Source organism: Finegoldia magna ATCC 29328, from assembly GCF_000010185.1.
Taxonomy (GTDB): Bacteria; Bacillota; Clostridia; order Tissierellales; family Peptoniphilaceae; genus Finegoldia; species Finegoldia magna_H.
Genome location: NC_010376.1, coordinates 173,014 through 288,356, shown reverse-complemented (window position 1 = coordinate 288,356; position 115,343 = coordinate 173,014). Strand labels below are relative to the sequence as shown.

At 36.1% G+C, this 115,343-nt stretch carries 101 protein-coding genes, 12 tRNA genes, 3 rRNA genes and 1 other annotated feature (1 of these 117 running past the window's edge); of the genes, 18 read left to right on the top strand and 98 right to left on the bottom strand.

The genetic code is table 11. The features are described from left to right. Positions 1 to 67: 67 nt before the first annotated feature. Positions 68 to 1,150 carry a CdaR family transcriptional regulator gene (locus FMG_RS01330; protein ID WP_002839811.1) on the bottom strand — a complete coding sequence of 361 codons (1,083 nt, stop codon included), beginning with the start codon at positions 1,148 to 1,150 and terminating at the stop codon, positions 68 to 70. Positions 1,151 to 1,253: 103 nt separating this feature from the next. Between FMG_RS01330 and FMG_RS01325 the strand changes: the two genes are divergently transcribed. Further along, entirely contained in the window at positions 1,254 to 2,384 is a 1,131-nt protein-coding gene (locus tag FMG_RS01325) for a glycerate kinase family protein (RefSeq protein ID WP_012290264.1), read from the top strand. Position 2,385: 1 nt separating this feature from the next. Further along, positions 2,386 to 3,651 carry a GntP family permease gene (locus tag FMG_RS01320; RefSeq protein ID WP_012290263.1) on the top strand — a complete coding sequence of 422 codons (1,266 nt, stop codon included), beginning with the start codon at positions 2,386 to 2,388 and terminating at the stop codon, positions 3,649 to 3,651. Between the two features lie 47 nt (positions 3,652 to 3,698). Here FMG_RS01320 and FMG_RS01315 read toward each other — a convergent pair whose 3' ends face one another. The 19 genes from FMG_RS01315 to FMG_RS09905 all read right to left on the bottom strand — a co-directional run bounded on the left by FMG_RS01315 (position 3,699) and on the right by FMG_RS09905 (position 26,006). Beyond that, positions 3,699 to 4,811: an ABC transporter permease gene (locus FMG_RS01315; RefSeq protein WP_012290262.1), complete on the bottom strand. Its 1,113-nt coding sequence runs from the start codon at positions 4,809 to 4,811 to the stop codon at positions 3,699 to 3,701. Beyond that, a complete protein-coding gene (locus FMG_RS01310) occupies positions 4,798 to 5,895 on the bottom strand; it encodes an ABC transporter permease (protein WP_012290261.1) in 1,098 nt (365 codons plus the stop codon). The genes FMG_RS01315 and FMG_RS01310 overlap by 14 nt, the downstream gene beginning before the upstream one ends. Position 5,896: 1 nt before the next feature. After that, positions 5,897 to 6,835 (bottom strand): ABC transporter ATP-binding protein, encoded by a 939-nt coding sequence (locus tag FMG_RS01305; RefSeq protein WP_041250572.1) that lies wholly within the window; start codon positions 6,833 to 6,835, stop codon positions 5,897 to 5,899. Between the two features lie 138 nt (positions 6,836 to 6,973). Next, positions 6,974 to 8,269: a branched-chain amino acid transport system II carrier protein gene (brnQ, locus tag FMG_RS01300; RefSeq protein WP_012290259.1), complete on the bottom strand. Its 1,296-nt coding sequence runs from the start codon at positions 8,267 to 8,269 to the stop codon at positions 6,974 to 6,976. A 183-nt stretch (positions 8,270 to 8,452) separates the two neighbouring features. Next, entirely contained in the window at positions 8,453 to 9,637 is a 1,185-nt protein-coding gene (locus FMG_RS09950; RefSeq protein ID WP_012290258.1) for a TVP38/TMEM64 family protein, read from the bottom strand. A gap of 12 nt (positions 9,638 to 9,649) precedes the next feature. Beyond that, positions 9,650 to 10,381, bottom strand: coding sequence for a YdjY domain-containing protein (locus FMG_RS01290; RefSeq protein ID WP_012290257.1), 732 nt, complete (start codon positions 10,379 to 10,381; stop codon positions 9,650 to 9,652). A gap of 72 nt (positions 10,382 to 10,453) precedes the next feature. Further along, positions 10,454 to 10,963 carry a hypothetical protein gene (locus FMG_RS01285; protein WP_012290256.1) on the bottom strand — a complete coding sequence of 170 codons (510 nt, stop codon included), beginning with the start codon at positions 10,961 to 10,963 and terminating at the stop codon, positions 10,454 to 10,456. Continuing rightward, complete coding sequence (locus FMG_RS01280) at positions 10,963 to 11,409, bottom strand: DUF4430 domain-containing protein (protein WP_227930529.1); 447 nt, start codon at positions 11,407 to 11,409, stop codon at positions 10,963 to 10,965. Before FMG_RS01280 ends, FMG_RS01285 begins: the two co-directional genes overlap by 1 nt. Positions 11,410 to 11,411: 2 nt before the next feature. Then, positions 11,412 to 12,989, bottom strand: coding sequence for an ASKHA domain-containing protein (locus FMG_RS01275; RefSeq protein ID WP_012290254.1), 1,578 nt, complete (start codon positions 12,987 to 12,989; stop codon positions 11,412 to 11,414). Positions 12,990 to 13,126: 137 nt separating this feature from the next. Continuing rightward, the gene (locus tag FMG_RS01270) at positions 13,127 to 13,780 is read right to left on the bottom strand and encodes a corrinoid protein (RefSeq protein WP_012290253.1); all 654 of its coding nucleotides are present in this window, start codon (positions 13,778 to 13,780) and stop codon (positions 13,127 to 13,129) included. Position 13,781: 1 nt separating this feature from the next. Beyond that, complete coding sequence (locus FMG_RS01265; protein ID WP_012290252.1) at positions 13,782 to 14,564, bottom strand: methylcobamide--CoM methyltransferase; 783 nt, start codon at positions 14,562 to 14,564, stop codon at positions 13,782 to 13,784. Next, positions 14,557 to 15,423, bottom strand: a complete 867-nt coding sequence (locus FMG_RS01260; protein ID WP_227930530.1) for a GTP-binding protein — start codon at positions 15,421 to 15,423, stop codon at positions 14,557 to 14,559. The genes FMG_RS01265 and FMG_RS01260 overlap by 8 nt, the downstream gene beginning before the upstream one ends. Before the next feature lie 414 nt (positions 15,424 to 15,837). After that, the gene (locus FMG_RS01255; RefSeq protein ID WP_012290250.1) at positions 15,838 to 21,519 is read right to left on the bottom strand and encodes a Rib/alpha-like domain-containing protein; all 5,682 of its coding nucleotides are present in this window, start codon (positions 21,517 to 21,519) and stop codon (positions 15,838 to 15,840) included. 200 nt (positions 21,520 to 21,719) lie between these two features. Continuing rightward, the gene (locus FMG_RS01250) at positions 21,720 to 21,929 is read right to left on the bottom strand and encodes an AbrB/MazE/SpoVT family DNA-binding domain-containing protein (RefSeq protein ID WP_002841311.1); all 210 of its coding nucleotides are present in this window, start codon (positions 21,927 to 21,929) and stop codon (positions 21,720 to 21,722) included. Between the two features lie 28 nt (positions 21,930 to 21,957). Beyond that, on the bottom strand, positions 21,958 to 22,797 hold the full coding sequence (locus FMG_RS01245) for a metal ABC transporter permease (RefSeq protein WP_002839819.1): 840 nt from the start codon (positions 22,795 to 22,797) through the stop codon (positions 21,958 to 21,960). Further along, positions 22,791 to 23,462 carry a metal ABC transporter ATP-binding protein gene (locus tag FMG_RS01240; protein ID WP_002839747.1) on the bottom strand — a complete coding sequence of 224 codons (672 nt, stop codon included), beginning with the start codon at positions 23,460 to 23,462 and terminating at the stop codon, positions 22,791 to 22,793. The genes FMG_RS01245 and FMG_RS01240 overlap by 7 nt, the downstream gene beginning before the upstream one ends. After that, complete coding sequence (locus tag FMG_RS01235) at positions 23,463 to 24,779, bottom strand: metal ABC transporter substrate-binding protein (protein ID WP_012290249.1); 1,317 nt, start codon at positions 24,777 to 24,779, stop codon at positions 23,463 to 23,465. 67 nt (positions 24,780 to 24,846) lie between these two features. After that, on the bottom strand, positions 24,847 to 25,518 hold the full coding sequence (locus tag FMG_RS01230; RefSeq protein ID WP_002834944.1) for a ZinT/AdcA family metal-binding protein: 672 nt from the start codon (positions 25,516 to 25,518) through the stop codon (positions 24,847 to 24,849). Between the two features lie 362 nt (positions 25,519 to 25,880). Further along, complete coding sequence (locus FMG_RS09905; protein ID WP_262348791.1) at positions 25,881 to 26,006, bottom strand: LDCC motif putative metal-binding protein; 126 nt, start codon at positions 26,004 to 26,006, stop codon at positions 25,881 to 25,883. Between the two features lie 180 nt (positions 26,007 to 26,186). On the opposite strand from FMG_RS09905, the gene FMG_RS01225 reads away from it, so the two are divergent. The 11 genes from FMG_RS01225 (at position 26,187) to FMG_RS01175 (ending at position 34,920) form a co-directional block, all read left to right on the top strand. Then, positions 26,187 to 26,591 carry a helix-turn-helix domain-containing protein gene (locus FMG_RS01225; protein ID WP_002839810.1) on the top strand — a complete coding sequence of 135 codons (405 nt, stop codon included), beginning with the start codon at positions 26,187 to 26,189 and terminating at the stop codon, positions 26,589 to 26,591. Between the two features lie 4 nt (positions 26,592 to 26,595). Next, on the top strand, positions 26,596 to 27,138 hold the full coding sequence (locus FMG_RS01220) for an ImmA/IrrE family metallo-endopeptidase (RefSeq protein ID WP_012290248.1): 543 nt from the start codon (positions 26,596 to 26,598) through the stop codon (positions 27,136 to 27,138). A 10-nt stretch (positions 27,139 to 27,148) separates the two neighbouring features. Then, positions 27,149 to 28,567 carry a Y-family DNA polymerase gene (locus FMG_RS09945; protein ID WP_002841464.1) on the top strand — a complete coding sequence of 473 codons (1,419 nt, stop codon included), beginning with the start codon at positions 27,149 to 27,151 and terminating at the stop codon, positions 28,565 to 28,567. Next, complete coding sequence (locus tag FMG_RS01210) at positions 28,557 to 28,892, top strand: hypothetical protein (RefSeq protein ID WP_041250570.1); 336 nt, start codon at positions 28,557 to 28,559, stop codon at positions 28,890 to 28,892. The genes FMG_RS09945 and FMG_RS01210 overlap by 11 nt, the downstream gene beginning before the upstream one ends. 2 nt (positions 28,893 to 28,894) lie before the next feature. Then, complete coding sequence (locus FMG_RS01205) at positions 28,895 to 29,206, top strand: DUF5960 family protein (RefSeq protein ID WP_012290246.1); 312 nt, start codon at positions 28,895 to 28,897, stop codon at positions 29,204 to 29,206. Positions 29,207 to 29,291: 85 nt separating this feature from the next. Next, positions 29,292 to 29,517, top strand: a binding site (T-box leader). Between the two features lie 51 nt (positions 29,518 to 29,568). After that, positions 29,569 to 30,105, top strand: coding sequence for a 2-oxoacid:acceptor oxidoreductase family protein (locus FMG_RS01200; protein ID WP_012290245.1), 537 nt, complete (start codon positions 29,569 to 29,571; stop codon positions 30,103 to 30,105). Further along, positions 30,086 to 30,379, top strand: coding sequence for a 4Fe-4S binding protein (locus tag FMG_RS01195; RefSeq protein WP_035111237.1), 294 nt, complete (start codon positions 30,086 to 30,088; stop codon positions 30,377 to 30,379). Before FMG_RS01200 ends, FMG_RS01195 begins: the two co-directional genes overlap by 20 nt. After that, positions 30,376 to 31,521, top strand: coding sequence for a 2-ketoisovalerate ferredoxin oxidoreductase subunit alpha (gene porA / locus FMG_RS01190; protein ID WP_012290244.1), 1,146 nt, complete (start codon positions 30,376 to 30,378; stop codon positions 31,519 to 31,521). Before FMG_RS01195 ends, porA begins: the two co-directional genes overlap by 4 nt. Continuing rightward, positions 31,514 to 32,407 (top strand): thiamine pyrophosphate-dependent enzyme, encoded by an 894-nt coding sequence (locus tag FMG_RS01185; protein ID WP_012290243.1) that lies wholly within the window; start codon positions 31,514 to 31,516, stop codon positions 32,405 to 32,407. Before porA ends, FMG_RS01185 begins: the two co-directional genes overlap by 8 nt. Next, on the top strand, positions 32,400 to 33,755 hold the full coding sequence (locus FMG_RS01180; protein WP_012290242.1) for a phenylacetate--CoA ligase family protein: 1,356 nt from the start codon (positions 32,400 to 32,402) through the stop codon (positions 33,753 to 33,755). Before FMG_RS01185 ends, FMG_RS01180 begins: the two co-directional genes overlap by 8 nt. Position 33,756: 1 nt before the next feature. Beyond that, positions 33,757 to 34,920 carry a pyridoxal phosphate-dependent aminotransferase gene (locus FMG_RS01175; RefSeq protein ID WP_012290241.1) on the top strand — a complete coding sequence of 388 codons (1,164 nt, stop codon included), beginning with the start codon at positions 33,757 to 33,759 and terminating at the stop codon, positions 34,918 to 34,920. A gap of 714 nt (positions 34,921 to 35,634) precedes the next feature. Here the strand turns inward: FMG_RS01175 and pepD are convergent. The 18 genes from pepD to FMG_RS01090 form a co-directional block, all read right to left on the bottom strand. Next, entirely contained in the window at positions 35,635 to 37,050 is a 1,416-nt protein-coding gene (gene pepD / locus FMG_RS01170) for a beta-Ala-His dipeptidase (protein ID WP_012290240.1), read from the bottom strand. An 84-nt stretch (positions 37,051 to 37,134) separates the two neighbouring features. Next, positions 37,135 to 38,346: a DUF819 domain-containing protein gene (locus FMG_RS01165; protein ID WP_012290239.1), complete on the bottom strand. Its 1,212-nt coding sequence runs from the start codon at positions 38,344 to 38,346 to the stop codon at positions 37,135 to 37,137. A gap of 232 nt (positions 38,347 to 38,578) precedes the next feature. Beyond that, a complete protein-coding gene (locus FMG_RS09825) occupies positions 38,579 to 38,704 on the bottom strand; it encodes an L-serine ammonia-lyase, iron-sulfur-dependent, subunit alpha (protein ID WP_231840048.1) in 126 nt (41 codons plus the stop codon). A gap of 84 nt (positions 38,705 to 38,788) precedes the next feature. Beyond that, a complete protein-coding gene (locus tag FMG_RS01160) occupies positions 38,789 to 40,159 on the bottom strand; it encodes an APC family permease (RefSeq protein ID WP_012290238.1) in 1,371 nt (456 codons plus the stop codon). Positions 40,160 to 40,170: 11 nt separating this feature from the next. Then, entirely contained in the window at positions 40,171 to 40,896 is a 726-nt protein-coding gene (locus FMG_RS01155; protein WP_012290237.1) for a gamma-glutamyl-gamma-aminobutyrate hydrolase family protein, read from the bottom strand. Between the two features lie 9 nt (positions 40,897 to 40,905). After that, positions 40,906 to 42,159 carry a serine dehydratase subunit alpha family protein gene (locus tag FMG_RS01150; RefSeq protein ID WP_012290236.1) on the bottom strand — a complete coding sequence of 418 codons (1,254 nt, stop codon included), beginning with the start codon at positions 42,157 to 42,159 and terminating at the stop codon, positions 40,906 to 40,908. Between the two features lie 220 nt (positions 42,160 to 42,379). Next, positions 42,380 to 42,880, bottom strand: a complete 501-nt coding sequence (locus tag FMG_RS01145; protein ID WP_012290235.1) for a DNA-deoxyinosine glycosylase — start codon at positions 42,878 to 42,880, stop codon at positions 42,380 to 42,382. A 21-nt stretch (positions 42,881 to 42,901) separates the two neighbouring features. Continuing rightward, positions 42,902 to 44,212, bottom strand: coding sequence for an MATE family efflux transporter (locus tag FMG_RS01140; RefSeq protein WP_012290234.1), 1,311 nt, complete (start codon positions 44,210 to 44,212; stop codon positions 42,902 to 42,904). Positions 44,213 to 45,339: 1,127 nt separating this feature from the next. Next, a complete protein-coding gene (locus FMG_RS01135) occupies positions 45,340 to 45,912 on the bottom strand; it encodes a nitroreductase family protein (RefSeq protein ID WP_012290233.1) in 573 nt (190 codons plus the stop codon). A 13-nt stretch (positions 45,913 to 45,925) separates the two neighbouring features. After that, entirely contained in the window at positions 45,926 to 46,771 is an 846-nt protein-coding gene (locus FMG_RS01130; RefSeq protein ID WP_012290232.1) for a pirin family protein, read from the bottom strand. After that, on the bottom strand, positions 46,749 to 47,189 hold the full coding sequence (locus tag FMG_RS01125; protein ID WP_012290231.1) for a MarR family winged helix-turn-helix transcriptional regulator: 441 nt from the start codon (positions 47,187 to 47,189) through the stop codon (positions 46,749 to 46,751). Before FMG_RS01125 ends, FMG_RS01130 begins: the two co-directional genes overlap by 23 nt. A gap of 738 nt (positions 47,190 to 47,927) precedes the next feature. After that, a complete protein-coding gene (gene thiE / locus FMG_RS01120; protein WP_012290230.1) occupies positions 47,928 to 48,566 on the bottom strand; it encodes a thiamine phosphate synthase in 639 nt (212 codons plus the stop codon). Further along, entirely contained in the window at positions 48,559 to 49,362 is an 804-nt protein-coding gene (gene thiD / locus FMG_RS01115; protein WP_012290229.1) for a bifunctional hydroxymethylpyrimidine kinase/phosphomethylpyrimidine kinase, read from the bottom strand. Before thiD ends, thiE begins: the two co-directional genes overlap by 8 nt. A gap of 59 nt (positions 49,363 to 49,421) precedes the next feature. Beyond that, complete coding sequence (malQ, locus tag FMG_RS01110; protein ID WP_012290228.1) at positions 49,422 to 50,885, bottom strand: 4-alpha-glucanotransferase; 1,464 nt, start codon at positions 50,883 to 50,885, stop codon at positions 49,422 to 49,424. Between the two features lies 1 nt (position 50,886). Beyond that, positions 50,887 to 52,623 carry an ABC transporter ATP-binding protein gene (locus FMG_RS01105; protein ID WP_012290227.1) on the bottom strand — a complete coding sequence of 579 codons (1,737 nt, stop codon included), beginning with the start codon at positions 52,621 to 52,623 and terminating at the stop codon, positions 50,887 to 50,889. Next, positions 52,601 to 54,349, bottom strand: a complete 1,749-nt coding sequence (locus tag FMG_RS01100) for an ABC transporter ATP-binding protein (RefSeq protein WP_012290226.1) — start codon at positions 54,347 to 54,349, stop codon at positions 52,601 to 52,603. The genes FMG_RS01105 and FMG_RS01100 overlap by 23 nt, the downstream gene beginning before the upstream one ends. Before the next feature lie 60 nt (positions 54,350 to 54,409). Continuing rightward, a complete protein-coding gene (locus FMG_RS01095) occupies positions 54,410 to 54,904 on the bottom strand; it encodes a TDE2712 family protein (protein WP_002837489.1) in 495 nt (164 codons plus the stop codon). Positions 54,905 to 55,010: 106 nt separating this feature from the next. Beyond that, on the bottom strand, positions 55,011 to 55,796 hold the full coding sequence (locus FMG_RS01090; protein ID WP_012290225.1) for a patatin-like phospholipase family protein: 786 nt from the start codon (positions 55,794 to 55,796) through the stop codon (positions 55,011 to 55,013). A gap of 76 nt (positions 55,797 to 55,872) precedes the next feature. Between FMG_RS01090 and FMG_RS01085 the strand changes: the two genes are divergently transcribed. Continuing rightward, positions 55,873 to 56,799 carry a YdcF family protein gene (locus FMG_RS01085; protein WP_012290224.1) on the top strand — a complete coding sequence of 309 codons (927 nt, stop codon included), beginning with the start codon at positions 55,873 to 55,875 and terminating at the stop codon, positions 56,797 to 56,799. Between the two features lie 82 nt (positions 56,800 to 56,881). After that, complete coding sequence (locus FMG_RS01080; protein ID WP_012290223.1) at positions 56,882 to 57,460, top strand: hypothetical protein; 579 nt, start codon at positions 56,882 to 56,884, stop codon at positions 57,458 to 57,460. Between the two features lie 1,027 nt (positions 57,461 to 58,487). On the opposite strand, the gene fic is transcribed toward FMG_RS01080, so the two are convergent. The 57 genes from fic to rpsJ form a co-directional block, all read right to left on the bottom strand. Further along, on the bottom strand, positions 58,488 to 59,063 hold the full coding sequence (gene fic, locus FMG_RS01075) for a protein adenylyltransferase Fic (protein WP_012290222.1): 576 nt from the start codon (positions 59,061 to 59,063) through the stop codon (positions 58,488 to 58,490). Positions 59,064 to 60,288: 1,225 nt separating this feature from the next. After that, the gene (locus tag FMG_RS01070; RefSeq protein WP_012290221.1) at positions 60,289 to 61,023 is read right to left on the bottom strand and encodes a carbon-nitrogen hydrolase family protein; all 735 of its coding nucleotides are present in this window, start codon (positions 61,021 to 61,023) and stop codon (positions 60,289 to 60,291) included. Beyond that, positions 61,023 to 61,526, bottom strand: coding sequence for a GNAT family N-acetyltransferase (locus tag FMG_RS01065; protein ID WP_012290220.1), 504 nt, complete (start codon positions 61,524 to 61,526; stop codon positions 61,023 to 61,025). The genes FMG_RS01070 and FMG_RS01065 overlap by 1 nt, the downstream gene beginning before the upstream one ends. Before the next feature lie 102 nt (positions 61,527 to 61,628). Then, positions 61,629 to 62,483 (bottom strand): class C sortase, encoded by an 855-nt coding sequence (locus FMG_RS01060; RefSeq protein WP_012290219.1) that lies wholly within the window; start codon positions 62,481 to 62,483, stop codon positions 61,629 to 61,631. Then, the gene (locus FMG_RS01055; RefSeq protein ID WP_012290218.1) at positions 62,470 to 63,309 is read right to left on the bottom strand and encodes a class C sortase; all 840 of its coding nucleotides are present in this window, start codon (positions 63,307 to 63,309) and stop codon (positions 62,470 to 62,472) included. The genes FMG_RS01060 and FMG_RS01055 overlap by 14 nt, the downstream gene beginning before the upstream one ends. Continuing rightward, positions 63,296 to 64,162, bottom strand: a complete 867-nt coding sequence (locus tag FMG_RS01050) for a class C sortase (protein ID WP_012290217.1) — start codon at positions 64,160 to 64,162, stop codon at positions 63,296 to 63,298. Before FMG_RS01050 ends, FMG_RS01055 begins: the two co-directional genes overlap by 14 nt. Before the next feature lie 174 nt (positions 64,163 to 64,336). Next, on the bottom strand, positions 64,337 to 65,728 hold the full coding sequence (locus FMG_RS01045) for an MSCRAMM family protein (protein WP_012290216.1): 1,392 nt from the start codon (positions 65,726 to 65,728) through the stop codon (positions 64,337 to 64,339). A 123-nt stretch (positions 65,729 to 65,851) separates the two neighbouring features. Next, the gene (locus tag FMG_RS01040; RefSeq protein WP_012290215.1) at positions 65,852 to 68,242 is read right to left on the bottom strand and encodes a pilin N-terminal domain-containing protein; all 2,391 of its coding nucleotides are present in this window, start codon (positions 68,240 to 68,242) and stop codon (positions 65,852 to 65,854) included. A 313-nt stretch (positions 68,243 to 68,555) separates the two neighbouring features. After that, entirely contained in the window at positions 68,556 to 83,315 is a 14,760-nt protein-coding gene (locus FMG_RS01035) for a SpaA isopeptide-forming pilin-related protein (RefSeq protein WP_012290214.1), read from the bottom strand. 827 nt (positions 83,316 to 84,142) lie between these two features. Beyond that, positions 84,143 to 84,219: transfer RNA gene (locus FMG_RS01030), tRNA-Arg, on the bottom strand. Between the two features lie 39 nt (positions 84,220 to 84,258). Then, positions 84,259 to 84,333, bottom strand: a tRNA-Gly gene (locus tag FMG_RS01025). 11 nt (positions 84,334 to 84,344) lie between these two features. Then, positions 84,345 to 84,429 (bottom strand) — tRNA-Tyr (locus FMG_RS01020). A gap of 23 nt (positions 84,430 to 84,452) precedes the next feature. Further along, positions 84,453 to 84,528 (bottom strand) — tRNA-Thr (locus tag FMG_RS01015). Between the two features lie 5 nt (positions 84,529 to 84,533). Continuing rightward, positions 84,534 to 84,610, bottom strand: a tRNA-Asp gene (locus tag FMG_RS01010). Between the two features lie 41 nt (positions 84,611 to 84,651). Then, positions 84,652 to 84,727, bottom strand: a tRNA-Val gene (locus FMG_RS01005). 7 nt (positions 84,728 to 84,734) lie between these two features. Continuing rightward, positions 84,735 to 84,809, bottom strand: a tRNA-Glu gene (locus tag FMG_RS01000). A 101-nt stretch (positions 84,810 to 84,910) separates the two neighbouring features. Next, positions 84,911 to 84,987: transfer RNA gene (locus FMG_RS00995), tRNA-Met, on the bottom strand. Between the two features lie 26 nt (positions 84,988 to 85,013). Then, positions 85,014 to 85,090: transfer RNA gene (locus tag FMG_RS00990), tRNA-Met, on the bottom strand. Between the two features lie 4 nt (positions 85,091 to 85,094). Continuing rightward, positions 85,095 to 85,183 (bottom strand) — tRNA-Leu (locus tag FMG_RS00985). A 3-nt stretch (positions 85,184 to 85,186) separates the two neighbouring features. Continuing rightward, positions 85,187 to 85,261: transfer RNA gene (locus tag FMG_RS00980), tRNA-Asn, on the bottom strand. 318 nt (positions 85,262 to 85,579) lie between these two features. Then, positions 85,580 to 85,696 (bottom strand): 5S ribosomal RNA (gene rrf / locus FMG_RS00975). A 41-nt stretch (positions 85,697 to 85,737) separates the two neighbouring features. Then, positions 85,738 to 88,739, bottom strand: a 23S ribosomal RNA gene (locus tag FMG_RS00970). Positions 88,740 to 88,876: 137 nt separating this feature from the next. Next, positions 88,877 to 88,952, bottom strand: a tRNA-Ala gene (locus FMG_RS00965). Between the two features lie 45 nt (positions 88,953 to 88,997). Next, positions 88,998 to 90,519, bottom strand: a 16S ribosomal RNA gene (locus tag FMG_RS00960). Together the 16S, 23S and 5S rRNA genes with 12 tRNA genes alongside form the textbook arrangement of a ribosomal RNA operon. Positions 90,520 to 90,858: 339 nt before the next feature. After that, on the bottom strand, positions 90,859 to 92,094 hold the full coding sequence (locus FMG_RS00955) for a peptidoglycan binding domain-containing protein (RefSeq protein ID WP_012290213.1): 1,236 nt from the start codon (positions 92,092 to 92,094) through the stop codon (positions 90,859 to 90,861). Positions 92,095 to 92,197: 103 nt separating this feature from the next. Next, complete coding sequence (rpsD, locus tag FMG_RS00950; protein ID WP_002837359.1) at positions 92,198 to 92,794, bottom strand: 30S ribosomal protein S4; 597 nt, start codon at positions 92,792 to 92,794, stop codon at positions 92,198 to 92,200. Between the two features lie 94 nt (positions 92,795 to 92,888). Further along, positions 92,889 to 94,862 carry a cell wall-binding repeat-containing protein gene (locus tag FMG_RS00945; RefSeq protein ID WP_012290212.1) on the bottom strand — a complete coding sequence of 658 codons (1,974 nt, stop codon included), beginning with the start codon at positions 94,860 to 94,862 and terminating at the stop codon, positions 92,889 to 92,891. 132 nt (positions 94,863 to 94,994) lie between these two features. Beyond that, positions 94,995 to 95,390: a 50S ribosomal protein L17 gene (gene rplQ, locus FMG_RS00940; RefSeq protein WP_002837396.1), complete on the bottom strand. Its 396-nt coding sequence runs from the start codon at positions 95,388 to 95,390 to the stop codon at positions 94,995 to 94,997. Positions 95,391 to 95,403: 13 nt separating this feature from the next. Then, complete coding sequence (locus FMG_RS00935) at positions 95,404 to 96,357, bottom strand: DNA-directed RNA polymerase subunit alpha (RefSeq protein ID WP_002840213.1); 954 nt, start codon at positions 96,355 to 96,357, stop codon at positions 95,404 to 95,406. Between the two features lie 55 nt (positions 96,358 to 96,412). After that, positions 96,413 to 96,820 (bottom strand): 30S ribosomal protein S11, encoded by a 408-nt coding sequence (gene rpsK, locus FMG_RS00930; protein WP_002836140.1) that lies wholly within the window; start codon positions 96,818 to 96,820, stop codon positions 96,413 to 96,415. Positions 96,821 to 96,835: 15 nt separating this feature from the next. Next, positions 96,836 to 97,186, bottom strand: coding sequence for a 30S ribosomal protein S13 (rpsM, locus tag FMG_RS00925; RefSeq protein WP_002841105.1), 351 nt, complete (start codon positions 97,184 to 97,186; stop codon positions 96,836 to 96,838). 12 nt (positions 97,187 to 97,198) lie between these two features. Next, on the bottom strand, positions 97,199 to 97,312 hold the full coding sequence (gene rpmJ / locus FMG_RS00920) for a 50S ribosomal protein L36 (protein ID WP_002836138.1): 114 nt from the start codon (positions 97,310 to 97,312) through the stop codon (positions 97,199 to 97,201). Positions 97,313 to 97,326: 14 nt separating this feature from the next. After that, positions 97,327 to 97,542 (bottom strand): translation initiation factor IF-1, encoded by a 216-nt coding sequence (gene infA, locus FMG_RS00915; RefSeq protein WP_002836137.1) that lies wholly within the window; start codon positions 97,540 to 97,542, stop codon positions 97,327 to 97,329. Then, positions 97,523 to 97,807: a KOW domain-containing RNA-binding protein gene (locus FMG_RS00910; RefSeq protein ID WP_002836136.1), complete on the bottom strand. Its 285-nt coding sequence runs from the start codon at positions 97,805 to 97,807 to the stop codon at positions 97,523 to 97,525. Before FMG_RS00910 ends, infA begins: the two co-directional genes overlap by 20 nt. Before the next feature lie 5 nt (positions 97,808 to 97,812). Then, positions 97,813 to 98,460 (bottom strand): adenylate kinase, encoded by a 648-nt coding sequence (locus tag FMG_RS00905; RefSeq protein WP_002840184.1) that lies wholly within the window; start codon positions 98,458 to 98,460, stop codon positions 97,813 to 97,815. 10 nt (positions 98,461 to 98,470) lie between these two features. Beyond that, a complete protein-coding gene (gene secY / locus FMG_RS00900; protein WP_002840198.1) occupies positions 98,471 to 99,745 on the bottom strand; it encodes a preprotein translocase subunit SecY in 1,275 nt (424 codons plus the stop codon). 1 nt (position 99,746) lies between these two features. Beyond that, entirely contained in the window at positions 99,747 to 100,196 is a 450-nt protein-coding gene (rplO, locus tag FMG_RS00895) for a 50S ribosomal protein L15 (RefSeq protein WP_002840173.1), read from the bottom strand. Between the two features lie 11 nt (positions 100,197 to 100,207). Further along, on the bottom strand, positions 100,208 to 100,390 hold the full coding sequence (gene rpmD, locus FMG_RS00890) for a 50S ribosomal protein L30 (RefSeq protein ID WP_002836132.1): 183 nt from the start codon (positions 100,388 to 100,390) through the stop codon (positions 100,208 to 100,210). Between the two features lie 13 nt (positions 100,391 to 100,403). Beyond that, positions 100,404 to 100,910: a 30S ribosomal protein S5 gene (gene rpsE, locus FMG_RS00885; RefSeq protein WP_002837356.1), complete on the bottom strand. Its 507-nt coding sequence runs from the start codon at positions 100,908 to 100,910 to the stop codon at positions 100,404 to 100,406. Between the two features lie 20 nt (positions 100,911 to 100,930). Next, positions 100,931 to 101,293 carry a 50S ribosomal protein L18 gene (rplR, locus tag FMG_RS00880; protein WP_002837380.1) on the bottom strand — a complete coding sequence of 121 codons (363 nt, stop codon included), beginning with the start codon at positions 101,291 to 101,293 and terminating at the stop codon, positions 100,931 to 100,933. 14 nt (positions 101,294 to 101,307) lie between these two features. After that, positions 101,308 to 101,847: a 50S ribosomal protein L6 gene (rplF, locus tag FMG_RS00875; protein ID WP_002837386.1), complete on the bottom strand. Its 540-nt coding sequence runs from the start codon at positions 101,845 to 101,847 to the stop codon at positions 101,308 to 101,310. A 26-nt stretch (positions 101,848 to 101,873) separates the two neighbouring features. Then, the gene (gene rpsH, locus FMG_RS00870) at positions 101,874 to 102,269 is read right to left on the bottom strand and encodes a 30S ribosomal protein S8 (RefSeq protein ID WP_002837393.1); all 396 of its coding nucleotides are present in this window, start codon (positions 102,267 to 102,269) and stop codon (positions 101,874 to 101,876) included. A gap of 21 nt (positions 102,270 to 102,290) precedes the next feature. Next, positions 102,291 to 102,476 carry a type Z 30S ribosomal protein S14 gene (locus FMG_RS00865; protein WP_002836123.1) on the bottom strand — a complete coding sequence of 62 codons (186 nt, stop codon included), beginning with the start codon at positions 102,474 to 102,476 and terminating at the stop codon, positions 102,291 to 102,293. A 12-nt stretch (positions 102,477 to 102,488) separates the two neighbouring features. Continuing rightward, on the bottom strand, positions 102,489 to 103,031 hold the full coding sequence (gene rplE / locus FMG_RS00860) for a 50S ribosomal protein L5 (protein ID WP_002837392.1): 543 nt from the start codon (positions 103,029 to 103,031) through the stop codon (positions 102,489 to 102,491). Positions 103,032 to 103,049: 18 nt separating this feature from the next. Then, positions 103,050 to 103,358 (bottom strand): 50S ribosomal protein L24, encoded by a 309-nt coding sequence (gene rplX / locus FMG_RS00855; RefSeq protein WP_002837398.1) that lies wholly within the window; start codon positions 103,356 to 103,358, stop codon positions 103,050 to 103,052. 18 nt (positions 103,359 to 103,376) lie between these two features. Further along, on the bottom strand, positions 103,377 to 103,745 hold the full coding sequence (gene rplN / locus FMG_RS00850) for a 50S ribosomal protein L14 (RefSeq protein ID WP_002836120.1): 369 nt from the start codon (positions 103,743 to 103,745) through the stop codon (positions 103,377 to 103,379). A gap of 24 nt (positions 103,746 to 103,769) precedes the next feature. After that, positions 103,770 to 104,024 carry a 30S ribosomal protein S17 gene (gene rpsQ / locus FMG_RS00845; RefSeq protein WP_002837391.1) on the bottom strand — a complete coding sequence of 85 codons (255 nt, stop codon included), beginning with the start codon at positions 104,022 to 104,024 and terminating at the stop codon, positions 103,770 to 103,772. A gap of 5 nt (positions 104,025 to 104,029) precedes the next feature. Continuing rightward, positions 104,030 to 104,236, bottom strand: coding sequence for a 50S ribosomal protein L29 (gene rpmC, locus FMG_RS00840; RefSeq protein ID WP_002836118.1), 207 nt, complete (start codon positions 104,234 to 104,236; stop codon positions 104,030 to 104,032). After that, on the bottom strand, positions 104,226 to 104,669 hold the full coding sequence (gene rplP / locus FMG_RS00835; protein ID WP_002836117.1) for a 50S ribosomal protein L16: 444 nt from the start codon (positions 104,667 to 104,669) through the stop codon (positions 104,226 to 104,228). Before rplP ends, rpmC begins: the two co-directional genes overlap by 11 nt. A 21-nt stretch (positions 104,670 to 104,690) precedes the next feature. Further along, entirely contained in the window at positions 104,691 to 105,425 is a 735-nt protein-coding gene (gene rpsC, locus FMG_RS00830; protein WP_002837360.1) for a 30S ribosomal protein S3, read from the bottom strand. An 11-nt stretch (positions 105,426 to 105,436) separates the two neighbouring features. Next, complete coding sequence (rplV, locus tag FMG_RS00825; RefSeq protein ID WP_002836114.1) at positions 105,437 to 105,775, bottom strand: 50S ribosomal protein L22; 339 nt, start codon at positions 105,773 to 105,775, stop codon at positions 105,437 to 105,439. Between the two features lie 17 nt (positions 105,776 to 105,792). Then, positions 105,793 to 106,077: a 30S ribosomal protein S19 gene (rpsS, locus tag FMG_RS00820; protein WP_002836113.1), complete on the bottom strand. Its 285-nt coding sequence runs from the start codon at positions 106,075 to 106,077 to the stop codon at positions 105,793 to 105,795. A gap of 12 nt (positions 106,078 to 106,089) precedes the next feature. Continuing rightward, on the bottom strand, positions 106,090 to 106,920 hold the full coding sequence (gene rplB, locus FMG_RS00815; protein WP_002837367.1) for a 50S ribosomal protein L2: 831 nt from the start codon (positions 106,918 to 106,920) through the stop codon (positions 106,090 to 106,092). 16 nt (positions 106,921 to 106,936) lie between these two features. After that, entirely contained in the window at positions 106,937 to 107,227 is a 291-nt protein-coding gene (gene rplW / locus FMG_RS00810) for a 50S ribosomal protein L23 (protein ID WP_002836110.1), read from the bottom strand. Further along, positions 107,227 to 107,850: a 50S ribosomal protein L4 gene (gene rplD, locus FMG_RS00805; protein WP_002837375.1), complete on the bottom strand. Its 624-nt coding sequence runs from the start codon at positions 107,848 to 107,850 to the stop codon at positions 107,227 to 107,229. Before rplD ends, rplW begins: the two co-directional genes overlap by 1 nt. Positions 107,851 to 107,865: 15 nt before the next feature. After that, a complete protein-coding gene (gene rplC, locus FMG_RS00800) occupies positions 107,866 to 108,495 on the bottom strand; it encodes a 50S ribosomal protein L3 (RefSeq protein WP_002840170.1) in 630 nt (209 codons plus the stop codon). A 74-nt stretch (positions 108,496 to 108,569) separates the two neighbouring features. After that, positions 108,570 to 108,878, bottom strand: a complete 309-nt coding sequence (rpsJ, locus tag FMG_RS00795) for a 30S ribosomal protein S10 (RefSeq protein ID WP_002836107.1) — start codon at positions 108,876 to 108,878, stop codon at positions 108,570 to 108,572. A 750-nt stretch (positions 108,879 to 109,628) separates the two neighbouring features. Between rpsJ and FMG_RS00790 the strand changes: the two genes are divergently transcribed. Continuing rightward, positions 109,629 to 110,162, top strand: coding sequence for an HdeD family acid-resistance protein (locus tag FMG_RS00790; RefSeq protein ID WP_002841117.1), 534 nt, complete (start codon positions 109,629 to 109,631; stop codon positions 110,160 to 110,162). A gap of 80 nt (positions 110,163 to 110,242) precedes the next feature. On the opposite strand, the gene FMG_RS00785 is transcribed toward FMG_RS00790, so the two are convergent. After that, a complete protein-coding gene (locus FMG_RS00785; protein WP_002837389.1) occupies positions 110,243 to 111,583 on the bottom strand; it encodes an MATE family efflux transporter in 1,341 nt (446 codons plus the stop codon). A 91-nt stretch (positions 111,584 to 111,674) separates the two neighbouring features. Then, on the bottom strand, positions 111,675 to 112,637 hold the full coding sequence (locus tag FMG_RS00780) for a GNAT family N-acetyltransferase (protein ID WP_002837388.1): 963 nt from the start codon (positions 112,635 to 112,637) through the stop codon (positions 111,675 to 111,677). A 163-nt stretch (positions 112,638 to 112,800) separates the two neighbouring features. Between FMG_RS00780 and FMG_RS00775 the strand changes: the two genes are divergently transcribed. After that, positions 112,801 to 113,634, top strand: coding sequence for an MIP/aquaporin family protein (locus FMG_RS00775; RefSeq protein ID WP_012290210.1), 834 nt, complete (start codon positions 112,801 to 112,803; stop codon positions 113,632 to 113,634). 26 nt (positions 113,635 to 113,660) lie between these two features. Further along, a complete protein-coding gene (locus FMG_RS00770) occupies positions 113,661 to 114,725 on the top strand; it encodes a methyltransferase domain-containing protein (RefSeq protein ID WP_012290209.1) in 1,065 nt (354 codons plus the stop codon). Between the two features lie 49 nt (positions 114,726 to 114,774). Here the strand turns inward: FMG_RS00770 and FMG_RS00765 are convergent, their stop codons facing one another. Next, positions 114,775 to 115,343 carry the 3' portion of a Fic family protein gene (locus tag FMG_RS00765; RefSeq protein WP_012290208.1) on the bottom strand. Its footprint extends 475 nt past the window's final position, so 569 of the gene's 1,044 nt are visible here — the last part of the coding sequence; its start codon lies beyond the right edge, outside the window; the stop codon is at positions 114,775 to 114,777.

Sequence of the window (115,343 nt, the reverse complement as noted above, 5' to 3'; positions counted from 1 at the left end):
TTTCCTGTATCTTGAAACTACCTCTTGCAATTCCATATTCTGTGAAATTTGCCAATAATAATTTTTTTTAGTTTAAAATAAACGCCAAATACAGCCTAATAAAATCTTCTACATTTCTAGGGTCGAGGCCTGTTATGTCTCTGAGTTTATTCAATCTGTACTGAACAGTGTTTTTGTGCACAAACAAATCCTCTGCGCATTTTGTTATGCTTTGATTATTTGTCGCATAAATTTTTATCAAATCTTTGTAAATATTGTAATCTTCGTCGGAAATATCTTTCAACACGACTTCTTTGAATTTTTTTATTCTGTCCTTTTTGATACTTCCAAGTAAAATCCCCATATCCAACGTAGAATAATCCACAACACAGTCTTTTCTTTGCAAATTATCCAACCAATCCAATGCAACCAGACAGTTATCGTAATTTTTCTTAAATTCGTTGATTATTTTGAATGAACCACTAATACCAAAATACACTCTACTGTCTATAACGTCGTGAATTTGGTTTCTAATTTTTTCCAGTTTTTTCTTGATGATAATCTTGTCTACGTTGTTTGCTAGGATTACAATTTCTCCGTAAAATACGCTATATACGAAATTATTGGACAAGTTATTCTCCAAAATTTTGTAAATTTGATCGGAATCTTTCAATAAAAATCTGTTGTCAGAATTTCTTCCGACGATTACGAATTTTTCATCTTCTGTTTCCAAATATCTGTACAATCCGTAATCGTCCAACTCATTTATCAAGCTCTCAAATAAATACTTGTTCATATCTTTTTTCTTGAGTCTGTTTTTCTCAACAAGTTGTTCTTTGACGAGTATTTCGGTCATTTTCTTAATGATGTTGCCGTATTTCATAACCTCGTCTTTATTTCCAGTAATTCCAATTACGGCGATAATTTCTCCGTCAATTGTAACAGGAATGTTAATCCCCTTCTTTGCTCCGACGTATTCTCTCTCATTATCCACAAAAATAGTTTTGTTTTGTACAACGCACTCCTTGGCAGCTTCATGATAAGTGCCGATTCTTTTTGAATTTGTGGAATAAATAATATATCCTTCCTGGTCGAAAAAGTTCAAATCGTAATCAATTACATCTTTTAATTTTTCGACTATCATTTTTGCTGTGTGATCAGAAATCCTCATTTGTTCTCCATAATAATTAATTTATTTGCTCATTAGATATTATTATTACATAAAACATACATTTGTGCAATCGTTTGTTATAAAATTTAGTTAGGAGGTTATTATGAATATATTAGTATTGATAGACTCTTTTAAAGGCAGTTTGAGTTCTTTGGAAGCAGGAGAAATCATCAAAAAAGCTTGTGAACAAGATCCTTCAAACAAAGTTACTGTCAGACCTGTTGCTGATGGCGGCGAAGGAACTATTGATTCATTAAAGGATATTAAAAACGCAAAAATAATCGAAGTTGATGTACATAATCCTTTGATGGAACATCACACAGCGAGATATTTAATCGTCGATGATAAGCTTGCAATCATGGAAATGAGTGAATCCAGTGGACTTACGCTTATAAAAGACAATTTGGATCCAATGAATGCTACGACATTTGGAGTTGGCGACATGATAAAGGATGCTTTGGATAAAAATATCAGAGAATTTATCATTGGAATCGGTGGTTCTGCAACAACAGATGGCGGCATGGGAATGCTTCGAAGTTTGGGAGTGAGATTTTTTGACGAGGATGGAATCGAAATTTCTAATGGCCCAATCGGAATTATCGATTTGGAAAAAATTGATATGGAAAATTTCGATAAGAGATTAAAAGAATGTACATTCCAAATAGCTTGCGATGTCGACAATCCATTGTGTGGAGAACGTGGATCTGCGAGAGTATTTGCACCACAAAAAGGAGCAACTCCAGAACAAGTCGAAGAGTTGGATAAACTTTTGGGCAAATATCACCAAGTAACTAAGAAAGTTATCTCTGATGCAAATGATACCATCGAGGGAGCAGGTGCTGCTGGTGGTTTGGGTTACGCTTTCAAAAACTATTTGAACGCAGAATTAAAACCGGGAATCGAAATTATAATGGAAATGCTCGGCGCTGATGAGTTAATCAAAAATTCTGATTTGATTATCACTGGCGAAGGCAAAATGGATTTTCAAACTTCTATGGGCAAAACTCCCGTTGGAATTGCAAATGCAGCAAAGAAATACAACAAAAAAGTCATAGCTTTTTGTGGAGTTTGTGACAATGACGCAGTTTCTGTTAACGATAGAGGAATAGATGCATTCTTCCCTATTCTGAATGGATGCATGAGCACTGACGAAGCTATGGATAAAAAAGTTTCAGAAGAAAATTTGTACAGAAGTGTTGACCAAGTAATGAAATTAATAAATTTATGGAGGTAGTATGAACAACGTAACATTTTCAACGATTGGAGCATTGATTGGCTTAGCGCTTTCAATTTTTCTAATCATCAAAAACTTCCACGCAACTTACGCACTTATCATAGGCGCTTTGGTTGGTGGACTTATCGGTGGCGGCGGACTTGTGGGAACAGTGTCTGCCATGGTAAAAGGTTCTGAATCAATGATGAGTTCAGTTCTTAGAATTATGACAAGCGGTATTTTGGCAGGTTGTTTGGTTAAAACGGGTGCCGCAGAAAAAATCGCAGACACGATTATCAAAAAATTAGGCGAACAAAAAGCTTTAATTGCTATCGCGATTTCTACGATGATTATCTGTGCTGTCGGAGTTTTCATCGACATTTCAGTTATCACTTGTGCACCAATCGCCCTTGCTGTTGGTAAGAAATCAAATCTTTCCAAATCAAGCATTTTATTGGCTATGATTGGCGGTGGAAAAGCGGGCAATGTAATCAGCCCTAACCCAAACACTATTGCAACTGCAGAAGGATTCAAATTAAATCTTACATCATTGATGTATGTGAATATCATTCCTGCAATCTGCGCATTAATCGTAACAATTATTATTGCAATGGCTTTGGCAAAAAGAAAAACTGATGTAATTGATTCAAGTGATTTGGAATCTTCTGAAAGAACAAACTTGCCAAGTTTCTTCGCATCAATTATAGGACCGATTACTGTAATTGTTTTATTGGCACTTAGACCAATCGCGAAAATCACAATCGATCCATTGATTGCACTTCCATTGGGAGGATTTGTGTGCTTATTAGCTACAAAAGAAACTAAGAATACAAAAGAATATGTAAACTACGGTTTTTCAAAAATAATCGGCGTTTGTGCACTATTAATTGGTACGGGAACAATTGCAGGAATTATCAAAAATTCAACACTACAAACAGATATGATTAATTTGATTACTGCGTTTAATTTGCCTGCATTTATACTTGCTCCAGTAGCAGGTATTTTAATGGGAGGTGCCACAGCAAGTACAACTGCAGGAAGTACAATAGCTTCCCAAACATTTGCCAAATCATTGATCGATGCAAATGTAACTGCACTTAATGCAGGTGCTATGGTTCATGCAGGTGCTACAGTTATCGACTCACTTCCTCACGGATCATTCTTCCACGCAACTGGTGGATCAGTTAAAATGTCTATCGCTGACAGATTAAAAATCATTCCTTACGAAGCAGCCGTAGGTTTGACGACTACAATCGCATCAGTATTAGTATATTTAATTACAAAATAATTTTTCTCAAAAGCAAAGGCTATGAGTACCCTACTCATAGCCTTATTTTATTTGTTGATATTATCATTACCTTTTGGTTTTGCCAAAACAGAAATTGCAATAAATACTACGCTAAATCCTAATATTATGAAAATATTCGGCAATATTTTTGAAATTTCAGGATTTTCAACCAAAATTTCGTTGTTTCTAATGTAGTAAAATCCTGGGAAAATTCTACCTATTGTAAGAGCAGTTTTCCCTAGTAATTCTTGTGGAACGAAAGCCCCACACAAAAACGACGATCCAAGTGAAACGATGTTCATTACTCCTTGAACTGTGTTAGAATTTTTGATTACATTTGATATCATCACAGCCATCGACACCACAGATATCGTAAATACAAACGAATTAAGCATCATCAAATTGACGTGTGTTTTCGTAAAATCGTATTTGTACATTACGCAGAATAATATCATGTAAATTAACCAGAACACAAGTCCTGTGACGATATGACCCAGCATCAACTCCATATTAATTCTAGTTCTTGGACATGGTGATACGTTGTTTCTCATGAGAATTGGTTGTTTTTTATAGACCAATGCAATATTTGAAACGACCAATATTACTTGTGCAAGTAGTAGGTAATTTAAAAAGTTGAAGTAATATTTGGATTTGTCTTTTTTAGGATTTACACTTCCCTCTTTGATGCTTACATCGATTTTTTTATCCAAATCCTCATTCGCATTTTTAATCGCTTCATCTTCTGTAAATCCACTTTTTTCGTAGGAACTTACTTGGCTCAGATATATGTTTATCTTCTCTTTGATATCCATCGCATAAGCATTGTTTGGTGCAACTTTGTACAAAACTTCCCTTGTTTTATCGAAATCTTCGGGAATTATTACTGCTGCGTTGATTATTTCGTAGAAAAGTTTGTCGTCTACAATATTTTCGTCCATCTTCCTTATCTTAGCGTTCTTGTTCAAATAATCGTACAGAGACTTGGAAAGTTTGGTGTTAGATTTATCTTGCACATAAATATTTACATCGACTGATTTGTAAGCTGTTTGATTTGTATTTTTCGTTGCAAAGCTCATCAATACGAAAAATATTATCGTATACAAAAGTATGGGAGTTTTGTGTGCCCATGTGATTTTAAAATAATTTTTAAAGACTCTCATACTCTTTACCTCTCATGAAAAATAGTGATGCTACGATAAATACAGCTGTGATAATCACAAGATTTACAATATCTTTGTTGAATCTTGCCATCGAATCGTAGTAATACAACGAATACACCGCATCTGTCACGACAGCTACGGGATTTATTTTATTGATGATTGGAAGTTTTTCTGCGATAAGCACCTTCATCTCTGGAACCATCATTCCCGCTAAAAAAGACATCAGCATCGTCAACGCAATCCCTATTCCGATTTTTGTATCTAGACTTTTTTTGTTGGATACTCCAATTAAGATGCCAAAAGCAACTCCACAAAAAGATGAAATACTTGCAAGTCCTATTATCGCCCCAATTCTATCTCCGAATTCAACTCCAAGTGCGTATTTCAAATATGCGATAAATAAAACTGTGATTGCAAAATTGATAATCCAGCTGACTAGAACTGATGCTGAAAGCATAGTGCTTTTTTTAGTTGGAGAAACCGCGTTACGCTTTGCGTTTGTAGACAAGTTTGCTTCGTATTGGAAGCTAACGAAAAGTCCCCACATGTATCCGTAAATCGTCGTCATCCCTAAAAGCGTGTAGAAGAACACATTCACTGGATTCATGTTTTTTCTTGAAATGTCTTTGATGTGATCGTCTACATTTAAGATTTTCCCGATATCTGCTGTCGGATTTTTCTGCATTATCTTAGTTATCATGGAAACTTTTTGAGAATATGAATTCATGATAGTTTCGACGATTGTCTCAGAAATTCCGGAGTTTTTCGTGTAAATTTTATCCCACGACTCAATGTAGGCTTTCACATTATCGTTCGTATTCAATATATCTTGGTTCTTTGATTCTACAACCTTGAAATATTTCTCATTCTCCATCTCATTCATGAAGTTTTTGAAATTGTCGTCTTGCATCAAAGTTTCATTAACCGCTACATCAATGGTTTTGAATTTGCTATTTTCATTGATATTTCCAAATGCTAATTTGAAGAAAATCCCCAAAATAATCGGAAACAACAACGCCCAAAAAAGCATCGCCCTTTGTCTCAAAAGCAACTTAAAAGTATTTTTAAATGAATGTAGAAACATATCAATCCCTCAAATCTTTGCCGGTTAATTCCAAGAACACATCATTAAGACTTGGTTTTTCGACATTCAAAGAACTGTAGTTAATGTTGTTTTCATCGAGAAGTTTGATCAACTTCATTAAATATCCATCTCCATGAGAAAAATTCAACTTAACATTGCCGTCCTTGTTTTCAAAATTCATCAAATGTGGGAGTGATTTGATTTGAGATATCACATCTTCATTTAATTCTTTCGCTGTGAAGCTTATCTTCTCGTTCATTTCTATCATATCTTTGAGTTGTTCGGATGTACCTTTTGCAATGACTTTGCCCTTGTCAATTATCACGATATTATCACACAAGAAATCAACTTCATCCATATAATGTGATGTATAAATTATCGTTGATCCATCTTCATTTAATTTTTTTATTCCTTCCAAAATATTATTTCTAGATTGTGGGTCGACCGCAACAGTAGGCTCGTCAAGAATAATTATCTCAGGTTTGTGTGCAATTCCACATGCTATGTTGAGTCTTCTTAGTAAACCTCCTGATAATTTTTTCGGTTTAAACTTCACAAAATCATTCAGACTTACCAAATCCAATGCCCTTTTCACAAGCTCTTTTCTTTCAGATTTGTCTTGTATGTACAATCCGCAGAAATAATCGATATTTTCGTAGACAGTCAACTCATCATACACTGCGACATCTTGAAACACCACGCCAATTCTTTTTTTGATATCATAAGCATCAGAAGACATTTCTTTTCCAAAAATCTTAACACTTCCAGAATCTTTTTTCAAAAGCGACAATATACAATTGATAGTTGTAGATTTGCCGCTACCATTTGGACCTAGTAGACCCAGAATTTCTCCCTTTTTAACATCCAAATCCAAATTATCAACTGCTGTGAGTTCCTTGTATTTTTTCACAAGACCTCTGACCTCTATCAGATTTTCCATAAAATCCTCCCATATTATATTTCTATTTATATTATATAATTTTTCAATCATTAAAGCGTAAAAAATTTGTAAATAAATTGCAAAATTGTTCGTAAAATTTGAGTCCAAAAAATCAGCACAAAATTCGTGCTGATTAATCTAAGCAATTTTTCTTTTATCTTGAATATAAGCGATTAATCCGAAAATCGCTCCCGTTACAATCGCAGGAAGTAACCATTCAAATCCTACAGAACTTAATGGCAAAGTTTTGATTACATCTGTAAATCCTTCTAAAATCTTGAATTTGCTATTCAAAACTTCTACCAAACTCACTACAAAAGTCGCAAGTACCGCACCTTTGAAAGTCATATCGTATTTAATATATTTATCGAAAATTCCTAAAAATATTAGGACCATTATTATCGGATAAACAGTCGATAAAATCGGAACTGCTGCTTTAATAAGTCCTTCAACTCCTGCAAGAGAAATTAATCCCGAAACAAAAACTGTCGCCAAAACAATTGGCTTGTATCCCAATTTGTTTTTTGTAATTCCGGATAAGAAATCTCCAGCAACTGCGCTAAGTCCAACGGATGTCGTCAAGCATGCTAGTGACACAGCAATTCCTATCGCAAACTTACCAGCTGAGCCCAAAATATGTTGCACTGTTCCAAGTAAAATATCTACTCTCGTATATTGAACTGTGTAAATCTTGGAAGCTGTAGCTCCAACATATATTAATCCGCCGTAAATTATCGCCAACAACAAAAATGCCACAAGTCCAACCCACTTGACAAGCTTCACTCTTTCTTGTTCATTTAAGTATCCTTTTCTTTTCAAATCAGAAACCACAATTCCTGTCATGAGAGCTGCTCCAAGAGCATCCATAGTTTGGTATCCTTCCGCAAATCCTTTCAAGAATATTTGATTTTCAGTTGCTACATTCATCACCCCAATAGGATCTACGATGCATTTTACAATAATAACTAATAAAATAATTACCAATCCCGGAGTCAAATATTTACCGATTTTGTCGATAACTCCTGTTTCATTAAACACAAAAATCGCAGTTAAGATGAAAAATATTAGAGATGTTACCCACAAAGGAGTACCCGGAAAAACTTTAGATACAAAAACTTCGTGAGTTGTAGCTGCAGTCCTAGGGACAGCAAAAAGCGGTCCAATCGTTAAAATGGTAACGGTTCCAAGAATCTTAGAAAAATTATTCCCAACTCTTTTTCCGAGATCTTCTGCTGCTCCTCCGAGCTTTGCAGTTATGATAACACCAAGTATCGGAAGTACGGGATCTGTAAGCAAAAACCCGAGCATCGCTTTTTTGTATTCAGTTCCTGCAAGCACACCCAAATAAGGCGGGAAAATCAGATTTCCTGCACCGAAGAATATTGCAAATAGCGCAAATCCTACGATAATGATGTCCTTAAATTTTTTATTCAAAATATCCTCCTATGTATTTCTATATATCTATAGAAAATGATTTCATAATTAAATTTTAATTCCAAAAAGTTTTATTGTCAAATTTATTCATTTCATTATCAAAATAAAGCGTAAAACTTTTAATAAGAACCATCAAAAATTTTCAAAAAAAATCATAGGCCACATCAATGACCTATGATAAATTTATTCTACAACTTTTCCGCCTTTTTTCTTTTGTTTATCGTTGTAAACTTTCTTAGCAATACCAATCATGATAGATAATGCGAATAATGTCAAAAGTCCCAAGAAAAGTTTTTGTGCTCCACCTGTCAATGTTCCTCCAACGTATGAATAAACAATTGTTGCAGGTAATTGACCAATTCCAGTCGCGATGAAGAATGGCCAGAATCCCATGTTAGTAAGACCTGCTCCATAACTTACAAAGTCGAATGAAACGAATGGTAAAAGTCTACAAATTAATATTGCATACTTTCCGTATCTTTCAAAAAATACGTCAACACTTTCCATTGCACCTTTGCTTGTAAGTTTTTCTACAGCATCTCTTCCCAAAGCTCTCGCCAAGAAGAAACAAAGTGCTGCACCTGCCATCGCTGATGACCAAGAAAGCATAGCTCCCTTAACCCATCCAAATATTGCAGCATTTGATAAAGTAATCAAGAATGCTGGAATAGGTGCTGCGATTGATTGTAGTATCATCAAAACAAATGATACAACTGCTGCTTGCTTTCCGTAAGATCTCAAGTATGCAACAACTACATCAGTGTCTAATTTTGAAATCGTAGAGAAAGCTTCGTTAGTTTTAGCTTTAATTGAAGGAACGAAGAAATACAATCCCAATAAAACTCCAAGAATTATTAAAGCGATTATTCTTTGGATTTTTCTCGTGTGTTTAATTTCTGCTATTTCTTCAGCTGTTTTTTCTTCTCTCAAATCGCTAAGTTTGACTTCTTCTTCCTTCATTGCTTTACGTTCTTCTCTCGTGTAGAATTTTTGGTATTTCTTTTGAGTAAGAACTATATAGATATTGATTAAATTAATAACCACAACAACTACAATTGTGGGAATAAAAATATTCTTAACCGGTCCATGATACATCACAAATTCTTTTACGATGTAGATAAGACTTTGAGTTTTGCCACCTATAAGAGCTATTAAAGCTATTGCTGCTTCCAATGCAAAAAATACATATCTATTGATGTTAGTATATGCAATTCCTAGTATCAATCCAAAAGCTGTAAAGATAAACATTACTAGCTGCTGACTAACCATCATTTCATAGTTTACATTAAATAATAATAGTAAACAAGTCAAAAACCCGATGGCTACGCCCGTAGTTAAATAATAAAATATCGCCCTTAACTTTTTCACTTGATACCTCGATTAATCTTCCAAGGTATAAGTTACAGCTACATAAGTTCCATCTTCTGGAAGAACATCTGCGTTACCAGTGAATTTAACTTCGTTTCTCTTTTCTACTGCACCATAAGTGTAAGTTGTATTAGAAATAATTCCTACTGGGCAAGAATCTAAGCAAGTTAAGCAACCAGTTTTTTTAGTTTTTGCTCTTTCTAAGTTTCCGCCGAATCTAAATTCGATTTTCTTTCCATTGCTATCTTTGATTACTTCGTTGATATCATAATCTTTTCCAGCGCCTTCCCAAGTTACAGTAGCGCCGATTTTTGATCCTTCAACGTGAGTTTTTGTTGCGTTATCAGGGTTCATGTTTTCGCCAGGTTTTGCACCGATTTCAATTAATGCATTGTAGAAATCTTCCGGTGTACCATAAGCAGTAAGAACGGATTTTGCACCGTTACTTCCGTCAGTGTTTACAGATGCGTGTCTTGTATTTTCTGTAAAATATTTACCATTTACAGAAGATAATACAGTTACCTTCTTAGCTTCCTTGTCAACTTTGATTGGGTTTTTCAAAGAAACTCCGTTTACTTCGTCATCTGCTTTCTTTTCTTCTTTTTTGTTTTCTTCTGTTTTAGATTGTTCAGTTGTTGCAGTGTTGTTAGCTTCCTTTTTGTCATCTGCCTTTTGTGAACATCCTGCTAGTCCTACGATTGCTAGACATAAAAATCCAGCTAATAATTTTCTTCTTAATTTCATAAGAATTATCCCTCCGTTATTTTTATTATTATAAAATACTTTTCATCATACATTAAAATGTAGTATCACCAATTAATTCATGATTTTTTTCTTACCAGTGATATAATCTTCTAATTTGTATATCAGAAAAATATATATAACCGCGTTTCCAATCATATGGTTTATGTCGAATGGTATAGATGTCATGTATCTTGCAATGAAAACATTCATTCCCATAACCGTCATGCATTCCATCAACGTAATTATAAGTCCATATAAAAACCCCGACACAGACACTGCGATTGTTTTAGTTATCAATGTTTTTTTCAATTTAAAAACATTAAAAATTGCATAGTTAAACACAGCCAAAATGAAAAAATCTACCACTTGGAATAAAACCCATATTCCAAACCCAAGCACAAAACTTGTGGTTACCATCGTGACTGCATTTACAAATAGTGACTCTTTTAGGTTTTTTTCAATTGCAAGTATCAGTATGACATCCGACAAGATTTTTACATTCGGAATTATATTCAAATAAAGTCTTGTCAGGATGCATACTGCTGATAATATTGCAATTCTAGTCAAATCACTAGTTTTCATTATTTCATTTCTTGAAATTTGAATTCTATCTTGTCGTTTTCGTTAACTTTGTAATCGCCGATTCCAACTTCTGCCATTTTACCGTTAACATAGTACATCCAGTATTGTTTTTTAGCTGGATCTTGTTTTACGCCTTCCAATTCAGTCATCATACCTTTTTCAAAAACAGCTTTATGATTTTTTTCAAGGTAAGATTGTAGGTTTTCGTCTTTTTTGATTTCTGCATCTTCTTTTAAGATTTCTTTGTTGTTAACTTCATCCATAAGAACGATTGAAACCTTAGTAGCTTGACTGTCAGAAGCTTTTTCTTCTGATTTGTTTTCGTCTGTTTTTGCTTGTTCTTGTGTTTGTTCTATTTTTTGTGGCTCTTGGGCCTTATCTTTGTCAGCGTTACAAGCTGTCAATGCAAATACAAGCATCATCAATACCAATAATTTTTTCTTCATACTCATCTCTCCTTTGGAAATTCCATCGCTTTCGCGAATATTTTATCGTAATCCTTTGTCATTGATAATTCTATATAATTCATATCTTCAGCAAGAGCGGACATTTCTTCTTTTATTTTATCGTTCATTAAACACATGTACGCCCCTATCAAAGATGAATTACCTACATAACTTATTTTGGATTCAATTTCGTAAGGTAGAATTCCCACGCCTACGATTGATGATGGTTTCAAATGACTTCCGAATTGGCCTGCAACAATGCATTCATTCAAATCAGAAATATCCAATCCCTCTTCATCCAAAAGTTTTATAAAACCAGAAAGTATCGCTCCTTTTGCAAGCTGTACTTGTCTGATATCAGATTGCGTGATAACAAGTTCATCAGTCAGCATGAACTCTCTTTTATCATCCACAATTCTAACCAAATCTTTTCTAAAATCATCGACAGAGTTTGGATCGATAATCCTTCCTCTCTTATTGACGATTTTATTTCTTACAATTTCACTGATTACAGCAAGAATACCACTACCACAAATTCCTTTTGCAGGTTTGTCACCTATAGTTTGCAATATGACATTTGATCCATCAATTACAACATCTTCAATGGCTCCTTGTTCTGCTCTCATTCCACATTTTATATTCATACCTTCAAGTGCAGGACCTGCTGCACAAGAACAGCAATACAATTTATCATTAGTCTTCAAAACTATTTCGCCGTTTGTACCGATATCTATAAACAAAGTGTTTTCTCTGTTTCTCATATCAGTAACATAAGCTCCTGCCACAATGTCTGCTCCAATATATGCAGAAACATTTGGCAAAGTGTACAATTTTGCATCCAAATTCAGTCCAATATCTTTGCACATCAAACTCTTTGCCTCAGTGAACACTGGTTTGTACGGGAATTTCCCCAAACTTCTTGCATCCACTCCCAAAAGCATGTGAACCATCGTAGTGTTCGCTGCGATATCAACTTCTTTGATGTCTTTCCTGTCGATTTTTGATTCGACAATCATCCTGTCAATCAATTTATTCATTGAATTTACAATACTATGTTGCAGAATTTTCGCTGCATTTTCGTTTTCAAATTCAAACGTAATTCTAGTAAGCACATCCAAGCCGTACTTTGTTTGGGCATTGAGTGCTGAGTTTTTCGCGATGATTTCACCTGTCTTCAAATCCACCAAATTCATGCACACAGTTGTAGTACCAATGTCCACACAAATTCCGTATCCATCTCGAAAATTTTTTTCAAACTCTGGCATTTCACCAGAATCGAGCACATCAATGGAGCTATTTTCGCTCAAAGTTTCAACGATGACATCTCCACACATTGTAACTGCACAAGAAAGCCTGATGCCGTTTTCGATTTCTTCTTTTTTCAAAAGTCTTTTTTCGGTATCGGTGATTTCGTTGACATTTCCTTCTACGATTTTAATCTTACACTTCCCACAAGTTAATTTACCGTTGCACGAATTGTCGATGTAGATGTCATTTTCAAGCAAAGCATTCATCAAATTGTAGTTTTTATCATCTTCTAATTCAATTGTTTTGTTTAAATTATTTATTGTTATCTTCATAATCGTAATTCTTTGATGCTATTATTATTGATTTCAAGTTTTCAAGCGGCTATCTCCGCCTGGACAAATCACTGGAATTCGATTTACGAAAATATGATGTAAATCTTGTTTTAATCAATCTTTTTCGTTAATCACATCTAATTATCTTTTCCAATTAATTTCTTAGCAGCCTTTACAGCTTCGACGGCATTTTCTGTGTATGAATCTGCGCCGATTTTGTCTGCAAAACCTTGTGAAATTGGTCCTCCACCAATCATTACTTTGAATCTATCTCTAAGTCCTTGTTCCTTCAACATTTCGATAACTTTTCCCATGTTTTCCATAGTAGTTGTCATCAAAGTTGACATACAAATCAAATCAGCATTGTTTTCTACTGCTGCATCTATGAAGTTTTGCAATTTAACATCACGACCCAAATCAATCATTTTGAATCCAGCAGTCTCCATCATTAATTTAACCAAATTTTTGCCGATATCATGAGTATCACCTTCGACAACACCGATAACTGCAACTCCTAGAATATCTTCGTCGCTTATTTCAACGTATTTTTCTAAAACATTCAAGCCAGCATACATAGCATCACTGCAAAGCAATACATCTGTGATGAAATATTCTTCTTCGTCGTAAAGTTTATTCGCTTCTGTCATGCCTCTAATAAGTCCATCGAAGATACCTTTTTTAGGATCAAATCCCTTGTCGATGTATTCTTGACACACATCTGCAATATCTTCGTCTTCCATTTCTACTACCATTTCTGCCATTTTATCTAAATATTCTTGTTGTGTATCCATGTTAACTCCTAATTATGATTTCATTTATTTTCTTGAATTTCTTGTTTGACAAATTCATACATCTGTCTCCAAAAGTCTTGTGTTCTCCTTCAAACAAGAAATCAACGTATCTCTGTTCTTCGTCTTTTTCAATTGGCCTGAACTCTGCCTTGTTCAAACTAATCAAAGCCATCGTGGATTTTGGACATAAATGAAAATTGAATGATTTGTCGATATTTTGAATATCTGCCAAAAATTTCATCAAAAACTCATCCACATACATCTGCATTTGTTTCGGGCCAATAATATCAGCGCCTGCCAAACTATCGGAAAAACTAATCAATTTTATTCCGCTATCGACAAGCTTTTCGATGTATTCCACCAAAACTTTTCTGATTTCATCGTAAAGCTCGACAATTCTGTCGTGTTTTTTTCTAAAAGATCTGAAAACAACCTCAGAACTTGCCAAATTGTCCAATATAATCAATGGGCCGGAAACTTCTACGATAACTCTCTTCTCATCTTTCATTTTATCTATTGCTTCAAACAAAGCTTTTACATGTTTTTGATTGTAATCAAAATCTATCACAATATCATCAACATTGTCGTATTTGTACTTGCTAACTTTTCCAAGTTCTGCAACTGCACCCATAGCTTCTGATTCTAGTGTCGAAGACATTGGAATACTCGCATAATCCTTGTCCTTGAAATGTTCTACCAAACAGTCCGCATCTTCAAATAATTTCGGATTAGTAATGGGCGTTGTTTCCATTATAATACAATCATAAGTTCCAACTTTACTCATTATTCACCTCAATTATCACAAAATCCTCACTATCAGAAATTGCATCCGATATTTCCAACCCACTCAAAGTTTTGCTCACGAAAACTTTCTTGTCTGCGATTTCTACATTTCCTTTGGCTCGAACAATGCTTTTTGAATCTAAGAACTTTTCTAAATCTTCTTTTGAAGCAAATTTTAAATTTTTTTGAACATTGGTCTTGAATTTGGAATCCTCGTGAGGATGATCATGGTGATCGTGGTGATGTTTGCCGCAACATTTGTGTCCATGACCGTGACAACAACATTTGTGTTCTTTTTTATTCTCAAATTCAGCTACAATATCATCTGGATTCATGTTTCTGAAATCTTCTGTGTGAATAATCGCAGTTTTGTTGAATTGTTCGATTGATTTCTTTACTTCTTCGATTTTTTCTTCTTCCAAATTTTCAATGTTCGTTATGTATATTATATCAGCATTTTTGATTTGATCATTGAAAAATTCTCCGAAATCCTCGTGAAAACAAATGTAGCTGTCAGAATCGACAATTGTCACGCATTTTTGAATTTGTAAATTCTCTTCGTCTTTCAAAACTTCCAATATATCGGTTAATTTTGCAATCCCTGTCGGCTCAATTATTATGTACTCAAATTGGTCTTTATCGATTTTGTGAATAATTTCCTTAAAATCGCTTTTAAGCCCACAGCAAATACATCCCGAATTTATTTCAATTATATCATCGTTTTTGATTAGCATTGAATCTATGCTAACATCTCCGAATTCATTTTCCAATACAAGAGTGTTTTTATTAAATCCCAAAATGTGATTGATAAATGTTGTCTTGCCCGAACCTAAAAATCCTGACACTATTATCGTCTTCATATTATCACCCATCTTTATTTTACCATATTTGATAGTTAGTATTGTTCAAATAATAACTACTTATTGGATATTTAAATAAATGAATTTTGTATTATTGATTGATAAAAAACTTTATTTTGTTAAATTTTGATGGTTAAATTGAGTTCAGGTTATAATTTTTCGTGTGAAAAATCATTTTATTTGATTTTGATTGGTTTTTATTCTATTTTCGTAAGTTTTTAATTAATTGAAATGAATAATACCCATCACTTATAAAATATTTCAATAAATGGCGGATTTTCTCTATGGTAAAATGGAAAATATCGACGCGTTAATGGAATATGGACGTGAATTCGGAAATTATAAAAGATTAAATAAACTTAAAAATGAAGCTAAATAAAAACACCTCGAGCCGAGGTGTTTTTGATTGCAATATTATTTTTTCTTTCTCGTAAAATAAGCTCCAGTTGCACAGGAAACAATCGCAAGTGTTAAATTTGCAATTTCTGCTTGTGTTCCCGCTTTTGGCAATTGTGATTTTGAGTTTGATTTAGTAAATTCTGATTTATTTTCCCAGATATTCTTTGATTTTCTGTTTTCTGATTCAACGATATTGATGACTACTTTTGTTTTGATAACGAAGTCTGGAGTAGTTGTTGAAGTTATTTTTTCAGGAAGTTTTATCACTGAATTATCCGCAAATAATGCAAATGTTTGTGTAGTTTTTCCTCTAAATTTCGTTACAACAACAAGCTCAATTCTATCGCCTGCCTTGTATCCTGTAGTATCAAAGCTCAACTCACCAGTTTTCGGATTTATTTTTACACCAGAAGGAGAATTCTCTTCTAGTGAAAATTCCACATCCATCGGAACATTTATTACTTTACCAGATTTGTCGGTAAATATCGGTTTCAATAAAACCTTGTCGCCAATTTTTACATTGGTTTTTTCAAAATGAATTTGAATTCCTTCTGCATTCGGTTTTACAATATTTTCAGTAGTTTTTCCAGGTTTTGTTGATGATTTTTCTGAAGTTCTTGATATTTGGTGATTAACTTCAGGTTTTGTTTCGATTTTTTCTTCTGGTTTTTTGATATTTTCATTGTCTTCTGAATCTTCTACTAAATCTTTGCCTTGCTTTTTTTCTTTTTCTGGTTTATTATCTTCTTCTTTTTCTGGTTTATTATCTTCTTCTTTTTCAGTTTTTTTGTCTTCTTCTTTTTCTGGTTTTTCTTCCTTTTCTGGTTTGTTGTCTTCTTCGTTGTTTCCGTCGTTATCATTTGTTTCAGGATTAACTTCAGCCTTATTTTCTTTTATTTTATAAGAAATTTTGACTTCTTTTTCTGATCCATCTGCAAATTTTATAGTTACAACGGCTTCTCCTTCTTCTTTTGATTTTATTTCCAGTTTCGAATCTTGTGGAAGATTTGAAATCGCAGATTTAAGCTTTTCAGCCGACAATTCTCCCACTTCTACTTCTATTGTCTTAACATCTGGTACAAATTTTTCTGCAAGTGATTTATTCACAACGACTTTTACATTGACAATTCTCTCCTCGCCATTTTCGAATGTGACTTTGACTTTTCCGATGTAGTTTCCAGATTTTCTTGTATTTATCGCATCTTTTTCTGTGATGTCTGTAACTTTCGCTCCATTTGGCAAGTTTGTTATGTTATCTGTCAAGTCATAAGTTTTTCCGTAATCCACAATTTCATCAGTTGTTTCAACTGTTGGTATTGGTGTGATGATTGCTGCTTGTTTTTGTACGATAATTTTTGATTGTAATTCATCAATTGATCCGTCACTGTATTTTACGATTATTGTTGTGTCAAACTTTACAGCAGTTTTTGTGTCTGGTTTTTCTTTGAATTCAAATGTTGTGTTTTCTGGCAAATCATCTGAGTTTGCAACCAATTTTTTTGCTTCTATCGTTTCTCCTTCAAGGATTTTTATTTCTTTACCAGTTGGCTCGTTTGTTTCTGCAAGTGATTTATTCACAACGACTTTTACTGTCATGACTCTAGTTGCACCATTTTCAAATGTTACTTTGATTTTTCCGATGTAGTTTCCAGATTTGTTTGTGTTTATCGCATCTTTTTCTGTGATGTCTGTAACTTTCGCTCCACTTGGCAAATTTTTGATGTTATCTGTCAAGTCGTAAGTTTTTCCGTAATCCACAATTTCATCAATTGCTTCTACTGTTGGTATTGGTGTGATTACCGCTGTTTGTTTTTGTATGATAATTTTTGATTGTACTTCGTCAATTGAGCCGTCGCTGTATTTTACGATTATTGTTGCATCAAACTTTCCAGCAGTTTTTGTGTCTGGTTTTTCTTTGAATTCAAATGTTGTATCAGTAGGCAAATCTTGTTTGTTTGCTATTAATTCTGATGCTTCAACATTTTCTTCTTCGAGAATTTTGATTTCTTTTCCTACTGGATTGTTTGTTTCTGCTAGTGATTTATTCACAACGACTTTTACTGTCACGACTCTAGTTGCACCATTTTCAAATGTGACTTTGACTTTTCCGATGTAATTTCCTGATTTGTTTGTGTTTATCGCATCTTTTTCTGTGATGTCTTCGACTTTCGCTCCATTTGGCAAGTTTTTGATGTTGTCTGCTAAGTCATATGTTTTTCCAAATTCCACAATTTCATCTGCTGCTTCTACTGTTGGTATTTGCGTGATTACAGCTGCTTGTTTTTGTACGATAATTTTTGATTGTACTTCGTCAATTGAGCCGTCGCTGTATTTTACGATTATTGTTGTGTCTTTCTTTCCAGCAGTTTTCGTGTCTGGTTTTTCTTTGAATTCAAATGTTGTATCAGCAGGCATTGCTTCTGAGTTTTCAACCAAATCTTTTGCTTCAATACTTTCTCCTTCAAGAATTTTTATTTCTTTTCCTACTGGCTCATTTGTTTCTGCTAGTGATTTATTCACAACGACTTTTACATTAACAATTCTAGTTGCGCCATTTTCAAATGTTACTTTGACTTTTCCGATGTAGTTTCCAGATTTTCTTGTATTTATTGCATCTTTTTCTGTGATGTCTGTAACTTTCGCTCCATTTGGTAAGTCTTTGATGTTGTCTGTCAAGTCGTAAGTTTTTCCAAATTCAACAATTTCATCAACCGCTTCAACCGTTGGTATTGGCGTGATAATCGCTGCTTGTTTTTGTACGATAATTGTAGATTTTACTTCATCAAATGAGCCATCAGAATATTTCACGATTATTGTTGCATCAAACTTTCCGGCAGTTTTTGTTTCTGGTTTTTCTTTGAATTCAAATGTTGTATCAGTAGGCAAATCATCTGAGTTTGCAACCAAATCTTTTGCTTCTATCGTTTCTCCTTCGAGAATTTTTATTTCTTTACCTGTTGGTTCATTGACAGATGCTTGTGTTTTTGTTGCATTTGCGATTATTTCGACAGAATTTTCTATTTTTTCTCCTGGATTGACTGTCCAATTTATCGGATTTTTGTAGTTGTTTTTGTTTTCAGGATTTATTTCCACTTCTGGATAGTAATCTGCAGCCAAGCTCAACCCTTTTTTAATATCGTAGATTGTTTCTTGCTTTAATTGCACCCCTTCTCCTGCTTTCATTGTAACTCTGACATATCCTTCAGGAGTTTGTGCGCTAGGATTTTCTTTGCGATTTATAATTTCAGGAAGTGAATTGATTTTTATAGTTGTGCTTACATTTTCAGTTGTATCATCCATGTAAGTGACCTTAATATTCAAATCAATCGTCTTGTCCGCATCGGATTCTTTCGAGTTGTAAGTTATTTCGCCAGTCTTTTCATCGATGACAATTTCTTCTGTTGCTAAATCTACGAGTTCAAATTTTTTGACAATAGGTTGATCTAAATTTTCCGATTTATTCAAATCATTAATAAATTTTGGCGCACTAATCACAGCTATATCTCCAGGATTTACAACAGTGCCCTCATACACAGGTGTGAACTTGACATTATATTTTGCTTTTTTCACAATAAATTTGGCACTTGCTGGCAGTGTTCTGCTGTCTGGCGCAAATTCAATTCTAACTTCATTGCCTGCTTTGATTTTAATTTTATTTTTTACTTCAAATTTCCATCTACCTCTACTATCAGACCTAGTTTCTGTTATATATTCACCATCTATATGAATCCAAACTTTTCCTTTTCCTTCAGCAGTTCCTTCGATATATTTTGCCGATTCATCAATTTCATCAATTTTGTGAATTACAGGTATTTTAGTTGCCCTTGCGGTGAAAAATTTGTTTTTATAAATTACTACTTTTGATAAATCTACATCATCATAGTAGTATCGCTTTTGATCTTTGGTATTGTCGTACCAATTTGGATTTGCATAGCTATCTTTGAATTCTTCTTTTAGAGTTGGTAATACCGAACCAGGATTTTTAGGTGGATGTTTTTCGAAAATAAAATCCGCGTTATATTCTCTGAAAACAACATAAGTTCTACCAAAATAAGACTTACCATCTTCTCTTAAAATATCATTTATCTTTTCTTCTTTTCGTAGAGTTACAAGTCCAAATCTAACGAATTTGTCTCTAGATCCTTTTGTAGGCATTTTTGGTGGAGCAGCATTGACGCATAAGTCTGTAACATCTTGGCCATTTGTAACAAAAAGAGGAACAAAACAAACTTCATCCGGATCTTTAATTCCATTTAAAGAAGGCGGAATAATGTAATCCCCGTCATCTTCTCTTGTTGAAGGATCAACTTCTCCTCTATACCAATACCAGTATTGATGATCTTTGTCGATAGAATCAGTTTCTACTTTAATACCTTTATAAATTGTAGATTTTGCTTTTTTTCTTTCAACAAATACAGTAATTTCTTTATCCCCAATTGTAGCGTCTTCGAGCTTAATAGATCCATCATCTTTCGTTGCGACATCTTTTCCAATTAATTTTTTTTGTTTTTCTTTTAGATAAACTTTTCCTATTTTTTCATCCTTGATTTTGAACGTCACTTTTTTATAATCTTTTTTCAAATTAAGCTTGTATCCATCTGAATCGTATGCAGGCTTTGAATTATCAGTTTTTCCGTAATAAACATAATCATTGGTCTTATACTTTGCGTAAAAATTCAATCTATCTTTCGTACTTTCTCCAATTACAGATTTATCTTCAAATTTAGATTTAAGATCCACAATATTATCCAAGCTAGAATTATCCGACCAACCTAAAAATGGGTGCTTTTCATCTCCACTATTAGCCGTCAGATTTTGATAAACACTTTTACCATCTTTATCAGTAAAATCCTTAACGTCTTTCCATGTGGCAGATTTAAGCACCCAATAAGTCCTTGTTTTTATTCCTTCTATTTCATTGTTGTTTTCAACTTCGTTATTATCCTTATCTAAAATTTTTCCATAATGCAAAGTTCCATCATTTTCCATAAAAGATGACGCATTAAAATTGAGGCTCAAATAATCAGAAACATCCTCAGGTTTTGTTGCTGTCACGATAGGTTTGTCGTGTTTTTTTAAAGTATCCTTATCATCATTTTTCCAAACAGCATACACTGTTTTGTTTGCAGTTATGTTTTGTAAAATATCTTCTTGTGCTTCAGTCGCATCAATACTATTAGCCCAACCTACAAATACTTTCCCAGCAAGAGTTGGAGTTTCAGAAAATGTCGCATTTTCTCCTGCTTTTACAGTCAACGTATTATTTTCTGTGTCGAATTTCCCACCATTAGCATCAAAAACAACCGTAAATTGTTCTTTATGTACAGGATTTTCTTCCATTTCTTTCACATTTTCAGTAGCCATTAATTCCTTTTTATTAACTGATTCTACTTTTTTTGTGTCTATTTTTTCGTCAGAAATATCCTCAGAATTTTCTGGAGTTTTTTCTGGAGTTTCTTTTGTAGTTTCTTTTGTAGAATTTTCTTCTTTTCCTACTTTTTCTACAAATTCCACAAATTGAGCAGAAGAATTCGTATTAGTTTCTGCGAACGAAACGTTTCCTCCAATCAAAAAAGCATATCCTATCAAACAAGATACAACACCAATGCTAAGTTTTCTAAGAGCATACCTAGGTTTTTTGCTGGAACATTTGGCTCTTTTTTCAGCAATAACTTTACCAAAAATCTTGTTATTCATCGTTTTACATCCCCTTTTGAATATTTTTTGATAGCAAAATTTAAACGATAAGTAGCGTTTAGTTAATTTGATATATTTATATTGTTTATAACATGCACTACTATTTATATAGTAGCATATTTAACTTTACATTCAATAGGTTTGATTAATTTTTTGCATGAAAAAAGAACTATCGTAAATTTTACAATAGTTCTTGTGGTTTATTTGTCCTCGTGCAAAGCATCGATTGTATCGTCTGTCAATCCTTTCAACTTTTCGACGTAGTTTGCATCGTGGTTTTTCTTTGGAATCAAAATTATCCTGTCGTTTTCAAGTTCCAATTCAAATACATCCTTTTCTCGTAAGTCGTATTTGCGCATCAAAATATCTGGTATTGTAATTTTGTTTCCTTTTTCTATTTCAAAATTCATATTTTCCTGCCTTCTTGTAATCTTATGTTTACTTTATTTTAGCATTATTTTCTGAATTTGAAAAGTTTCTCCTATTTGGTTGTTTGATTTTTGAATATGCTACGAAAACTATCATTCCTATAACTGCATTTACTACAATTGCTCCTCCCGGTTTGATATCAAATTGATATGACTGAACTATTCCCAACATCATATACAAAACACCCAATATTATTGTAATGATGTATGTTTTCTTGTAGCTTTTTGCGATAATAAGAGCTGTTGCTACTGGAAGCACGATCAAAGATGTCACCATCAACGCGCCAACTATTTTCACTGCAAGTGCAATAGTAATCGCAGATAACAAAGTAAATATTGCATTAATTCGATTTACTTTTACGCCTGCAAGACGAGCGATGTTTTTGTCGATTGAAATCGCCAATAATCCTGCGTATTGCGATATGGATACCGCTAAGATTAATACGAAAATCACCGAAATATTAATCACATCCATATTTGTCACAGAAGATATACTTCCGAAAAGATAAGATTCAAATGAATTTCCGCCTGGAGCAAAATCGGATAATATCGCTGCAATTCCAAGTCCTGTACTCATTATAACAGCCGTTGCCATATCTCCGTATTGTGGGAATTTTTTTCTGATTAATTCTATTAAAAATGCCGCTACAACACAAACTATTGCAGAGCCTAATAATGGATCAAATCCCAAAATAAGTCCAAGCCCAACTCCACTAAGAGCTGTATGGGAAAGCGCATCTCCTATCATGGATGTTTTACGATTAACCATGATAATTCCAATCATCGGAATCATTATTGCAAGCATCAATCCAGCTATCAATGCTTTTCTCATAAACGCAAATTCTAGCATTTTACAAGCCTCCCTTCAATCATTTCGTATTGAGTTCTTTCAATATCCAAAGCCTCAATTTCTTTTATTTCGTGAGTTACCATTATTACTGTTATGTTGTAATCCTTATTTAATTTCGCAATTGTTTTTATAAATTTTTCTTTGTTTTCCTTGTCAACACCTGCTGTAGGCTCATCGAGTATCAAAAGTTTCGGCTCGTTAATCATCGCCCTACAAATCATTGCTCTTTGTTGAAGACCTCCTGACAATTCATTTACAGGACGATTAATATATTCTTTCATACCCATTTCTTCCATAATTTTTCTAGCTTTGTCGTAATGTTTTTTTCTTGCAATTTTGATTAACCCAAAATCTTCATACAAATTCAACGTTACAAGCTCCAAACAAGTAATTGGAAACGCAATTTTATTTACAATATTTATTTGCGGAACATACCCTATATCTCGGTAGCTCTTGTAATCTTTAATATTTTTATCCAAAACTTTGATTTCACCGTCATCAGCTTTCAATTCTCCCAACATTAATTTTAATAAAGTTGATTTGCCGCTTCCATTTCCTCCCAAAATTAGAGCCATCTCTCCTTGACTTATCTCTAAATTCAAATCTTTAAGCACCAAATCTTCGTTATAACCAAAGTTTAAATTATTTATAGTTACTGCATTCATTTATACACCTGCCTTTTTCATAGATTCGTATAAGTTTTTCAAATTCATCTCAATTAACTCGATATATCCTTGATTATTGTCTTGTTGTTCTTTCGTTATAAATTCCATAGAAGCCAAAGGCTTTATATCTCCTCCCAATTCTTCCGCTAAAGTCTTGGCTTCTTTTGGTGGTTTACCGTATTCATAAAAAACCGTAGTAATGTTTTTTGTTTTCGCAAAATCCACAGCCTTTTTTATTGTTTTAAGACTCGGACTTTCCATGCTAGTAAGACCCTCTAATGGATACTGAGTAAGTCCAAAATCCCTCGCTATATATGCATAAGCGTAATGTGTTACCAAAAAGCTTTTGTTGTCTAATTTACTAAATTTTTCCTTGTATTCTGCATCAATATCTGTCAATTTATCAACGTATTTCAATTTGTTTTTGTGATAAATTTTCTTATTGTCTGGATACTTTTGTATCAATTTATCTTGAATACTATTCAAATATTTCTTTGCATTTACGACAGATAACCATGAATGTGGATCGTAAGTTATCTTGTCAAACCCTGATGAAGAACCTTCCATTACAGGCTTTAATTTGCCCTCATCTTGAAGCAATTTACCGTTAGTATCTTGTAAATAATACGGTAGCAAATCTTCGCTTATTCTGTCCGATACGAAAATCCATTTGCCATCATCTTTTATGTTGTAAAATATTTCTCCCGATTCGTGACCCATTTCAAGGCCATATACTTTTCCTTCTTCTACATCAAAAGTATTTTTTTGGTGAACAATCTCACCTTTTTGATTCATAATTTCCTTTGCTTTTTTGACTAATTCTTTCTTGTCTTCTCCATTGTCCTTGAAGAACGCAACTCTCATAATATCTTCATGAGTGTGCCCAAAATCTATTTTGCGTTTTCCTTTTGTTAAATCCAATCTTGCCATATATTGAAAATCGCCTCTAGAAGCAGCTCCTTTGTATGTGATTAACTCTACAGAATCCGACAACTTCAAAATATCCAAATTAGGCAAATTCTCGTGTACCTTGTCTACCCAATGTTCCATATTCGCTCCGTTTACTACCAGCAAATCTGCCTCGGCAAGTTTTTTCATATCCTTGGCAGATGGCTCCCACAAATGAGGCTCCTTATCCACCGGCATGAAAGTTCTCACCTCTACAGTATCTCCTGCAATCATCTTCACCAATTCATGCACTGGAAAAAAAGATGTGTAGATAACAGGCTTTCCTGAAGATTTCTTCATATGATTGGAACATCCTGCAAACAAAATCATGCACAAGACTAATAGAAAACTCAACAGTCTTTTTTTCATTTAATTCTCCTTTTCAAAAATAAAAGGACAGGTTGTCCCTGTCCTTTGTTAATTTCATATTCAAACCTTATTCTTCGATTTCTCCGATAATTTGTTTATCAGTTGTGTTTGGTTTTACGAAAGTTGGGAACCATCCTTCTTTTGCAAATAATTCATCCTTGTCATTGCCATATCTCATGTGGAAATGTGTCAATTCTTCTTCGCCGTGAATTGGCATCATTAATAAAACTTTATATTTCGCATTAGAATCCACAGCTTCGAAAACATCCCATTCTAGCATATGTGATCCGTGTTTAACAGCCTTTTTTTCTACAAATTTGTACTCAGTTTCAGCGATTTTGTCTCCATTTTCTGAAGGAATTTTGCTTGTGAAAGTGATTTTGTTTCCTTCGATTTTCAATCCATTGAATTCACATTTTCTTTTTTCAAGATAATCTGCTTTTGCTTTTTTCTCATCAATATTTTCTTTTTTTGCTAAAGTTTTGAAAGCACCTTGAACTTCTGGCTTTTCCAAATAGCTTCCCATGTTGTTCCATTCTCCAGCCCAATCAGACAAGCTTACTTCTTCTTTTTTGTCCTCAGTTTTTTCAGTAGCGTTATTGTCTTCTTTTTTGTCTTCTTGTTTTTGTTCAGCTTGTTTTGTGTTTTCTTTCGGTGCGTCTTTTTGTGCTCCACAACCATTCAGCAATAACGCCGCTGACATCACTCCAACTATAGCCATCAATTTTAATTTATTCATATCAATACTCCTTATTTATATTTGTTAGTAGAACAATACAAGTAGTTATTAATATCCCAAAATAAATTTGAATGCATTCTAATTTTATTAATTAATTAACTTATTACAATAAAATCTTATTTTTAGTCTAATCATTCTATTCAATTTTAAATATGTAATAAGTTTTTTGAGAATTAAAAACTTATTTAGTTGCAAATTACGTCTAATCCGCAAAACTTTTTTTAAAAATTTATCCTACTAGCTTTATTCAAATAAATCATACCATTATTTTTTTGTTATGTCAATAATGATAATCATTTGAATTTAAAATTTTTTAAAATTAAAAAATCGGACTTGAATTATCAAATCCGATCTGTGATGTTCTATTTATCTTTTTTGTTCATTGTGCAGCAATCCAATCTTTCTTCTCCGAAAGTATTTTTATTTTCGTTGCCCAATTTTTTCAAAAATTCTTCAAAACTTTTCTTTATTTTATTAAAAATTTTCATTTAATCACTACCTTTTTAGTTTCAATGTCAACTTGTTTACACTTTTATTCTACATCTAATTATTTTTCTTTTCAAATTTCAGAAAAAATTTGACGTGATTAGAAGTTTAAATTATAATATTAGTAGTTACAGTTCATATTTTGTATTTGAACTTCTAATTTTATTTATGGAGGAAATCAAATGAGCTTTGGTTCAAAATTAAAACAACTTAGAGAAGACAGAGGTCTCACTCAGACAGAACTTGCGGACAAGCTTGGCGTGACTTTGAAGACTATAAGCAACTACGAAACTAAAGGCACTCGCCCTCGTACGCAAGATATGTACAAGAAAATCGCCGAGTTTTTCAATGTTGACATCAATTTCTTGTTGACTGTTGAGGATAATTTCGTGCTGGATTCTGCTAAAAAATTTGGATATTCTGGTAAGAAAGATGCGGAGAATTTGGTGGATAATTTGTCGGGGCTTTTCGCTGGAGGTTCTCTTCCGGAAGAAGACAAGGACAAACTTTTCAACGCAATTGCTGAGGCGTATTACGAAGCCAAATTAGAGAATAAAAAATACGGAAAAAACAAGAATAAAAGGTAGTTTTATGTACAATAGATGGATATATGATAAGGTAAATAATTTGGTTGAAAAATACCACACCAGAAATCCCGATGAGCTTTTGGATTTGTTGGGAATTAAGCTTCATTATATCGATAGTCCGTCCAAACTTTTGGGAGTGTATCAGGTAATTCTTCGTAACAGGGTTATTTTGATTGCGAACAACATTGGAAGTTTGAAAAAAATCGTATTGGCTCACGAGATTGGCCACGACCAACTCCACAGGCAATACTGCATTGATGGTCACGCTTTTCACGAGAACAAGGTGTTCAATCCTACAGATGTGTTTGAAAATGAAGCGAATATTTTCGCAGCTCATCTTTTGATTTCGGATGAGGATTTGATCAAGACGATGCGCGAGTACACTGACGACAAGACTATGGCCTACAAGTTGGGTGTGGATATTAATTTGTTGAATTTGAAAATATCTGAGATGGTGAAGTTGAACAAGTTTCCCACAGATATTTGCTATATTGAAAATCCAAAATCGACTTTTTTGGAAGATTACAGTCCGTTGGATGACGAGTAAGGAGGTTGTTATGGGACTTATAGATTACTCTTTGGAGCCAAAATCCGATATTGCTTTTGTGGATATCAAAAGTTTTTATGCAAGTGTAGAATGCGTCAAGAGAAATCTGAATCCCTTGACAACTTCTCTTTGCGTTATGAGTAATTCCGACAATGCGAGCGGATTAATTCTCGCAAGCTCTCCTACTTTCAAGAAAGTTTTCGGGAAAAAAAACGTCGGTAGGGCTTTTGATTTGCCTTTTCACGTCCACGATAGGAAGTTTAACTTCCAATCAGCTCTCAGACAGAATTTACCCATCACCGATTCATATGTAAATTACATCGAAACTTGGGCGAAAAACACCGTCATCGTTCCTCCAAGAATGGCTTTGTACATCGAGGAGAATTTGAAAATTCAGAAGATTTTTATGAATTACGCAGCGAAAGACGAGATTCTTCCCTACTCTATCGACGAGGGATTTATCGATTTGACAACCAGCTTGAATTATTTCGTTCCCGATACAAAAATATCTCGCAAGGACAAATTGGATTTGATATCTTCTAGAATTCAAAACGAAATCAGAAACAAAACTGGCTTGTACTCTACAGTTGGAATGAGTAATTCCAATCCTCTGTTGGCAAAGCTTGCACTGGACAATGAAGCGAAGAAAACTGTGAATATGAGGGCAAATTGGTCTTATGAGGATGTTGAAGAAAAAGTGTGGAATATTCCAGATTTGACAGATTTTTGGGGAATCGGCGAAAGAACGAAACGAAGATTGAATAAATTGTGTATTTTTTCAGTGAGAGACCTCGCAAATTCCAACCCCGATATTTTGAAAAGAGAATTTGGAATAATGGGCGTACAGTTGTGGTTTCACGCAAATGGAGTTGATGAATCCAAGGTCACGCAACCTTATAAGGGGAAATCAAAAGGACTCGGCAATTCGCAAGTTCTTCCCAAAGATTACTCCAAGAAAAGTGAAATCGAAATAGTTCTCAAAGAAATCGCAGAACAAGTTGCAATTAGAATTCGACGAATCAAAAAGAAAGCGACTGTAGTGTCGATTTACGTTGGATATTCCTTAAAAGAAAACAAAAAATCCATCCACGCACAAAAAACCATCTCACCTTCCCAATCAACTGCGCAACTCACGAAACATGTCATGGAGTTGTTCCACCAAAAATATCAGGGAGGATCTGTAAGAAGACTTGGTGTTAGCTACGAAAATTTGGTGGACGAAGCATGCATATCTTTTTCACTTTTTGAAGACATTGAAAAAATAGAAAAACAGAAAAACTTGGAATCTGCAATCGATGAAATCAGAGACAAATACGGGTTCACTTCCATTCAAAAAGCGACATCTCTCATGGAAGGATCGCGTGTAATCGAACGAAGCAAGCTAATTGGTGGTCACTGTGGCGGAATGGACGGTACTTATGATTATTAGAAATTATCTTCCCTACAAATCAGCAAGGGAATATTGCGACAGAAAAATGGCGAAATGGATGGGATTTTTCCTATCAGAACACACAACAGCACTACATTCGATGACTGAAAATGTCAGCATTCAATCGTTGGGTTCGAGTAGTTTACTTTTACTGATAAGCCAAGCTTATCTGAATGATTTCACAGTTGAAATCTTCGTTCACAACAACAAATCATACGTCGGGACAATATATGATTTTTTCGAAGACAAGATATATTTTGAAATAGACAATCAAATGATAGAGATAAAATTCAATGAGATTTTGAACATTAATTTGATGGAGTAGTTATGGATACATTACACAAAAACACATTTCAATTCGATTATTTTTCGGACAATTTCATAGCTTTCGAGAAAGATTTTTACAAATACGCAAACATCAATATTCCTCTGGCTTTTTTGACAGACGACATTTTGGAAAACATGATTTCCACTAAAAATAATTATTTCAGGGTAAATGCAAAAAATTGCAAAGACAACCTGGACCACTATTTTATGTTTAGGAAAAATTTCGTAAAAGAAAACAAATCCATAATTCTTTTTCAATATGTCGGCCACAAATCACAAATGGAACTTGAAAATTTGGAAGATAATCGTTAAATTTACTCGTAATGTTTTATTTTTTTTATAAATTTTTCAAAAAATGCTTGACAATATTTTTTTCGGATTGTATAATGATTAAAAATCAAACCTTCGGAAAAGAAGAGTAGTCATAAATAGATTTTACAGAGAAGCTCTATTTGGTGAGAGGAGCAAATTGATGTTATGGTGAACATGGTCTTTGAGGGGACAGTTCGATATTAGGACTGTACGGCAACTTCCGTTATCATGAGTTAGAGCTTGATGGAGCTTGAAGTGGTGTATTTTTACATACACAAAAAAGGTGGTACCGCGGATATTTCGCCCTTTCTATTAGAGATAATAGAAAGGGCTTTTTTTATTACAAAAATTAGGAGGAGATTATGATTGAGATAACTTTTAGAGGAAGAGGAGGACAAGGAGCATTCACTGCATCTAAAATAATTGGAAATGCATGTGTGAAACAAGCCAACTTGTACTCGTTGGCTTTCCCAACGTTTGGCCCAGAAAGAAGAGGCGCTCCTGTGAGTGCTTTTACAAAAATAGATACGAAAAAAATCGAAGACAGAACACAAGTACAAAATCCAGATTATTTGGTTATACTCGACGAATCGCTGTTCAATGTGAATGAATTAAAAAATCTTACAGATTGCACAGTATTCATCAATTCTTCAAAAAAATTTGAAGAAAAAAATGTGATTTCTGTAGATGCAACCAAAATCGCTTTGGATATTTTACATAAGCCGATTACAAATACTGCAATGATCGCAGCACTGTTTTCCAAATTCGATGTCATCGACAAACAAAGCATCGTAGAAAGTTTCAAAGATAATTTGTCGCCATCAGTCGTGGATAAAAACGTAGAATTATTCGAAGAAGTTTTGAAAGAGGTGAATGAAAATGAAAAGGCCAGAGCTTAAACAATTCAACGGTTTTGAAAAAATCGAAGATTATCCTTTGGGAACATATTACGAAGCGGGTTTCCTTACAGTTACCAACGATTCGTATCGAAGTTTTGATTATTTCATTGACAAAGACAAATGTAAAAACTGCTTGGAATGTTACTTGTATTGTCCAGATGGAACGATTGAAAAACAAGACTCATACGTTAGTATAAATCAAGATTTTTGCAAGGGTTGTGGAATTTGCCAGAAGATTTGCAGTTTCGATGCGATAGAAAGGAGGAGCAAATGAGAAGATTTTTATCGGGAAACGAAGCTGTAGCACAAGGCGTTAGATTATCGAAACCAAACGTAATTTCGGCGTATCCAATCACTCCACAAACTACAGTGGTTGAAAAACTATCGGAAATAGTAGAACAAAAACAGCTCGATGCAAGATTTGTTCATGTTGAAAGTGAACACTCTGCTCTATCTTGTGCAATCGGTGCAAGTGCAATTGGGGCGAGAACTTTCACAGCGACAAGTTCACAAGGACTGTTGTACATGGCAGAATGTCTTCCCTACGCTGCTGGCGGCAAATTCCCTATCGTGATGGTGAATGCGAATCGTTCAACTGCACTTCCTTGGAATATCTTCGGAGACCAACGTGATTCCTTGTCGCAACTTGATAGCGGTTGGATTCAAGTGTACGTGGAAGATGCACAAGAAGCTTTGGACACAGTAATTGAAGCGTATTACATAGCTGAACACAAGAAAGTCTCCACTCCAGTGATGATTAACTTGGATGGATTCGACCTCACACACACTTATGAACCTGTAGATGTTCCAGAAAACTGTGATGTGGATAAGTTCTTACCGAAATTTGAAACTGAAAACAAATTCGACGTCAATCATCCGAGAAATTTGGGGTTTTCAGTGGGGCCAAGTGATAATTTGGAATGGAAAATCAGAGAAAATAAAGCCGTTGTGGATTCTTTGGAAATAATCGAAGAATCAAGAGAAAAATTCAAACAAATTTTCAATAGAGATCACGGTGGTGTGATTGATTCCTACAAAGTTGAAGATGCAGATTATGTTTTGATTTCTATCGGATCAATCTCTGGATTAATCAGAAGTGTAGTCGATGAATTAAGAGAACAAGGTGAAAAAGTCGGATACTTGAAACTAAGATACATCAGACCTTTTCCAACAGAAAAATTGAGAAACGAACTTCAAAACGTGAAAAGAATTGGGGTTTTGGAAAAAGATATTTCGTTCGGACATTTCGGAACTGTCTACACTAATGTAAAATCAGTCACAGACATCGATTCACAAAATTTCGTTGGAGGACTTGGAGGACGCAACATCACAAGAGATAACATCAAAGAGATTTTCGAAAAACTTAAACAAAAGGGCGAAGAACTTAATTTTATAGGAGCGAAGTGCAATGAGTAACATAAATAAACGAACAATTACACAAGACGAATATTTTTACGGACACAAAGCATGTTCTGGTTGTGGAGCAGCACTTGCAGTTAGAATCGCTTTGAAAGTTCTCGGAGAAAGAGCAATCTCGGTTCTTCCAGCAGGTTGCATGTCGGCAGTTGGATTTAATTTCCCACAATTAGCTTTCAAGAACAACTCGATTATTTCGACGTTCGCTGGAACAGGCTCAATGCTTTCTGGAATTTACGAAGGAGCGAAATCTTTGGGGATTGAAGATTTGCAAATTGTTGGATTTGCAGGAGACGGTGCTACGGCAGATATTGGATTTCAAACATTATCTGCTGCAATAGACCGCGGTGACGATGTAATCTACATTTGCTACGACAACGAAGCCTACATGAACACAGGAATTCAAAAATCGTCCTTGACACCATTTGGCTCATCGACAACTACAACACCTGCAGGAAAAAACATCCACGGAAACACTCGAAACAAGAAAAATATTTTCGATATAATCGCAGCCCACGACATATCTTACGCAGCCACTGCATCTATCGGCTACATTCAAGATTACATCGACAAGGTTGAAAAAGCATCCAAAATCCGTGGAACCAAATACATTCACGTCCTCTCCCCTTGTCCAGTCGGTTGGGGTACAAATACAGACGATACGATTGATTTGGCGAAAGAAATCGTGGACAATTGCATGTTCCCATTAGAAGAATACGAAAATGGAAAATATTCTATCAAAGAAATCAAAAATAGAAAATCAGTTCACGATTACATCAGAAAACAAAGAAGATACAAACATTTGACAGATGAAGAAATAGATTTAATTGAAGAAAACACAATCAAAAATTACGAAAACAAACTTAAAAGGAGCTATCATGATTAGAAACAACATTAAAGAAATTACAAAAGAAAAATTAGAAAGTTTAAGAACATCAAAATACTGGGAAGAAGAATTAGAAACACTAAGCCGTGAAGAAATCGAAAAACTACAATTACACGAATTAAAAAACATATTGGTTCACGCTTACGAAAACTCCGAATACTACAGAAAAAGCTTCGACGAAAATTTGTTAGATCCATACGAATTTTCATCACTTGAAGAACTTGCAAACTATCCATTTATCAACAAGAAAACAGAACGTGATACACAACACAAGGGAAGTTTCCTTGGACAAATGGCTTGCACAAGTGAAGACGACGTAGTGTTCATCTCCGCATCTTCAGGATCTACTGGAGTTCCTACGATTTCTCCATTCACACAACAAGACCTCGACGAATTCCAAAACGTAGAATCCAGATTTTTCTACCAAATCGGAATGAGAAAAAGTGACCGTTACGTTCATGCACTCAACTTCTCGTTATTTGTCGGAGGTCCTGATGTAATCGGAGCACAAAATGTCGGCGCACTTTGTATTTGGGCAGGCACAATTCCATCTGAAAAACTATTGAACATAATTGTAAATTACAAACCAACTATAATTTGGACGACTCCTTCTTATGCGTGGTATTTGGGTGAAACTGCCAAGAAACACGGCTATGATCCAAAAGAATTATCGTTGAAGAAAATAATCGTTGCAGGAGAACCTGGTGGATCAATCAATGCCACAAGAGAAAAAATCGAAGAATTGTGGGACGCTGATTTGTATGATTTCTACGGATTAAGTGACATATTCGGAGCGTGTGCTGCAATGTGTGAACAAAAAGATGGACTTCATATCGCTGAAGATCAAATTTTAGTTGAAGTAATCGATCCTGAAACTGGAAAAGTTCTACCAGAAGGAGAAGTCGGAGAATTAGTCTTCACATCTTTGAGAAAACAAGCAAGACCAATGATTAGATTTAGAACTGGAGACATCGGATATGTAAATAAAGACAGATGCAAATGCGGCAGAACATCTACAAGAATTTACATAATCGGAAGATTAGATGACATGTTCATAGTATCTGGAGTGAACGTATTTCCATCAGATGTGGAACACGCAATCAGACAAGTCGAAGGAATCACTGGCGAATACAGAATCAGAATCTTCGACAAAAACCTAAGCACAGCTTATTCTGTTGAAGTCGAAAAGAACGACAACATCACAGATGTAGAAGCTTTAAGAGAAAATATATGGAAAGAACTGAAAGTTAGACTTGGTGTGAAACCTCACGAAATCATCATCCACGAAGACGGATATCTTCCAAGACAAACTCACAAAGCAAACAGAGTTATAGACGAAAGACAATAAAATGAAAAACTTATCAAATAGAGCGACAAGTTTCACCGAATCTGTCATCAGAAAAATGACACTTGTCGCCAACAAATACAATTCTATCAATTTGGCGCAAGGATTCCCAGAATTTGATCCGCCAATTGAAATATTAAACAGATTACAAGAAATTTCTCTGATAGGCCCACATCAATATTCCATAACTTGTGGGGCGAAAAATTTGAGAGAAGCCATCGCAAAAAAACACGAAAAACTCACAGGAAACACCACAAATCCTGATGAAAACGTCGTTGTAACATGCGGTGGTACAGAGGCAATGATGGCGAGCATGATGGCAATCACCAACCCCGGTGACAAAGTTATCATATTCTCTCCATTTTATGAAAACTACAAAGCCGATGCGATTTTGTCTGGAGCAGATCCAATATTTGTAAAATTAAACCCTCCAAATTTTGATTTTGACATAGACGAATTGGAAAATGCATTCAAACAAAATCCCAAAGCCATCATCCTCTGCAATCCCTCTAACCCATCTGGAAAAGTGTTCACCAGAGAAGAATTACAAATAATAGCAGATTTTGCAGAAAAATATGACACATACGTCGTGACAGATGAAGTGTACGAACACATAGTTTACAAACCATACGTGCACACATATTTTGCATCATTACCAAAAATGAAAGACAGAACCATCACCACGACATCTCTCTCCAAAACATACTCAATTACAGGTTGGAGACTTGGCTACACAATCGCAAACAAAGAAATCACACAAGCAATCAAATCAGTGCACGATTTTCTTACAGTCGGAGCAGCAGCCCCACTACAAGAAGCGGCGATAGTTGGACTTAATTTCGGTGATGAATATTACGAAAAACTACAAGAAAAATACACTCACAAAAGAGATATTTTCCTAGGCGGATTAAAAGAAATCGGACTAGACTTCTACTCTCCGCAAGGAACGTATTTCGTGATGGTCGACATATCCAAATTCAACCGCAAATCAGACTATGATTTCTGCGTAGAATTGTCACAAAAAATCGGCGTAACACCAGTTCCTGGTTCGTCATTTTTCAAAGACGATAACAACGATTATGTGAGATTTCATTTTGCAAAAAACGACGACACATTAATTGAAGCCATCAATCGCCTTCGAAAAATCAACGATTTGTTGGTTGACTAAAATAAATCTAGCTAATTTCAAATAAATACTCCTAAGCAATGACCGCGACATTAATTGCGGTTTTGCTATGTTGTGAAATAAAAAGTAGTTTCAAGACAAAAGAAAGTAGAAAACCAGTTTGCACGAATATCTAGACTACGCAAATTTGTGATTTCTAAATCTCGAAATCCTAAAATTTGAAGCACGCTTCGCTTACGCGGTCAAATTTTGGACGGATTTTTTCGATTTGAAATCAACTAAATTTTCTCCGTATGATATTCTTAGCAAAGCTGGTAATCTACTTTTGTTTCAATGCACTCACAAATATTTTCAAAAATCACTGGACGTTTACGTTTTACAGGAATAAGAAAACACAAAAACTCGTAACCCACTCATCTGTCTACAAAAATTGGAAAATTCAAAGCTCATGAAACTAAAATCGCAAACTCGCTGACGCTCAGACAGTGCGATTTCTTAACGTTTCATTTCGCTTGAATTTAAAACAATTTTTTCCGAATGATTCGCTTGTTTACGATGTTTTTGGTTTGTTTCAATGCAATCTTAGCAAAGCTGGTAATCTACTTCATTTCACATAATTACAAATCGCTGGACACAGAAACATGACAGGGACAAGAAAACAAAAAAACCCTTATGCACACGACAACAAAATCGTCGATTACTATGCATAAGGGTTTGTCTATCACAGTTTTTCTCTGTGATTTATTTTGTCAAAAACTAAAGTCTTTCTAGAAGTGATTTCACAAATTCGTAAGTTCTTTGTGTTGATTCTATTGAAAGTCTTTCCTTAGGACTGTGAACGTCTTTCATAGTAGGTCCTATGGAGATCATTTCCATGTCTGGGAATGTGTCGATAAACACTGCTGGCTCCAATGCTGCGTGAACAACTTCAACCTTCATTTCTTTTCCAAACAAATCTTTGTATGTTTCAAGCGCCAAGTTTCTCAATTCAGAATCTTTTGCAAATGCCCATGGTTTGTAATAATCTTCCTTCTTAACTTCAAATCCGTATTTTTCATAAACTTTTGACACATCTTCAGTATGTGCATCAAATGTTTCTGGGTTTGAACTTCTAAGAGAAATGGTTACCTTCAACACATCATCTTTTATTTCGAAAATAGCCAAGTTGTTGGAGCATTCAACGATATCTGGGTATTCTTGCATCATGCTGTAAACTCCGTGAGGAACCTCTTCGATGAAAGATAAGATATCTTCCTTATTTTTTTCATCCAATACTTTATCTGCGTTTTCACATTTTTCGATTTTAACTCTCATATCCTTATCCAATGGATATTTTGCAATTAAATCAGAAAAATCAATATCGTAGTCGTCTTCATTTGAACTGAACACAACTTTCGCATCTCTTGGAATAGCATTGTGTTTTGTTCCACCTTCTATACTAACAATTTCTACAGGTGATTTTTCTTCGATTAACTTCAAAGCTTCACGTGCAAATTTGATGGAGTTACCTCTTTGTTGGTGAATTTCCATTCCTGAGTGACCACCGAGCATGTTGTTAATATTCATTACAAAAGTATTTTTCATTTTATTATCCACATAATTTAACTTTTTAGTTCCTATTATGTTGTGTCCACCTGAACAACCAGACAACAAAATTCCTTCTACTTCAGCGTCAATATTCAAAAGTTTTCTTCCTTTGATGTTTTCTCTCTTCAATGCCCTTGCTCCGACCATTGTAGTTTCTTCATTAGTTGTAACCAATAATTCAAGTGCAGGGTGCTTACCGTTTTTGTCTTCCATGATTGCAAGTCCAATAGCACTTGCAATACCATCATCTGCACCCAAAGTAGTGCCTTCTGTTTTAACCCAATCGCCGTCTACAACAAGAGGAATAGGATCTGTCAAAAAGTCGTGATCAACTCCATCAGCTTTTTCTGCGACCATATCCATGTGACCTTGAATTACAACAGCAGGATGATCCACATAATCTGGATGAGCTGGTTTTCTGATTATAACGTTGTTACTTTCGTCTTGTATAGTTTCAAGTCCCAATTCTTTTCCAGTCTTGTACAAGAAATCACTAACTGCCTGTTCATTTCCAGATTCTCTTGGAATTTTAGTCAATTCTTCGAAATAATGAAACACTCTTTCCGGTTTTAAATTTTCTAACATATTTTCTCCTTTTTCTGTTCAAATTACTGTTCAAACAAACACATTCTTTGAGATTAACCCAAAGAATGTGTTCAAATTTCTAAATTAATGTAACAATATTCCCGAAAGAATACCGTAGTAGTTACCAATTACATAACCTAACGTACCTACCAGAAGTGCAGGAACGATAAGTTCTGTCCAACCTTTAGATACAGCCATTGCTGCAGCGGTAGTTGGTCCACCGACATTCGCATTTGATGCGATGATGATTTCTTCGATATTGAATTTGAAAAGTTTTCCAAATATCAATGAAACTACTAAGTTGATTAGTACAACGATTAATGCGAATACTAATAACAATGGAGATTCTCTTAAAATTAATCCGATTGATGCTGGAGCTCCAATAACTGCGAAGAACAAATAAATCAAGAAAGTACCAATTTCTTGGCTACCTCTGATAGATGAAATTTGTTTAGGAAATGCTGATGCAATAATCATAGTAATTGTTGTCATTAACAAGTATTTGTTTCCCAATAATCCGCCTAAGATAGCACTTACAGCACCTTCACCTTTGAATAAATCTCCAAAAAGTGTAGCTAATTTGTCTGATACAGCTACAATAACAAATGATAATGCAACTGTGAAAGCGATATCTTTGAGAGAAATTTCTTTTGCTCCCCAATATTTTGCAGCCATAGTTTTATTAGCTTCCATATCAGATTCTGATTGTTGTTCCAAAGCATTTACAAGTGGCATCTTGTAGTGTTTCTTGATAACAGCCATTGTTGGAAGTGCCATCAATGAAAAGAAATATAAAGCCATAAGTAAGTTATCTGCAACTAATGCAGCTGATACAGTTGCTCCAGGAACCTTGTATTGTTGACTCATTGCAACGAAGTTTACTGAACCACCAGTATAAGTACCCACAAACATAGGAACGATATCATTCAAAGCAGGAATTGCATTTTTCAAAGCAAAGTATGCAACAAATCCACCCAAAATTGTTCCAATACCACTTAATAAATAAATAATTAAAACTCTTCCTGAATCTCTACCAATTTTTTTGATATCAGCGTTGAATAACAACATTGGTACAGCCAACGGAACTACATAACTCCATACAGCATCGTAAACCGGTGCTTCTGTAGGAATAATTTTAAGGTTTGACAAAATTAAAGTAAAAGTCAAAGCCAAAATACATCCTGTAACCTTGCTTGCCCATGTATATTTTTGTTCCAAATATATTGCAAGAGCAGCACATGAAGCCAACACAGCCCAAAGTATCCAAGTACTTTCGGCACTAATAAATGATCCCATAAGAATCCTCCTTCAAAATATTTTATTTAATTAAATTATAATACTACGAAAAAATTTATGCAAGTATTTTCCTAAAATTTGTTATAAAATTACAAGTATTTTACTTGGCATTATAGTGCGTTTTATGTACTAATTAAACGTTAAATTTAAGTCATTTCTGTGTCAATTATGAAAATGTTTCTATTTTGTAAGTAAAAAAAGAGTACCAGCCTATGCCAGTACTCCTTATAATTTATTTTTGAATCATTGTGTTAAGCACAATAATATCCGTTTCTTTCATACCTTCCTTGGCAACATAACCGATGCTTCTGATGGTTTCTTCTATATCATCTTTTAACAAGCCATCGCCAGCTACCAAGTTTGTAATCAACTAATTTGTTAGAAAAAGAAATGCCCTCTTACTTATATATAGTTAAGAGGGCATGTTATATTCTTTATAATTTTATTTGTGTTTATTGTTGTAGAAATACACAAACAATGGTACTAATACATATCCAATAAACATTGATACTATTGCTAAATAGTTTGGAGCTAATACACCATTATTGTCAACAGTGAATTGTTTTACCCAACTAAATTTTGCAAGTAATACTATAGTAAGTAAAAGTGCTACAACTGGTATTATAACATCTGTAAAGAAGTTTTTCTTTACTCCGCTTACAACTTCTTGCTTGTTTTTTCCATAATAAAACCATATCAATGCAAGTGGAACAACAATGAATTGTGCAAATCTTGCGATGGCACTTATTATCATTATTGAACCCATGTGATATTTAAATGCGATAGGTAAAATAATTGCCAAAACAGCAGTTATAACCATTGAGAACAATGGGAATCCTTTATCTGTTCTCTTTGCAAATATTTTAGGAACTTGATTTTCATTAGCCATTGATTCTATTATTCTTGGCGTATGGAATGATGCAGCTACGTTTATTCCAAACATAGATATTAATGAACCGTAAAGAATTATAGATCTTACGATATGATTTTTAAATATAGCTACAAGTGCTACAACTTCTTTTGTGTTTACCATGGCTACTGGATCTATCATCATAGAAACAAGTACGATTCCAAAATATATTACAGCGATTATTACTATGCCTAGTGGAATTGCTTTTGGTAAGTTTTTTTCTGGTTGTTCCATATCTTCTGAACCTGAAGCAACACTTTCAAATCCAGTAAAAGCATAAAAAGCTGCAATCACTGCCATTACTATAGTTCCTAAATCCATATTATTCGCCACATCAGCTGTAACAGTTTCTATTTGTGAGAAATTGTTTTGTCCTGTAGTAATAACTAATATTAATCCCGCTACAATCGCAGTAACCAAGGCCAAGAGCTTACCTATTGTTGAAATATTGCTAACTAATTCCAAAATCCTTGTTCCGCAAACGTTGATTATAAATAAAATTGTCATCAAAATAATAAATCCAGCAGTGATATAGTTAAAATTAGTGCTATCCGCGCCAAAAATATTTAACATAGTTTTTACTACACCTGTTGCCATTACTCCCCAGGCTATTGCAGCTGAGAAAAATCTTGTAATTCCTATATACAATCCCCAATTATCTCCAAAAGCTGCCTTTGTATAAGCGTATGATGCTCCACCTTTTGAAACATATTTTGCAGAAGAAGCAAATGTAATTGCCAATACCGCTGCAAAAGCTGCTGCTGCTAGATAAATAAAAGGTGCATATTTGCCTGACATTTTAACTACAGATCCAGGTGATAGAAATATACCTGATCCGATTATTGAATTTATAGTCAATAGAACTATTGACCAAAATCCCAATTTTTTTGTTGCATTATTCATTTTTTACTCCTTTAATAAGTACTATTTATCAATTCACTGAACAAAAGATTCATCTTTTCTTCAGTTGAATGAAGCATTTCTGGATGCCATTGAACACCTAACATATATTTGTAGTTTGGATTTTCAATAGCTTCTACCACACCATCCTTACTAATCGCAGATGTGACGAATTCTTCAGCTACCTTGTCTATAATTTGATGGTGGAATGAGTTAACCATAATTGATTCTTCATTAAAAAGTTCTTTTAATTTTGTGTTTTCGATAATATCTACACTGTGAGTAGTTAAATAAGGAAAATTAACTTGATTGTGTTTAATAAAAGTTTTTTCTTTCAAATTAATATCTTGATAAAGAGTTCCACCAAAATAAACGTTTAAAATTTGAAATCCTCTACAAATTCCTAAAATAGGAATGTTTTTTTCGATTGCAAATTTTACTAAATTAAAATCGAACACATCTCTTTCAGGCAAAATTCCACCCAAATTTTTGTGTGGTTCTTGATTGTAAAACCTCGGAGTAACGTCATGTCCTCCACTTAAAATCAAACCATCAACATTTTGAATTTGTTCTCTAACAACCTCTTCACTGCTATTCATTGGTATAATATATGGAATTCCGCCATTTTTTATTACGGATTTTACATAATCTTCATTTACATAACTTCTTCTATATCCTGGAAAATTGCCAGATCCATCGATTATAATAGATCCAGAAATTCCTATAACTGGTTTTTTCATAAAATCTCCTTACTTTTCAATCATAGTGTGTAGAACTACAATATCTGTTTCTTTCATGCCTTCCTTGGCAACATAACCGATGCTTCTGATGGTTTCTTCGATATCATCTTTTAACAATCCATCGCCAGCTTCGAAGTTTCTGTTATTTTTCGCCAAATAATATCCCGAAATTCCCGCATCGACAGCTGTTGCGATTTTTGCTGCACAGGATGGTTTTGCACCGTCACAAATCATACCGGATGCAATCATCAAGGCATTGCCGATTGTTTTTTCAATCAAATCCAAATTTTTAGTTTCCATGTAGCAAATTCCAGCTCCTGCAGCAACCCCTGCGGATGTAACTCCACAAAAAGCTGAAAGTCTACCTATAAATCTCTTGATGTGAAGTGCTACCAAGTTTGTAATCAAAAGTCCACGGTACAAAGTTTCGCGGTCGTAATTTTTTTCGTTTGCAAATACTACAAGTGGCATCGTGCAAGTTATACCTTGGTTTCCGCTTCCTGCATTAATCACAACTGGAAGAGAACATCCACTCATACGAGCATCTGATCCAGCTGCTGCTCTTGCCTTGGCTTTTGATCTGATAGAATCATCTTCATCCATCAAAATCTTGCCCATTGCAACTCCCCATTTCCCAGTTAAACCTTCATCGGAAATTTTTGAATTCAACGTAATTTGATCTTCTAACAAATCCCTAACCTCATCCAAATCAACATTGTTTGCATATTCGAAAATATCTTTTACAGAAAGTTCGTCGTAATTTTCATATTCTGGAGTGTGAGTGTAGCAATTATCAATATGTATTACCTTATCGTTTTTTGTAACTTTGACGATATTTGTATGCTTATTTTTAATCTCAACATCAACGGTGTTTTCTTTGTCGTCTTCAGCTACGATTTCTATGTCTAAGTTTTCCACACCTTCTTTTAAACTTACCTTAATAATATTATTGTCAAGCATGCACTTCGCAGCCTTGATATCCTCATCAGTAACCTTCGACAAAACCTCAAGACCAAGTGAAGAATCGCCCGCAACAGTTCCAATAGCAGTCGCAGCTTCCACGCCCTTCATGCCATTAGTGTTTGGAACAGTGACACCCTTAACGTTTTTAATAATATTTCCTGAACACTTAACCTCGATTTTAGTTGGAATATCCCCCAAAACTTCCCTAGCCTTAGCCGCTGCCAACGCAATAGAAATCGGTTCCGTACATCCTAATGCCATAATTAATTCAGATTTTAATAATTCAGTATAATTTTTCATTAATATCCCCCTGTAAATATTTTTTTATATTAATACTTTATGACTATTTATTAACTAATTTGAACATGAGAGTCCCATAATAATGGATCAAACATAGTAATCGTAGTCTCAAACAACCATAAATAATAAGAAATAATCCATATAATAGTAGGACAACCATTTCCTTTGATATTATAACATGTAAAAAGCAATTTTGTAAATATTTTATTAAAAATTCATCTTACAAATACTCCAAAATAACCTTCCACTCATCTACCAAATCGTCCAGCCTGTACCTCGCATTTGCAGGTGATGTCGAAGGAAGCTTCGTGCAATCCACCCTCAAATTCTTTTTGTGATACTTCTCGAAACATTTATAAGAAGCAGTCCCATTGCAAAAAACATGTTTAATATTTGCACAATCCACAATTTCTTTCAAATTAGAAGGCACAACATTTTTGATACTAGAATCTGATGAGCCAATAATATCGCACTGATAAATCGAATCGTAAACGGCAATATTATGCTCCAACAAAAACTTTTTTCTCTCATCTATACTAACGTTCAAATCCACATCGAATAGTTTCTCCATCAGCTTCCAAAACCTGTTTTGTGGATGGCCGTAGAAAAACCCATACTCCCTCGTCTTCACCGATGGAAAAGAACCCAAAATCAAAATCTTGGAATTCTCATCGTAAAGAGGCGACAACGGATGAACAATCGTCTCGTAATTTCCTTTCATAAATCCTCCAATCTCTCTTGATTATATCACAGACTTTTCTCTGAAAAATAAAACAATAGCCATCATGCAAACAATAAATTCACTCACAGGATACGCTGCCCACACGCCAGTCATTGCAAAAATCTTCGATAAAATCAAAGCCGTAGGAATAATAATCACAAATCCCCTCGCAAATGAAATCACCTGTGATTTAATTGATCTTTCAGTTGACGTAAAATAAGTCGAAACCACAATATTAAAACCAATGAAAAAGCACGCGACAAAATAAATCTTCATGCCACTCACAGCGTAATCTTGAAGCAAAACATCATTCGCCTTGTTGTAAAACGCCGCTAAAATATCCGCGTTGAAATAAATCTCACCGTAAATTAAAATCGACAACATAATTTGTACAACAACAGCATACTTCAAAATTTTTCCCACATTTTCAACATCATTCTTTCCGTAATAATGACTAATCAAAGGTTGAATACCTTGCGACAAACCAGTATAAATAGCTGTAACCACCAAAGAAATCACAGTAATAATGCTGAAACTAGCCACCCCGACATTTCCAGAAATCCCTAGAATAATCATATTGAAAGTGAACATCACACTCGCAGAAGTCGCCTCCGTCAACAAAGCAAACATCCCCTTCGACACAATCTCCCTAATACTATGGAAATCAAAAATATTCTTGTTTAAATGAAATCCGTTGTTTCTCGCAATAATATAAGGAGCAATCACCATCATACTTATAATTGGAGCAAGACCCGTCGCAAAAATTGCCCCGAAAATCCCCATATTCATCGGAAAAATAAACACATAATCCAAAATCACATTCGAAATACTACCAATAACCATCGCAGCCATCGATAACCTTGGATTCCTGTCATTTCTGACAAAACACTGCAAAATATTATTCATAAAAAAAGCCGGCGCAAATAACGTCATCACTCTCAAATAAGTATTAGTCATCTCGAAAATACTATCGTCCGCTCCCAAAAACCTCACCAGTTTATCAGAGAAAAACATCCCCGAAATCACAAACAAACAAGCAATGCTAACACCCAAAACCACCGCATTCGTGAAAATAGTATTCGCATCATCATCCATATCCTTACTCTTAAAAATCGAATACTTGATGCCACCACCAATACCAATCATCAAACCCATCCCGTTAATAATGCAAAACATCGGAAATGCAATATTAAGAGCCGACAAACCGTCCGCTTTTAACTTCCACGAAACAAAATAAGTATCCATCAAAGTATAACAAGAAAAAGCAATCTGCGCGAAAATATTCAGAAAAACATACTTTCCAAACTCGCGAATAGATTTATCATTACCCATAAAAACTCCTTCAATAAAAAAATAAAACGTCCACACACAATAGCCTTTGTGTATGGACGCGTTTCAAACCATGAAATAATTATACCATATCTCGCCCTGTTTGTCGGAAGTTGTGGCGTGGACGTGGGTGTGGAGTGTGGATGATGGCGTGATCGTGGGCGTGGGTGGAGAGGGTCTGGATGTGAGTGTGTATGAGGCGTAGAGCTGAGCGTGGCTTGTAGGGTTGTGAAATAAAGTAGATTAACGGGGTTGCTAATAGTGCATTGAAACAAAAGTAGATTACCAGTTTTGCTAATTGTGCATTGAAATAAACCAAAAACATCGTAAACAAGCGAATCATTCGGAAAAAATTGTTTTAAATTCAAGCGAAATGAAACGTTAAAAAATCGCACTGTCTGAGCGTCAGCGAGTTTGCGATTTTAGTTTCACAAACTTAGAATTTATTTATTTGCGTAGTCTAGATATTCGTGCAAACTGGTTTTCTACTTTCCCTGTCCCTGTAAAAGGTATCTGTCCAGCGATTTTGTTGTTCTGTGAAATAAAAGTAGATTACCAGTTTTGTTTATTGTGCATTGAAATAAAAAAAAAGATCGTAGCTGAATGAGTCATCTGGAAAAAATTGTGCAAAATTCAATCGAAAAAATCCGTCCAAAATTTGACCGCGTAAGCGTAGCGTGCTTCAAATTTTAGGATTTTGAGATTAGAATTTTCCAATTTTTGTAAGCTAGACGAATGTGCTACGACTTTTCTTGTTTTGCATGTCTCTGTAAAATGTAGACATCTTGTGATTATGTGTATATGTGAAATAAACAAAAAACATCGTAAACAAGCGAATCATTCGGAAAAAATTGCTCTAAATTCAAGCGAAATAAAACGTTAAAAAATCGCACTGTCTGAGCGTCAGCGAGTTTGCAATTTTAGTTTCATAAGCGATGAATTTATCAATTTTTGTAGACAGATGAGCGGTTTACGAGTTTTTGTGTTTTTCATGTACTGAAGCTATGTTGTAATTTTCGTAGTCTAGATATTCGTGCAAACTGGTTTTCTACTTTTCCTCGTCCTGAAACTACCTTCGCAATTTTACCGCATCAAAAAAGAGGTGATCTCTCACCCCTGTTTCTAATAAATTATTTTACAATAACTCTGTTGTTGATGTTTTCCTTTTCCTTTGGATCTGGATCGGCAGTTTTGTTACCGAATACCATTTGTGCGTCTAGTTTCCAAGATTTTGGAATATCGAACATTTCCTTAACCGCATCGTCTATAACTGGATTGTAGTGTTGGATATTTGCACCCAAGCCCAATTCTTCAAGTGCAGTCCAAATATTTAGCTCCAACATTCCGATAGATTGTGCTGCCCAATGCTCAAACTTTTCAACATCAGCGCCTGTATCTTCTGAAGCCTTCTTCAAAGTTTCTTCGTCAGAAAAATACAACACAGTTCCGTAGCCACTCTTGAACATATTTATCTTTTCCTCAGCAACCTTTCCGTTGAAAACCTCACCGATTTTGTCCCATAACTTATCGTGGTCATCCTTGAAAACAACCACAACTCTTTGACTTCTGATACCGTAAGCATCAGGTGTCAACTCAGTAATATTCTTGATAGTTTTTGTGATTTCCGCTTCGTTTGATTTAATATTCTTGTCCAAACTGTAAATAGTTCTTCTGTTTTGTAGTGATTTTTCAATATTTGTCATAATTCTCTCCTTTTTATTGATCCTCTTCAGGTTTTTCCTTGATAAAAGTTCCGTTTCTCAAATCCAAGCTCGCTTGTCTCAAATCTTCGTTAGTATTCATAACAATTGGACCTTCCCAAGCAATCGGTTCATTCGTAGGAATAGATTGTAAAAATAGAACAATTACATCCTCATCCTTCGCTTTAATTGTCAATTTGTCGCCATCAGTAGTCGTCACAGCTGTTTTTTCAGAAACAACATCACCTTCCACCTCAATATCTCCAATCAACGTAAACAAAATAACTTGCTGATCATCTTTCGTGTCAATCGTAAATTCCTCGTTCTTCTTAATCTCGATCTCGTAAAAGTCTAGCGGCAAATATTTCGGCGCATATCCTTTTGTACCCTTATATTCTCCAGAAATAACCTTAATCTTCGCAAAATCTTCCTCAACAATCTTCAAATCATCTCCACGAAGCGATTGATAATGAGGCCTTACCATCTTGTCCTTTGAAAGTAAATTCAACCACAATTGAACACCAAGCATCCTCTTTGATGGTTTCGGCATCTCCTCGTGCATAATCCCACTTCCAGCAGTCATCCATTGAACCTCGTTGTCAGTAATCGTGTCCTCATTTCCCATCGAATCCTTGTGAGTCATCGTACCCTCACGCAAATACGTTATCGTCTCAATACCTCGATGTGGATGCATCGGAAATCCCTTAATATAATCATCAGGATCAACGCTGTCAAAAGAATCCAACATCAAAATCGGATCGTATTCTTTCGTAGTGTTGCGGCTCAAAACCCTCACAAGACTAACACCAGCCCCATCCTTCGTCCTAAAACCCTGCGTCCTATTCAAAATTTTCCTCTTCATATTTCCTCCTGAATTTATTCATCAATATTATCAATTCTTTCTTGTCCTCATCATCCCACAAAGAAATCAATTCATCCATGAATTTCAAATTCTCTGGAACAATCTCATCCATCAAATCTTTTCCCTTATCAGTCAAATCAAGAATATATCTTCTCTTGTCAGCCTCATCCTGCTTCCTCGTAATAAAACCATCTTTCTCCAAGTTCTTCACGATAACAGGAATATTTCCACTCGTAGACAAAATCTTCTCCATAACCTCTCCAGTTGAAAGCCTGCCCTTAGAATATAAAGCCTCCATAACTGCAAACTGACCCAAAGTAAGATTGTGCTTCAAAATTAATTTATTGTTCTCGCGGCGAAGAGTATTAATAACCCTGCTCATATAAATATACACCGCCATTGATTTTTTAGTATTCATATTATCCCTCTGACCTAATATTATCACTAATTAGAGATAATTACAACTCACCTCCCCCTCTTCCGTTTAAAAAAGATGAGATGATATTTTGTTATTCTTGTTCCCTGTCCCTCAAAAACGTAGATGTCCATCAGCACTGTATTTACGTGAAACAAAAGCAGATTGCCAAGTTTGCTAAGTATGCATTGAAACAAACAAAAAAAGATCGTAGCTAAATGAGTCATCTGGAAAAAATTGTGCAAAATTCAATCGAAAAAATCCGTCCAAAATTTGACCGCGTAAGCGAAGCGTGCTTCAAATTTTAGGATTTTGAGATTAGAATTTTCCAATTTTTGTAAGCCAGACGAATGTGCTACGACTTTTTTGTTCCTTCTTCCCTCTAAAACGTAGATGTCCAGCGAATTATTACGTGTGCATCGAAACAAAAGTAGATTACCAGCTTTGCTAAGAATATCATACGGAGAAAATAAGTATAAATTCAAGCGAAGTGAATCGTTAAAAAATCGCACTGTCTGAGCGTAGCGAGTTTGCGATTTTAGATTCACAAGCTTAGAATTTATTTATTTTCGTAGTCTAGATATTCGTGCAAACTGGTTTTCTACTTTTTCCTTGCTCTGAAACTACCTTTAGCAATTTTTGTAGACAGATGAGCGGTTTACGAGTTTTTGTGTTTCGTGTGAATTTAACCTACCTTAGCACCTTCACTGCATCAAAAAAGAGGTGCCCTCGCACCTCTCATTATTTTTTCAAAATCATATCGAATTTTTGTTTCAACTCCTGTGTTGATGCTGCGACATCTCCCGTTGAAAAAACCGCTGATGTCAACGACACCGAATCCACATTACTGTCGAAAATCATCCTAATATTGTTCTTGTTAATACCGCCAATCGCAGTAATTGGAACGTGAATCTTCTCGGAAATCTCCTTTAACGTGTCGATTGTAACCATCAAGAAATCATCTCCCGTGAACGTCGGAAAAATCGCCCCCACACCAATGTAATCAGCGCCAGCCTCTTGTGCCTCTAACGCTTGTTCCAAAGTGTGACAACTAATCCCAATAATCTTGTCGTCTCCGAGCATCTCCCTCGCGTATTTTATCGGCATATCCTTTTGTCCCAAATGCACTCCGTCGACATCGCATGCCTTCGCAATATCAACCCTGTCATTCACAATCAAAAGCTTGCCCATGCGTTGAGTAATTTCTTTTATCTTGAAAGCCTCTTGCATAATGCTTCTAGTGTCCATGTTTTTTTCTCTAAGTCTAACAGAATCCGCACCATTTTTCAGCGCAATCTCAATAGTCTCCGTCAAATCCCTTCCCTTGAGAGTTTGTTTGTTCGTGACCAAGTTCAACCCTAAGTTAAATTGTTTATTCATTTTTCAACTCTCCTTCAAAAAATTTGTAGAAATGATTTGTCGGCCCATTTCCCTTGCCAATATGCAAATCATGCTTGATAGCATTAGTAATGTATTCCTTGCTTGATTTTACAGCGTCATATATCGACTTTCCAAGCGCCAAATTACTGGCAATCGCACTTGAAAGCGTGCAACCAGTCCCATGAGTGTTCTTCGTGTCAATCTTTTCATTCACAAATTCGTGGAAATTCTCGCCATCATACAAAATATCAATCGCATCTCCCACATGGTGACCGCCCTTCACAAGAACGTATTTCGCTCCCATGTTACGAATAATCACAGCTGCCTTTTTCATATCATCCACACCGTCGATTTTCATTCCACTGATTCTCTCTGCCTCTGGAATATTCGGAGTTATGCACGTGCATAAGGCAATTAAATCCTCAATCAACAAATCAATCGCATCTTCTTGCATCAAACAAGCGCCGTGCTTTGCATACATCACAGGATCCAACACCACATTTTCTGGTTTGTTCTCCAATAATTTATCCCTAACACAACTCATAATCCTCTTGTTCGATAACATTCCAATCTTCACAGCGTCAGTGCCCATATCATTATAAATACAATCAATCTGATCCTTTATAATCTTATCGGGCAAATCCTCAATCGACACCACCTCAAAAGTATTCTCAGCAACCACCGAAACAATAACGCTCATCGCATACACCCCGTGTGCTGACATAGTCTTGATATCCGCTTGAATTCCCGCGCCGCCCGAACAATCAGAACCTGCAATCGTAAGAACTTTCTTCATAACTCCTCCAAATAATTTGCTGTAAATTAAATTATATACCTATAATCATTTTACTTCAACTAATCCCTGTTGTAGAGTTTCGTAATCTCAGATATTTTTTCTGCAAGTTCATCTGTAAGCCAATCTTTTTTCATTCTCCACGTCCAATTACCCAAAGTATTCGGAGTGTTAGTCCTGTAATCATCATCAAGTCCCAAGAAATCCTGCATCTGACAAATACACAAACAAGAATTTGTCATGTACGCTACCTTTATCAAAGACATTTCAACATCAGCTGAATTCACATAATTTTTAATGTATTCAAGCTCATCAGAACTTCTGCTATTTACAAATCCCCTCAACGTTTGATTGTCGTGAGTTCCAGTGTAGTAAACACAATTTTCTCCCACATTGTGCGGCAAATAATCCGACTCCTCGTTCACATCAAACGCAAATTGCATCACCTTCATGCCATTGAAACCAAATCTGTCACGCAGATTGATAACATCATCAGTAATCAAGCCCAAATCCTCGGCAACAACCCTGTCAATCAAGTTCTTTTTCTTCAAAATCTCGAAAAACTCATCGCCTTTTGCCTTAACCCAGTGCCCATTTTCAGCAGTGCTTTTCGATGCATCAATCGCCCAAAAAGCTTCAAATCCTCTAAAATGATCCAGACGAATCACATCGTACATTTTCAAATTATGATTCAACCTCTTCAACCACCAATCAAATCCAGTTTTTTCACAATAATTCCAATCATACACAGGATTTCCCCAATACTGCCCAGTTTCAGAAAATCTGTCCGGAGGAACTCCTGCGACAAGTTTCGGCGACAAATCCTCGTTCACCACAAACATATCTGGATTTTGCCACATATCGCTGCTTTCCTTCGACACATAAATCGGCAAATCGCCAAATATTTTTATCCCCAAATCATTCGCGTAATTTTTCAATTCGAAATACTGCTTGTAAAACACACATTGTACGAACACATTGTATTCAATCTCATCTTTTAACAAATTTTCGTAATAATCGACGCTTTTCTTCTTGCGGTATTTTATATCATCCGGAAAATCCAACCAAGATTTGCCATTAAAATGCTTTTTCAAAGCCTGAAACAAACAAAATCCACGAACAAGTTCACGCTCACTAAAATTTTGCGTGTCGATTATCTTCAAATCCTTGTTACGTTCAAATGCTTTTCGTAGAATCTCATTCTTTGATTTTGCAACATAATCGTAATCCACAAAATCGTCTTCGAATTTGTAGCCATGAACATCACTCTCACTCAGCAAACCATCGTCAACCAACTTGTCGATGTCGATGTACATGTAGTTTCCAGCAAAAGTTGACGGCGACAAATACGGGCTGTTTCCATCAGAACTAATCGGAACAAGTGGCAATATCTGCCAATAAGTCTGATTCGATTTCTTCAAAAACCTCACAAACTTGTACGCACTCTCTCCAAAACTTCCGATTCCATATTTAGAACTCAAACTGAACACAGGACACAAAATCCCTGCTTTTCTATTGTCATTCATATTAGCCCTTCTTATTTTGTTCACGATACATTCTCGTGTAAATCTTGCCATTTGCCAACAATTCTTCGTGCGTTCCTTTTTCTACGACAACGCCCTTGTCCAACACGTAAATGCAATCCACGTTTTTAATCGTAGACAATCTGTGCGCTATTATAAAAGTAGTCCTGTTTTGTTTCAATTTGTCGATCGCATATTGAATCACAGCTTCCGTCTGCGTATCGATGTTTGCAGTCGCCTCGTCCAAAATCAAAATCTTCGGATTGGTGATGTAACTTCTCGCAAATGCTATAAGCTGCTTTTCACCAGCAGAGAAACTTTCGCCATTGTCCTTGACTTCTTCATCAAGTCCATTTCTAAAATCTATCAACCTATCAGCGCCGATATCCCTCAACGCCTTCTCGACTTCCTCATCTGTAAAATCCTTGTCGAGCCTTATGTTACTTTTCACATCTCCCATAAAAAGCACCGGATCTTGCGGCACCAACGAAATATTCTCTCTTATAGAATCCACGCTGTAGTCGTTGAAGTTCTTGCCGTCAATTGTGATCGTACCTTTTTGTGGCTTGTAAAATCCTAATAGCAAATTAATTATCGTAGTCTTACCACTTCCAGTAAACCCAACAAATGCAACACTTTCTCCGCTTTTTATATCTAGCGACAAATCTTTAAGCACAGGTTCGTTTTCAATATACGAAAAATCCACATTTTCAAACTTAACATCGCCCTTGATATCGCCAATTTCTCGTTCTGGAAATTCCTCGACCTCAGTGTCCAGCAATTCAAACACATGCTCTGCTGCACTGAATGATTGCTCCAACGAGCCCATTCTCTGTACGCAGTTGCTGATGTACGAGAAAGTCCTAGTTGTGTATTCCATCGTCAAATACATGCTCCCCAACTTTACATCAGTATTTCCAGTCAAAACATTGTACGCGTAAAGTCCAAGTATCGTAATGTTGGCAAAGTTTCGAAGAAGTTCCGACACATTATAGCTCATCGTACCGTAAGCCTTCGTCACCATATACCCGTAATCGTACACGTTTTTCGCAGAAGTTTCATAATCCTTGCTGAAATCATCTTCCAAATTAAACGCCTTGATTATTTCGATATTGCCAATCGTCTCGTTGATTTTCGCATTCTCTTCGCTGATGTATTTTCTCATATTTGTAAATGCAAAACGTGATTTTTGCAGAAATTTCCTAAAAATATAAAACATAATTGGGAAAAACAAGCACACAATAATCCCGATTTTCGTGTCAGTTATCAGCACCATTGCAATCATGAAAATACTCACCATAATGCTGACCATAAGTTGTGCCAACACCATTTGGTAGAAACTCTTCACAGTTTTCGTGTCGTTTGTAATTCTGCTGACAACTTTTCCCGCCGGCAAATTATCGTAAAATGATATCGGCATTTTTTGAATGTGATCGTACACATCCATTTGCATCCTGCGTGCGATTTTGTTCGCAGTTTTCTCCAAATACACCGTTGAATTGTACTTCCACAACGAATCCACGAAGAAAACCGCCGCATACAAGCACAACACAAGCGCTAATTTTCTAATATTATAAACAAGTTTTTCTCCTGTAAGTAAATTGTTGATGATATACGCCAGTATTATCGGCCCGATAATCTCGAATATCGTCATCAACACCGTAAACACCATCCCTATCGCCAAGTTTTTCTTCTCGTTTAGGGAGTATTTTATTATTCTATTCGTCACACTCTTTCTCATATGCACTCTCCACTGTCTGTCTCAAATATTGCTCCTTGTACCAACCATCTTGTTTCATCAAAGAGTCGTGATTACCTCTTTCAACTATCTTGCCGTTTTCAAGCACGATAATCTCATCTGCATCCTTCACTTGACTAATCCTGTGAGTCGCGATGATATTCGTCTTGCCGGATCGAATTTTTCTGAAATTATCCAGGATATTTTTCTCCGTCGTTCCATCCACAGCGCTCATGCAGTCGTCCATAATCAAAATATCCGGATTCTTTATCAACGCCCTCGACAACGCAATCCTTTGTTTCTGACCGCCCGACAAACTAATTCCCTTTTCTCCACACAACGTATCCTTTCCATTCACAAGCTTTTCCAAATCCTTCTCAAAATCGCTCATTCGTATAGCTTCCATCAATTCTTCATCCGTTGCATCCTTGTTAGTAAGCTTGATGTTCTCGCCAATAGTCTTCGAGAAAATCATGTGGTTTTGTGGAACATATCCCATTCTTTCTCTGACTGATTCGACAGTATAATCGGTCAAGTTTTTGTCATTCAAAAGTATCTCGCCATCTTCCACATCGTAAAATCTAAGAAACTGCTTCAACAAAGTAGTCTTGCCACTTCCAGTTTTCCCCAAAACTCCCAACGTCTTGCCAGGCTCAATTGTAAAACTAATCTTCTCTAACACATTTTCCTTCGAACTCGGATACTTGAACGACAAATTTCTAAAATCAATCGTAGGACTTTCCTTCAAATCAACAGCATCAGGTTTGTTCACAATGTCTTCCTTGTAATCCCACACCTCTTGAATTCTATCCATACTCGCATCGGCTTGCTTCTTCACGCTAATAAAATCGCCCATGCCAATCATCGGCCAAATCAACAAATTCAAATAAAACATAAAACTCATCAATCTTCCCACAGTAATGCTTCCTGTTCGTATCAAATAAGTACCGTAAGAAATCGCCAACACATAAGTCATAACCTCAATCGGCTTTTGGATTGGGCCATACCATGCAATTAGTTTTGCAGTCGCCATATTCTTTTCGTACAAATCATTCGCTCTGTCTTGGAACTTCTTCCTTTGAAAATCCTTCAAATTATTTGCACGAACTACACGCACACCACTTACAGTCTCCAAAGTCTGATCGTTCATCTTATCGAACGATTTTTGCGACTCTTCAAAAGTCGTATTCAATTTGTTGCCGATTTTATTACTCACAACAACCAGTATTGGAAGTGGAAGCACACTCAACAAAGTCAACCTAAAATCTGTCGTTACAATCATAATAATTACAATTAAAATAGGATAAAAAGTCGAATCGAACAGACTCATCAGACCATATCCCGCAAAATCTCCCAATGCGTACGGATCATTTGTAGCCTTCCCCATCAAAGACCCTGTAGAATTCTTCTCAAAAAACTCCGGCGATTGCTTCAAATATTTGTTATACAACTTCGTAGTCACCAAATACCTAATCGTGTCATCGCCCCTGAACACATTCAAATTCCACACAACGCTAACCACATAACACAACACACTTGCAACCAGACAAATCCCCAAATTAATCTTCAAGTTCTCCGCAGTCACATTCTTGTTGAAAATATTGTCCGCCACATTACCAATCATGTACGGCAAAATCAACTTAAAAGCATAATCAAAAATAAGTGCGATAATTGCTATTATGTAACTTTTCTTGTAGTAATCAATAAACCACTTATACCTTTTTAACATATTTACTCCTTTACTTTTGCAATAAAAAATAGGGCTCATAAAGAGCCCCATTAGCAAATTCTATTTTTGCAATAATTTAATGATGTGTTCTCTGAAATCTTCTCCATCCATAGTAACAGCACCTGTGCCACCAAAAATATCCACAGATACCTTGAAGAAGTTCACAACTAATTTGTCTCCCAAATCATAGTATTCATCAACATGACCTGGAACGAAAATCAATTCCTTCTTGTCTGTTTCAACATCATCAAGGTTTAGATGTTTGATAGGTTGTACCATTTGATCAACCACACCCATATCTTCCATCATCCACATGTTGTTGTTCCAGAATCTTTTTTCTTCAGGACTTCCACCATTCAAAAGCTCTTTGTTTGTAATAGATGACAAAACTCTTCTTACAGCTTCCTCATCAAATTTGTCATTGTATATTAATTTCATTTCATCTCTATTAGCTACATCAATGATAAAAGATTCAGCAACCTTTTGACCTTCTGACGCTGATTGCCAGAAATATAGCATCATTTCAACTACTTCATTATTAATTTTAATGCTCATTATTCAGACCTCCTTCTTTCAAAAATTCTCTATATTAAACATTATACAACTAACTAAAATTTTTTCCAACAAAATTTTCAAAATTTTAAAACATTTTCCAATAATTCTACAAATTTTCTTTTTTCAAATCCGCATACACCTTCAACGTGTCCTCGTATCCAAGCTTCAAACCGTATCGCATCTTTTCCTTTTCAAACTCCAAAACTCTTGGAAAATCTCTGTCCCACGTTTTAATAATCGTGTATTTTGGATTTTTCTTCAATTTATTTGTCAACATATAAGGCTTCAACGACACAATCACAATCTCATCGCAGATATCATCAATCATCTTGTACGGATTATTCTCCATATATCCGCCGTCAATCAGCTTCTTCCCGTCGAGTTTTTCTTGCTTAAACACAAGCAAATTGGAACTTGCACGCAAATAATCACACAAATGACCAACTGGAATATCCTCAATAAACAAATTCAAAACCTTCCTGTTTTCAACATCAACAGTATTCAGCCCGAACTTCATCTTAGATTCACGAACTCTTTTCTCATCAATATACTTGCTCAACAAATCGTTCAACGGATCCACACTGAAACCCTTGTTATCGATAAAATCCTTCGCCAAGCCTAGCTTATCCTTAGCATTATCCAAACTTAAACTCTCTTCAAAAATAGAATTGATATCATTGTCCTTTAGGCTAATCACATCTTCATAAGAAATATTCTCCCACAATTTGTATGCAATCTCCCAATCGCCCTGACAAATCATAGCCGCATTGATAGCGCCAATCGAAGTTCCCACGACATAATCAAACGTAATGCCCATTTCCACCAACGCCTTGTAAGCTCCAATCTGATAACATCCCTTAGCGCCTCCGCCTTCCAACACTAAACCTCTCATAAAATCTCCCTCCATTAACTAAATTATATCATCAAAAATTTAATATGTGATATAATTTTTTGTGAAAGGACACGAAATGTACACACTTTTACTCATATCTGCGATACTTCTAATAATCGCAGCCACAGACAACTTCATAAGCATGTTCACAGCAACAAGCATCATCTTGTTCGTAGTCAGTGCCATTAGCCTGATATTTGCACCACATTCAAATGTAATCTTGAACATCATCATAGCAATCAACGTAATTACAGATATATTTGTCATCACAATAATATCCTACAGACTCTACCAAAAAGCAAAAGTCAAAGCCAACATCGCACTTCACTTATCGGCAAGTTTACTCTACATCGCAATGATAATAGTCAACCTGTTCAAAATATTTGACCTATACAAATACATAATAGGAATGAATTTGTATCTAAGCTTGATGGTATTGTCGCATTTACTTGGAAACCTCATAATCAAATACCAAAAATTCGACACAGATTTCGACTACATCGTAGTCCTTGGAGGATCCATGAAAGGAATCGAACTGTCTGAACTCATCAAACAAAGAATGCTCACATCATTTGCATATTACACAACCAATAAAAGCATCATGATATTTTCCGGCGGAAAATCCAACGGAGACATCGAAGAATCCGTCGCCATGAAAAACTTCGCAATAGAAAACCACATCCAAGACACAGACATCTTATTGGAAAAACTCGCCATGAACACCATGCAAAACATCGAATACGTAAAAAAACTGATCCAACAACAAGATACAGATTTTGTGGATAAAAAAATTTGCGTCATCACCAACAACTTTCACGCATTCAGAACCAAACTCATCTGCAACAAAATGAAAGTCAATTGGACAGTAATACCAACACAATCTAATTTCAACTCCAAAATCTCAACCTACCTCATAGAATTACTAGCAGCAATTTATCTCGACATCTACCTGCACATAATAATGCTCATCCTCATCACAATAATAATAGGATTAGTCGCATAATTGTAGCTATATTGTAGACATTGTCCTGATTGGAAAATCGAAATAGTGGTATAATATATATAAGAAATCGGAGGAGGATATTATGAAAAACATTAAAAAATTCGCATTATTACTTGCACTAATAGCTTCAGTATCATTATCAAGCTGCAGCAGCGAACAATCATTAAATAAACCTGATACAACAACATCAACAGCTGAAGAAAACAAAAAAGATAAGGCTGCTCAAACACAAGAAAAAGAAAACACAGACAAAAAAGAAGATAAAAAAGATGACGCCGACAAAAAAGACGACAAAAAAGACGACCAAGAACTTACAGACGATGAAAAAGCAACACTTGACGAATTCGTAGAAAGATTAGAAAAATACGAAAACGGAACAGCAGGCGCATCACTAAAAATGGATAGACTATTCACAGAAATGGTCAACAGATGTACATCACTTGAAACAAAACCAGAAAAATCTCAAGAATATCTAATGAAAAAAGTAGCCGAAGTAAAAGACAAAGAAAACTTCAAACAATCAGTAAAAGGATTAAAAGACACAATCGACTACTACAAATCCAACAAACAACAATACATCCAAGAACTAAAAGATAGTGGCGCAACATGGGACCCACAAATCAAACTAGAATCATTGGAAAATGTATTAAATAAATTTTAATAGAAATAATCAAAGAAGCTGAAAACAGCTTCTTTTTTTGTTAGAATAAAAACCTCGTCAAAATATACAAAGCAGAAAACCACAATTGCCCGAATATCTAGCTTGCGAAAATAAATAAATCCTAAGCTCATGAACCTAAAATCTCAAGTGCGAGCTTCGCTCTGGCACGAGTGAGATTTCTTAACGGTTCATTTCGCTTGGATTTATACTTATTTTCTCCAGATGATATTCTACAGCAATTGTAGTAATCTGCTTTTTTTCTCGTTTAGAGATATGTAAATCATTATTAAAATTTCAAATTCGTATCCACGATTTTCACAACATGTATCGTAAAAACCCTTAAGTAAATCCGTAAATTCCTTTAGAATAAAAGGCTTTAACTAAGCGAGTCATCTGGAAAAAATTGTGAAAACTCAATCGAAGAAATCCGGCTAAAATTTGACCGCGTAAGCGAAGCGTGCTTCAAATTTTAGGATTTCGAGATTTGTTGTTTTCCAATTTTTGGAAGCCAGACGATGCGTGTTAAACCTTTTATTCTGGTATGAAACAACGTAAATCTCGCAACAAAAACTCGTCCCTGTCGATCTACATACGAATTCTCAACCTAAATCCTGAAACAACTCACATCCTTACCTACCTAAGCACCAACCCCATACAAACGAAAATTCATTCGAAAAAATCCGTCAAAATCAGGAAGCGAAGCGCAAGCAAGCGGACTGATTTAGGATTTTGAGAGTTGAATTATCAACTTTCTCCCCCAAATCCCCATGAGGTATGATCCTTTAGAATAAAAGGCTTTAACTAAGCGAGTCATCTGGAGAAAATTGAGAAAACTCAATCGAAGAAATCCGGCCAAAATTTGACCGCTTGAGTGCGAAGCACGAGCTTCAAATTTTAGGATTTCGAGATTAGATGTTTTCCAATTTTTGGAAGCCAGACGAAGCGTGTTAAACCTTTTATTCTGGTACGCGACAAACTAATTCCTGCAAACAATCGCCTGTAAAAACCTATGATTACACGAATTCTTTTACTCCTCTATATCCTCAATATCATACCTATCCAAATCCTCATACACATACGACTGTTGAATACCACGCAAATAAACACCCCTGTCATCAACCTTGTCCGTCAAAGCATCCTTCAACAAGTGCTTAATCTCCAAAGAATTCACCGGAGACCTCTCCATAGCACTCAAATAATCAGCCCTGTCCACCATCGCCCAGTCAACGCACACATTCAAATTCTTCTTCAATATCAAATCCAGCCAAATCCTAGTCGCACGACCATTTCCTTCCCTGAAAGGATGCGCCACATTCATCTCCACATACTTCTCAATAATCTCATCAAAAGAACCCTCAGGCATCCTCTCAATAATCGCCAAATTACTCTCTAAATAGAGTAAATTTGCAAACCTGAAATTTCCCTTTGACAAATTCACATCACGAGTCTTCCCAGCAAAATCAAAAATATCCTGAAACAAAAATGCGTGAATCTCCTGCAAACCCTTGTAAGTACCAACCTCAAAATTATTAATCAAACCCTTGTCCCAAAGCTCAATAGCCCTTCTCTTAGACAAAAGCTCCTCATCAATAAAACGACCCATCAAACACCATCCATTCGTATCATTATCTTATGTATAAAAACAAATTAAAATCTTATCTTCTCATCTAGAACTGCTGCACCTTATTAATTATCCGTATAAATCCCTAAAGTTTCACAATTAGACCCCTTTAGAATAAAAGTCTTTAACTAAGCGAATCATCTGGAGAAAATCGGAAGCTAGACGAAGCGTGTTAAACCTTTTATTCTGGTTTGAAACAGAGTATCTCCTGCAACCAATCGCCTGTAAAAAACCTATGATCACACGAATTCTCTGCTCCCAATCCAGCAACCATAACTCATGTCCTTACCTACCTAAGCACCAGCCCCATACAAACGAAAATTCATTCGAAAAAATCCGTCAAAATCAGGAAGCTAAACGCAAGCAAGCGGACTGATTTAGGATTTTGAGAGTTGAATTATCAACTTTCTCCCCCAAATCCCCCATGAGGTATGAGTCCTTTAGAATAAAAGGCTTTAACTAAGCGAGTCATCTGGAAAAAATTGTGAAAACTCAATCGAAGAAATCCGGCTAAAATTTGACCGCTTGAGTGCGAAGCACGAGCTTCAAATTTTAGGATTTCGAGATTAGAGGCTTTCCAATTTTTGGAAGCCAGACGATGCGTGTTAAACCTTTTATTCTGGTATGAAACAACGTAAATCTAGCAACAAAAACCCTGTCCCTGTCTATCTACACACGAATTCTCTGCTCCTAATCTAGCAAAATAACCACGTCACAACCTATCCCAGCACACTCACATACAAACGAAAATTCATTCGAAAAAATCCGTCAAAATCAGGAAGCGAAGCGCAAGCAAGCGGACGGATTTAGGATTTTGAGAGTTGAATTATCAACTTTCTCCCCCTAATCCCACATGAGGTGTGATCCCTTTAGAATAAAAGGCTTTAACTAAGCGAGTCATCTGGAAAAAATTGTGAAAACTCAATCGAAGAAATCCTAAAATTTGACCGCTTGAGTGCGAAGCACGAGCTTCAAATTTTAGGATTTCGAGATTAGAGGCTTTCCAATTTTTGGAAGCCAGAGGAGCGAAGTTAAACCTTTTATTCTGGTATGAAACAACGTAAATCTCGCAACAAAAGCCTGTCCCTGTCTATCTACACACGAACTCTCAACCTAAATCCTGCAACAAAACCCTGTCCCTATCTATCTAACCACGAACACTCTAACTCCATCTAAAAACTAACCCCACACGAACACTCATACCTCACTACTTCCTATACTCATACCTCAACACGCCCTCTTCCCCTGGCTCCAGTTCCTCAACAACCTTCCCTTGGTAAAACACATACGCGCCACCCTTCGCCCTGTCGTCCTCATCCACGAACGAATTCACAAACAACACCGGCATCGGCACAAGCTGCGATTGTTTCTTGTAGTCCTCAAACTCATTCTTATACCAGTCAATCACCGAAAAATCCACAAACACTGGCCACAACAAAATATCCGAGTCAATCATCGAAATATAAGTATACAAATTCTCATCCCAGAAATCACCGCAAATCAACGTCGAAAAACTCACGCCGTCCATCTTGTACAAATACAACTTGCTGCCTTCTCTGTAATCGCTGCAAGCAGAAGGCTCCTTCCAGCCCGGACTCATTCTCCTGTAATTGTTAATAATCTCGCCACGTTTCGTCACAGTCATCTGCGAAGAATAAAATGCGCCATGATCATTCTCAATATATCCGAACGAAATCGCAACCTCATTCTCCCTCGCAATACTACGAATCTCCGCAATCTCATTCGAATTTTGCGTCACAGGAACACCAACATCATCTTTGTACACGAAACTCAAACACTCAAAACCTTGCAGAAAACTCTCCCCAAACACACACATGTCAGCGCCGTTTTCAGCTTCCTGTCTCGCATATTTCTCAATCTGCTTCATATTAAATACCTTATCATTCAAACGTTGCTCCACAGCACACAAACTAATCTTCATTACTCAAAAAACTCCTTTGCATAACTCAACTCACCACGAGTTTTAAAACCATCCTCGCATCTCGCCATGAAATAATCATCCTCAACATAAAAAGGACACAAAATCCCGTAGTCCCTCGCCCTCGTGAAACCAAACCTCGTGAACACATCAGGCTCTCCCATCACGCAGACAAATTTCACACCACGACTCATAACATCATCGACAGCATTTCCCACAAGCAAATCCACATTATCATCACTCATATGCTCATCGTCAATGTAGAAAATCGACAACAACAACCCATCGAACTTCCTCACACGACATTTCGTGAACATCACAATCCCACAAATCGCATCGCCGTCTTCCAATACAAACGTACAATCCTCACAGAAACTCTCCGATTTCACAATATCCGTGAACAATTTCACATCGCTCTTCTCAGAAAAACTGTACTTCATATTAGAATCTCTCAACAAATCACAACATCTGTCGTAATCATTCGCATTATATAATCTATATCTCATAAATCCCTCTTTTTCATCATTCGTTACATCAATTATATCCTAATTCACACACATTTGCCATTTTGCCCACACAAAAAACTGCGAGCTCACACCCGCAGTCTCCTAATCTTTGTGCCTTTTAATATCCAACACGAATTTTCTAATATTCACAATAAGCACAATCCACGCTAATATTGTAAACGCCAACAAAACATAATCCACAGTTTTTGATGACGAATCGCCTTTCGTGTTCAATTGTGTCGTATTTTTCTTATCGGAGCTTGCATCAACACCCGCCTTACCAGAATTCTCATCAACCCTCACGCAATTAATCAAAATTCTTCTAGTGAATGGAGGATACATCGGATCACACGACAATATAGTCAGCATATCCTTGCCTTCCACAGGCTTCAACATATCCCAATCCGACGGACTGATGTACTGTCTTCCGACAACCTTGTAAGTCAACGTCTTCCCATGATGATGCACATACACCACATCATTAGAATACAATTGACCCACCTTCAGCAACATAATATCTCCGTACCAACCCCTGTGACCTGCAAGCACACTACGCCTGCCCTTGCCACCAACAGGAATCGAAGTCCCGTCAAGTTGACCGACACCCTTCGCCAAATGATTGTAACTAGCCCCCAAATAAATCGGCTTCTTGAAATTAATCTTCGGAATCTCCAAATACCCGAAAATCCCATTCTCATCAATCACCTTGCTACCTTCAAGCTCAATATCCTCCGAATTAAAAGGATCCACAATACCTGTCTCATCCACATTCACATTCGAATTGTATTTTTCGATTCGTTCGGAAAGCTCAGTCGACATCTCACCTTGTGTCCTCAAAAAATCATCCATCTTTTTATCTTGCGAGAAAATCTTATACGACAAATTGCTCAAACAAAAAGTCAATATCCCAATCCCCACAAACAAAATCACATAACCAATCTTCCTACTTGATCTCATTATTCTTCTTCCTTCTTCTTTGTCTAATATAATACCACAACAAAATAGCGATAATAATCAGTGAAATAATCAAATAAATCTTGTACTTACCAGTCACTTGACTCACCAAATCCTTCTCCACAGCAGCAGGATTGTATTCCGTACGCTCAGCACGCACCAACAACCTGTGCGAATTAATCATATACGGAGTGCAAGTCAACAACGTACAGTAATCCTTGCCCTCCACAACCAAAACCTTGTCGAAATCGCTCGGCTCCACAACAAAAATGTCGATAACCTTGTACGCCAACACCTCTTTGATATTGTGAATGAAAAACACATCGCCCTTCTTCATCTTGTTCAAATCAGTAAACAGCTTCGCCGTAGGAAGACCCCTGTGAGCAGTCAACACAGTGTGCGTACTCTTGCCACCAACAGGAAGAGAAGTCCCCTCCAAGTGACCAACACCCTTTTGCAAAACCTCCTCACTCGTACCAGCATAAATCGGCAAATCCTGATTAATCTTCGGAATCTCAACGTGACCAATCTTTTCTTTCACCTCGAGCATTCTCGCATACTCGCTAATCGCATTCTTCTTTTCCTTCTCAGAATAAGGATCCGCAAGCTTACTAGGATCCAAAGTCTTGTTGTAAATCTGAGCGAGCCTAATCCTCCTGTCAATCTCCTTCTTGTCCATCTTCTTGGCATTAGTATCGAAATCATGCACCTCACTGTTAGCCTCAATCCTGTAGTACAACCTCGAAATCAAAGGATACATCGCCACAGCAAACCCCACCAAAAAAATCAACACATATTTCAAATTTTCCTTTAACTTAGACTTCTTCATGCTTATCCTCTACATCAAGTTCCTTCAATTTCTTTCTCGCCTTACGTTGACGATAAATCAAATACAATAAAATAGCGATAATAACCAAAGAAACATAGAACAAATACCTGTAAATATAACTTGCCTTGTTATCAGCAATCAACGCCTCATCCACAGCAGGAACGTAAGGAACCCTGTGACCTCTAACCAAAAGCCTGTGCGAATTAATCATAATAGGAGTACAAGTAAGTAACGTACAATAATCATGACCCTTCACAATCAACAAATCGTTGAAATTCGAAGGCTCCACAATCTTAATTTGATCCACCTGATAAGCCAACGTCCCGAAAATATTGTGAACGTAAAACTTATCGCCAATCTTCATCATCTTCAAATCCGTAAACAACTTCGCCGTAGGAAGCCCACTGTGAGCAGTCAACACCGCATGCGTATTGTTCCCACCAATAGGAAGGGACGTACCCTCCAAGTGACCAATACCAATCTGCAACACATCCTCGCTCGTACCAGCATACATCGGCAAATCCTGATTAATCTTCGGAATCTCAACGTGACCAATCTTTTCTTTCACCTCGAGCATTCTCGCATAAGCCTTCCTGCCCTCTTCTTGGTTTTTCTTATCATAAGGATCCTTGCTCACCAAATTATTCAACGAATCATTATAGCCCTTCGCTAACGCCAATCTCTTCGCCAATTCCTCCTTCGACAAACCCTTCACAGCCTTGTCGAACTCCTTCACTTGATTTGCCGAATCCACCCTATAATACAACCTAGAAATCACAGGATACATCATCACGCCAAATCCCAATAAAAATATTAAAATAAACACAAAATTATGCTTAATCTTCTTCCACATCACAATAACCTTTCTCAAACACCGATTTCCAAGTCAATTATACCTCAAAAAATAAAATCGAAAAACATTTGACTCATCAGCATAAACATCGGCCCCCACACCATAACCCAACTCACAACAGTAGATCATTAGCATGAGGGCCCACTACATTTATACTTCAAATAATTCTTCGATTTACCTAATATTTTTTCCTATTAACTTATCGTCCTTCGCAATTATCCACTTACCAATAAAGAACATAATCAAACCACCAATCATGCTCATGAAAAATCTAATATCCCCAGTCTTTGGAATTCTACGACGAGTAATATCTCCACCTGGAGTAGTTCTTCTTCTAGTAATCGTATCACTCTTGTTAGTAATGAAAGCAATGGAAATAGTCTTATCATCGGCTTGTTTTTTGATTTCAAATTCCACAGGCTCACTCAACAAAATGAAACCTTCCGGAGCCTTTATCTCAACCAAGTAATACTTACCATAATCCATGTCCTCAACAGAAAACTTACCATTATCGGCACTCGTTACAATATAATCCTTGCCATCCTTCTTCACAGGCTCGAACTTTCCATCTTTGTTCTTAGTCATAACCTTGAACATCGCACCACCCAAAGGCTTCTTGGCTTCATCAGTCTTCATGAAATCATGTCTGCCCTTGTCTTTTTCGGTAGTCTTGCTGTTTACAACCCTAAGTTCCACCGACTTGTCAGCAATAGTAAACCTAGTGTCAATATTTTTAATCAAATAACCTGCAGGTGCTTCAACCTCTCTGAAAATATAATCGCCTCTTTTAATATCGTTGATTATAATCTCGCCAGATTCATTGGAAATATACAAGCCCTCATCAGATTTTTCCTCTTTCTTAGATAACTCACTGGACTTTTCTTCCTTTTTTTCTTCCTTGGATTTTTCTTCATCTTTTTCAGATTTGGAATTTTCGTCCTTCGACTCATCTGCGTTTTCTTCAGATTTCACCTTGGATCTGTCGTCAACTTCTGGAGATAGTTCAAGCTTATCATCTTTTTTCATAGTAGCCTTGTTTTTTAACTCAACATATTCGCTACCACGTCTAACAAGAAGCTTAAACTTAGCACCCTTCAAAGGATTACCGCTCTCGTCCACCTTCACAAGTCTCACATTCGTAGAAGATTCCTTCGCATGAATAGTCACATTCTTGCTGTCATTCTCCACATCATCTGGAAGGTTCACCAATACTGAAGCTATCTCCTTGTTACGTTTGATGCCCGAAGTGTCACGCACATAATACGCACCCTTATCCAAATTCCTAAACACTGCCTCATTATTGGAAAACTCCACATCAGCCTTGTTCTCGTATTTAGAATTCAGATTTTCTACGGACAACTTATTCAAATCACCAAGCACAGTAGACTTTTCGGAATCGCGAATTTGTTTATCGGAAACCTTCCACAAGCTCATCTTGCCAGTAACATCCCCGTATTTCTTGTCCACCGTCACAGTTATCGAATAATCTCCCGCAGCAAAGGAACTGCTAGTCGCAACCATCGCCACCATTATCATAACCATTAAAATTTTTCTTAAAATCTTCATAATTTTACCTTCCATATATGTTTAACATTAATTGCTTACTCTTCTAAAAGTGCAAATACATTATATATTTGCACTTTTAGAAGAAGGAAAATTGCTTTTCCTTCATTCTTAATCTTCTAGTTATTATCTAGCTTCAGTTGCTTGTCTTTTCTTGATAGCGATAACAGCTGATGCCATTATTGCAAGACCAATAGCAGTGAAGATAATAGTACCAATACCACCTGTTTGTGGGATTGTTACTTTTTTGTTGATTACTTGTTTTGCATTATCATTTTTAGTATCGTCATCTTTAATACCAAAGTCAATAGGATTCATTTTTGTACTAGAAATTGTTCCATCAGCTTTGATTTCAAATTCAAATTCTAATGTTGCTTTTTCTGCATCAACAAAATCTGCTGGAGCTTTAGTTTCTACTAAAGTATATTTGCCAGGTGCAAGACCAGCAATTTCAAATTGTCCAAGTTCATTTGAAGTTAGTTTTAGTACACCATTTGCGTTTTTTTCTGTAGCTGTAAAGCCATTCATATCTTTTAGTGTTGCACTCCAAAGCATATCTCTTCTTGTTTCAAGGGCTTTTATTGCAGCTTTTGCGTCAGCATCACTTGAATATTCTTTAGAGTCAATAGTTACTTTGTTTTTATCACTTATTGCACCATTTTTAATTTTTTCATTGTACGCATTTATAGCAGTTATAAATGCATCTTGTGCTTTTTTATAATCAGAACGATTAACAGCTGTTCCTGTTAGGAATTTGTTTTCTGAATTCTTAACTACGAATTCTGCTCCTTGAAGTCTCTTACCTTCAGTATCAGTCTTTACGAATTTTGCTCCGTAAGTTACAACTTTTGGTTCATTAGGGTTGATTGGTTCTGGGTTGTTCCATTTATTGTTTGTGATTGTTATTTCGCCATTTGCACCTTTACCATAAGTTGCAGTTTCATTCATATTATTTTTTTCTACAACTTTGTATTGGATGTCTTTGTCAAGACCTGTCCAAGTGAATTTCCATGTAGTTTTGTCATTAGCTGTACCATCAGTTTTTTTGCTTGGACCTTGTGGTTTTTCACTTCCTGTAGCTTTGTAATCATCATTTGGAGTGTAAGTTGTAGTTGTTCCATTTGCATCTGTAGTGAACTTAACAGTTCCTACTTTCTTTCCAGTTTGTGCATTATAAAGAGTAAATTCTGCCCATTCTCCAGCTGCTGGAACTCCATCAGCCCAAGTTTTTGTTACATTCATTTCACCATCATCATTTGGTTTGTTTGGTACTGGTGTGTTTCCATGGTTATCGTTATTACCATAGTGGAAAGTAACGTCGTTAGATTCTGGAATAGCCACTACTGCTTTTTCGTTAAGAACTGCATGGTAGTCTAATCTAATTTCTTTTACTTCTGTAGCTTTAGCAATTTCTTCTAAACCTTTATCTGTTAATTTTAATGTAAATCCATTTTCAGTTTCATCTAATTCATACCATTTAGTATCCATTTCTTTGCCATCATATTTAACAGTTAAACCTTTTTTGTATAATTTATCTGTTTCTTTAATAGCATTTTTAGCTTCTTTCCTAGTAACGAATGTTAGACCTTCAGTCATTTTATCGTCCCAGAATGCTGTTTTCCATTTAGTTTTTGCTGGAACTTTTGTAGTTACAGTGTAATCAATAACATCTCCTACATTGTGTGGTTCAGCAGCTGCATTTTCTTTAGCATCTTCTGTTCTACCATTTGGTTGTTCAGTTGTGAATTCTTTTGTAAAGTCCTTGTGTGTTTCTGGTTTTTCTTCAGTGTTCTTAGGATAAACGTGAGCATCTTGTACAGTTCCTTTTTCATTTACAAGTGGAAGAGTAATTTCAACTGGTACAGCCTTAGTATCTGTAAGAGTTTTTCCGTCTTTATCAACGTATGTTGATTTTTCGTGAATTTCTTGAATAAGGAATGTTCCTTTTAACTTATCTGTATTAAATTTAACACCTTCATCGCCTGTTTTTGCACCAAAAGCTTCTTTTAAATCATTAGTAAATTGAATTGCATCATTTGAATCTAAATCAGGTGTCATAACACCATCAACTAATTTACCTTTAATATATTGTTCATGATCTACAACTGCTTTTGCCTTTAATTCATCAGTAGTAAGTTTATCATAATCCTTGATATTAGCTTCTATAACTTGGTTATTTTTGTCAACGAGAATACCTTCACTATTAGTTTTATACACAAACTCCTTGCCTTTTACTTGCCATGCAAAGAATACTCCAGCAATTTCTTTAGCAGAACCTTCTTTAGCCTCTTTACCAGCAAAGAAATCTTTTACATTAGTAATTTTATTACCATCATATTCCGTTCCATCTTTACCAGTTGTACCTTCAGTAAATTTTCCAAATGTTGTTTTGTCCATCAAAATTTTGTGAAGAGTAACAGTTTTAGTTGTTTCATCAGCAGCACTAGCTATCAATGGGGTGAATACACCAACCATCATCGCTAATGCTATGATTAGTGATAAAAATCTTTTTTTCATAATATAACTCCTTTATATTTTTTTATAATTATTTGCTTCCCGCAAATTATTACCTTTACCTTTGCCTCGTGGGCATTTTTTTCAGCTCAGCTTTCCACTCTTTTTGAGTTTCATCACCTCGCCTTTCCACGAACCTTTCAGTCCGCCTTTCTAATCTCGTATCTTAAGTTGATTAGTTTTTCCTTTTTATTATCTCATTTAAAAGATTTGTCTGAACATCATCGAGACCCCAGGGACTTGGCTTCTCGCCTCATCCCTTGTCTCTTATTTTAGTCCCTTTACGGAGGGTACCTCATCTTTTGATCTAATCCAATCATGATAATGCACTCTCTCTTCTCTTACGTCTGTACTTGTAGTACGCCGTTGCCATCATTATACCACCAACTACAAGGAATCCTATAATACCCATCGCACCAGTCAATGGATAAGTTGCCTTGCGGTTTTCCACTTGGATAGGGTCTTTGGAATCATGGTCTGCGTATGCAGGCTTTCCTTCTGCGATAGTTTTTACATCTAGCTTGTCACTAACTGAGTCATCAATTCCTGAGTTAAATACAAGTTCAAATAGTTGGTCGGCTGTGCCTGTTGTATTATTTTCATCAAGCTTACCAGTAAATTCCATTACTATTGAATCTGTTGTTTCGATTGGCGTGTCAGTAGTAGATGTTACGCCTAGCATTTCCTTTAGTCCATATCTTGAACCTGTGATATTACCGGCTGTTGTAAAGCTAATAGCATCAACTTTCTTGTAGTCATCTTTTGTTAACTTATCAAGTGTCTTTTTGTCATCTTTCTTAAGAATAGCTACATTGACTTCTCCACCTATACCAGACCCACTAGAACTCTTGTATTTAGGTGTTATCTTCCAGTCATTTTCCTTGATACGGATATATGACTCGTAGGATGGAACTGTCATAGTTTCGTGGTTAGGGTTAATAACAATTCTTTGTTTGAAAGTCTTGTTGTCCTTATCCACTGAGATTATTTCACTTGTGATTTTACCCTTAGTAGAAGTCTTGTTACTTGCCTTCAATGGGTCTTTTTCAAGTATTTTAACCTTACCATTTTCTAGCTTAAATTCCTTAATATAACCTGGCATCTTAGCATATTCTGCCGGCGCCTTAATTTCCTTAAGAGCATAGTAGCCATCTTTTGTTATTGGCAACTTGAACTTACCATCTTTTTCTGAAGTTGCTGTCATGGTTACTTCTTGTTCTTTTCCTTCTACAGTCTTCTTAACTTTAAGTGGTGAGTAATCCTTATCAGTATCCTTTTCTTTGTAATGAACTTCAAAGACTGCACCTTCAAGTTTTGTCTTGTGATTATCACCATCAACTTTTTCGAATTCAATTTCTTTGTAGTTTACAACATCTATTGGCTCTTTACTTACATGTTCTGTCACTGTTTCGGTGTTGTCATTTCCTGTTATCGCACTAGCCACAGCTTTGAATGCAGCTGATACATTTGCAATAACACCTACTGGTCTTGGTGTTTCTACTGGTTTTACCTTAGGAACTTCTCTAGTGATTACTCCATCAGCGCCTACGGTAAATTCTTCTATATGACCTTCTATCTTCGCATAGCCTTCTGGGGCTTCGGTTTCTATTAGGGCATATTTACCTGGTTTTAATGTATCATACTTTACTAGGCCATCTTTGTCAGAAGTTTTTTCTGAGCCTGTTTCTTCTATCCATTTCTTTTGATTATCATAGTACTTTTCAAGTTTAAACTTTGCTCCTGGAAGTATTTTACCTTTTTGGTCAATCTTCTTGAAGATTATTTCATTTTTAGGGTTGATTGCTTTTATTTCAAGTTTTGCACTTGCTTCTGTCTTGTTTTCAAAGATACGAACACCATTTGTTCTTTCTACGAATGGTCCCATGTATGTTTGACTATGCGAGTAACCGTAGTAGTCTGTCCACTTTTCAGTATAATAACCATACATCTTAGCATAGGTATCATATGATGCAATGTTTTCTGCTTTTACCTTACCTGTGACTTTTAGTATTAATGAATTATCCTTGCCTAGAGTTCCTAGTGATATTTTCTGAGTTTGACCTGCTCCTAGGTTGTAGTAACCATCAGTGTAGTACCAGTTGAGGTTATAAGAATTTTCATCTACCCCAAAGGATTCTGGCATGTCTTTGACTATAGGGTCTACATATTGTCCCTTGTTGTAATCATAAATGTTGCCACTATTTTGTCTTAGAGCATAGTAGTCAAATTTAAGATTTGTTACAGCTTCACTTGGAGTGTATTCAAACTCTGCTGATTTTGTAAGTGTCTTATCTCTATTAATATAGTAGTATTGGACAAATTCTCCAGTTTCTCTGTCAAAGCTTACTATCTTAGATGTCATGTTAGGAGTATTGCCACCTTCTGACCTCTTAGCCATGTTTAATTCATATTCTACGTCAATATTATTTGTTGTAGGAGTTCCTACACCCATTCCCACTGACTGCGTGCTTGAGTTTGGAACCTTCATTAAGTTGATATGAGCTGTGATAGTATTTTCGAAGTCTGTCTTGTTATATTGATCAGCATAACCTGTGAAGATATAAGTCAAAGTTCCTGCTTCCTTGTCGTACTTAGCCTTGGCTATAGTACCGACACCGTCTGCAAATAGGTCTAGGTTTTGTGATTTTTCTTTCATTATACCTTCTAGGTCTATATTGTCAGTCAACTTGATTGTAAAGTAGTCACCTGGTTTTATTGCAGTGTCTTCTTTTACCTTGAAAGTATTTTTGAAGGATAATGCATGCCCTTTGTGTGGGTGAATCTTTGAATTGCCTTCTTTTTCTGTTCCATCATTTCCATCTGGTCTAACAACTGACATTTCTGATGTCATTTCAACACTCTTAGAAATATCTCTTAGACCGACATTACCTTGGTCTGCGTATGGGTCAAGTCCCACACCACCGACTGTAAATCTCCATTTTTTACCTTTGTTTTGGTAACCTGGAGCTGGCTTTGTTTCTTCTAATTCGTATTGACCAATTGGTAAATCATCAAATACTATCTTACCATCTTCGCCAACTGTCTTAGTGTAAACTCCGTCGTTTTTCTTAGAATCATCGTCTCCTTTGATTTCTTTGCTAATTCTTGTTAGCTTGAACTCTGCTCCTGGAAGTAGGTGATTTTCATCATCGTACTTTTCTAGAGTTACCTTACCCTTGCCAGGGATTTCGTTGATGATCTTACCCATGTTCTTGGCAGTTGCTGCTGTTACATAGTCGACTAGCTTACCATCATCTGGGGTAATTGGATTACCGTCAGCGTCATTCTTTTCTGGTGCGTATTGGACGATACCATTAGATTCGTTGTATTCAAGTGTTATGACACCTCTACCTGGTGTTACTTCTCCTGTTTCTTCTTTAATATCACCCTTCTTGTAGGCGATTGTAAAGTGAAGAATAGGATCACTAATTGGTCTGTAGCCTTGAGGAGCTCTTACTTCCATTAGTCTGTAACGACCTGGCTTCAATCCTCTGAATCCGAAGTAACCATTGAAGGCCGATGCTACAGTTGTACCTGGTACGTCTTCGTATTGACCACCTGGTCCACGAACTTGTAGTTTAAATACTGCACCTTCAAGTCTGTTCTTAGTTACTTTTTCACTGTTGATGTCGTCTTTACTATTATCACGACCGTGTTTTGAGAAAGTAATGTTGTAAGATTCTTCTTCGTTTTCTATTACCATACCATCTTTTGGTATCTCTTCACTAACTTTTGAGTTGTAAAGAGGGTTGAGGTTTACTGATGTGTCAGCATGGATGGTAGGTTCGTTTGTTAGAGGTGGATCGATTATACCAGTTTTATAGGTTTTGCCATTATATGTGACTTCTCTACCTACAAAGTTTGCGTATTTCGCTCCGTCATCCTTCTTGCCTGCCCAAGCCTTAGCAGCGTCTGTGCCTTCTTTACGTTTTACATATTCTGTTACTTGGCTAGCACCACCTTGGTAGGATGCTCTGTCAAAGGCTTCGTAAGTTGCATTTCCATTTTCATCTAACTTAAGTTGTTTGAAATGTCTTGCTCCCTTGTAGAAGTCTACGTGAAGGTCAATCTTACCGAGGTCTTTTTCACGGATATCATACTTATCTTTCTTGTCAGACTTACCAGTTATTATAACATCGTCATAGTAACCTTCCACATCTACTATATAGACACCCTTGCCGAGGTTAAGTTGGTCTTCATCAAAGCCCCAGTCAAATGGTCTCCATCTAGCTGTTTTTTCCATAGATAAGTTCTTGTTTGACAAGTCATAAGTTCTTAATATCTTATCAATAGCACTATCATTCATATTGTTGAAATCACTTGGATTTGATAATTTATATGATGAATAATATGCTGTCTTAACTCCGTCTTTAATAGTTTGTGGAAGTGCTCCTGGAGTATCTATTTCTTCTCTCTTGTACTTAGGAGTGATTTGAACGTTTAATTGTCCTTTATTTTCCTCAGTGTCATTACCATAGTAAGGTCTTGTATCTATATAGATTCTTTGAACATAAGTGTTCTTTTCTGGATCTATATAAGTTAATCTTGACTTGAACTTGATATTTGCGTTGTCTGCTGAATATCCAGCGTTAGATTTTTCGTTGTTGTTTATCAAGCTTGATGGTGTATCTTCTGGTCCTTGGTAGACTGCGAACATTCTACCACCATCATCCTTAACCTCGATCTTCCAATCAGATGAGAACTTCTTATAACCTTCTGGTGCTTTAGTTTCTTTTAATAGGTAATAACCCTTTTTAAGTTTAACTTCATTTCCAGCCTGGTCTTTGAATGTTACATTACCTTTTTCATCGGAAGTTGCTGTTATCTTGCCAAATGAAGAATCTACTTCCTTGTAATCTTTATCCTTCATCTTTTCGATTGTAAATTCTGCATCCTTTAGTGGATCTCCACCAGGATTTCTCTTTATAATCTTAGGATTGATACCATCTTTTTTGTTGGTAATCTTAACAAGTTCTTGAGTTTGTCCATCCTTGATTAGCTTGTCTTGTTCAGTTGGAACAAACTTATCAATTGGGTCGTCAGACTTACCAACACGAACTTCTTCTGCGACTGGTTCAGTTCTTGATAATTTTACCTTGCTGTAGGCAGTAATAATTTCGTTACTTGCTCTCTTAGCCTTTAATGCAGATATTACTTCTGATGGCCAGCCCGCTGGATCAGCAGCTTCTTTTAAACCAGCTTTCTTAATATTGTAAGTTGCAGTGTATCTGGTCTTGACTTCTCCATCAGAACCTGGCTTGTCAACTTTTCTTTCGCCTGGAGCAAGAGATTCGTCAACTGTAACCTTAGTTTCTTTTTTAAGAACCTCAGTTCTGTCTTCAGAAGCTGTTCTTTCGCCGTATGGTTTATTAGTATAGTCACCATAGACAGTTACATCTGAATCTGGCATTGTGAATGATCCAAGTCCTGTAGCTGGGTCGAATTTAAAGTTATCAACAGCTCCCCCATAAGGTGCCTTTGTTACCCTTGCACCTGTTAGCTTGTAATTTGAACCGGCTGTAATTTGGAAATTGACTGTGTCTCCTGCCTTTGCACCAAGTCTATTAGTGTTTATGCCATTAATTGTGATATAACCCCTTGTGTCACCATCTCTGCTGACATAGTAGGTTGCCTTTGGTATTTCTTTAAATGTAGCAATAATCTTTACATTTTGACTTGGCATTTTAAATGTCTTATCTAATTGATTTACAGTTAAGCCTTGGATTCCTACTCCATTTTCATCTGTGATATTAATGCTTCCAACCTGATATCCATTAGCCGGACTTACAGTTAATTGAACTGTTTCTCCTGCCTTAGCTGTAGCCTTAGCTGTAACTGAACCTTGCTCAGAATTAAAAGATGTTATCTTGTAATCTGTTTGTTGATTATTAGGTTCAAATTCTACTCTTACCAATACATTAGTACTTGGCATTTTAAATTTGTTATCAGTTACTGTAATTTGTCCAACAGAACTTCCAACATAAATTTCCTTTACCTTATAATCTTGAGCAGGTTGTGGATTTATTGTTACAACTTCCCCTGCTGCAGCTTCACTCTTATCAACAGTAAATGTACCATTTGTTGAACCTTGTACATCTACCTTATATTTTTTTGCTGCTTTTTGTTTGAAGGTAGCTGTTACATTAACATCATGTCCTGGCATTGTTAAGAAGTAATTATTATTTCCATCTACACTTACGGTATTTTTATCTACTATCAAGCTTTCAAGTACATAGCCATCATTTGGTGTGGCTGTTATTGTAACTTGTTCGTTTTCTTTAATACCTTTATCCTTTGAAATAGTTAAACTACCATTGGCTGGAGTGTTTTTAGTGATGCTGTAGGTTGTTTCTTGGGTTTTGTAGTTAATATCATTTACACTACCATATTTTTGAGCTGCCCAAATTTTTGTTCTTTCCCATCTAGCATTAGAATAGTAATCCATACCTAGACCAATTTCACCAGACTTAGGATAGTCGTATTCTACTTCTATAACAAATGGTTTGTTGGTACTATTTAATTTAAAAGTATATCTAGTCCACTGACCATCTTTATAATCAGCTATACTATTTGTGCCAATTGTTCCTGTTCCATCATATTGGATGTTATCAATTGTAGATGACTGCAATACCGGTCTTATGCTTACTACTTTGAAATTTATATCTCCAAATCTTGGCTTTTTACCGTACACGTTTGTATTTTTTGGTTCTGCGTGAAAATCAAATTTCGCATCAGTTAAAGCTTCACCTGACTTATTAACTAGGAAAATTTGTCTATACTTACCTTGAGTTTTATTTATCTTAGTTATCTTTGTTTGGTTATTAGGTCCATCTGATCTAGTAGTAACATTTCTAGATCTGTTAGGATCAACTGTTTCCCAACCATCAGCTCTTACCGCTGTTCCTACTAGGTTGTCGCCGAGTTCGAGCTTATCTGATTCGATGCTTTTATTCAATCCGTACAATCCTAATACAACTGCATCACTCATTACGCTTCTTGTAGCTACACGTTGTCTTATTGTAACCGCTGTTCGTAATGGTGCTGAATTGGAATCTATTCTAAATGGAGCTGTTGGATTGTTAGTTGCTCTATTTGTTCCTACATAAACCGTTGCATTTTTATCTGTTCCAGTAGTTGTGGCAGGTTCCAATTTCATATCCTTGAAACTGTCATACCACTCTGCTAACCAATAATGGTTGTTGTATCCTGAGTTTATGAAGTCAAGTCCTGTTCCAATTGTACCTGAGTTTGGTATTTCAGTTTCAATTGTAAGGGCTATTGTTTTTTCTTGTCCAGCTAAGTTCTTTGGATTTATTTGAATTCTGTTTTGACCATTATTCTTAACATATACTTTTGTAGTATAGTCAATCTTTTCTCCTACGTTTACAAGATTTTCAGGGGTTGATGATCTATCAACTAGGTTCATAGACACTATCGTTGTGTTGTCTAGTGTAAGTCCTCTTGTTTCTTCCTGTGCATGAAGTTCAAAATATGGATTTATTAAGTTTTCTGGTTGTCCATTTATGATGTAAACCTGTCTAAACTTATTGCCCTTCTTATTAACTTCTGTAATTTTTGTAGCAATCTTTACAGGACTTCCTGTACTTGATGAAGCTTGTAAATGTCTGTTTGGATTAGTTGCACTTGTGTTTACTTTTTGCCACTTAGCACTTGTGTCTGGAACTGTTGAACCAGGATTGTTGTCTCTGATATAAATCTTGCCGTCTTTGGTTACTGTTACTGTCCAATCTGTGTTGGATTTTTCGTAACCTTGAGCTGCGCCTGTTTCTGTAAGATGATAGATGCCTGGTATAAGGTCATCGAAGTTGACCATACCATCTTTGCCAGATCTCTTCCAAACTTCTTTACCTGGGTCTTGGTCTGATTTCTTTGGTCCCTTTAAACTAAAGGTTGCACCTGTTACTGCATCATTACCAGTCTCATCTACTTTCTTGAACGAGAATTTTTGAACTAATCTATCATTGTTTACATTAACTGAGCCTTCAGAAACATAAGCTCCCTTGATGTTTCCAGCTTCTCCTGTTGTTACTACAGGGTCTCCTTCAACAATGTGGCTGGCCCTGTCGTAGTAGTCTGACTTCCAGAACAAGCCCTTGCTTGTTTGTAAGTCCATTCCAGTACCTACTCCACCGTATTCTTCCTTGTATGGTATTTTAATATCCATAACAATAGGTGTTGTAATCTTTCTATTATTAAAGTTCATAGAAAGTCTTGGTCCACCTGAAATAGTTTGTTTAGATACTGTGACTTGATTTGTAATATCAGTTAACTTGTAGTTTTCAAGTCTGATGTCTTCTACTTCGCCATCGACAGCCTTATCAAGCTCAAAAATCTTATATGTTTCATTTCCAGCATACCAATCCATATTTTCAAAGTTAGGTTTTTCTCTGTGAATTGATGCTTGGTTAAGAGTTAAGCTATCTGCTTCTGGGTTGATTACATATCTTTGGATAACATATTTATTGTTAAGGTCCTTCGTGTTCTTACCAACAATTCTTGTACCAAGTCTATATGGAACTGGCCAGTTGTTGTAATAGCCTGTTTGTCTGTTATCTCCTAGAATCCAACCATCAAGTGGTCTTTTTGCAACGTCTACCCATTTAGTTCCTTTTTCTCCTAGGATGGACTTGTTGACCTCAGGGTTAGTTCCTTCTTTTGGTCCTTCAATATAGTTGTAGACCTTAGCTTTATTGTCTGCGCCTACTTCTACTACCCATTTCTTGTCAAGCTTGTTGTAACCTGCTGGAGCTGATTCTTCTTCTAAGATATATGTTCCTTTTTCAAGGTCTTTATCGAATGTTACAACACCGTTCTTATCAGATATTCCTGTAGCAACATCTTTGCCATCAGTTGTAGTAATCTTGAACTTCGCTCCTTGAAGTGGCATGTTTTCGTTGTCTTTTTTGTAGACTGTAAGCTTTGTCGCTACTGGTTTGTTTGTAACCGATAATTCGATATTGTCGCCAACAAGTGTTTCTCCTGTTGAGCCAAGACCGATTTCTATGATAGTTACCTGACCATCTGTACCTACGTTAACTCTCCAAGTCTTATCAGATTTTACATATTTATCTGGAGCCTTTTCTTCTGTTAGGGTATATATGCCTGGTTTTAGGTTATCAAATGTCACCATACCTTTTTGGCCTGATGACCTATAGATAGCATTTTTGTTTTCATCTTCTAATTTAAATGATGCACCCGGTAGAGTTTTGGATAGGTCAGCTTCATTAAGTTTTTTAATATTAAACTTACCTGGAGTGTACTTTTTATTGAAAAGTGCTACCTTTTGGCTGAAGAATTTTGGTATTTCTCCACCAGCTTGATCACCGATAGCCTTGTTGTAGTTGGCTCTAGTGATAAATGATGATTTGAAACCATTATTTTGCATCAAGAAGACTCTCCAAAGATTGTTGAACTTGTGCATGTCGTCAATCTTGAAAGTCTGTTCAATTATATAACCATTCTTACTAGCATTAGATATTGCTGGCATTCCAATTCTAAGAGGACTGTTTTGCGTGATAAGTCCAAAATCTTGAATTTGAGATGGATCATAGTTAAGAGTAACCCCACCTTGTCTGTCATTGTTAACGGCATATCTTGGATCGATAGACTTAGAATATATTAAGTTATATTTTGCAGGGTCTTGTTCTGGTCTTACACCAAATGACAACGGCATGTTTTTGTTGACTTTTTTGTCAAAGTTTCCTGCATTTATCGTAAACATATTTGGTGATGTACGGTAGACCTTAACATCTTTTAAAGAGAAGGCTGGCTTATTACCATTACCTGACCAAGTGAAAAAGTTCTTGTGAGCTCCTTGGTAGTTAGTTGACAACCAGTTAAATCGAAGTTCTCTCTCAGGAGATGTTCTTATGTGGTCTGGGTTGTAGTAGGCAAGTGCTGCTACATACCAATTTCCATCATCACCTTTATATACGTCTCTGAAGTAGTAGGATTGTGGAACTTCTTTGTTGTTACCATCGTAGTCGTATTGACCATAGTCTGCTGGAACTTTTATATCTATTCTTTGACCTTCTATGCCAGTTTTACCTGGAGCTACTATTACCGAGAATGGATAAGTTCCATCATTTTGAGCAAAGTACTTGGATGGGATAATACCCTTAAGTTCAATCTTTGCTTGACCTTTACCACCTGCTGACTTTTCATTATATACATAAGTTAGCTTATTAGTTGTGTAGTCAAAATATGGGTCTGCTACTTCTACTCCTGCTACTTTTACCTTAGGAAACTCTCCAAAATATTGAGTGAAGTCTAGGTTTCTATCAAATTGGATAGAAAATCTTTGACCAGGAGCTGTATTTTCAAGGTCGATTGTCGCGTTGTAGATTAATGACTCTAATCTATAAGCTTCCCAAACTTGTGGTCTTACACCTATATCACCCTCATCACTTTCGTTGATTTTTAGGGTTTGACTTACTTTTGTTACATTAGCATCTGAGCTTTGTTGGGTTTGCTCTTCGTCTTCTATCAAGTAGTCTTCTCCATTTACTGGTGTACCATTACCAGATTTGAATCTAGGTTTGTAGGTTACTTGGTTTGACTCATCTACTGTTACATCAAAGATTACGTCTGATTTGATATAACCTTCTGGTGCAGAAGTTTCCTCTATAGTATATTTTCCTTCTGGTTGATCACCAAAGGATGCAAGTCCTGCGTTTTCGCCTTTTTCGTCGGCTGCTTGAGAAGTAGCAGTTGAAATTAACTTGCCTTTATCATCTTTTAATTCAAAGTTTGCTCCTACTATAGGATTTTCTTTTTTATCAAGCTTTTTAATTTCTACAGGACGAGTTTGGAATTTCTCGTTTGAAATTGTGATTTCTGTATCTTGACTTGCTTGTTCAGCTGTAGTAGGTATGACAGTTTGGTCTTGTAATCTAGCGTTATTTTGTGTAAAGTCTTTATTTCCATCTGTCAACCAATCATAGGTTACACTTGTTCCTGCTGGTGAGTTTGCAACAACTAGGAAGCCCCAATCATTTACAAATCTCTCTTCTGGAATGGTAATCCTATAACCAGATTGTCCTGTAAAAGGATCTCTAGTATAACGATTAGCTCTAATTGGTTTTTTATTTGGAGTAGTGAGGACATTTGTATTCCCAATTTCATTTATAGTATTCTGGTCTACTCTTTGTTGAATCATAGTAGTCTTTAATGATTCCCTATAGTATGGGTTTACATCGTAGACTTTGACATCTTCTGTTTTATTAAATCTGCCATCTTGTGATCCGTTTAATCTTAGATTTAATCTTGTATCTTTGTTAGTTGTACCACTATTTGCCTTTAGATAAATGTATGTTGTAACTGAGCCATCATCATTTACCCTTGCATAGTGCATAGCGTTCATGTATCCTGGGTATCCATTGTGAGCTATGGTAACTGTTGGGTTTGCTCCAACTTTTAACTTAGCAGAGCTTCCACTTATGGAGATTCCTCCATTTTCATCTACATTTACAAAGGTTGTCTCTTGGTTAAGTTTGTAGCCTTTTGGTGCCTTTGTTTCTATTAGTCGATAGGAATCAGGAGCAATGTTGTTAAAGTGGATTTTACCTTCTTTGTCAGTAGTGATTTCTGCTTCGCCTTGGCCTAAAAGCTTAAATGTCGCTCCTTCTAGAGCCTTTCCGTCATCTCCTTTTTTGATAAGGGTGAAGTTTGCATATTGTGGAACTTTTTCTACTGTGGCTCTATTGTGGATAAAGTAGTCTTTTTTGTTATAGTCATACCAGTTGTTGTTTTCATAGTATGATATTGTCTTTCCATTTAAATCTTTATCATTAGTTGGGAAATCTTGCTTGATTTTTACATCATTTTTAGTGAATTTACGTTCACCTTCTTGTATATTCCACACTTTTACATTTGGAATTGTGATTAATCTTTTGGCTTGATTAGGGTCAGTTGATTTGTCAACTGTAATTTCCTCCCCTATTTTATTTCCTGATCCATCTACTGCCTTTAGTTTCATTTTTGGCATTGTTAAGCCTTGACCAAGGTTCCAGTTTTGTTCTACGTTTATGTTTTCGTATTTGGAGATAGCTACCCCTGATAATTCAAGCGGAGTTGTATCGCTTTTATCAAATGTAGATTCGTATTCATATACTGCAATTGTGCCTACTGGTTTTGCACCTGTAGCACCTGTTTTATCTTCAACCATTTGGCCTGATGTTGGGTCAATTTTATATACTGCAGTTTGTTTTAATGATCCATTTTGATTTGTGCTTAGACTTCTATCTTCTAAAGGAAGCTTTACATCTGTATCTCCAGAAGATACTCCGTCTGTTACTGTCCACTTAGCAGAATTTTCTGAAGTAAATTCTCCAAGGATAGTTGTCCTGTTGTTGATGCCTGATCTTATAGGTGTGGCTTCCTTTACTTTGTCGTGTGGCCATCCTTCATCTATTACAATTCTTTTTGCACCAACTTTGTTGCTTTTCTTCGTTAGGATAACTGATAGGTCCATCATGTACTTTTCTTGCATGCCTTGGATTGGTGTGTAGAGGTTGTAGGTGATTTCCCTACCTGTTGGAGCGTGGTGCTCGGAGTCGTGGATACCGAATGCTTTTTGAAGTTGAGGAGTTAATTTCACTTTATTATCATTACTTGAGATTTTTCCAAGACCAGATCCCTTTACTGTTGTAAAGTTTGCTTTGAAGCCTAATTCTTCTAAGTTTGTGTCTGAAGTTACTCTTACGGTCCAGTTATAACCTTTAAGTTCTCCATCTTTAATAACTGGATTTGCTACTGCACTCATGTCTATCTTGTAGTTTGAATCATCAGCTCCGATAATTTGAGTTACATCTTTTCTTCCTGGTTCGATGATTGATCCAGCTGGATTACCATTACGGTCAACTTTTTGAGGAACCAAATCTTTTGGTGCTTTTACTCCAAGACCAGATACCTTATTAGTTACAGTGAACGTTCCATCGTTATCAAGTTTGATTTTATCTGTATTAAAATCTACAGGAATATCAAGTGGTACTTGAATATTTTCAGTTATATCGTGGTCAATGGTATAAGTAATAATATTCTTTTGTGAATCATATTGAGGAGTTGCTATTACTTGTCCATTATGTTTTATCGGTTGTAAAGAATTTGGATCGTTTACTTTTAACTTTTCATCCAAGTGAATATTAAAGGATTGTCCTTTTTTTATTGGTCCAACAGCAGTTGAAGTATCAAATCGTGTTAAAATATTGTACTTTTTGCCTTCAAGATTTGCTTTTTCTTTATCAGTAAGTTGTGTAAAAAACATTTGTGGTCTGAAGTTCTTGTCTGCATCTCTTTCGATAAGGGCTTTGATTGCATCTTTGTTATCGTCCATTAGTTTTGCTTGTTCTTGTTGTGTTAGATGATATTTGTCTTCAAAGCTGGATAATAATGCTTGAACTTCTTTTAATCCGTTGGCTTTTACTGATAGGATTGCTTTTAGTTCACGGTCTGCTTTTTGTAGGTTTGAAAATCCGAAGAATTCTTTGATGCCTTCTAATAATCCTTTTGTTTCTTTGCTAACTTCTTTTTTATCAGTTGTCTTTTTATTGTCTTCTTTATTATTAGCATCTTTTTTGTCTTCTGATTTTTTGATTTCTTCTTTTCTTTCTTTTAATGCTTTGTCAAATTCTTCTGCTTTTTGTTTTCTTTCTTGTGGTGTAGCAGGTTCTGATTTGACTTCTTCTTTTATTTCCTTCTTCTTTATAATAGGTTCTTCTTCTTGTTTTTCTTCTACGTCTTTTACAAGTCCAAGAAGTTTTTTGTTTTCAAGGTCTTTCTTCGCTTTTTCTTCAGCGGCTTTTTTAGCTTCGGCTTCAGCTTGTTCTTTTGCAAGTTGTTCTTGTTTTGCTTTGGCTTCTGCTTCGGCTTTTTGTTTTGCTTCGGCTTCTGCTTTTATTTTTCCGGCTTCGGCTTTTGCTTTGGCTTCGGCTTCCGCTTTTGCCTTTGCGTCAGCTTCTTGTTTCGCTTTTTCGTCAAGTGCTTTTTGTTCTTCTGTTTTCTTAGCTTCTTCTGCTTTTAGTTTGTCGGCTTCTTGTTTTGCCTTGGCATCTGCTTCTTCCTTTGCCTTGGCATCTTTCTTTGCTTTTTCTTCGGCTTCTTTCTTTGCCTTTTCGTCAGCTTCTTTTTTTGCTTTGGCATCTGCTTCGGCCTTTGCCTTTGCATCGGCTTCTGCTTTTGCTTTTGCATCGGCTTCTGCTTTCTTTTTGGCAACTTCTTTTTTGTGTTCTATTGATGATGTAACTTCAGCTGGTAATTGTTCTGTTTGGTATACGCTGTAAGTTCTATCATTTAATATAGCTGCGAATAGGTCTGCGTTTTGTTTTACTTCAAGTGGATTGTTTGCATCCTTATTAAGAGCTATTGTTGTAAGAGCCGGGTCGACTGATTTGTCAACCTTGAAGTTGAAGATGTAAGTTACGTTGTGCTTGTCAGGTTCTGGAACTTCGCCGTCTTGTTGAAGTCTTCTTTGTTCAGCTATTTGTAGGTTGTGTTCTGCTGATAACTTGTCGTTTTCTGGTAATTTGTTGTACAAACCTTGTTTGTCAAAATCAAATTTGTCTATTACCTTAAGGCTGTATACTTTGTAGTCACTTCCGTAGTCTTCTTTTCCTGCTTGTGGTACGTAGTTGTTTTTGATTCTGTATTTTTCGCCATCTTGTACTACTGATACATCTAGGCTCAATCCTTGATCTTTGAGTGATTTGTCTATTCTGTCGAACTCTTTGTAGGCATCTTCTACCTTGTCGAATGTCCTCTCATCATAAAGACTGAAATCTTTTCTAACCAATAGTTTGATGTTGGAATCGTTACTCGTCGCATTCAACGTGAACTTGACGTTGGTGTCGGTATCCAAATTCTTGTCATCTAATATCGTTGCGAGGTTCAATGAAAAATTGGCATAAGTATCCTGTTTTAAGGTCTCGAACTTTTGTATTACGTATCTCTTGTCGAGCTCTTCCTCCTTAGCAAATGATGTAATTGCTGGCACGCATGATTGTATGACCATAAGCATGACCATGACTAATGACGTTAGTCTGTCAAATATTTTTCTCATTTTAACCTCCTGATTTACTTGATTTTTATTTTAAATGTTAGTAATTTGATATTTATTATACTAATTTAATTCTCTACTGTATTACAAGTATATATAAAAATTTTTACAAACTTTTGGTAATGATATCGATAATGATTCGTTTTAAGTCCCTAACACAAATAAAGAATCAGCCCAACATAGTTGATGAATAATGTTGCCTGACTCAGTTAGTTCTAAATAAAATGCATTGCTTAATCATATCATTATAATTACGTTTGCTTCCGTTTTTATGTACTATATATTTACATGTATTATTTATGGGTAAATATTATCATATTATATAAGAAATGTCAATTTACATGCTTTGTTCCAATTTGTTTCAGAGTGTTTTTGTTGTTACAACAGTAAAATTGAATTATAACTTTACCTATTTACTTTAATATAAGGTATTATTTGGTTTTTATTTATCGTTTTATTGTTGATTTCATTGTTTTTTACTGTTTATTATGTAATATTTCGTATATCAATAATTTATTGCGGTTTTTTCGTTCAATATTTGTTATTTATATTTAGTCTGACAAAATAGAAAGATTTTGTAATTTTTTTATATTTTTTTGATGATATAAAAACTAACATTGATTTACTAACGTTTTCAAGAGGAATATTTTGATATACTTTTGTAAATTGTGTGAAAATTGTGTAAAAAATAGAAAAAATTTACTTTTCTGAAAAAATATTTGATGAATTTGTAAGAGGAATGGTTTTGATGTGGAAATATTGTGGTGCGGATGTGTTGTGCAATCAGATTTTGCAATAAAAAAAGACTATAGATACATGATCTATAGTCTTGGCGAACGATAGAGGATTCGAACCCCCGACCTTCTGGTCCGTAGCCAGACGCTCTATCCAGCTGAGCTAATCGTTCATATACAACAAAACAGATGTATGCACATCTGTTGTTGTCTGGAGCGGAAGACGAGACTCGAACTCGCGACCCTCGCCTTGGCAAGGCGATGCTCTACCACTGAGCCACTTCCGCATGAATTTCTTTGGTGGAGGAGGGTGGATTTGAACCACCGAAACATAAAGTAACGGATTTACAGTCCGTCCCCTTTGGCCACTCGGGAACTCCTCCTTGATCCTTTATTAAAAAGGATTTGGAGCTGGTGGGAGGACTTGAACCCCTAACCTACTGATTACAAGTCAGTTGCTCTACCAATTGAGCTACACCAGCATACTTGGCGACCCGGAACGGACTTGAACCGTCGACCTCCAGCGTGACAGGCTGGCATTCTAACCAACTGAACTACCGGGCCTTGTGTTAGAATTTGTTATCTTTGTTTCTGTATAAAATATATGGTGGGCGATACAGGGCTCGAACCTGTGACCCCCTGCTTGTAAGGCAGATGCTCTCCCAGCTGAGCTAATCGCCCATATATCTGGTGACCCTACCGGGATTCGAACCCGGGATACCGCCGTGAAAGGGCGATGTCTTAACCGCTTGACCATAGGGCCTTAATTACTAAGGTTTAAAGTTTATTATTTTTTAAATCTAGCCCTGTGACCATGGGCCTTTTAATTTAATTTTCAAATAACACAACCGCTGAATAAAAAATTGGTAGCGGAGAAGGGAATCGAACCCCTGACACCACGGGTATGAACCGTGTGCTCTAGCCATCTGAGCTACTCCGCCATATTATATGATTTGTTGTGTATGTATGGTTGCGGGAGCAGGATTTGAACCTACGACCTCCGGGTTATGAGCCCGACGAGCTACCAAACTGCTCTATCCCGCGTTATTGGTGCCGAGGATCGGAATCGAACCGATACGGTGTTTAACCACCGCAGGATTTTAAGTCCTGTGCGTCTGCCAGTTCCGCCACCCCGGCATTTGGCTCCCAGGGTGGGACTCGAACCCACAGCCTATCGGTTAACAGCCGAGTGCTCCACCATTGAGCTACCTAGGAATATTGGTAATAAATGAGCCCTTGTTTTATGAATTTAATGTTTTCACTCGCTCAGCCTCACTTCAAAAACCTTCTTTTTAATAATTAAATATGAAGGTTTTATCGTTCGAAGCGTCGCTCGTAAAATACATTAAATTCTTCAAGGTCTCCTTAAGTGGTTTTCGCGCCACTTGTTTGTTTGGCGTCTACCTACAGCAGACAGTTCCTACGAATCAAAGATTCGTGGCAACTGGTTGCATCAGACCTACTACGAAATCATAGATTTCTGTTAGGCCTAGATCTCCCACAAGTGGGCTCGTAGTCCAACCAATTAAAATTGTTTGGCGACTACCTACTCTCCCACGACGTTTCCATCGTAGTACCATCGGCGTTAAGAGGCTTAACTTCTGTGTTCGGCATGGGTACAGGTGTATCCCTCTTGCTTTTATCACCATACTTATTCACTTTTACATCTCAATCAATAACAGTATATATTTCCAGTCAAGTTTTCGATTTATTAGTATCAGTTAGCTTTGATATTACTATCTTTACACCTCTGACCTATCTATCTTGTTTTCTTCAAGTAATCTCATAGAAATCTTATCTCGAGGTTGGTTTCGTGCTTAGATGCCTTCAGCACTTATCCTTCCCAGACGTAGCTACCGAGCTGTGCACTTGGCAGTACAACTCGTACACCAGCGGTCTGTCCATCCCGGTCCTCTCGTACTAAGGACAGATCCTCTCAAATTTCTCACGCCCACGGTGGATAGGGACCGAACTGTCTCACGACGTTCTGAACCCAGCTCGCGTGCCTCTTTAATGGGCGAACAGCCCAACCCTTGGAACCTACTCCAGCTCCAGGATGAGACGAGCCGACATCGAGGTGCCAAACCTCCCCGTCGATGTGGACTCTTGGGGGAGATAAGCCTGTTATCCCCGGGGTAGCTTTTATCCGTTGAGCGATGGCCCTTCCACTCGGTACCACCGGATCACTAAGTCCGACTTTCGTCTCTGCTCGACCTGTATGTCTCGCAGTTAAGCTCGCTTTTGCCTTTGTACTCTTTGAATGATTTCCAACCATTCTGAGCGAACCTTTGAACGCCTCCGTTACTTTTTTGGAGGCGACCGCCCCAGTCAAACTGCCCGACTGACAGTGTCCTATTACCAGCTTCATGGTAACTAGTTAGAACTTTAGAATTAAAAGGGTGGTATCCCAACAGTGACTCTGCAAACTCTGGCGAGCTTGCTTCTTCGTCTCCCACCTATCCTGTACATTTAATCCCAAAATTCAATGTCAACCTGCAGTAAAGCTCCACGGGGTCTTTCCGTCCTACCGTGGGTAAGTCGCATCTTCACGACTACTACAATTTCACCGGATCCTTTGTTGAGACAGCGCCCAAATCGTTACACCTTTCGTGCGGGTCGGAACTTACCCGACAAGGAATTTCGCTACCTTAGGACCGTTATAGTTACGGCCGCCGTTTACTGGGGCTTAAGTTCGTTGCTTCGATTGCTCTAACAAGTCCCCTTGACCTTCCAGCACCGGGCAGGTGTCAGCACCTATACTTCATCTTTCGATTTAGCAGATACTTGTGTTTTTGGTAAACAGTCGCTTGGGCCTATTCTCTGCGACCTAATTTCTTAGGCATCCCTTCTCGCTAACTTACGGGATCATTTTGCCGAGTTCCTTAACAAAGGTTCTTCCGCGCGTCTTAGAATTCTCTTCTTGCCTACCTGTGTCGGTTTGCGGTACGGGTACAAGATTATTCGATAGCACCTTTTCTTGGCAGTTTGAATCTGTCGCTTCGCATCTTTCTGCTCCCCATCATAACTTACGTTGACGAATATACGGATTTGCCTGTATATTCTGGCTTGTTATTTGGACGTGCACAACCATCAGCACGCTCGACTTTTCCTTCTGCGTCAGTACTTCTCTCAATCACAATCTTGTAGTACAGGAATTTCTACCTGTTGTCCATCGACTACGCCTTTCGGCCTCGCCTTAGGTCCCGACTTACCCTGAGAGGACGAGCCTTGCTCAGGAATCCTTGGGCTTTCGACGGGGATGATTCTCACATCCCTTTTCGCTACTCATGCCAGCATTCTCACTTGTATATAATCCACAATTGCTTACGCTTTTTGCTTCTTCTCATATACAACGCTCCTCTACCGATAGAAAAGCTATTATGCCAGTTGTATGTTGTTAAGTGTTTTAGAAATTGTATCGTTTAATAGTTTTACGCTTTGTGTTTTCACAAATTTTGTTTTATGTCTTTCTCTCTTACTTTACTAGTTGATATATTTCCTGATCTTAACCATACTTCTCGCATAATTGCTTTTCTATCCCACAGTTTCGGTATCAGATTTAGCCCCGTTCATCTTCGGCGCATTACCACTTGACCAGTGAGCTATTACGCACTCTTTAAATGTATGGCTGCTTCTGAGCCAACATCCTGGTTGTCTGAGTAGTATTACATCCTTTCCCACTTAATCTGTATTTTGGGACCTTAACTGGTGGTCTGGGCTGTTTCCCTTTTGACTATGAAGCTTATCCCTCATGGTCTGACTCCTGTTCATCGATTTTCAGGCATTCGGAGTTTGATAAGTTTCGGTAGAATTACTTCCCCTAGACTATTCAGTGCTCTACCTCCTGTAATCTAAAACAAGGCTAGCCCTAAAGCTATTTCGAGGAGAACCAGCTATATCCGAGTTCGATTGGCTTTTCACCCCTATCCACAGGTCATCCGATAGCTTTTAAACGCTACCCGGTTCGAGCCTCCAGTAAATTTTACTTTACCTTCACTCTGCCCATGGATAGATCACCCGGTTTCGGGTCTACAACACGCAACTTTTGCCCTATTAAGACTCGGTTTCCCTACGACTTCACATCTTAAATGTTTAATCTTGCTACGTATCGTAACTCGCTGGCCCGTTCTACAAAAAGTACGACATTAGAAGTCTTCTTCCTCTGTCTGCTTGTAGGCGCAAGGTTTCAGGTTCTGTTTCACTCCCCTCCCGGGGTTCTTTTCACCTTTCCCTCACGGTACTATTCGCTATCGGTCACCAGGTAGTATTTAGCCTTAGGGGGTGGTCCCCCTATCTTCCCACAGAATTTCACGTGCTCCGTGGTACTCTTCTTAAAGTGTCTCTATTCTGATTTCGACTACAAGACTGTTACTTTCTTTGGTTCTTCTTTCCATAAGATTTGTCTATCAGTTTAGTCTTACTTTAATGGGCTGTTCTCTGTTCGCTCGCCGCTACTTGGAGAATCGAGTTTTCTTTCTTTTCTTGTTCCTACTTAGATGTTTCAGTTCAGAACATTCGCTTCCATACGCTATGTATTTACGTATGGATACTAGAGTGTGTCTAGTAGGTTTCCCCATTCGGATTCCCCCGAGTCACTGGATATTTGCTCCTACTCGAGGTTTTCGTTGCTTGTCACGTCCTTCGTCGCCTCCTGGTGCCAAGGCATCCGCCTTGCGCCCTTAGTTTCTTGACCGGAAATATATACTGTTATTCGATTTTCAATGTTCTAATGACCTTTGGTTAGGTCATTGGCCGTTTTTTGACAAATCAGAGATTTGAAACAAAACGGCACTTGACTTACAACGAAATCATAGATTTCTGTTAAGTCAATGGTGGAGATAAGGAGATTCGAACTCCTGACCCCCTGCTTGCAAGGCAGGTGCTCTCCCAACTGAGCTATACCCCCATAAAGAACCTTAAAGTAAATACTTGTTGAGTTAGCACTCCTTAGAAAGGAGGTGATCCAGCCGCACCTTCCGATACGGCTACCTTGTTACGACTTCACCCCAGTCATCAATCCTACCTTCGACTGCTCCTCAATTAGGTCACAGGCTTCGGGTATTATCAACTCCCATGGTGTGACGGGCGGTGTGTACAAGACCCGGGAACGCATTCACCGCGACATTCTGATCCGCGATTACTAGCAACTCCGACTTCATGTAGGCGAGTTGCAGCCTACAATCCGAACTGGGATTGGCTTTCGAGTTTTGCATTATATCACTATATAGCTGCCCTCTGTACCAACCATTGTAGCACGTGTGTAGCCCAGGACATAAAGGGCATGATGATTTGACGTCATCCCCACCTTCCTCCGATTTGTCATCGGCAGTCTACTTAGAGTCCCCGACATTATTCGCTGGTAACTAAGTATAGGGGTTGCGCTCGTTGCGGGACTTAACCCAACATCTCACGACACGAGCTGACGACAACCATGCACCACCTGTATGGATGTCTCATAAAGAGAGGGGTATATCTCTATACCTTTCACCCACATGTCAAGCCCTGGTAAGGTTCTTCGCGTTGCATCGAATTAAACCACATGCTCCGCTGCTTGTGCGGGTCCCCGTCAATTCCTTTGAGTTTCACACTTGCGTGCGTACTCCCCAGGCGGAATGCTTAATGTGTTAACTTCGGCACCGAGGTTTGACCCCCAACACCTAGCATTCATCGTTTACGGCGTGGACTACCAGGGTATCTAATCCTGTTTGCTCCCCACGCTTTCGTACCTCAGCGTCAGTTTGTGTCCAGAAAGTCGCCTTCGCTACTGGTATTCCTCCTAATATCTACGTATTTCACCACTACACTAGGAATTCCACTTTCCTCTCCACTACTCAAGTTTATCAGTTTCCAATGCTTTACGGGGTTGAGCCCCGATCTTTAACATTCGACTTATTAAACCGCCTGCGTACCCTTTACGCCCAATAATTCCGGACAACGCTCGCTCCATACGTATTACCGCGGCTGCTGGCACGTATTTAGCCGGAGCTTTCTTCTATGGTACTGTCATTATCTTCCCATAGGACAGAACTTTACGATACGAATACCTTCTTCGTTCACGCGGCGTCGCTGCATCAGGGTTTCCCCCATTGTGCAATATTCCCCACTGCTGCCTCCCGTAGGAGTTTGGACCGTGTCTCAGTTCCAATGTGGCCGTTCATCCTCTCAGACCGGCTACTGATCGTCGCCTTGGTGGGCTGTTATCTCACCAACTAGCTAATCAGACGCGAGCCCATCTATGACCGATAAATCTTTGACCGTTGAAACATGTGTTTCTACGATTTTATGCGGTATTAATCCCGGTTTCCCGAGGCTATCCCACTGTCATAGGCAGGTTGCTCACGCGTTACTCACCCGTTCGCCACTCTCATTAGTAATCTTCCACCGAGGTTTCTGTCTACTAAATCCCGTTCGACTTGCATGTGTTAAGCACGCCGCCAGCGTTCGTCCTGAGCCAGGATCAAACTCTCAATTTAATGTTTGTTTGAAGCTAGCTTTTCAGCTGACTTTTGCTTTTTTTATTCTCACCGAATTATTGTTTGGTTTGTACTTCTCTCAAAGTATTTACTTTATTTAATTTATTAAGGTTCTATACTCACGAAATATATTTTAAAACGTGATTTTCAAAGTTTATTTGAAATTCGCGTTTTGTGAGCTAACTATTACATTATACTCTTGTATTTCTTTCTTGTCAAGTGTTTTTCAATTTTTTATTCAACTAAAAAATTCACTGAACAATTGAGTGCTTATATATATTATCAAGTTTGCACTGTAATGTCAAGTGAATTTTAAAAATTTTTTACTTTTATTTTACTTTAGTAAACTATTACTGGAATGTTATCTCCTACATCGTAGTATATGCTTTCTAATAGTTTGGAATTTACTTGTATATCCGAATTTTGTGAGCTAGATATTGTATGTCTGTAAAAACCCAATGTGTAGTTGTTGGAGTATCCTTTTGTTTTGCTGTCTATGTTGTAGATTCCTTTTGGGAGTGGTTGTGCAATTTTTATAGGGATACTTTTGTTGATTTTGTAGTTGTTGATGTAGTAGAGCGTTTTGTTTTGTTGGTCGATTTCAATGTATTCGTCTTGTATGTCATTTTTGAGTCTGGATTTGGCTTGTTTCGAGTAGACTGGTTCTATGGTTTTACTTTCGTTGTTATCCAGAGTTTCTTTTATGAGTTCGACTGTTTTTGGTTTGTCGATTTCCCAGCCGTAGTCTGTTGAGTTGAGTGTGAGTGTTTTGTTTTCGACTGTTTTTATTGTGTGAGGTTTGTTGTAGGTGTCGGTTTCTTTTTTCAATTCTTCTACGAATTGTTCGATTTCACTGTCTTTATATACAAATCCACGCCTGTCATCAAAGTCCATCATGTCACGAAGTTTCGCTCCTTTTAGTTTGTGGATTGTGTCGTTGAAATCAAAGCTTATTTCGATGTCTTTTAGTTTGTTGAGTTTGTTTTTGGCACGAATTATGTTCCAGTCGTTTGAGTAGACTGTCGGTTTGATGTATTCGTTTTTGAGTGTGATTTCTTCTTTTTGTTCTAGGAGTGATTTTTTTATCGTGTCTTTGAGTTTGTCGGTGTTTATTTCGTTTCCTACTTCTTCTGGGATTATCGTGTATTCGTCATCCAAGTAACTGATGTATGCGTTGTACGATTTCTTGGCGTTTTTGTTGAGTTTTGCTTGGTAGATTTTCTTGTTGAGTTTATCTTCATCGATTGTGTAGTCGAAATTGATGTTGTATTTTTTGGTGTCGAAGAATGACAACGGCCACGAGAACGGATTTTGTTCAAATTTGAAATCTTCTGGTATTTTTAGGTTGAAATCCACTTCTTTTGCATCTATTACGAGTTTACGGTTGTCTGTGGCGCCTATTGTGAGTGTCCTAATGTCTGCATTTCTGTCGACTATTTTGGATTTTTCAACAAAGCTCATGTTGTAGCCGTTGACGTATGTGTTGGGTAGTGCGTAGAATGTGAAGAATGTCGTCCCACTAAAATACACTAGAAACAAGAATAGTATCGTGGTTATGAGTACTCGTTTTTTCATTTAATTTTCCTTTTTTGTTTATTATTAATATTATTGTACTTTTAATTTGAGTATATATCAATGATTGCAATTAAAAAAGCGAGTGTAATCACTCGCCTTTTGATTATCTTGAGTACAACTCAACTATTAATGAGTCTGTAATTTCGATTGGAATTTCTTGTCTTTCAGGAAGTCTTGTCAATGTTACTTTGAAGTTTTCTTCCTTGTCAATGTAAGGTAATGATTGTGCAAAGTTTGTTTCGTAGTTTTCTTTGAACAATTCATTTGATCTTGATTTTTCTTTCAATTCGATTACAGATCCTTCAGCTACTTGGAAAGAAGGGATATCTACTTTTTTACCGTTTACTCTGATTAAACCGTGAGATACCATTTGTCTTGCTTGTCTGATTGATGATGCAAATGAAGCTCTTAGAACTAGGTTGTCTAATCTAGTTTCTAATTGTCTTACCATTACATCCCCTGTTGTAAGACCTTCTTTGTTGTTAAGGGCTTTTTCGAAGTATTTGTGCATTTGTTTTTCGTTTACTCCGTAATATGCTCTTAATCTTTGTTTTTCAAGAAGTTGCATACCATATTCAGTTAACTTCTTGTCGTTTCTTCCAAGTCCTTTACCCATTCTTTTGTTAGCTTTTGGGTGACCGCATACGTTTAGACCTAATCTTCTAGATTGTTTAAATCTAGGTCCCATCATTCTTGCCATTAATATTCATCTCCATTAAAAAATTATTTGCCGCGATAATTTTTTAAGCCAACGCTATTATATCACCTACAAGTTTGTTTTTCAACAATTTTGCTTAATTTTGTTTTAAATTTTTTATGAATTTAATGTATTGTTTTGCAAGTTCGTTGTCTTTGTTAAGTGTAGCACCTTTTTCATTGATTGCATCGTCTATTACGACTTCATCTTTTTCGATATTTACTGATACTGCTACTTTTGTTCTTCCATTAGCTCCTACTAATGTGAAGTAGTTGTTAAATATGCTCTTTAATCTTTGATCTTTTACATATTTATCGTGTTCATTCATTAACTTCGCTAATTCGTTAGCTTCGGCGTTTGTAAGTTCTCTTGTAACTTTCTTACCATCTTTTGTGTATGTGAATGTTACAGTTGTTGCAACTTCTTGGTTGTTTTTGGCTAATTCTTGTTGAATTTGTTTGGATACTGTCTTTTCTCCACCTATTATAGCTACTTGAATGATTTTTGATTTTTCAAGGTATTCTAGTGTTTTTTGTGGAAGTTTGTCTTTTGGTGTAAGAATCAATGGTACATCAAATTTAGCAGCGATTGGGTTGATTGCCAAGCTATCTGCGAAGACTTCTCCACTTGCAAGGTATGCTCCTTCTGCATCTTTGTAGAATTTGTCTGCTATTTTAAGTGATGTTTCGTATCTGTCATTGCCGGCGATTCTTTCGATTACTTGTGGAAGTTCTTTTTCTAATGATTTTGATATGGAGTTTTCTCCACCGACGATGTAGCATTTTTTGATTTTAGAATCTTTTAATGCTTGTTTTGTTACGTCGTTGATTTTATTTTTTTGTACTAATACAATTGGATATCCGTTTTTAGTTGCGTATGCGCCAATACTTAGTGAGTCTGCAAAGTTTTCGCCGCTTGCTATGATACAAGTGTCTGCGTCTTTGAATTCTTTGATGATTTCAGCATTTGTTGCGTATCTGTCAGCGCCTTTGAATGATCTTACTTTGCTTTTTTCTGGTAATAATTGTTTTGCAACTTCGTTACTGATAGACTTTTCGCCACCGATTTTGACGAAGTATTTTGTTTGTAATCTTTTGATTTCTTGGATTAATCCTTTGTCAGCTGTATTCGCATCAGTCAACAATATTGGTGCGTTGAATTTCTTGGATAGAACTGTTGCACTTAGTGAATCTGGGAAGTTGTTTTGGTTTGCAAGGATGGCAAATTCTGATGTTTTGATGTAGCTTTTAGCTATTTGGATTGATGTGTCAATTCTGTCCTTGCCGTAAATTCTGGATACTACGTATGGTTTTGTGCTTTGTGTGTTTTCATTTGTTTTAAGCTTATCAGCTCCCAACAATTCTTTTGTATTAGCGTCGACATAAACTTTTGTATCTTCATATTCAAATACATATGCAACTACTAGACCTTTGTTTTTTGTAAACTTTGTTGGCAAGTTGTCTATGTTGATTACTGAGGTTTCTGATTTTATTTTTGTTTCATCAAAATCTTTGATGGATTTTAGTTTTTCGATTGCAACTTTCTTTGCATCTGCAAGCTTTGCTGTAGGTGCTTTTGTAACCTCAAACTTTTCAATTTTGTTGAATGTTTTGAGCTCGTTTGTTTTCTTGTCAAATGATACTGTTATTATATTGTACGGATTTTTGATATTATATGAATTTTCTTTTTCAAATACAACTTTATATCCGTTATCAAGTATATCTTGTTTGTCGACTAATTTGTATTCTTTAGGAATGTAGCCTTCTTTTTTAAGCATATCAAGCGTTTTATTCTTGTAGTCTTCAAATTTTTCATCTGATTTTCCTGATAGTAATTTTTCTGTGCTAGAAAGTGCATTAATTCCAATAAGTTTTCCGTCTTTGTCAAACTTCAATGTTACACCATTTTCAAGTTTAATTTCATCGGCTAGGTTAGTCTTATCTAGTTTAGAGTCGAGTTTAAGTCCGAAATCTTCTAGTGTATCAATCTTTTTTGTTTCGTTGGCTGCAAATGAATTGGTGCCAATTAGTAGGGATGTAAGTAATACTCCAGCTAAAATTTTTTTATTCATAAATTCCTCCCAATAAATTTTTAGAATATTTTGTTATTTACTAACAAATTATTTCTTATTTTATTATATTCTTACATGCTTGTTTTTGCAATTGAACATAAAAAAATAACTAAGCAAATGCTTAGTTATTTTCTATTTGTCAGCTTTCACTGTTTCTTTTTCTTCTGAGGATTCTTTCTTAGTGTAATCTACTAATTCAAGTATACACATTTCAGTACCGTCTCCTCTACGAGGTCCTAATTTTAAGATTCTAGTGTATCCACCTTGTCTGTCAGCATAAACTGGTGCGATTTCTTCAAACAATGTGTATACAACGTCTTTTTTGTATATATATTTAAGAGCTTCTCTTCTAGCGCTCAAATCACCTTTTTTACCAAGTGTAATCATCTTTTCAGCTTCTCTTCTAGCTTCTTTAGCACGAGTAACTGTTGTTTCGATTTTTCCGTTTTCGAACAATGATTGAACTAGGTTTCTTAACATTGCTGTTCTGTGATCAGTTCTTCTACCTAATTTTCTTAAGTTAGCCAATGTCTATCCTCCTTTATTCGTCTTTTATTTCTTGTTTAAATGCAAGGCCCATTTCTTGAAGTTTTTCTTCAACTTCGTCTAAGGATTTTTTACCAAAGTTCTTTATTTTCATCATATCTGCTTTTGTATGAGATACGATATCTCCTACAGTATTGATATTTGCTCTTTTTAAACAGTTAAATGATCTTAAAGAGAAATCTAATTCTTCGATATTGATGACCATTTGAGTCTCTTTATCTTTTTGATTATCTTCGTCGTCACTGTTTGTATTACACTCGTAGTTAGGTAATTCACTGAATAATTCCAGGCAATTGATTAGGATGTTGCTTCCTTCACTTAAGGCATCTTGTGGTCTAATTGTTCCATTAGTCCACACTTCTATTGTAAGCTTATCGTAATCAATTACTTGGCCAACTCTGGCATTATCCACTGTGAAATTAACCTTTTTCACAGGGCTAAACAGTGAGTCAATAGCGATATCTCCTATAATATCTTCGTCTGTTTTATTAAATTCAGATATTTTGTAGCCTTTTCCGTTGATAACTGTGATTTGCATTTCTAATGAAGCATCTTCATTAAGTGTTGCAATGTAATGATCTGGGTTTTTAACTTCCAAATCAGTATCAACTAAAATATCCTTAGCTGTTAGAACACATGGACCTTTTATGTCTACATTTAATGATATAGGTTCTTCATTATATTTCTTTACAGCGATACCTTTTAAATTCAAAATTATTTCAGGTACGTCTTCTTTGACACCTTTAATCGTAGACATTTCATGAGCTACACCTTGGATATTTATCTTTGATATAGCAGCTCCTGGTAATGATGATAATAAAACTCTTCTTAGAGAGTTTCCTAGAGTAGTTCCATATCCCCTTTCCAGTGGCATTATGACAAATTTACCGTAATTATTTTGTTCATCTAATTCAACGATTTTTATTTTAGTATCTAATTGTTCAGTCATAAATACAGCCTCCTTCGACAAGTCCTATCAGGAAATCCTGAATTAAGCCTATGTGTTATACTCTTCTCTTCTTTGGTGGTCTACAACCGTTGTGAGGGATTGGAGTTACATCTTTAATAGAGCTAACTTCAAGTCCAGAAGCTTGCAAACTTCTAATTGCAGATTCTCTTCCTGAACCTGGTCCTTTTACATAAACTTCAACAGTCTTTAATCCGTGTTCCATAGCTTTTTTAGCAGCTTCTTCAGCAGCTTGTTGTGCAGCGTATGGAGTTGATTTTCTAGATCCTCTGAAACCTAATTGTCCAGCAGAAGCCCAGCTTAATACGTTACCGTTAAGGTCAGTTAAACATACCATAGTGTTGTTGAATGTAGAAGAAATATGTGCTTGACCTTTTTCAATATTCTTTTTTACTCTTTTTTTACCGCGAACATTACGTTTAGCGCCTTTAGTTTTTAGTGCCAATTAATTTCCCCCTCTCTATGCTTGTTTTCTAGGACCCTTACGAGTTCTTGCGTTGTTCTTTGTATGTTGTCCTCTTACTGGAAGGCCTTTTTTGTGTCTTGATCCTCTGTAGCAGTTGATTTCTTTTAATCTTTTGATGTTCATTGCTACATCACGACGTAAATCCCCTTCAGTAAGATAGTTGTCTAATTCATTTCTGATATCAGATAATTCAGATTCTGTTAAATCTTTTACTCTTGTGTCAGGATTGATTCCTAATTTAGCTAAGATTTTATTTGATGATTGTCTACCTATTCCATAAATTGCAGTTAGTCCAATTTCTACACGTTTGTCATTTGGTAAGTCGACACCTTGAATTCTTGCCATTTATACCTCCTACTAACCTTGTCTTTGTTTGTGTTTAGGGTTATCGCAAATAACCATAACACGACCTTTTCTTTTTATAATCTTGCACTTTTCGCACATTTTTTTAACTGATGGTCTTACTTTCATTGCTTAACCTCCGTTTATTTCTTTCTCCATGTTATTCTACCACGATCCAAATCGTATGGTGATAATTCAACCGTTACCTTATCTCCTGGAAGAATTCTTATATAATTCATTCTTAATTTGCCTGAAATATGAGCTGTTATTACATGGCCATTTTGAAGTTCTACCTTAAATACCGTATTAGGAAGAGCATCTACTACTGTTCCTTCTAATTCAATAACTTCTTTGGACATCCTTGTCTTGATCCTCCTTTTTTAAATTGTTTAACATATATCTTAGTTTCTTATCTGTTAAATTCTCTAATTGCAACTTTTTGTTGTATTTTTGAAGATGTTTTATCTTCTTTTTCTTTGGTTTTTCGATTTTACGTTGTTTTCCATCTACTACCAATACATAAGAATCGTCAAGAATTTCCAAAACCATTTGTAGTTTGCCCATATCACGACCACAAGTACTTAAAACAACTTGTCCTGTTTCAAGTTTGTTGTATTGGCTCATTAATTCTAACCTTTTTTTAATTCTGTTACTAACTTATTAGTGATTTCATCTATTGGAAGAGTTCCATCAACTGTGAATACTAAATCTTGTTTGTTGTAGAAATCTACTAAAGGTTTAGTTTGTGAATCGTAAACTTTGATTCTATCTAGTACAGTTTCTTCTTTGTCGTCTTCTCTTTGGATTACTGGAGTTTGACATGCATCACAAATTCCATCAACTTTTGTAGGGTTGTTGTCAATGTGATAGCTTGCACCACAGCTAGGACATACACGTCTTCCTGAAAGTCTTTTTACAAGAGAATCTTTGTCAACGTCTATGTTCAATACACGATCTAGTTTCAATCCTCTTTTAGCTAGTCCTTCATCAAGGGCTTCGGCTTGAGGGATTGTTCTTGGGAATCCATCAAGTAAGAATCCGTTCTTGCAATCTTCTTGATCTAGTCTATCCCATACTATTTCTATTGTTAACTCATCAGGTACAAGTTTTCCTTGTGCAAGTAAGCCTTCAACTTTTTGACCTAGTTCTGTCTTTTCTTTGATATTTTTTCTGAAAATATCTCCTGTTGAAATGTGAGGAATATCAAATTCTTCAATAACTCTTTTAGCTTGAGTTCCTTTACCTGCTCCCGGAGGTCCTAATAATATTAATCTCATTATAAACTCCTTATTTCAAAAATCCTTTATAGTGTTTCATAGTTAGCATACTTTCCATTTGTTTTACAGTATCTAATACAACACCTACTACGATGATGATTGATGTACCACCGAATAGGATTTGTATTCCTATAGCTTTTGATATTAGCATTGGTGCTGATGCAACTATTGCTAATATGATTGCGCCTATAAATGTTACTCTATCAGAAATTTTCTTTAGATACATACCTGTTGGTTTACCAGGTCTAATTCCCATAATGAATCCGCCATATTGTTGCAAGTTTTTAGCGTATTCAACAGTGTTAAATTGAATTGCTGAGTAGAAAAATGCGAATATTATAATCAATAACATGTTTACTATTGAGAAGATAACTAACCCTGATGTTGTTTGTACTGTGAAAATGTGGGCTAACCATCCTGGCATGTCCTTGCCGAATAATAATGCTATTGTTTGTGGTAATTGTAAGATTGCTGATGCAAAGATTACTGGCATTACACCACCCATATTAACCTTGATTGGAATATGAGTTGATTGACCACCATACATTTTTCTTCCTACTACTCTTTTAGCGTATTGTACAGGAATTCTTCTTTCACCTTGGTTAATTAATACAACTACTACTAATATTATAATCGCTATTAGTACGAAAAGTGATATTTTCCACCAAGATAACATTCCTTGTCTAGATTGATAAATCATTGTACCGATTTGTCTAGGCATATTTGAAATGATTCCTAGGAAAATCAAGATTGAAATTCCGTTACCGATACCTCTTTCAGTAATCATTTCTCCTAGCCATACAAGAAACATCGATCCTGCTACCAAACTTATTAGTATAACAAATCCTGTTAAAAAGCTTTTGTCTACGATTGCTCTGTTAAATAAACCATTAACTGTAGCATATCCTTGAATGAATGCCAAAATTATACTACAGATCTTAGTGTATTTACCCATTCTCTTCTTTCCTTCTTCACCTTCACGAGTAAGCTCACCTAATCTAGGAAATGCTACTGTTAAAAGTTGAAGAATGATTGAAGCGGTAATGTAAGGGTAGATTGAAAGAGCAAATATGCTCATTTGTCTCAATGATCCCCCACTCAATAGGTTCAATAAAGAAACTATTCCGCCTTCTTGACCACTCATTATTTGTTTAATGATGGCCTTATCCATAAAAGGAACCGGTATTGTATTACCTAATCTAAAAACTACAATCATTAGTAGAGTAAAGCCGATTCTTTTACGAATGTCTAAAACCTTCCATGAATCTTTCAAGGTTTTAAGCATCTTAAATCACCTCTACCTTTCCTCCGGCTTTTGTAATTTTTTCTTCAGCTGATTTAGTAAATTTATTAGCTTTAATAGTTAATTTCTTAGTAATTTCTCCGTCACCTAAAATCTTAACGCCGTCTTTTGCCTTTGCTGGCTTAAAGAATCCTGCGTTTGCTAGGATTTCTGGTGTTATTTCTTCTCCATCTTCAAAACAATTTAAGTCTCTGATGTTGATTTCAGCGTATTGTTTTGCAAAATGGTTTTTGAAGCCTCTCTTAGGAAGTCTTCTGAATAAAGGCATTTGACCCCCTTCAAATCCTGGTCTTACGCCTCCGCCTGATCTTGAGTTTTGTCCGTCTCTACCGCGTCCAGCATTGTGTCCTAATCCTGAACCGTAACCTCTACCAACTCTTTTTCTTGCTTTTACTTCTCCACCTTTAGCAGGTCTTAAGTTGTGTAATTTCACTATAACACCTCCTACTTAACTTCTTCAACGTCAACCATGAATGCAATGTGTCTAATCATTCCACGAATTGCATCATTGTCTTCTTTGATTACTGATTGTCCGATTTTATGAAGTCCAAGGGCTTCACAAGTTCTAATGTGTTTTTCAATTCTGCCGATTTTGCTCTTTTTAAGAGTGATCTTTAATTTACTCACTTAAAAGCCCTCCTTATTTTAAAATTTCTTCTACAGACTTTCCTCTTAATTTAGCTACTTGTTCAGCTGTCTTAAGTGATTTAAGTCCTTCTACAGTTGCATTAACAATGTTTTGAGGGTTTGATGTTCCCAATGATTTAGAACGAACGTCTTTGATACCTGCTAATTCACATACCGCACGAACAGGACCGCCGGCGATAACTCCAGTACCTTCTCCAGCTGGTTTTAATAATACTCTACCAGCTCCAAATATTCCTGTTACTTGGTGAGGAATAGTTGTGTTTACGATAGGAACTGTGAAGATGTGTTTTTTAGCATCTTGGCTAGCTTTTCTGATAGCTTCTGGTACTTCTTGTGCTTTACCAATACCAACACCAACATGTCCGTTTTTATCTCCAACTACTACAAGGGCTGCGAATCTAAAGTTTCTACCACCCTTAACAACCTTAGCTACACGGTTAATATTTACAACTCTTTCTTCTAATTCTAAACCTTCTATTTCTTTATTTAAAAGTTCCAATACTAAATACCTCCCTTGCACTAAAATTTAAGTCCGGCGCTTCTAGCACCTTCAGCTAATTCTTTAACTTTTCCGTGATATAAATATCCAGATCTGTCAAATACGCATTGTTCAATGCCTTTGTCGATAGCTTTCTTACCGATTAATTCACCAACAAGTTTTGCAGCTTCTTTGTTAGATTTTGATTCACCACTGAAATCTTTATCTAATGTTGATGCAGCTACTAATGTGTTGTGGTTAACATCATCGATTAATTGTGCATAGATGTTAGTATTAGACTTGAATACGCATAATCTTGGTTTTTCAGAAGTTCCTGTAAGGTTCTTACGAATACGTAGATGTCTTTTAACTCTATTTGCATTTTTATCAATTTTCTTAAACATACCTTACTCCTTTCCTACTTACCTGTTTTACCGACTTTACGTCTAATATGTTCATCTTCATATCTGATACCTTTACCTTTGTATGGTTCAGGTCCTCTTAAGTCTCTGATTTTAGCAGCGTAGTTACCAACTTGTTGTTTGTTGATACCACTGATAATTAATGTGTGTTGTTCTGGAACTTCAACTGAGATTCCTTCTGGATCTTCTTTTTCAATTGTGTGTGAATATCCCAAGTTTAAAACTAATTTTTTACCTTGTTTAGCTGCTCTGTAACCAGTACCTTCTATAATTAAAGTTTTCTTGTATCCTTCAGTAACACCTTCAATCATGTTGAAAACAAGAGTTCTTGTTAAACCATGAAGTGATTTGTGTCTTTTAATTTCTGAAGGTCTTGAAACTGTGATTGTATTATCTTCTACTTTGATAATCATTTCCTTTGGCATTTGTTCAACTAATTCACCTTTTGGTCCTTTTACAGTACACAAATTGTCTTCAGTTACTTTTACCTCAACGCCATTAGGAATTTCAATTGGTTTTAATCCAATTCTTGACATGGTCAAACCTCCTTATAATGTTTGTGTTACCATACGTAACAAATTACTTCTCCACCAATACCTTCTTTTCTAGCAACTTTATCAGTTACAAGGCCTTTTGATGTAGAGACAATAGCAATACCAAGTCCGCCTAAAACCTTAGGAACTTCATTTGCTCTGGCATAGACACGAAGTCCAGGTTTAGATATTCTCTTGATACCTGAAATTACTTTTTCTTCGTTAGGACCATATTTTAAATCTATTGTAATGATTCCTTGTTTACCATCTTCTGTAACATTGAAACCATCGATAAATCCTTCATCTAATAAAATTTGTGCTATTGATTTTTTAATATTAGATGCAGGAACTTCAACAACTTTATGTTTCGCATTAACTGCGTTTCTTATTCTTGTTAGCATATCTGCTATAGGATCAGTCATCATAAAAGCTTCCTCCTTCCTTTCTTACCAGCTTGCTTTTCTTACGCCAGGGATTTCGCCTTTATAAGCCAATTCTCTAAAGCATATACGGCAGATGCCATATTTCTTTAAATATCCGTGAGGTCTACCACAAATTTTGCATCTGTTATATTCTCTTGTGCTAAACTTTGCAGGTCTTTTTTGTTTTGCGATCATTGATTTTTTAGCCACTAAAACTCCTCCTTATTTCTTAAATGGCATTCCCATTTTGTCTAATAATTCCTTAGCTTCTTCGTCAGTGTTTGCAGTAGTAACGACCACAATATCCATACCTCTAATTTGATCTACCATATCGTATTCAATTTCAGGGAATATTAATTGTTCTTTGATACCTACAGCATAGTTTCCTCTACCATCGAATGATTTAGAAGAAATACCTCTAAAGTCTCTTACACGTGGAAGAGAAATGTTCATAAATTTATCTAAGAAATCATACATTTTTTCACCACGTAATGTAACTTTAACACCAACATTCATTCCTTCTCTAAGTTTGAAGTTAGCGATAGATTTTCTTGCTTTTGTTACAATTGGGCGTTGTCCTGTAATTGTTTCTAATTCTTTAACTGCACTTTCGATAGCCTTAGGATTTTCTTTTGAAGAACCTAAACCCATGTTAAGCACGATTTTTTCCAATCTTGGAACTTGCATGATGTTTTCATATTTGAAACGTTCAACCAAGAAAGGAACAACTTCATTTGTATATTTTTCTTTTAATCTGGAAGTCAAGTTTATACCCTCCTTATGTTACTTAATAGTTTCGTTGTTAGATTTCATAAATCTAACTTTCTTACCGTCTTCAAACTTGTAACCTAATCTAGTGCCTTTCTTGTTTTTAGCATCATAATACATTACGTTTGAAACATCAATAGGAGCTTCTTTTTTGATTAGTCCACTTTCAACACCACGTCCGTTAGCTTTTTGGTGTTTAGTAACTATGTTAACTCCTTCTACTACCACTTTATTTTTTTTGGCTAATACTTCAATAACATTTCCAGTCTTTCCTTTGTCTTTACCAGAAATAACTATTACAGTATCTCCATTTTTAATCTTCATATCTCTTTACACCTCCAATTATAATACTTCAGGTGCCAATGAGATTATTTTCATGAAGTTATTGGCTCTCAATTCACGAGTTACTGAACCAAAAATTCTTGTTCCCACTGGATTTTTATCATCTTTTATAATTACAGCTGCGTTATCGTCAAATCTGATGTAACTTCCATCAGCTCTTCCCAATGGTTTAGTTGTTCTTACGATAACAGCTTTTACTACATCACCTTTTTTAACCATACCGCCCGGTTGTGCAGATTTAACTGAGCAAACTACGATGTCTCCGATAGCTGCGTACTTTCTTTTAGTACCACCTAAAACTCTTATTACTAGTAGTTCTTTTGCACCAGAGTTATCTGCAACTCTCAAACGACTTTCTTGTTGAATCATAAAATTCTCCTTTCGTAATAAGAATTACTTTGCTTTTTCTATAATTTCTACAAGTCTCCAGTTCTTTGTTTTAGAAAGAGGTCTTGTTTCCATTATTTTAACTTTATCGCCAATACCAGCGATGTTTTCTTCATCGTGTGCTTTAAATTTAGTTGTTTTTCTTAATTGTTTACCGTATTTAGGATCTTTGACAAGTGTTTTAACTTCTACAACAATTGACTTATCCATTTTATCTGAAACAACTATACCAACTATGGTTTTTCTCATATTTCTTTCCATAATTGTTAAGCCTCCTTACCAATGTTTAGCTCACGTTCTCTAATAATAGTCTTAATGCGAGCTATATCTTTTTTTACAAGTCCTATCATCATAGGGTTTTCTAATTGCCCAGTAGCTAATTGAAAACGTAGATTAAACAATTCACTTTTAGATTGTTCTAATTGTTTTTGTAAATCTTGATCTGATAGATTACGAATTTCTTTAGTTTTCATCAGCTTCACCGTCCTTTTCTCCGAACTCTTCACGAGCTATAAATTTAGTTTTGATAGGTAGTTTGTGTTGTGCAAGTCTCATAGCTTCACGAGCTACATCTTCAGGAACACCTGCCATTTCAAATAATACTCTACCTGGTTTAATTACTGCTACCCAATATTCTGGAGCTCCTTTACCTGAACCCATACGAATACCGATAGGCTTCTTTGACACTGGCTTATCTGGGAAAACTTTGATCCAGATGTTACCGCCTCTTTTTATATATCTTGTCATCGCACGACGTGCTGCTTCTATTTGATTAGCTGTTAACCAACAAGAACCTAACGCTTGTATACCATAATCACCGTAAGTTAAAGTATTGCCTTTTAATGCTTTACCTTTCATTCTGCCTCTGTGAACTCTACGGTATTTTACTCTTTTAGGCATTAACATAGAATATTTCCTCCTCTCGAATTAGTTTTTAGCTGCTTGGGATTTACCTTTTCTGTTATTGTTTCTTCTTTTTTTGTTTTTATCGTTCTTTTTGTTTTTGTAAACAGGTAAATCTTCTTCTGTCATACCAGGTAACATTTCACCTTTGTATAACCAAACTTTAACACCAAGCTTACCATAAGTTGTATCTGCTTCTGCAAATCCATAGTCGATTGCAGCTCTTAGAGTTTGAAGAGGAATAGTTCCTTCGCTGTATCCTTCGCTTCTTGCCATATCAGCTCCACCAAGTCTACCAGAAACCATAGTCTTAATACCCAAAGCTCCTGCTCTCATGCTTCTTTGCATAGTTTGTTTCATCGCACGTCTGAAAGAAATACGTCTTTCTAATTGACTTGCAATGTTTTCTGCAACTAATTGTGCATCTAAGTCTTGGAACTTAATTTCTTCTACATTTATGATTAATTTCTTACCTGTTAATTTTTCTAATTTATTTTTTAATTCTTCAACGCCAGCACCTTGACGGCCAATTACCATACCAGGTTTAGCTGTGTTGATAGTTACCTTGATTTTGTTTGATGCTCTTTCGATTGAAACACTGCTAATACCAGCGCTGAAAGATTCTTTCTTGATTAGTTCACGAATTTTGTGATCTTCAACTAGATAATCACCAAAATCTTTTTTATCTGCAAACCATCTTGAATCCCAGTCTTTGATAACACCAACTCTTAATCCTTTAGGATTAACTTTTTGACCCATCAGACTCCTCCTTATAATTCTCTTTCTTCTACAACTACGCCAACATGACTTGATCTTTTAAGGATTGGATAAGCCATTCCTTTAGCTTTTGGTCTCCATCTTTTCATTACTGGAGCATTATTAGCGTATGCTTGTGATACAAAAAGATCTTCTCTGTTTAATCCAAAATTGTGTTCTGCGTTTGCAATTGCTGAATTTAGCACTTTTTCTAAAATTCTAGCACCTTTTTTAGGAGTGAATTTCAATATAGCAAGGGCTTCATCAACTTGTTTACCTCTAATTTCTTTGCATATAAAGTTAACTTTTAGAGGAGAAATACGTACATATTTCGCTATAGCTTTAGCTTGCATTGTCATACCTCCTTATATTAATTACGAACCTTACTCGTTTTTTCGTTTTTAATGTGACCTTTGTATGTTCTTGTAGGAACAAATTCTCCTAATTTATGACCAACCATATCGTCAGTAATATAAACAGGTACATGCTTTCTTCCATCGTGAACTGCAATAGTGTGACCTACGAAGTTAGGGAATATTGTAGAACGACGTGACCAAGTTTTAATGATCTTCTTTTCATCGTTTTTGTTAAGTTCTTCCACTTTCTTCATTAAGTGTTCATCGCAGAAAGGTCCTTTTTTAAGTGATCTACTCATTCTATCCCTCCGTTATTTCTTTCTTCTTCTTACAATGTACTTATTAGACTTTTTGTTTTTCTTACGAGTCTTAAGTCCAAGTGCTGGTTTACCCCATGGAGTTGAAGGAGCTGGTCTACCGATTGGTGCTCTACCTTCACCACCACCGTGAGGGTGATCTACTGGGTTCATTGCTGAACCTCTTACGTAAGGTCTCTTACCTAAGTGTCTGTTACGTCCAGCCTTACCGATTGTAACTAATTCGTGAGAGATATTTCCAACTTGACCTACAGTAGCTTTACAGTCAAGGTGAATTAATCTGAATTCTCCTGATGGTAATCTTAATTGAGCAAATTTACCTTCTTTAGCCATAAGTTGTGCTTCAGCACCAGCTGTTCTAACTAATTGAGCTCCTTTGCCAACTTTCATTTCGATGTTGTGAACTGTAGTACCAACTGGAATGTTTCTCAATGGAAGAGCATTACCAGGTACGATATCTACATCAGCACCACTTTCAACTACATCTCCAACTTTTAGTCCTACTGGTTGGATGATGTATCTTTTTTCACCATCTTCATATTGTAACAAAGCGATATTTGCTGTTCTGTTTGGATCGTATTCGATTGATTTAACAACAGCTTTGATACCGTCTTTATTTCTCTTAAAATCTATAATTCTATATTTTCTCTTAGCTCCGCCGCCTCTGTGACGAATAGTTACTCTACCATAAGAGTTTCTTCCGCCAGATTTGTTCAAGCTAACAGTTAATGATTTTTCAGGAGTAGTTTTTGTGATTTCATCAAATGATAAAACACTCATACCACGTACACCGGCAGAAGTCGGTTTATATTTTTTTATTGCCATGTTTTTACCCCCTTAATTACATTCCTTCGAAAAATTCAATTTCTTTTGAATCTTCTGTTAATGCAACTATAGCTTTCTTCCAATCAGATCTCTTACCACTGTGAGCGCCCATTCTTTTAACTTTTCCTTTAACGTTCATAGTGTTAACAGATTTTACTTTAACATCAAAAATCTTTTCGATAGCGTTTCTGATTTCTATTTTATTAGCATTTTTGTCAACTTTGAAAACATATTTCTTGTCTTCCATTTTTTCCATAGAATCTTCAGAAATAATTGGTTTCAAGATAATATCATATGGTGATTTCATTATTGAAACACCTCCTCAAGAATTTTAACAGCATCAGTTGTAATAACTAATGAGTTGTATTTCAAACAATCATATACATTGATTAATTTAGCTTCACAAATAGCTACATTTTCAATATTTCTAAATGATCTGTAAAGTGTATCATCATTTTTATCGATAACTACTAGAGCTTTCTTGTCTGCTTTAATATTCTTTAATACTTCAACAGCTTTTTTAGTGCTAATAGCATCTAAGTTTAATTTATCTAAAACGATCATTTCGTTGTCATTAACTTTTTCAGTTAATACTGATTTGATTGCAAGTCTTCTAACTTTTTTAGGAACAGCGTAGCTGTAATCTCTAGGCTTTGGAGCGAATACTACCCCACCACCTCTCCATTGTGGAGATCTGATAGATCCTTGTCTTGCTCTACCTGTACCTTTTTGTCTCCAAGGCTTTCTTCCTCCACCTCTTACCTCACTACGAGTTTTAGCAGATTGTGTGCCTTGTCTTTTATTAGCAAGTTGGTTTTTAACTACTTCGTAAACAACGTGCTCATTAACATCAACGCCGAAAATGGCTTCATTTAATTCTAATTCTCCAACATTTTCTCCTTGTTGGTTTAAAATTTGAACTTTAGGCATGTTTCATCCTCCTTCCTATTTTGACTTAATAGCTTCTCTAACAGTAACTACTCCACCTTTGTTTCCTGGAACAGCTCCCTTAATAAGAAGTAAGTTTCTTTCATTGTCAACTTTAACAATTTTCAAGTTTTGAACAGTTACACGGTCGTGACCCATCTTTCCAGAACCTTTACGTCCTTTGAAAACTCTTGCTGGATAAGATCCGGCACTTCTTGCACCTGCAACTCTGTGTGATTTAGAACCGTGTCCCATAGGTCCTCTTGAATAGTTGTGTCTAACTATTGCACCTTGAGTTCCCTTACCTTTTGAAATACCGATAACATCCACAACGTCTCCGTCTTGGAAAATATCTAATTTGATTTCATCGCCAAGGTTAAATTGTTCGTCATCATTAATTTTGAACTCTCTTAAGTGTTTCTTGAATGAAACGCCTGCTTTGCCAAAATGACCTCTCATTGGTTGGTTTACATGTTTTTCTTTCTTTTCAATGTAACCAACTTGAATTGCGTTATATCCTTCTTTTTCTTTAGTTTTGATTTGTGTAACAACCATTGGACCCGCTTCAATGACAGTTACTGGAACAACACTACCGTCTTCGTTGAAGATTTGAGTCATTCCGATTTTTTTACCTAAAATACTCTTCATTGAGTACACCTCCTATAGTGTGATATCCACATTAAAATTTACTTACAGCGGATTGCTTTACAATCATACTAAGATTAAAGTTTAATTTCGATATCTACGCCGGCAGGAAGGTTAAGCTTTTTAAGCGCTTCCAATGTCTTTGCGTTAGGATTAATGATATCGATTAATCTCTTATGTGTTCTTTGTTCGAACTGTTCTCTTGAGTCTTTGTACTTGTGAACAGCTCTTAAGATTGTAATAACTTCTTTTTCTGTTGGCAACGGAATAGGACCTGAAACTTTAACGTCAGTTCTCTTAGCTGCCTCAACGATTTTTTGAGCTGATTGATCGATTAATTCGTGATCATAAGCTCTTAGTCTGATTCTGATTTTTTGATTTGCCATTTAGGCACCTCCTCTAAATTTTTGAAGAAGCGTCTTGCTGGGTTATGTTCATACACCCTCCCGGGTGTACAGTGACCTAAAATTTAAAAAACTTTTTTAAAAAGTTTAACCCATCGCCCTAATCGTGTAGGACTTCTCGGTGAAAATTACCTCGGAAGATTAATCACGTTTCCCGAGCAACCTTCCACTTCTACGCTTACTAACTTTAGGCACAACTGGTATTATACATTGTCTATACAACAATGTCAACACCTTTTTGAAGTTTTTTTGTAAAATTTCAAGTTTTTTACGAAAAATTTGTTTCCTTCCTTATTATATAATAAAAGAGCGTGGAATAAAATGAGTTTTGGGAGATTTTTTGCTTGCAAGGTGTATATCAAAAACAAAAATAATTTAGCACGAATATCTGTCTCCAAAAATAAACAAATTCAAAGCTTGTGAACCTAAAATCTCAAGTGCGAGCTTCGCTCTGGCACGAGTGAGATTTTTTCACGGTTCACTTCGCTAGAATTTGTGATTATTTTTTACGAATGATATTCTTATCTAAAACTATTTTTGTTTTTATTGCTAAGAAGTGTCGTCAGTAATTTTCGGTAACATTTTTCGTTTTAACTTGCGACAAATTTTCATCCAACAATTTTCGTTTTAACTTTCAACAAAGTGTTGTTAATAATTTTCTTAATATTTAGTGAATAATATTCTTTAAATCTGGGTATATAAAGTATATCAACAATTTAAGGAGGTGTTAGTATGGTAGAAGAAAAGAAATCAGTTGATTGGTTTTCTCTTATTACAGGTATTTGTTTTATTATAGTTTCATTCATAGCTTTTAAAAATCCATATGCCAGCTTAGCGAGTCTGGTGATTTATTTTGGAATAATTGCAATTGTTAAAGGCGTAGGCGGAGTTTTAATTTATAAAAAGATAAAAGATTTTACAAGACTGAACATAAAATTATTCTTTTGGATAAGCATAATAGATATAATACTTGGCCTCATTCTTGTTTTTAATGTCGAATCTGCTGTATTGATCATTCCGTATGTGTTCTCGATTTGGTTTATTATCGATTCAATCAACGATATTAGTTTCGGAAGATATCTAAGGTTTGTTCCAGGTGGACTTTACCATCTTAATATCATAATTAATATTATTACTTTAATTCTTGGAATTATGATGTTGTACAATCCTTTAAGAGCATCTTTTACGGTTGTATTTTTAATTGGAATGTATTTGACAATATCTGGCGTTAAATATATTGCATATGCTTTCAAACATGAGTATTAAAAAAATCGTCTCAAAATGATGTGTGCCATCTTTACCGGGTCATCCAGTAAGGATGGTACATATCAAAACGAGACGATTTTTTATATTTTAATGTTAACCCATTTACCTTGTCTAAATCTGATTGAATTGAACATGTATCTAGAGAATTGGTCGGAGAAGATTCCTAGCCATATTCCCACGATTCCCATTTCAAACACAGATACAAGGATGTATGTTACTACTGTCCTTATGATTGTTACACTTATGATTGAAGAGATTAATGTGTATTTTACATCACCTGCTGATCTCAAACATCCTCCGTAGATGATTTGTGAGATTTGTAGAAGGACTATTACTGTGATGAATCTTGCGATGATTTCTCCTGTTTCTATGATGGAGAGTTTGTCGAAGAACAAATGGAATATTCCTTTTCCAAATAACAACAATATCAAAGATAGTACAAGAGATATCATAAGTCCTATTCGTTGGCAGACTTTGCCGTAAATCTTGGCGTTTTCTTTCTTGCCAGCGCCAAGGCTTGATCCTGTTAGAACGACTGCTGCAACTTGCATCCCGTCTGCGAACGCAAAACAAATGCTAAGAAGATTCATTCCTACGTTGTGTGCTGCAAATGTGTCAGTTCCTAGTCCTGCTGCCATCAATGCTGTTGTCAAGAATCCGATTCTCATGGCTATATTTTCTACGAACAAATTGGTTCCAAGTTTGACGATACTTGTGAATACTTCAACTGTTGGTTTGATTTTCTTCTTGAAAATGTATTTGATTTGTACGAAACCATCTTTTCTGAAAAGAGATCTGATGCACATAATACTACTTACGACTGTTCCAAGTACTGTTGCAAGCGCTGCTCCTGAAACTTCCATCTTCGGAAAACCAAAATTACCACCTATCAAACAGTAGTTGAAAAATATATTGACAATACTAGACACTAAGTTGGTCGTGAAGGCAATTCTCGTGTTTCCTGATCCTCTTTGTGCTGCATTTATCGCCATACTGACTACGGAAAAAAGCATTCCACCCATTATTATTCTGAAATAATTCAATGCATCAGTATGCGTGTCTGAGTTACTTCCTGCAAGTCTCAATATGCTATCTGAAAAATACACCATCAAAGTGCTTATCACAACTGTTAGAACAAGTCCCATGATAATCGCTGTGACAAGTATTCTGTTTGCTCCTTCTTTGTCTTCTTCACCGAGACGTCTAGCTACAAGTGCTGATGTTGCGATGTTTATGGCGAAAAATATCGACAATGCTATAAATTTAGGTTGGGTTGTAAGACCTACGGCTGCTACTGCAGAGCTTCCAATCGAAGACACCATGTATGTGTCGATAATTCCTGCAAGTGCAATGAAAAAGCTCTCCAACACCGACGGCCACGCCACCTGTATCGCTCTTTTGTAAAAATTCTTATTCTTCATCTAATCATCCATTCTAAAATTCAATCTAATTCAAATATCTAAAAATAAAATTATATATTACATCATACTCTTAATAAAAAATTAATACAAGTTAGCGTGTTTTAATTCTTACAGTTGAATACTCTTCATTAGTATATACGACCTCAAATCCTAAGCTCAAAAATAAATTCAACGAAGGATTACAGGTACCAATATTGTCATATAGCTCATCTATGTCTAATTTTTTTGCCAAATCAATCAAAAACATCAACCCTTTTTTCCCGTAGCCGTTGTTTCTGTATTCATCTTTTACAATTAAACTGCAAATCCACCTATCATCTTCCTTATATATACAACATTCTCCTACAGGCTTGTTGTGACCCATAATGTAATAGTAAAATCTGTCGTCAGAATTTATCCATTTGTCATACCAATTTCGCCATTTGTCTTCTGAGAAATCAATAGCTCCGCCGTATTTTTCATTGAAACTCATCGTCTTTTCATCCGCCAACAATTCTTGTCTGAAATTCATCTCATCAAATTCAGGAATCACAAAATCACATTCGTAGTCTTCATCAATCATAGAATACATACAAGAATCTGCCACGCCTTGGTTGTTTGTAGCTGATTTTCTAAGACAACCTTCGTATTTCATGTTTGCGTTTCCCATCACCTTGCCACTTGCAGAGTTTCTCCTGTCGTGTGTGGCTTCAACTCTTACGGCGTGTTTTTCTTCAAACAAATATTTTAGCATTAGTTTCAAAGACTCTGTCATTATTCCCTGTGACCAATAATCGTATGCCAAGCAGTAGCCAATAGCGTAAGTTTTTGGATTTTCTTTGATTAAACTAGCTGATATACAACCAATGTTTTCATTGTTAGTGTTGCAAATCGCAAAGTAGATATTCTTGTCATCATTTATCCATTGTTTTATGATTTTTTCTGATTCTTTTATTGATGTGTGAGGCTTCCATGTCAAAAACTTCGTAACTCTACTGTCACTTGACCAATTTTCAAACATTTTTTCTGCATCATTTATTGTAAATTTTCTCAAAATTATTTTGTCAGTTTTCATAATCGCACTTCCTTTTTTTATATAATATCACATAATTTTCTTTCAATTATACACCTAATTTAGCGTTTAAAACAATTGTGAAATTTCGTTGACGGGTTTTGTTATATATTATACAATTAAATAGCGATAATATTTATCTCTAATAATATCAGGAGGTGAACTAATGAGTTCAGAAGGAGACAATTGTTGTTGCGAAGTCGTAACAAAAGAAAGCCTTATCCAAGGATTTACTGGTGAGGTTATCGGTACATTTTTGATGTGTTTTTTGGGAATTGGCGCTGTAGCAACGGCTACTTTATATCAAGCTCACACCGGTCCATTCCAAGTTGGTATGGTTTGGGGTCTTGCAATCGCTATTGCAATTTACACTACAAGAAATTTATCCTGTGCGCATTTTAATCCTGCAGTTACATTTGCAATGTGTATTTCAAAAAGATGTTCATGGAAGAATTTCCCAGTTTATGTTCTTGGACAATTCGTCGGAGCAATCTTGGCAGCTAGTGCATTGTGGGTATTCTTTCAAGATTCTATCAAGAAAAGCTTGGATGCAGCGAATGTGACAATGGATGTGGCAACGCCTGCATCAAGTATTTGGTGCGAAGTATTCCCGAACACCGCAAACGGCGTAATCAGCATGCCTGTTGCTGCATTTGCAGAAGCGCTTGGAGTTTTCGTTTTGGTTATGATAATTTTCTCAATGACTGAAGGTTGCAACGTAGGTAGACCAAGCGATGATATTTTCCCATTATTCATCGGTCTAACAGTAACAGCGTTGATTTGTACGATTGGACCTATGACTGATGCAGGTCTCAATCCAGCGAGAGATTTCGCCCCAAGAATCGTGGCATATTTCGTTGGATGGAAAAACGTTGCATTCTCAATGGATGCATTCATCGTTTATGCGCTTGCACCATTAATCGGTGGCGGTTTGTCGGCGATTTTGTTTACAAAGTTTATCGAACCAATGCAAAACAAGAAAAACTGCAGCTGCAATTAATAATTTAATAACAATAGGAGGTTTTTATGGAAGACATTAGAAAACAAGTATCAGAGTATTACAGCAACATAACTACAGAAAAAGAAGGACAAATGGAAACAAAAATCTGTAGTTGTCAAGATAATATGCCTGATCATTTGAAAGAAATAAGAAGTATGATCAACCCTGAAATCATCAAAAGATTTTACGGATGTGGCTCCCCTATCCCACCAGCATTAGAAGGATGCACTGTATTGGATTTGGGATGCGGAACTGGATTGGATGTTTACATTGCATCTAAATTAGTTGGCGAAAATGGAAAAGTAATCGGTGTCGACATGACTGATGACCAATTGAACTTCGCTAAGAAATACCAAGACGAAATGGCTGAAAAATTCGGCTACAAGAAATCAAACGTAGAATTCAAGAAAGGCTACATCGAAGATTTGAAATCAATTGGAATCGAAGACGAATCAATCGATGTTGTAATCAGTAACTGCGTTATCAACCTTTCTCCATTCAAGGAAGAAGTGTTCAAAGAAGTGTGGAGAGTTTTGAAAAAAGGCGGAGAATTATACTTCTCAGATATTTTCGCAGACAGAAGAGTTCCAGATGAAATCTACCAAAACCCTGTATTACGTGGCGAATGCTTAGCTGGTGCAATGTATGTCGAAGATTTCAGAAGACTTTTGAGAAAAATAGGCTGGGAAGATTTCAGATACACTAAAACAACTGTTGCTCCAATCGAAAACAAGGAAATTGAAAAATTAGTTGGTAATGTTAACTTCACATCAAGAACTGTAAGAGCAATAAAATTGCCAGGAATTATTGAAGATAAATGTGAACAATACGGACAATTTGCGACATATCGTGGAGGAATGGTAGGCTGCGACAACTATTTCGACCTAGATGACCACCACAGATTTTTCGTAGATTTACCAATGGCAGTGTGTGGAAATAGCTGTGCAATGGTACAAGATACAAGATTCGGAAAATATTTTGATGTAGTCGGAGACAGAAGCAAACACTTTGGTTTGTTCGACGGTTGTGGAGACAGCCCTGCGCCTGCTGCAGACGACTGTGGTTGTGACGGCGGATCTTGCTGCTGCTAACAAAAACAAAAGCTGTGAGTTTTCTCACAGCTTTTTTGATTGCGCAAAATCATGCTTTAATATATTTAGTTGCCCTTCCACTACCTATTTGTTTGATTAAATGTGTGTCTTTTAATTCTTTTAAGGCTCTTTCAATAGTTCTTTGAGAAATGTCTGGACAAATTATGACAATATCAGACTTAGACAATGGTTTTAACGTTTTTTCAAAAACTTTCATAATTCTATCGGCAGATGTCAAAGATTTCTCTCCTATAAGTCTGAATCTTTCATCACACTCGAAATATGCTTTATAAATAACAGATAACATATATTTGATAAATGGCAACTCGTTATTTTCTCCAGAATGCCAATTCTCGCTCGATGCTTGTAATTGTTCATAATACTTATCCTTAGTATCTTCAATTATCATTTCCAAGGAAATATATTTCCCTACAAAGAACCCATTTTTGTATAAAAGTAAAAGCGTCAACAGCCTTGACATTCTTCCATTTCCGTCATAAAAAGGATGAATACACAAAAAATCATGCACCACAACTGGAATTAACAACAGTGGTGGTACTTTTAATTTTACTGCTTCATCATAAGCACTTATCATCTTATCGATATAATTTTCCGTTT

Excerpts from the sequence above, each read along its gene's own strand:
- FMG_RS01330 (WP_002839811.1), bottom strand. The coding sequence starts at position 1,150 with ATGAGGATTTCTGATCACACAGCAAAAATGATAGTCGAAAAATTAAAA.
- FMG_RS01325 (WP_012290264.1), top strand. The coding sequence starts at position 1,254 with ATGAATATATTAGTATTGATAGACTCTTTTAAAGGCAGTTTGAGTTCT.
- FMG_RS01320 (WP_012290263.1), top strand. The coding sequence starts at position 2,386 with ATGAACAACGTAACATTTTCAACGATTGGAGCATTGATTGGCTTAGCG.
- FMG_RS01315 (WP_012290262.1), bottom strand. The coding sequence starts at position 4,811 with ATGAGAGTCTTTAAAAATTATTTTAAAATCACATGGGCACACAAAACT.
- FMG_RS01310 (WP_012290261.1), bottom strand. The coding sequence starts at position 5,895 with ATGTTTCTACATTCATTTAAAAATACTTTTAAGTTGCTTTTGAGACAA.
- FMG_RS01305 (WP_041250572.1), bottom strand. The coding sequence starts at position 6,835 with ATGGAAAATCTGATAGAGGTCAGAGGTCTTGTGAAAAAATACAAGGAA.
- FMG_RS01290 (WP_012290257.1), bottom strand. The coding sequence starts at position 10,381 with ATGAAATTAAGAAGAAAATTATTAGCTGGATTTTTATGTCTAGCAATC.
- FMG_RS01285 (WP_012290256.1), bottom strand. The coding sequence starts at position 10,963 with ATGAAAACTAGTGATTTGACTAGAATTGCAATATTATCAGCAGTATGC.
- FMG_RS01280 (WP_227930529.1), bottom strand. The coding sequence starts at position 11,409 with ATGAAGAAAAAATTATTGGTATTGATGATGCTTGTATTTGCATTGACA.
- FMG_RS01275 (WP_012290254.1), bottom strand. The coding sequence starts at position 12,989 with ATGAAGATAACAATAAATAATTTAAACAAAACAATTGAATTAGAAGAT.
- FMG_RS01270 (WP_012290253.1), bottom strand. The coding sequence starts at position 13,780 with ATGGATACACAACAAGAATATTTAGATAAAATGGCAGAAATGGTAGTA.
- FMG_RS01265 (WP_012290252.1), bottom strand. The coding sequence starts at position 14,564 with ATGAGTAAAGTTGGAACTTATGATTGTATTATAATGGAAACAACGCCC.
- FMG_RS01260 (WP_227930530.1), bottom strand. The coding sequence starts at position 15,423 with ATGAAGACGATAATAGTGTCAGGATTTTTAGGTTCGGGCAAGACAACA.
- FMG_RS01255 (WP_012290250.1), bottom strand. The coding sequence starts at position 21,519 with ATGAATAACAAGATTTTTGGTAAAGTTATTGCTGAAAAAAGAGCCAAA.
- FMG_RS01250 (WP_002841311.1), bottom strand. The coding sequence starts at position 21,929 with ATGAATTTTGAAATAGAAAAAGGAAACAAAATTACAATACCAGATATT.
- FMG_RS01245 (WP_002839819.1), bottom strand. The coding sequence starts at position 22,797 with ATGCTAGAATTTGCGTTTATGAGAAAAGCATTGATAGCTGGATTGATG.
- FMG_RS01240 (WP_002839747.1), bottom strand. The coding sequence starts at position 23,462 with ATGAATGCAGTAACTATAAATAATTTAAACTTTGGTTATAACGAAGAT.
- FMG_RS01235 (WP_012290249.1), bottom strand. The coding sequence starts at position 24,779 with ATGAAAAAAAGACTGTTGAGTTTTCTATTAGTCTTGTGCATGATTTTG.
- FMG_RS01230 (WP_002834944.1), bottom strand. The coding sequence starts at position 25,518 with ATGAATAAATTAAAATTGATGGCTATAGTTGGAGTGATGTCAGCGGCG.
- FMG_RS09905 (WP_262348791.1), bottom strand. The coding sequence starts at position 26,006 with ATGAAAATTTTTAATAAAATAAAGAAAAGTTTTGAAGAATTTTTGAAA.
- FMG_RS01225 (WP_002839810.1), top strand. The coding sequence starts at position 26,187 with ATGAGCTTTGGTTCAAAATTAAAACAACTTAGAGAAGACAGAGGTCTC.
- FMG_RS01220 (WP_012290248.1), top strand. The coding sequence starts at position 26,596 with ATGTACAATAGATGGATATATGATAAGGTAAATAATTTGGTTGAAAAA.
- FMG_RS09945 (WP_002841464.1), top strand. The coding sequence starts at position 27,149 with ATGGGACTTATAGATTACTCTTTGGAGCCAAAATCCGATATTGCTTTT.
- FMG_RS01210 (WP_041250570.1), top strand. The coding sequence starts at position 28,557 with ATGATTATTAGAAATTATCTTCCCTACAAATCAGCAAGGGAATATTGC.
- FMG_RS01205 (WP_012290246.1), top strand. The coding sequence starts at position 28,895 with ATGGATACATTACACAAAAACACATTTCAATTCGATTATTTTTCGGAC.
- FMG_RS01200 (WP_012290245.1), top strand. The coding sequence starts at position 29,569 with ATGATTGAGATAACTTTTAGAGGAAGAGGAGGACAAGGAGCATTCACT.
- FMG_RS01195 (WP_035111237.1), top strand. The coding sequence starts at position 30,086 with ATGAAAAGGCCAGAGCTTAAACAATTCAACGGTTTTGAAAAAATCGAA.
- porA (WP_012290244.1), top strand. The coding sequence starts at position 30,376 with ATGAGAAGATTTTTATCGGGAAACGAAGCTGTAGCACAAGGCGTTAGA.
- FMG_RS01185 (WP_012290243.1), top strand. The coding sequence starts at position 31,514 with ATGAGTAACATAAATAAACGAACAATTACACAAGACGAATATTTTTAC.
- FMG_RS01180 (WP_012290242.1), top strand. The coding sequence starts at position 32,400 with ATGATTAGAAACAACATTAAAGAAATTACAAAAGAAAAATTAGAAAGT.
- FMG_RS01175 (WP_012290241.1), top strand. The coding sequence starts at position 33,757 with ATGAAAAACTTATCAAATAGAGCGACAAGTTTCACCGAATCTGTCATC.
- pepD (WP_012290240.1), bottom strand. The coding sequence starts at position 37,050 with ATGTTAGAAAATTTAAAACCGGAAAGAGTGTTTCATTATTTCGAAGAA.
- FMG_RS01165 (WP_012290239.1), bottom strand. The coding sequence starts at position 38,346 with ATGGGATCATTTATTAGTGCCGAAAGTACTTGGATACTTTGGGCTGTG.
- FMG_RS01160 (WP_012290238.1), bottom strand. The coding sequence starts at position 40,159 with ATGAATAATGCAACAAAAAAATTGGGATTTTGGTCAATAGTTCTATTG.
- FMG_RS01155 (WP_012290237.1), bottom strand. The coding sequence starts at position 40,896 with ATGAAAAAACCAGTTATAGGAATTTCTGGATCTATTATAATCGATGGA.
- FMG_RS01150 (WP_012290236.1), bottom strand. The coding sequence starts at position 42,159 with ATGAAAAATTATACTGAATTATTAAAATCTGAATTAATTATGGCATTA.
- FMG_RS01145 (WP_012290235.1), bottom strand. The coding sequence starts at position 42,880 with ATGAAAGGAAATTACGAGACGATTGTTCATCCGTTGTCGCCTCTTTAC.
- FMG_RS01140 (WP_012290234.1), bottom strand. The coding sequence starts at position 44,212 with ATGGGTAATGATAAATCTATTCGCGAGTTTGGAAAGTATGTTTTTCTG.
- FMG_RS01135 (WP_012290233.1), bottom strand. The coding sequence starts at position 45,912 with ATGACAAATATTGAAAAATCACTACAAAACAGAAGAACTATTTACAGT.
- FMG_RS01130 (WP_012290232.1), bottom strand. The coding sequence starts at position 46,771 with ATGAAGAGGAAAATTTTGAATAGGACGCAGGGTTTTAGGACGAAGGAT.
- FMG_RS01125 (WP_012290231.1), bottom strand. The coding sequence starts at position 47,189 with ATGAATACTAAAAAATCAATGGCGGTGTATATTTATATGAGCAGGGTT.
- thiE (WP_012290230.1), bottom strand. The coding sequence starts at position 48,566 with ATGAATAAACAATTTAACTTAGGGTTGAACTTGGTCACGAACAAACAA.
- thiD (WP_012290229.1), bottom strand. The coding sequence starts at position 49,362 with ATGAAGAAAGTTCTTACGATTGCAGGTTCTGATTGTTCGGGCGGCGCG.
- malQ (WP_012290228.1), bottom strand. The coding sequence starts at position 50,885 with ATGAATGACAATAGAAAAGCAGGGATTTTGTGTCCTGTGTTCAGTTTG.
- FMG_RS01105 (WP_012290227.1), bottom strand. The coding sequence starts at position 52,623 with ATGAGAAAGAGTGTGACGAATAGAATAATAAAATACTCCCTAAACGAG.
- FMG_RS01100 (WP_012290226.1), bottom strand. The coding sequence starts at position 54,349 with ATGTTAAAAAGGTATAAGTGGTTTATTGATTACTACAAGAAAAGTTAC.
- FMG_RS01095 (WP_002837489.1), bottom strand. The coding sequence starts at position 54,904 with ATGAGCATTAAAATTAATAATGAAGTAGTTGAAATGATGCTATATTTC.
- FMG_RS01090 (WP_012290225.1), bottom strand. The coding sequence starts at position 55,796 with ATGAGAGGTTTAGTGTTGGAAGGCGGAGGCGCTAAGGGATGTTATCAG.
- FMG_RS01085 (WP_012290224.1), top strand. The coding sequence starts at position 55,873 with ATGTACACACTTTTACTCATATCTGCGATACTTCTAATAATCGCAGCC.
- FMG_RS01080 (WP_012290223.1), top strand. The coding sequence starts at position 56,882 with ATGAAAAACATTAAAAAATTCGCATTATTACTTGCACTAATAGCTTCA.
- fic (WP_012290222.1), bottom strand. The coding sequence starts at position 59,063 with ATGGGTCGTTTTATTGATGAGGAGCTTTTGTCTAAGAGAAGGGCTATT.
- FMG_RS01070 (WP_012290221.1), bottom strand. The coding sequence starts at position 61,023 with ATGAAGATTAGTTTGTGTGCTGTGGAGCAACGTTTGAATGATAAGGTA.
- FMG_RS01065 (WP_012290220.1), bottom strand. The coding sequence starts at position 61,526 with ATGAGATATAGATTATATAATGCGAATGATTACGACAGATGTTGTGAT.
- FMG_RS01060 (WP_012290219.1), bottom strand. The coding sequence starts at position 62,483 with ATGAGATCAAGTAGGAAGATTGGTTATGTGATTTTGTTTGTGGGGATT.
- FMG_RS01055 (WP_012290218.1), bottom strand. The coding sequence starts at position 63,309 with ATGAAGAAGTCTAAGTTAAAGGAAAATTTGAAATATGTGTTGATTTTT.
- FMG_RS01050 (WP_012290217.1), bottom strand. The coding sequence starts at position 64,162 with ATGTGGAAGAAGATTAAGCATAATTTTGTGTTTATTTTAATATTTTTA.
- FMG_RS01045 (WP_012290216.1), bottom strand. The coding sequence starts at position 65,728 with ATGAAGATTTTAAGAAAAATTTTAATGGTTATGATAATGGTGGCGATG.
- FMG_RS01040 (WP_012290215.1), bottom strand. The coding sequence starts at position 68,242 with ATGAAAAAAAGATTTTTATCACTAATCATAGCATTAGCGATGATGGTT.
- FMG_RS01035 (WP_012290214.1), bottom strand. The coding sequence starts at position 83,315 with ATGAGAAAAATATTTGACAGACTAACGTCATTAGTCATGGTCATGCTT.
- FMG_RS00955 (WP_012290213.1), bottom strand. The coding sequence starts at position 92,094 with ATGAAAAAACGAGTACTCATAACCACGATACTATTCTTGTTTCTAGTG.
- rpsD (WP_002837359.1), bottom strand. The coding sequence starts at position 92,794 with ATGGCAAGAATGATGGGACCTAGATTTAAACAATCTAGAAGATTAGGT.
- FMG_RS00945 (WP_012290212.1), bottom strand. The coding sequence starts at position 94,862 with ATGAATAAAAAAATTTTAGCTGGAGTATTACTTACATCCCTACTAATT.
- FMG_RS00935 (WP_002840213.1), bottom strand. The coding sequence starts at position 96,357 with ATGACTGAACAATTAGATACTAAAATAAAAATCGTTGAATTAGATGAA.
- rpsM (WP_002841105.1), bottom strand. The coding sequence starts at position 97,186 with ATGGCAAGAATTCAAGGTGTCGACTTACCAAATGACAAACGTGTAGAA.
- rpmJ (WP_002836138.1), bottom strand. The coding sequence starts at position 97,312 with ATGAAAGTAAGACCATCAGTTAAAAAAATGTGCGAAAAGTGCAAGATT.
- infA (WP_002836137.1), bottom strand. The coding sequence starts at position 97,542 with ATGTCCAAAGAAGTTATTGAATTAGAAGGAACAGTAGTAGATGCTCTT.
- FMG_RS00910 (WP_002836136.1), bottom strand. The coding sequence starts at position 97,807 with ATGAGCCAATACAACAAACTTGAAACAGGACAAGTTGTTTTAAGTACT.
- FMG_RS00905 (WP_002840184.1), bottom strand. The coding sequence starts at position 98,460 with ATGAGATTAATATTATTAGGACCTCCGGGAGCAGGTAAAGGAACTCAA.
- secY (WP_002840198.1), bottom strand. The coding sequence starts at position 99,745 with ATGCTTAAAACCTTGAAAGATTCATGGAAGGTTTTAGACATTCGTAAA.
- rplR (WP_002837380.1), bottom strand. The coding sequence starts at position 101,293 with ATGTTTAAGAAAATTGATAAAAATGCAAATAGAGTTAAAAGACATCTA.
- rplF (WP_002837386.1), bottom strand. The coding sequence starts at position 101,847 with ATGTCAAGAATTGGATTAAAACCAATTGAAATTCCTAATGGCGTTGAG.
- rpsH (WP_002837393.1), bottom strand. The coding sequence starts at position 102,269 with ATGATGACTGATCCTATAGCAGATATGCTAACAAGAATAAGAAACGCA.
- rplX (WP_002837398.1), bottom strand. The coding sequence starts at position 103,358 with ATGAAGATTAAAAATGGAGATACTGTAATAGTTATTTCTGGTAAAGAC.
- rplN (WP_002836120.1), bottom strand. The coding sequence starts at position 103,745 with ATGATTCAACAAGAAAGTCGTTTGAGAGTTGCAGATAACTCTGGTGCA.
- rpsQ (WP_002837391.1), bottom strand. The coding sequence starts at position 104,024 with ATGGAAAGAAATATGAGAAAAACCATAGTTGGTATAGTTGTTTCAGAT.
- rpmC (WP_002836118.1), bottom strand. The coding sequence starts at position 104,236 with ATGAAAACTAAAGAAATTCGTAATCTATCAGATCAAGATTTACAAAAA.
- rplP (WP_002836117.1), bottom strand. The coding sequence starts at position 104,669 with ATGTTAATGCCTAAAAGAGTAAAATACCGTAGAGTTCACAGAGGCAGA.
- rpsC (WP_002837360.1), bottom strand. The coding sequence starts at position 105,425 with ATGGGTCAAAAAGTTAATCCTAAAGGATTAAGAGTTGGTGTTATCAAA.
- rplV (WP_002836114.1), bottom strand. The coding sequence starts at position 105,775 with ATGCAAGCTAAAGCTATAGCGAAATATGTACGTATTTCTCCTCTAAAA.
- rpsS (WP_002836113.1), bottom strand. The coding sequence starts at position 106,077 with ATGAGTAGATCACTTAAAAAAGGACCTTTCTGCGATGAACACTTAATG.
- rplB (WP_002837367.1), bottom strand. The coding sequence starts at position 106,920 with ATGGCAATAAAAAAATATAAACCGACTTCTGCCGGTGTACGTGGTATG.
- rplW (WP_002836110.1), bottom strand. The coding sequence starts at position 107,227 with ATGAAATCACCATATGATATTATCTTGAAACCAATTATTTCTGAAGAT.
- rplD (WP_002837375.1), bottom strand. The coding sequence starts at position 107,850 with ATGCCTAAAGTTCAAATTTTAAACCAACAAGGAGAAAATGTTGGAGAA.
- rplC (WP_002840170.1), bottom strand. The coding sequence starts at position 108,495 with ATGAAGAGTATTTTAGGTAAAAAAATCGGAATGACTCAAATCTTCAAC.
- rpsJ (WP_002836107.1), bottom strand. The coding sequence starts at position 108,878 with ATGGCAAATCAAAAAATCAGAATCAGACTAAGAGCTTATGATCACGAA.
- FMG_RS00790 (WP_002841117.1), top strand. The coding sequence starts at position 109,629 with ATGGTAGAAGAAAAGAAATCAGTTGATTGGTTTTCTCTTATTACAGGT.
- FMG_RS00785 (WP_002837389.1), bottom strand. The coding sequence starts at position 111,583 with ATGAAGAATAAGAATTTTTACAAAAGAGCGATACAGGTGGCGTGGCCG.
- FMG_RS00780 (WP_002837388.1), bottom strand. The coding sequence starts at position 112,637 with ATGAAAACTGACAAAATAATTTTGAGAAAATTTACAATAAATGATGCA.
- FMG_RS00775 (WP_012290210.1), top strand. The coding sequence starts at position 112,801 with ATGAGTTCAGAAGGAGACAATTGTTGTTGCGAAGTCGTAACAAAAGAA.
- FMG_RS00770 (WP_012290209.1), top strand. The coding sequence starts at position 113,661 with ATGGAAGACATTAGAAAACAAGTATCAGAGTATTACAGCAACATAACT.